Consider the following 113137-nt stretch of genomic DNA (forward strand, 5'->3'; position numbering starts at 1 on the left):
TTACTACTGTTGGGGTATGGCGGATGCTTCCGAGATCGATCCTTCGGACCTGTGGGGTTGGGAGGGTGTTCCGGATGCTGCGGAGTGGATGCCGGTGCCGGATGCGGTGGATCTGGTGACGGAGACGGCGACGATGATGTCGGTGTTCGCCGCGGAACGCTTGGTGCGGATCGATGCGATGCGGCGGGAAATGCTCGCTGAGGCGGTGGGGCGTGGTGTCGGGGTGTTGGAGATCGTGGAGCGGTCGATCCGGTTGGAGTTGGCGGCGGCGATGCGGGTCACCGAGTACACCGCCGGCAGGCTCCTGGTGCTCGCGGAGGCGTTGACGGGCCGGTATCCGGGGGTGTTGGCGTCGTTGTCGGCGGGGCGGATCACGGAGAAGCATGCCGAGGTGTTCGTCGATCTCATCGACGAGGTCCCGACGGAGCTACGCGGCCAGGTCGTTGAGAAGGCGGTGGGGTTGGCGGAGGCGGAGCCGGTGGGATCGTTCCGGCGGGCGCTGCGCACTTTGATCGACACGGTGCAAGCCCGCACTTTGGAGGAGCGGCATCGGGACGCGGTGCGGGAGCGGCGGGTCTGGGTCGAGCCCGGGCGGGACGGGATGGGCACCCTGTGCGTGTATGCGCCGCTGGTGGAGGTGCAGGCCATCCACGGTCGGGTGACCGCGATCGCCAAGACCATCACCGGCCGCCGGAACGACCGCGACCAGCACGACCGCGACGCTGAGGACACTCGCGCGTTGGATCAGGTGCGCGCCGATGTGGTCTGTGACCTGCTCATCGACGGCACCACCGACACCATCCCCGCCGCGGCGCACGGGATCCGTGCCACCGTGGTCGTCACCGTCCCCGCGCTGGCCCTGCTGGAGGATGAGGTGGCGGAGAGTTGTGATCCGCCGGTGGTGGAAGGCATCGGCCCCATCCCGTTGCCCCGGGCGCGGGAGTTGTGCGGTGGGGACGGGAGATGGATGCGGGTGCTCACCCACCCCGAGACCGGGATGGTCCTCTCCGTCGGCCGCGACCGGTACGAACCCCCCGCCGCACTCCGCAAACTGGTGAAATGGCGCGCCGACCGGTGCATGGGACCCGGCTGCACCCTCCCCGCCAGCAGGTGCGAGATCGACCACACCATCCGGTGGAATGACGGCGGCGACACCGACCTGGAGAACCTGACACCCCTGTGCAAGGGCCATCACATCGTCAAAGACAACTCGGACTGGACAGTGACCCAGATCGAAGGCAGTGGTGGCGCCATCCAATGGCTCTCACCCGCCGGGCGGCGGTACATCGTGCAACCCGAACGCAAGATCCCGGTCTTCACCGCACCCCGCGACTTCTCTACCCACGGCGCACCCTTCTAGCGTGAATCGCGACGTGGTCTCGTGACCCGCGGGCGTCGATAGCGTCCGCGACATGCGCTTGCGAGTGCCGGGCACAAGGCCCGCGGAGCGGCCCCTTTCGGTCCCAACGCAATTCCCGACTCGCGGCTACTCGTCCTCGCCGGACTCCCGGGGTTGCGCGATCTCGATCACCGGAGCGACGGGAAAGACGATCGACTCCACCGTGCCGGATCCACCCAATCCCAGGAGGTCGAGTGACGCGGCATCGACGGGCGCGGCATCCACCGGTCTCTCTGCCGCCGTCTCAACGCGCAGCGGCTCTCCCGGCAGTCCGGGGAGCTCATCATTGAATTCCGGTCGCTGGACGAACAATCCCATACCGCCATTCTCACCCCCGGGAGGCATCCGAGCTCATAATTCGGGGATTCACAAGACGAACCGCCATAGGTATTCCTCGCCATCTTCCGGCCGGAACCACGAGAGCGTCACGACGGTCTCGTCGGGGTCGGCGTCGCATAGGCACAGCTCCGCGGTGTCGCCGGGCGGCATCTGCCCCCAGTGCTCGGTGACGCCATCGCGTCCGAGGTCGAGGAACACACGGACAAAATCCACCGCGACGGGACCGGCGTTGGTGACGAGCGGATGCCGGTCGTAGATGCGGTCGACGCGCCACGGCACGCGGTAAGCAAGCGGCGGGCGGGGTTCGTCGGACTCGAGAGCGTGCAGCATGCCGGCCACCGTAGGAGCCGGATCCGACGCCAGGGACAGGATTCCACGGGAATCGGAGCCCGCTGTGCAAAGTCCCCGGCGGGGCCTCGCGACGGCACCGCAGGGGAGGAGTCGCGAGGCTCAGTGATCGTCGCCGGACGCCTCCGGACCGGGCTGGTGCGCGTCAGGGTGGGGCTCAGGCACGTGCGGCTCGCTCGCGGCCTCGATCTCTCGCTTCGGGCGTCGCACGACTCTGCTTCCGAGTCGGCCGACGGCGCCGGCGCTGCGGGTCACCCCTCCGATGACGGCCCCGCCGGCCCTGCGGATGCCCAGCCCCGCCGCCCGTTCCAGGCGCTGCGCTCCCGGGCGCGGTTCCAGATCGGGAGGGAGGATCGCCGGAGGCGGCCCGAATGCGCGGCGCGCGTTCACCAGAACCCGCCTCCCCAGGATGTTGTTGCCGGCCCCGCCGATCGCCGCCCCGATGCCGAACGGCAGCGCCTTGCCGATCCAGGATGCGCCACCCCGCGCGGCGAACTGGTGGATGAAGCTCGTCTTGAGCCTGTCGACGAGAGGCCCGACGGCGGCGCGCGGGAGCGTTTTCGTGACGAGTTCGCCCCAGTACTTGTCGCGGGAGGGTCCTCGACCGGCCGCTTGGCCGGCGAGCTGCGCAACGAGGTCGATGCCTTCCTTGCCGAGCATGAGGGTGAGGACGAGCGCGCGGGCGCGGTCCGGGTCGGCCACGGGGATGCCGTGTACTTCGGTGACGGACTGTGCGAAGAGCGTGGTCGCCTCGAGGAACGCCACCGTCTCCACACCGCTGAGAGCGAGGGTGACGCCAGTGCCGATGCCCGGTACGACCGCTGTCGCGCCCACGGCGGCGCCACCGGTCGTCACTGCGGCCAGGTACCGCCGCTCCAGGATCCGCACGATCTCGGCGGAAGAGGCATCCGGATGCCGCAGCCGGATGCTTCGCAGATGCGTGAGCACCACGGGGCGCTGGATGGCCAGTACGCGGTCCAGCGCACGGATCGTGCGCGGATGCTCGTCTGATCCGGCAGGCGGCAGCCCGCCCTGCCACGGAGCATCGTCGGGCATGGTGTGGATGCGGTGCACCTTGTCGGCCATCGGGCCGATCCTAACCGGCAGCGCTGACCGCGCGCCCGGGGTTGACACGCGCCGGTTCGCCTGCGGGTCTAGCCGCGTCCCGAGGTCAGACGAAGAGGTTCGCGCGCTCGAGATCCTCGGCGAAGTCGACCTCGACGGCGTACAGGTCAGAGATGTCCAGCGGCTCCAGCAGGAGACCGTCCTCCACGATCGCCAGCTCGAGGCCTCGCTCGAAGTAGTCCTGATCGTCGACGCGGCCCAGCTGGCGCATGAACGCCTTCTTGTCGCGGCTCGAGATGTAGTTGATGCCGACAGCCTCGCCGATACCGCCCTTGACGGTCTTGGAGAGCTCCTTGATGTGGCCCTCGGCCGTGACCGTGTACTTGACCTCTTCGTCGCTGACCTTGGACGTGTTCACGGTCACGAACGACTGGTCGCGCTCGATGAGCTCGATCGCGCGTCCGAGAACCAGGGGATCGAAGACGACGTCGCCGTTCATCCAGAGCACGCCGCCCTTGCCCGTCTTCGCAAGAGCGCGCAGAAGGCTCTTGGACGTGTTGGTCTGGTCGTACCGGTCGTTGTACACGTAGTGGACGTCGGGGAATGCTTCGACGATCGCCTCCGCGCGGTACCCCACGACGGTGGTGATCTCGGCGTCGTGGCCGAAAGCGGCGCGAATATTGTCGTGCTGCTGCTGCATGATGCTGCGGCCGTCGCTGAGTTCGGTCAGCGGCTTGGGCAGGCTTCGCCCGAGTCGCGAGCCCATGCCGGCTGCAAGGATAACGGTTTGAAGGGTCAATGTAACTCCTGAAGTCCACGATTCACTGTCGGTTCACCGACGAGACACCCCTTCGTGCCTCGCCCATGGTAGCGATGGCGCCTGGGAACGTGCAGAATGATCGGCCGACGTTGCCGATTCGTGACATAACGCGGATGTCGAGATTGGGCCTCACCCGCTTCCCCGTCTGCCAGGGGCGCTTGATACGTTGGTTCGGTGACAGCCTCCTTCCCGATGCCGAATGACATCGATCCGGAAGAGCCGGACGGTCACGCCAGTGCGCCGGTCGTCCGGCTTCCCGCGACGGTGAAGCCTCCCTCCGACGCGCACGAAGCCCCGCGCAAGCCGCGGTCCAAGGGCGGACGCAAGCCCGCGACCACCCCCCGGCGCCCCGCGAAGGCCCCGGCGGATCCTGGCCCGCCTCCACCGCTGCCGACCGATCTGGACGTCGCAGCGATCGTCGCCGCCGGCATTGTGGTGCCGCCGAAGCCGCCGCTTCCGGTTTCCGCGTCCGCGCCGCGCGTCGCTGAGTCTGAAGAGACCGCCGAACCCGAACGCGAGACCACCGAGCCTGCAGCGACCGCCGAACCCGAACCCGAGACCGCCGAACCTGAAACCCCGGAGCCCGAGCCCGAGCCCGAGCCGGAGCCCGAGACAGAGGTCGCCGAGTCCGAGCCCGAAATCCCCGAGCCCCAGACGGGTGTCCAGCACGGGTCCGCGGTCGTCCCCGGCGCCGGTGCGGAGGACGACCCCGAGGCGCCGGTCGACCCCGAGCCGACGGAGGCCATCGAGTCGCACACGCCGATCGAGGCTGAAGCCACGATCCATGGGCAGACGTGGGCAGAACCTGTTCCCGAAGCCGCTGAGGACCCGGTCGTGCCGCCACCTGTTGCGGCGGCATCCGGCGATGTCCTCGTGCTGCGGGGCGTGACCAAGAGATTCGGGGGCACCCACGCTGTCGAAGGCATCGACCTGACTGTGCCCGCCGGCACGTTCTACGGTCTCGTCGGCCCGAACGGCGCCGGCAAGACCACCACCCTGTCGATGATCGCGGGGCTGCTCGATCCCGATCGGGGCACGATCCGCGTCGGCGGGGTGGATGCCGCGGCCAAGCCGCTCGCGGCGAAGAAGCTGATGGGTGTGCTGCCCGACCGCCTGCGCACGTTCGATCGCCTCACCGGCCGGCAGCTGCTGTACTACTACGGGGTGCTGCGAGGCCTGTCTCCGGCCGTGGTCGAGAGTCGAACGGCCGACCTGGCGAGGGCGTTCGATCTCGAGGGCGCGCTGGGGCGCAGCGTCTCGGACTATTCCGCCGGCATGCTCAAGAAGGTGATGCTCGCGGGGGCCCTCATCCACTCACCGCGACTGCTCGTGCTGGACGAGCCGTTCGAGGCGGTCGACCCGGTCTCGAGCGCCATCATCCTCGACATTCTCTCCACATATGTCGCTCACGGGGGCACGGTGATCTTGTCAAGCCACGGCATGGACCTGGTGGAGCGCGTCTGCACACGCGTCGCCGTCCTCGTCGCCGGCCAGGTGCTCGCGGAGGGCACCGTCGACGAAGTTCGCGGCGAACTGACGCTCGAGCAGCGGTTCGTCGAGCTTGCCGGCGGCCTGAGCGACGTGGAGGGTCTGGAATGGCTGCACACGTTCTCCGACTGAGGCTGGCGCTGCTGCTCGGCACCGTACGTGGGCGTCCCGCCCACGTCGTCCGAGTGGTCGCGGGCCTGGTGATCCTCGCTGCCGCGACGGCAGCCGCCTGCTGGGCGATGCTGACGATGCGGGATGCCGAGACCGAGGTCGTGCTTGCCGTGACCGTCCTCGGCGGTTCGGGCGTGACGCTCGGATTCGCACTGGCCCCGCTCATCGGCGCGGCTGAGGATCCTCTCGACCCGCGACGGTTCGCTCTCCTCCCGCCCTCCCGAGGACGACTGGCCGCCGTGCTCGCCGTCGTGGGGTTGGTCAGCGTCCCCGTGCTCGTCCTGGTGTCCATCGCCGTGTGTGCCGCGATCGTCTGGTCCGACCATGGTGTTCCGCCGGTGTTCACTACTCTCGGTCTCGTCCTCGGAGTCGTCACGTGCTCCCTCGTGGCCCGCGTGTGCATGGCGCTCGCGTCGCTGTTCCTGCGGGAGCGGCGCTCTCGTGAGTTGTCAGGCGTCTTCGTGCTGGTCGTGCTGGTCGTGGTGGTTCCCGTTGGGGTCTTCCTCGCTTCGCTCGAATGGGAGGGCACGGTTCCGCCGCAGCTTGTCGAGGCAGTCTCGACGCTCGCCCTCACGCCACTGGGCGCGGCCTGGGCGTTGCCTGGAGTGGGGGCGACAGGCGGTCAGGTCTGGCTCACGTTCGCGATCGCCGCAGCGACCGTCGCCGTCCTCGGTCTGCTGTGGGCCTGGGCTGTGCACCGCCTGCTCACCACCACTGAGCGCCCCCTGTCGACTCGCGACAGGGGCGGTTTGGGCTGGTTCGCCGTGGCGCCCGGCACGCCCGGCGGCGCGATCGCGGCGCGCAGCCTCCACTACTGGTTCGGAGATCGGCGCTACGTTGTCAACGCGCTGATCATTCCGGTCGCCGCCGCCATCACCGTCGTGCCGCTGCTCATCGCGGGGGTTCCGCCCGAGATCGTCGTGCTCGTGCCGGTTCCGTTCGCGGCCCTGTTCCTGGGGTGGCTGCCGCACAACGACGTGGCATACGACTCGACCGCGGTGTGGATGCATGTCGCCAGCGGCGTGCGGGGCGTGTCGGACCGCGTGGGTCGACTCGTGCCCGTTCTGCTCGTCGGTGCACCGCTGCTGGCCGTCGCAGTCCCGATCGCGGTCTCGATGCATGGTCGATGGGCGCTGCTGCCCGCCATGGTCGGGGTGTGCGCGTCTCTCTTCCTGGCCGGGCTCGGACTCTCGAGCGTGTCGTCTGTACTTGCTCCTTATCCTGTCTCCCGACCCGGTGAGAGCCCATTCCAGCAGCCGCAGCGTACGAGCGCGACGAGCGCGGTCGCACAGGCCCTGGTCATGGTCGGGGCACTCGCACTGGCAGCGCCGGCACTGTGGTGGTCTTGGCGGGCCCTGAACGACCAGACCGGTGCCGCGACCACGGCGATGTGGACGGGGATCGGCGTGGGCGTCACCGTGCTGGTGATCGGTGTCGTCGTCGGTGCGCTCGCCTTCGAGCGCCGCGGGGGGCGCATCATGGAGTTCGCGGAGGCGACCTGAGCCGGGTCCCTCGGACTGCCGAAGGGCTAAACTGACTCACCATGAGCACACCTGTCGAAGGCCCCGATCAGGGTGGACTCGCGACCCTCGACCGCGAGCTCGAAGAGCTCATCCGCGAGGAGAGCGTCGAGCCGGGCGATCACGAACGCTTCTCGCACTACGTCAAGAAGGACAAGATCCTCGAGTCGGCCATCACCGGCAAGCCGGTGCGCGCATTGTGCGGCAAGAAGTGGACTCCGGGTCGTGACCCCGAGAAGTTCCCGATCTGCCCGACGTGCAAAGAGATCTACGAGACCCTCGGCGGCTGACCGGGGGGCCGAGCGGCCTCACTCCGCGTCGATGTAGACCGTGGGGATCGCCGGATCGGAGCGGCTGAGGGCCAGCGCCCGCACCGGCAGCTCCTCGCGCACCCGGGCATGGTGGGTGCGGGCTGCCTGAACGCCGGCGACGCCTTCGAACGAGGCATCCGGTTCTCCGTCGGCCATGAGCGGCACTTGCAGTGCGCGGGCACCCGGTTGGGGCGGCGCCGTCATGAGCTGTTCGAACCCGTCCGAGACGGCGATGAGCTCTCTCGTCGCCGTCCCATCGTCGAGCGTGCGGAACGCGGCCTTGCGCCCGCCTTTCGAGCCCTTGTCGGTGGATGCCTTCGCGACCGCCACCCAGCCTCCTGCAGCATCCTCCCGCGCCACCAGCTTGTAGACCATGCCCGCCGTCGGGCTTCCCGAGCCGGTGACCACAGAGGTGCCCACGCCGTACGCGTCGACGGGGGATGCCGCGAGCGCTGCGATCGCGAACTCGTCCAGGTCGCTGGTGACCGTGATGCGGGTGCCGGTGGCGCCCAGCTCGTCCAGCTGCGCGCGCACGTCGGCGGCGACCGTCGGAAGGTCGCCGGAGTCGATGCGGACGCCGCCGAGTCCGGTGCCCGCGAGCCTGATCGCGGTCGCGACCCCCTCCCGGATGTCGTACGTGTCGATGAGGAGCGTGGTGTCCACTCCCAGCGCCTCGATCTGTGCGCGGAAGGCGTCCTCCTCGGTGTCGTGCAGCAGAGTCCACGAATGCGCGGCGGTTCCCATCGTGGGGATGCCCCAGCGTCGTCCGGCTTCGAGGTTCGAGGTGGCGCCGAACCCGGCGATGTAGGCGGCGCGTGCGGCGGCGACGGCGGAGGACTCCGCCGCACGGCGCGAGCCCATCTCGGCCAGCGGCCGGTCGCCCGCGGCGATGCTCATGCGCGCCGCGGCGGTGGCGATCGCGGAGTCGTGGTTGAGGATGCTCAAGGCGAGGGTCTCGAGCATGACGGCCTCGGCGAACGTCCCCTCGACGGTGAGGATCGGCGAACCGGGGAAGTACAGCTCGCCTTCGCGGTACCCCGCGATCGAGCCGGAGAAACGGTAGCTCTCGAGGAAGTCGAGAGTCGCGGCATCCACCACCTTCCCGTCTCTGAGAAAGCGCAGCTCGTCTTCGCCGAAGGTGAAGTCCCGGATCAACTCGAGCAGGCGCCCGGTTCCCGCGACGACGCCGAAACGCCGCGCGCCGGGAAGGCGGCGGGCGAACAGCTCGAACACGCAGCGCCGCTCGGCGGTGCCATCGCGCAGGGCCGCATCGACCATCGTGAGCTCGTATCGGTCGGTCAGCAATGCCGTCGAAGGGCCGCCGTTCTGAGTCTGTCGAAGGGTCATGCGGGTCAGCCTAGTGACCGCCTGGCGTAGGCTGGGGCATCGTGACCTTTCGGCAGTCTCAGGACGGCGCTGACGCGCCGATCGGAATCTTCGACTCCGGTGTCGGCGGACTGACCGTCGCCCGCGCGGTCTCCGCACAGCTGCCGCGAGAGTCCGTCCTCTATATCGGCGACACCGCGCGCTCGCCGTACGGACCGAAGCCGATCGCGGACGTGCGCCGCTACTCGCTCGAGATCCTCGACGCGCTCGTCGATCAGGGCGTGAAGATGCTCGTGATCGCGTGCAACACCGCCTCGGCGGCGATGTTGCGCGACGCGCGGGAACGGTATGACGTGCCGGTGGTCGAGGTGATCGGCCCGGCGGTGCGCACCGCGATGTCGACGACGCGCAACGGGCGCATCGGAGTGATCGGAACGGCCGGGACGATCGGCTCGGGCGCCTATCAAGACATGCTCGAGGTCAACGAGCGCCTCACCGTGTTCGCGCAGGCCTGTCCCCGTTTCGTGGAGTTCGTCGAGGCGGGCGTCACCGGCTCTGCCGAGGTGCTCGCCGTCGCCGAGGAATACCTCGCACCGCTGCGCCACGCCGGCGTCGACACACTCGTGCTCGGCTGCACCCACTACCCGTTCCTCGAGGGCGCCATCAGTTATGTGATGGGCCCCGAGGTCAGCCTCGTCTCGAGCGACACCGAGACCGCGAAGGACGTCTACCGCCAACTGGTCTCACGCAATCTGCTGGCGGGTCCGGATGCCACGCCCCGGCACCTCTACGAGGCCACCGGTGACTCGGCGGACGACTTCCTCGAACTCGCGCACCGCCTGATGGGCCGCGAGGTGACCTCCGTCCGGCTCGTGCAGACCGGCGCCATCGATCTTCCGACCGCCTGACCCGAGGAGCCCCTATGACCGATCTCGTCCGCGCGGACGGCCGTGCCGCCGACCAGCTGCGCCCCATCACGATCGAGCGCGGCTGGTCCAGCCATGCCGAGGGATCTGCGCTCATCTCCTTCGGCGGCACGAAAGTGCTGTGCACCGCCTCCTTCACCAACGGGGTTCCGCGCTGGCTCGTCGGCAAGGGCAAAGGATGGGTCACCGCCGAGTATGCGATGCTTCCGCGCGCGACCAACAGCCGCAACGATCGCGAGAGCGTCAAGGGCAAGGTCGGCGGGCGCACGCACGAGATCTCGCGACTGATCGGGCGGGCGCTGCGCGCGGTGGTCGACACCAAGGCGCTGGGCGAGAACACCATCGTCATCGACTGCGACGTGCTGCAGGCGGACGGCGGCACGCGCACCGCCGCGATCACCGGTGCCTATGTCGCACTCTCCGATGCGATCGAGTGGGGACGCGCCAAGAAGTTCATCGGCCAGAAGGCCACGCCCCTCATCGACTCGGTCGCGGCCGTTTCGGTGGGCATCATCGATGGGGAGCCGATGCTCGATCTCGCCTACGTCGAGGACGTCCGCGCCGAGACCGACATGAATGTGGTCGTGACGGGCCGGGGACTGTTCGTCGAGGTGCAGGGCACCGCCGAAGGGGCGCCCTTCGACAAGCGCGAGCTCGACGCGCTCCTGCAGCTCGGTGTCGACGGTTGCGCGGCGCTGCGCGGGCATCAGCTGGCCGCGCTCGAGCCGGTCTCGGCGGAGTGACGGATGGGAGCCGGTCGTTGAGCGGGAGAAGCGCGCCGAAACGCAGAATCGTGCTTGCGACGCACAACCCGCACAAGGTCGAAGAGTTCCAGGCGATCGTCGCGGCGACCCGCCCTGACTTCGAGGTGATCGGCTACGACGGACCCGAACCGGTCGAGGACGGCGTCACCTTCGCCGAGAACGCCCTGATCAAGGCGCGCGCCGCCGCCGCACACACGGGGCTGCCCGCCCTCGCGGACGACTCGGGAATCTGCGTGGACGTACTGGGCGGTGCTCCGGGCGTTTTCTCGGCGTACTGGGCCGGGCATGCGAAGGAAGCCGCCGCCAACCTGAATCTGCTGCTCGACCAGCTCTCCGACATCCGCGATCCACATCGCACCGCACAGTTCGTGTCGACGATCGCCCTGGTGATACCGGCCGAGTCGGACGGGTCGGATGCCGCGCGCGAGCATGTCGTCCAAGGTGTGTGGCCCGGGCGCCTGGCGACGGCGGCGTCGGGCACCGGCGGATTCGGGTACGACCCCGTATTCGTGCCGGACGGCCAGCCCGCGGACGCCGAGCGGACGGTCGGCGAATGGACCGCCGATGAGAAGAACGCGCAATCCCACCGCTCGCGCGCGTTCGCGGCGCTGGCGCCGCTTCTGGCTGGACTGTGACCCGAGCCGGCTCAGCCGCGTGAGGTGATCGGCAGCTCGAGCGCTGAGGGATGCCCTGGTCCCGCGTGCATTGTGCACGTGACGCGCGGGCTCGAGCGATAGAGCGCAGGGAAGGATCCCCACAGCGGATTGCGCGGCGACAACTGACGCCCGCCGACGTGAAGGCGCAGCTCGTCGCCCGCACGGAAGAGCGTGGCGGACGGTGCGAGCCCGATCTCGACTGGCTGCGGCTCTCGGGTCGCAAGGATCCTGCGAGAGCCCGTTGCGACGTAATCCCGCCCGAACCCGTAGGAGCCCTCGAAGGAGACGAAGCGGCCGGCGGTCCATTTCGACAGCCCGGCGAACAGCGACAGAGGTGTGTCGTCGGCTGCGCTGATCCACAGCCGGACGCGAGCCTCGCCGGTGACCTCGGTGTCTTCGTCGAAGATCCACGAGAAGACCGCCGCCTCGCGGCGTGCCCGAAACGTGACCCGGGAAGCGTCCCCAGGCACGGCAGCGTCGAGTGTGCCGTTGCCGCTCAGATGGAGCGCGCGGGTCTCGCCATGCGGGGGCCATCGGTCTTCGTGGCGGACCGCGACCACCTCGTCGCGCCGCTCCCGGACCTCCAGCCGCACGCGCGGCAGAGCGTGGGCAGCATCCTGGAGATGTGTCTGGAGAAAGGCGAGCTGCGCCGCCTTCGCCTCGTCGCTGTAGAAGGTCGCCCACTTTCCGCCGCGGTGCGTGTACAGGTGGCGGACGGAGGACGAGACCTCGCGGAAGGCTCGAAACGAGCCCCTCGTGTGCAGGTTCGCGTCCGAGAAGCTGCCGCACACGAGCATCGGCACCTCGATCCGCTCCAGATCGGGCACGAGCGCATCCCACCACGCGTCCTCGTCGGGACGCGCGGCAGCCTCGGCACCGAGGTCGGGCACCATACGCGCTGATCGGCGCACCAGTGTCGTCCACAGCCGCGAGAAGCCGACCTCGCGGACGCCGCCGGGATAGAAGAGATCACGGTACGCGTTCGTGAACCCCTCCCAGGGCACGATCGCCCGCAGATGCGGCGGGCGGGTGGCGGCCACCTTGTACTGCGAGATGGCGAGATACGACACGCCCAGCATCGCCACGCCGCCGTCGCACCACTCCTGCCGTGCGATCCACTCGATCGCGTCATGGAGGTCCTGCGCCTCGGCGTCACTCATGAGCGATCCGACGCCGTCCGAGCGACCCGACCCGCGCACGTCGAGGTTGACGAGGGCGAACCCGTGCGGCACCCACCACGACGGGTCGGGCGCCTCCCAGCTCGTCTCGTCCGAGATGTAAAGCTGCCCGGTCTGGCGAAGAGCACGGAACTGCGGTTTGATGCGATAGCCGCGCCGGGTGCGACGGGGAAGGACGTCCTTCCCATAGGGGTGTGCGCAGAGGATGGCCGGCACGGGGCCGGCGCCGGCCTGCAGATAGACGTTGGCCCGCAGGATGGTGCCGTCCCGCATCGGGATCTCGACGTCCTGCTGCTTGCGCACGCGACGATCCATTGGCGTCACGACGACCGGGGGTCGCAGCATCCGGGAGATTCGTTCGATGGCGTATCGCCCGGCACCGGAACGTCGCCAGGGCCGATCGGTCGTGGGCGTCGTGCGCTGCGTCACAGCGGCACGCTAGCACCCAGCCGCCCTCAGTGCGCGAGAAGGACACTCATTCCCGAGTAGGCGAAGCGCGCCGCCCGGGCCGAGTCCGCCGCCTAGCCTGGAGGCATGCACGAACATGCGCCGAGTGGGGTCCGCGGGGTGGGCAACCGTCGCCTGCTTGCGATCTCGCTCGCGATCACCACGGTGGTGATGGTCGTCCAGATCATCGGCGCTGCGCTCTCGGGTTCCCTCGCGCTGCTCGCGGACGCCGCGCACATGTTCACCGACGCCGCCGCCCTGGTGATCGCCCTCGTGGCGAGCATGGTCGCCGCACGGCCGGCCAACGATCGCCGCACCTTCGGATACCAGCGCGCGGAGGTGTTCGGAGCCCTGGTCAACGGCATCATCCTCATCGCGCTGTCGGCGTGGGTCGCCGTCGAAGGCGTGTCGCGCCTCGTGTCGCCCTCCGATGTCGAGGTCGCAGGCGGTCTCATGCTGGGCGTCGCGATCGTCGGTCTCATCGCCAACGCGGTGGCGATGTGGCTGCTGAGCTCGGCGCAGCGCCGCAGCATAAATGTGCGTGGCGCCTACCTCGAGGTGCTCGGCGACCTCATCGGCTCGGCCGCGGTCATCGTCGCGGCGATCGTGATCCTCATGACCGGATGGGCACAGGCCGACGCGATCGCGTCACTGTTCATCGCGGCCATGATCATCCCGCGCGCGATCGGGCTGCTGCGCGAAGTCGTCTCGGTCCTTGCGGAGTCCGCGCCGGTGGGCACGCACGTGCGCGAGATCCGTGACCACATCCTCGCCACCCCGGGCGTGGTCGACGTGCACGACGTGCACGTGTGGCAGCTGACGCGCGGCGCCCCGGTGTTCTCGGCCCACGTTGTCGTCGACGGGGCTGCGTTGCAAGACGGCAAGGCCTCCGGAATCCTGAGCCAGCTGCAGACGTGCCTGTCGCAGCACTTCGACGTCGCGCATTCGACGTTCCAGCTCGAGCCCGCCGGACACATCGAGCACGGCGCGCACGCGTAGGGCGTCGGGCTCACAGATCTGCGAGCTGATCCTCGCGTCGCACTTCGTCAGGGCTCTTGTCGGGTCGCAGTCCGCGCCAGCGGGAGTGGCGCAGGATTCCGCCCGGTGTGAACTCGCCGTACTCGACCTCGCCGACCAGCTCGGGGCGGACCCACAGCGCATCGCGGGAGTCGAGCGGCGGCACCCCGATCAGGGGGTTGTCGTCCACGCGCAGCGGCAGCAGCTTCTTCATCAGCGACGCGAGGGTCGATTCGCTGAAGCCGGTGCCGACCCGCCCGGCGTACTGCAACCCGTCCGCGCCGGGGATGCCCAGCAGCAGTGAGCCGAACGTACCGCTGCGACTGCCCTTGCCGGGCCGGATACCGGCGATGACCACCTCCTGGGTGTGAGTGATCTTCACCTTGAGCCACGCCTCCGACCGCCCGCCGCGGCGGTAGCGCGACGCCGGGTCTTTCACGACGATGCCTTCCAATCGCAACTGCCTGCTCACGTCGAGGGCGGCGTCGACGTCGTCGAAGACAGGTGGCACCGCGATGGCCTCGACGGTGTTGTCGGCCACTGCCTCGAGGACCTCGCGGCGTTCCCGCAGCGGCAGATCGGCGAGGTCGTCGCCGTCGTGAGAGAGCACGTCGAAGAGGTAGTAGCGCACCGGGGTGCGGCGGGCCTCACGGGTGATGTCGCCCGCGCGCTCCAGGTTCATGCGCATCTGCAGCAGCGGGAAGCTCGGCCGCCCGTCCGGTTCGAGTGCGACGAGCTCGCCGTCCACCACCGCGGGCTCGTCGCCGAGACCCGCGTCCACTGCGGTCAGCTCGGGGTAGCGGTGGGTGATGTCGTTGCCGCTGCGCGCGTACAGCCGCAACCGCGAGCCGTCCCACGAACCCACCGCGCGGATGCCGTCCCACTTCATCTCGACCCAGGCCGGCTCGCCCCACCGTTGCGCCGCCTGACCGGCCGCCGCCGGCGTCGCCGACGTGGACAGCATCGGACGCAGATCGCCGGCCGAGTCCCGCTGTTCAGCGTCTGCGTCGGCGGCTGCCTCGGCGTCCGCTCCGCGTGATGACGTCACCGGGGGAGCGGGGCGGCGGGCGGATGCCGGGGGCCGAGGCTCGTCGGCCTGCGGCGTCGGCTCGACCGGCGTGCCGTCCGCCTGCGGCCGACCGTCGGCATCCGTCTTCATCCGATGCAGCAGCCAGCTGGACTTCTCGCCCTCGCCCTCGGTGCGGATGAGGGCCAGGCGGACGCGACCGAGCGGACCGCCGGGGCGGCCCTCCAACGTCGCGATGATCTCGTCGTCACGCCACTTCTCGAGGTCGTAGCGGCCGTCGTCCCAGATCGTCACCGTGCCTCCGCCGTACTCGCCCGCGGGGATCGTCCCTTCGAACGTGGCGTACTCCATCGGGTGGTCCTCGGTCTGGACGGCGAGATTGTTGCGCTTATACGAGTGAGGCACGCCGCGAGGCACCGCCCAGCTGACCAGCACGCCGTCGCGCTCCAAGCGGAAGTCCCAGTGCAGACGGGAGGCGTGGTGCTCCTGGATGACGAACCGGGGCTTCTCGTCGCTCGGCGCGGCGCCGAGCGGGTTGCGCGGCACCGGCTCGGGGGTGCGATCCGCGCTGCGCTTGGCGATGTAGGCGCCCAAAGGACCGGTCTCGGCCTCACGTCCGCCGGCGTGGAACCCGAGAGGCGCCATCGGGTCGCCGATGGCCTCGATGCGCTCGAGTACCTCGGTGAACTCCAGATGCCGCAGCTCGGGCTCCTCGAGTTCGTCCCACGAGCGCGGGGCGGCGACCGTGGGATGCATGCGCCCGCGCAGGGAGTATGGGGCGATCGTCGTCTTCGAGCCGTTGTTCTGGCTCCAGTCGATCAGCACCTTGCCGCCCCGCTCGGACTTCTTCATGCTGCTCACGACGAGGTCGGGATGATCGGCCTCGATCGCCCGGGCGAGCTCGTTCGCCAGTGCCGACGCCTGCTCGCTCGACTGCCCGGGCGGCAGCGCCGCGTACAGGTGGATCCCCTTGCTGCCGCTGGTCACCGGGTAGGGCTCAAGACCCATGCCCTCGAGGATCGTCCGCGCCCAGCCGGCGACCGTGGCGCATTCGGCGAGCCCGACCCCGGGGCCCGGGTCGAGGTCGAGCACGAGGCGGTCGGCGTCGCCCCGGTCGCCGTCCGGAGCGAAGCGCCACTGCGGCACGTGCAGCTCGAGGCTCGCGACCTGCGCCAGATAGACCAGGGTCGGCACGTCGCCGACGAGCGGGTAGTCCTTCGCTCCGGTCGAGTGCGGGATCGGCATCCGTCTCACCCATGAGGGCGCGCCCCGCTCGAGGTCCTTCGCGAAGAACACCATGCCGGGGTCGTCCTCGGTGCCCACGCCGTCGGGCCACCGCTTGCGCGTGACGGGCCGCCCGACCACGTGCGGGATCATGACTTCGGCGATGCGCGTGTAGTAGTCGATCACCTCGCCCTTGGTGGTGCCCGTCTCGGGGTAGAGCACCTTGTCGAGGTTGGTGATGCGCAGGCGCCTTCCGCCGATCCGCACCAGTTGCTCTCCGCCCGGCATGGGTTCAGGGTAGCCGTGACCGGTGTTGCCGGTGTGTACTTGTGGGATGAGGGCGATCTGGAAGGGTGCACTGACGTTCGGGCTCGTGAACGTGCCAGTCAAGGTGTACTCCGCGACCGAAGACCACGACGTCTCGCTGCACCAGGTGCACAACAAGGACGGCGGACGCATCCGCTATCAGCGCATCTGCGAGATCGACGGGGAGGTCGTGCCGTACTCCGACATCGACAAGGCGTACGACGACGGTGACAAGACAGTCGTGCTCACGAAAGACGACCTCGCGTCGCTTCCTGCCGAGAAGAGCCGCGAGATCGACGTCGTCGAGTTCGTGCCGAGCGAGCAGATCGATCTGCTGACACTGGACCGCGCGTACTACCTCGAGCCGGACTCGGCCTCTCCAAAGGCCTACGTGCTGCTGCGCAAGACGCTGGAGCAGACCGAGCGCACGGCGATCGTGCGGTTCTCGCTGCGGCAGAAGACGCGCCTCGCGGCGCTGCGGGTCCGCGGTGACGTGCTGGTGCTGCAGACGTTGCTGTGGGCCGACGAGGTGCGCGAGGCCGCCTTCCCAGCACTGGACGAGTCGGTGCGGATCTCTGCGAAGGAGCTCGAGCTGTCGGCATCCCTCGTCGAGAGCTTCGCGAGCGACTTCGATCCCGAGGAGTTCACCGACGAGTACCAGGCCGAGTTGCGCACGCTGATCGAGGCGAAGCTCGAGAAGGGCGACGCGGTCGACACCGCCGAGACGTTCGGCGACCACGAGGAAGAGGAGGCCGGCGGCGAGGTCATCGACCTCATGGCCGCCTTGCGCGCGAGCGTCGAGAAGTCCCGCGCTGCGCGCAGCGGCTCGGACTCGAAGGGAACGGCGAAGAAGGATGCCGGGACTTCCGCGACGTCGGAGGGCAAGGCATCCGGCTCGTCGGCCAAGAAGCCGGCGGCCAAGAAGACGGCCGAGAAGAAGCCGGCGGCGAAGAAGAAGGCGTCCTGACGCGCGAGGTCAGCTCTTCGGCGCGTCGCCGTGCTCGGGGCCGCGCTCGAAGACCTCGGGATCCAGGACGAGCGCTTCGGCCTCGGACTCGTCGGTGACGACGTCCTGGCCGGCAGCGGCCGCCTTCTTCGCCTTGCTGCGCTCGCGGAGGTAGTGCCAGAGAGTGACCACGGCCGTGCCGCCCACGGCGATCAGCAGGATGACGTCGATGTACTCGGTGACCAGGTCGCGCACGAACGGGATGAAGCCGATGGCGTAGCCGAACATCGTCAGACCGAAGCCCCAGATGACCGCGCCGATGAGGTTGTAGAGCGTGTACTTGCCTTTGTGCATATGGCCGACACCGGCTGCGACGGGTGCGAAGGTGCGCACGATCGGCACGAAGCGGGCGAGGATGATCGTGAGGCCCCCGAAGCGCTCGAAGAACGCATTGGTGCGCTCGACATTCTTGACGCTGAACACACCGCTCTCTTTGCGCTCGAACACCGCAGGCCCAGCCTTATGGCCGATGAGATAGCCGACCTCACCACCGACGAACGCTGCGAGCCCGATGAGGAGTGCCACCCACCACACGCTGATCCCGAAGACGCCGTTCGGCGCGGCCGCGGTGGAGTGCGACAGCAGTCCGGCGATGACGAGGAGGGTGTCACCCGGCAGCAGGAAGCCGACGAGCAGCCCTGTCTCGGCGAAGACGATGAAGCACACGACCACGAGCGCCCACGGGCCTGCCCATGCGATGATCGCGGCCGGATCGAGCCAAGGAATCAGGGCGGTGGGTACTGCGTGCACGGTGAGGTTTCCCGTCGGTCGAGGTGTCGGCGGTACAGAGTCGGCGGTTCCCAGTGGTCGCCAAGAGTCCGCGTGCGGAAGGTGGGACTTGAACCCACACGCCCGGAGGCACAGGAACCTAAATCCTGCGTGTCTGCCAATTCCACCACTCCCGCGAGTGGGTTCAGTCTACTGACGCGCCTGTGTCGCGGCTGGGGGGAAGACCCCCGGATGTCACGCGCGGCTAGCGGCGGATGCCGAAGAGGAAGTAGCTGGCCGGACCGATCCAGTTGACCAGGATCGCCGGGATCCACGCCGCCTTGGGTCCACGCACTTCCCGTGCGTCTCGATTGGCGAGGTCCCAGAACGCCAAGAAGGCGAACACGACCTGCACGATCCCGGCGATGCCGAGCCCCGCCTTGGTTGCGCGAGAGAGTTCCGTCTTGGTCCTGTCCATGATCGTCCTTCCGTCGTTCAGACCATCCTGCCCCGCCGCCGTGCGATGCGCATCTGTGGATAACTTCGGAAGGCCTCGGCCGTGACTTGCGAGGATGCTTCGGTGACCCTCGCCGCGACGCCCGTTTCCGCGCTCGTCGCCGAGCGCGTGCGCGAGAGGCTTCGCGCCGAGCGCACCGATCCGTCGCGGGATCCCGACCTCGCCGCACAGATCGCCCGTGCCGAGGTACGCAGGCACAACGACTTCGCGCTCGCGCGCGGGCTCGCCCCCGTCGACGACGAGGCCGCGTGCGTCCGCGACGTGCTCGCCACGGTCGCCGGCTACGGACCGCTGCAGGCGTACCTTGACGATCCCACCGTCGAGGAACTGTGGATCAACGCCCCCGACCGCATCTTCGTGGCGCGCGGGGGAGTCCCGGAGCAGACGCCGCTCGTCCTCACCGAGACCGCCGTGCGCGATCTTGTCGAGAGGATGCTGCAGTCCAGCGGCCGTCGCGTCGACCTGAGCCAGCCGTTCGTGGACGCCTCCCTGCCCGACGGCTCGCGCCTTCACGTGGTGATCCCCGACATCACCAGGCGCCACTGGGCGGTGAACGTCCGCAAGTTCCTGCCGGCGTATCGCGATCTCGGCAGGCTGGTCGCGGCGGGCTCGCTCGATCCGTCGGCTGCGCATCTGCTGCAAGAGGCGATGGTGCAGGGTCGGTCCGTGCTTGTGTCGGGAGCCACCCACGCGGGCAAGACCACGCTCCTGGGCGCACTCATCGCTGCCTGCCCTCCCACCCACAGGATCGTGACCGTGGAGGAGACGTTCGAGCTCGCCGTGCGCGCCGCAGACATCGTCTCCTTGCAGGGTCGGCAGCCGAGTCTCGAGGGAACCGGCGAGGTGACACTGCGGCGCTTGGTGAAAGAAGCGCTCCGCATGCGCCCCGATCGCCTCGTGGTCGGTGAGGTGCGCGACGCGGAGGCCTTGGATCTGTTGCTGGCGCTCAACACCGGAGTGCCGGGCGCCGCGACGATCCACGCGAATTCGGCCCGCGAGGCGCTGGGCAAGCTGGCCGCGCTTCCCCTGCTGGCCGGGCGCAATATCGACTCGTCGTTCGTGCTCCCGGCGGTCGCAGCATCCGTTCATCTCGTCGTCCATTGCGAGCGGGATGCGTCCGGCGCTCGTCGTGTCGTCGAGATCGTCGCTCCGACCGGGGTCGACGGCGGCGTGATCTCGGCGCGGACGCTGTACCGGGCGGGCGGGGCATGACCTTCGTCTGGGGCGCGGTGCTCGCGGCGGGGATCTTGCTGGTCCTCTCGCCCTGGTTGTGGCCGTCGGGGTTGCGACGCGCTGAGGCTGCCAGGCCGAGCCGCCTCTCGCGGCTGCTCGAGGACTCGGGCATGGCGCGGATGTCGGCAACCTCGGTCGTCGTCGTGGCCGCGTGCAGCGCTGTCGTCGCCGCGGCCACCGCGTGGCTCCTGACTCAGGTTCCTGTCCTGTCGCTCGTGGCGGCCGCCGCTGGCGCGCTCGCCCCGTTCGCCTGGCTGCGCGCGCGCCGTTCGCGTCTGCTGCGCACCCGCCGCACGCTGTGGCCCGACGTGTGCGACCTGCTCATCGCGTCCGTGCGGGCGGGTATGTCGCTTCCGGACGCGGTCGCGAGTCTGGCTGATTCCGCGCCGGCGGACCTGCGGCCCGCCTTCGCGGCCTTCGCCCGCGACGTATCGGCGTCGGGTCATTTCGACTCCAGCGCGCAGCGGCTCAAAGCGAATCTGGCCGACCCGGTGGCTGATCGCATCGTCGAGACGCTGCGCATGGCGCGCCAGGTCGGCGGCACGGAGCTGACCGCCGTGCTGCGGGCATTGGCGACATCCGTCCGCGCCGACGCGGCGCTGCGGGCCGAGGTCGAGTCCCGACAATCGTGGATCCGCGGTGCGGCGGTGCTCGGCGTCGCGGCGCCGTGGGTCATCCTGGCGCTTCTGGCGATGCGTCCCGAGGGTGCGAAGGCGTACGGGAGTGCGGAGGGTATCGCGCTCATCCTCGCCGGGGCCGCGGTCTCGTTCGTGGCCTATCGCGTGATGATCCGGCTCGGCCGGCTCCCGCAACCACGGCGGTGGTTCGGGTGATCGGCGGTGGCGCGGGGGATCTGGCCTACGCGGTCGTGCTGGGCACCGCGCTCGGTGTCGGCGCCTGCCTCCTGCTTTCCCTGGCGCCGCGTTGGGGCGCGCCCAGCCTGGCCCGGCGCATCGCGCCCTACATCCGCGACGTCACCGATCCGCGGGGCCTCGATGTGTCCGCACGGCCCGGATACGATCCCTCCCTGGCGTGGGTTGCGCTGCAGCGCCGGTTCGCCGACGCGGTCGGTGGAGACGAAGCTGTCGCGCGGCGCCTCAAGCGCGCCGGGTGGACGATGGATCCCGCGCACTTCCGAGGCCGGCAGCTCGCATGGGCCGTCGTCGGGCTGGCCGTGGGTGGGGCGGTGGTCGTGGCGCTGGTGCTGCTCGGGCGCGGGTCGGCGGCTCTCGGACTGCTGCCACCGCTGGCTGCGGTCGGCGGCGCGTTCGCATGCGACGCGTGGCTCACGCGCGCCTCGCGAGCCCGGGTGGCCCGCATCGAGGAGGAGTTGCCGACCGTACTCGAGTTTCTCGCGCTGTGCCTTTCGGCGGGTGAAGGGCTGCTGGACTCCCTGCGCCGTGTCGGCGATGTCGGCGCCGGTGAGCTCACGGCCGAGCTTCGCGGGGTGGTCGTGGCCGCCGGAACCGGATCGTCCCTGTCCGAGTCGCTCGGGAGGATGGCAGCCGACCTGGAGGTTCCCGCGCTCTCGCGTTCGGTCGACCAGCTCGTCGCCGCGATCGATCGTGGCGCGCCGCTCGCGCACGTCCTCCACGCGCAGGCGCTCGATGCGCGAGAGGACGCCAAGCGCGGCCTCATCGAGAGGGCCGGGCGCAAGGAGATCTACATGCTGGTTCCGCTGGTCTTCCTGATTTTGCCGTTGAGCGTCCTGTTCGCGGTGTTCCCCGGGATCTTCATGCTTCGACTGGGTATCGGCTGACCTCGCGGTCGGAAGGAGAAAGAGATGAACACGATGTGGATGCGTCGCGCGATCGAGCGGGTACGTGCCGCGGGGCGCGGCCTCGTGGACGACGACAGAGGCGACGTGCCGGGCTGGGTCTTGATCACGCTCATGACGGCCGGGCTGGTGGTCCTGATCTGGGCACTCGCGGGGCCGGCGCTCGCGGGGCTGTTCGAGCAGGCCATCGAACGGGTATCGGGCTTCTGAGGCCGTGCCCGGCAACCGTACCCGTCTTGTGAGGGGCGTCCGTGCCCGGCTCGCGGCGGCGGGTGCGGGCGAAGAGGGTTCGAGCCCTGTCGAGTTCGTGCTGGTCGGCACGCTCCTGACCGTGCTGACGCTCGGGGTGCTGCAGTTCGGTCTCGCCGTGTACGTGCGCAACGTCGTCCACGACGCGGCGGTCGAAGGCGCCTACCATGCAGCGCTTGCAGACACGTCGCTCGACGAGGGGGCTGACCGGACGCGCGAGATCGTCACGCGGACGGTCGGCGCTGACTACGCCGCCGACGTGAGCGTACGTGAGACCACCGAACTCGGGCATCCGTCCGTGGAGGTACGCGTCGCGACGACGCTGCCGCTGGTCGGACTGCTCGGCTCGCCGCGATCGATGGAGGTGACGGCCCATGCGCCCATCGAATCGTTCGACTGAACGGGATGCCAGTGCCGCGGACCTCGCCGACGATCGAGGGTCGGCGGCGCTGGAGTTCATCCTCGTGGGCCTGCTGATGCTCGTTCCGCTGGTCTACCTCGTGGTCGCGCTCGGGTCGATTCAGCAGCAGTCCCTCGGAGTGGAGGCGGGTGCACGGCATCTCGCGAGGGCGATCTCGACAGCAGCTGATGCGTCGGATGCCGACGCACGCGCCGAGCGCGTGCTCGCCTCCGTGCGCGAGGAGTACGGGCTTGACCACGTCGACGTCGACATCGCCTGCCGGCCGGCGGGCGTGTCGTGCCCCGCGGCAGGGGCGACCCTGGTCGTCACCGTCCGCAGCACCGTGGCACTGCCACTGGTCCCACCGGTTCTCGGCCTGGACCAGATTGCATCGATCCCGGTGGAAGGGACAGCCGCCCACAAGGTGTCGCGGTTCTGGGGCTCGTCGTGACGGCGCCGCGCGACGCCCGCCGAGATCGGGTGAACGAAGACGACGAGGGCAGCATCCTGATCCTGACGCTCGGCTACGCGATGCTCGCGATGGTCGCGATCCTGATCTGCGTTGCGGCGACCAGCCTGTACCTCTCGCAGAAGCGGCTGGATGCGCTGGCGGATGCCGCGGCGCTCGCCGCGGCGGACGGTTTCGAGGTGACCGTCGTCGACGACACACCGGTCGCGCTCCTGACCGATGCCGCGGTGCACGAGCAGGCGGAACTCATGGTCGCGGAGGTCGGCGGCGGCGCAGTGCTTGTGTCGGCGGAGACCCCCGACGGCGTCTCGGCCCGAGTGACCGTCGCGGGTACGTGGCATCCGCCCGTCATCACGCTGTTCGTGCCCGACGGCGTCGCACTCGAGGCGACCGCCACGAGCCGCACGGCCTTGCGCTGACACGGGGCTCGCTGCATCGCCGGATCGGGTCGCTACCAGCCGTGCAGGTTGAACCACTCCCGGCGGCTGCCGGCCTCGGCATCCGTCTCGGCGTCGTCGCTGGCCTCGTGTTCGGCGAGCCGTCCGGCCGTGTCGAGAGGCACGAACTGCTGACAGCCCGCGCACAGCGCCCGGCCATGCGGGTAGCCGTCGGGAAGCTGCGCGGCGGGCTCGCCCGGCTCGCCGGAACCAGGGCATCGTGGCGGGTCGGCCGAGGCATCCGTCCACATGATCGTCCGGTGGCGATGCAGACCGGGGTGCCCGAGCGGCCGCGTGCAGCGACGTCCCGCGCTGCGGCTGCGACAGAACCGGACGACACCACCGCCGCTGGGGTCCGATCCGCTCATGTGCACGAAGGTAGCGCCATCCCTGGTGCCCCGGAGCGGGCTGCCGCTAGAGTGAACGCCGCACCGGTGCGCCGCACCCTGACCGGAAGGAGGAACACGATGGCTGTCTTTGCCATGTCTCCCGTCAGTTCCCCTTCCCGCGAGGCCGCCCGCACCCACTGAGATCGGCGGCCTCCAGTCACTGGAGTCTTCCCCGATGTCATCTCTGCGCTTCGACGCATTCCCTTCCGACGCCCTGCTCCTCGAGCCGGGGCCCGATCAACGCTGGTCCACGTGGCCCGCGTGCTCTCCCACCCGACGCGGACCGCTCCCGCATCCCGACTGGGTCGTCACCGCTGCCGGTGCCTTCGACACCGAACTCGGCATCGTCAAGACCGGCAAGGAGGCCGACCTCTACCTGATCGAGCGCGCCGTTCCCGGCACGTCCGGCACGCTGCTCGCGGCCAAGCGCTTTCGAAGCACGCACCACAGCGACTTCCACCGCTCCGGCAGCTACGAGGAGGGCCGCGTGATGCGCAACACGCGCGACGCGCGAGCGGTAGGCCGCAAATCCATCCACGGTCGCTTCGTGGCCGCCGGGCACTGGGCGGCGAGCGAGTTCGCGGCGCTGTCGCTGGCGTGGCGGTCGGGCGTGCCGGTGCCCTATCCCGTGCAGGTCAGCGACACCGAGGTGCTCATGGAGTTCATCGGCGACGGACGCCAGGCCGCACCGCGGCTCGCGCAATCGCGGCGGCACGGCGGCGAACTCGCCGATGCGTACCGCCAAGTCGTCGAGATCCTCACGTTGTTCGCGCGCGCAGGATTCGCGCACGGCGACCTGTCGCCGTACAACCTGCTCGACCACGATGGCCGCATCGTCGTGATCGACCTGCCGCAGATCGTGGACGTCGCGGCGAACCCACAGGGCATGGACTTCATGCACCGCGATGTCGTGAACGTCTCGACGTGGTTCGGCCGCCGGGGCCTCGACAACGACCCCGAGGAGCTGTTCGCCACCCTCGTCGCCGCGATGTGGTGACCCTGCCCCCGCAGTTGGCGCCGAAACGTCGCAATCGGCCGCTCCGGTTGCAGCGACACGGCCGTTTGCGACGGTTCGACATCTCGCGTCGGCGGGGGAGGGCGAACAGCGAAGGGGCTCCACCCGCCGAAGCGGATGGAGCCCCTGCCGGACTCTGGATCGGGTCAGCCCCGGCCGTTGCCGCCGCCCTTGACGGGCGTCGCCTGGAACGCCTTCTCGATCTCTTGCGAGAACGTGTTGCCCTCGGCATCCGTCGCGGTCACGCGCAGGTCCACCCAGCCGCCCTTGTCGGACACCGGGATCTCAGCGGCGTAGCCGCTGACCCACGCGCGAGAAGTCACGAAGATGTCGCCGTCACCCTCGACCGGGCCGGTCGGGGCGTCCGTGGTGGCCGGCGTGAGGGGCACCGGCACCCACTCGCCGCCTGCCGTCCGGGCCTCGAGCGTGGCGGCCGTGATCGCGCCTGCGGGTGCCGTACCGGCGACGTGCCCGAGTTCGAGATCCAGCGGGATGCCGGAGCCCTTGCGTCGACCCTCACCCACGAGATTCTCGGCGTTGACGTCGACGTCGTAGTACGCCTGGATCATCGGCAGGAGCCGGTAGTCCCAGTCGCCGAGCTGGCCGGCCGACCGGAAGGTCCACTCGCTGACGGTCTTCGTCGAGCCCGCCAGGTGCGCGCCGTCGTGCGTCGCGGTGCTGACGACTCGCCACTCCTGCTCGCCGTCGGGAAGGTCGAACACGTTCGCGCCCTGGTTCTCGGTCTGCCGGATCAGCTCGCCATCGATGTAGATGTCGGTCAGCTGCTCAACCGTGGACGGCTCCATCCACGTGTCGAATGAGCCGGTGTGCATCGCGTCGCCACCGTCCGCCCAGCTCGGGACGTTGATCTGCGCGTAGTCCGACACGCGGTGCGGCACCCAGAACCCAGGGCCGACGTAGGGACGCACGATCCCGCCGAAATACTCCACCTCGAGCTCCTGCCCGGGCTCGTACGTGCGGAGGATGTCGCGCATCTCCCACCGGACGGAGTCCACGCCCACACCCTGGTTCCATCGCAGGTCGTCGGTGTTCACCCACTCCTCGCGCACGACGCCGCGCTCAGCGCGCATCGCGAAGCCGGCGCCGTATTCGGCACCCGGCACGAAGTCGTATCGGAACTCACCGACGAGCTCGTTCTGACCGTGGTACCTGGTGTCGATGCGCGTCAGGTTCTCGGGCGCGTAGGCCAGGTCCTGCGGGATCTCGCCGTCGCTGTAGCGCGCGATGTCGTAGACCACGTCGGCGTACTCGTCGCCCACCGCGGTCACGGTGACCTTCTTGCGCGCGATGTCCGCGAGCAGTTCGCGGCCCTCGACGCCGCTCACGCCGGCGACCGCGATGGGTGCGTCCGACTCGAAGTCGTCCGAGCCCACCCACGTGCTGAGTTCGCCGTCGCCGTCGTTGACGAGGATGAGCAGCTTCGCGCCGGCCGCTGCCGCGTTGGCCGCTGCCTGACCGGGCGTCACAGTGTCGGAGCGGGTCACGACGGCGACCTTGCCCTGGACGCCGGCGGCGGCGAAATCTTCGACGCTTCCCTGCTCGGCGTTCACGGCCGCAGTCTTGATCTTGCCGTTGAGGAAGGTCGAGCCGACCTGCAGCACGATGTCCAGAGGCGTCTTCCCGGCCTTCACGGTGAGCATTGGCTCCCACAGGCGCCAGCGCGTCGTGAAGTCGAACTCGGCGTCGTCGACCTTCATGGGCTGGGCCCACAGCTCGTCGACGAGCACGGGCACCATCGCGCTCGCGGTGAACCCGTCGGCCCGGAAGTCCATGCGGCCGAAGACCTGCTCGAGGTCGTCGCGCCCCACATCCACCGTGATCTGCTTCGCGGCACGAGCGTCCAGCGCGACCGACGAATCCTGCGTCAGCGAGAGCTTGGGGTCACCCGTCAGCACCATCGCGACCGTGTCGGGCGTGCGGTCGACGTCCATGTAGGACATGACGGAGTAGTCACCCTTCCGAAGGCGCAGCGTCGTCTCGCCTTCGACGAGGACCGGCTCGGCCCACTGGGCCGCGGCATCCCACAGCATCGCGTATGCGCTCACTGGGTTGCCCTCGAAATCCGTCGCCGTGATCGTGAGGTCGTAGCGTTCCGCCTCGGCGATCGTGCCGAGTGCCGTGCGCGTGACGGCCTCGCCGTCCACCGATCCGACGAGCGCGCCCGACAGCTGCGTGCCCGCGGGGACCTTGGCCGGATCCACGGTCATGGTGACCGACGCGGCTCCGCCGGCCGGCACGGTGAGGGTGTCTGTGCCGAGCGTCAGTGCGTCGAACGCGATACCCGTCGAAAGCGGCCCGGGAGCCGTTTCGCCTCCCGGCGTGGTGTCGGTGAGCGTCGCGGTGAGGGCGACGGTGATGTCGGCGTCCGTGCGGTTGGTGTATTCGACGGTGCGCTCGACCGGGGTCGGCTCATCGCCCCACATCAGCATGCCGAAGTCGCCGGAACCGGATGCCACGACCGGCGCCTCGAGAGCGGCATCCACGTCGATGACCCCGGTGCCGCCCTGGTACGGGGCGTAGCCCAGGTCGTTGGCGGTACTGGCCAGGGCGGCCTTCAACTGCCCGGTCGTGTAGTCCGGATTGGCGCCGAGCAGGATCGCGGCGGCGCCGGCGACGTGCGGCGTCGCCATCGACGTGCCGCTCATCGCGATGTAGGCGCCGTCGCCGCCGCTGTCGGCGGAACGCGCCGCCGTGACATCGTTGCCGGGGCCGGTCACATCCGGCTTCAGCGCACCGGAGCGCGAGAGCGGGCCCTGGCTCGTGAAGTACGACAGCGCACCTGACGGGTCGTCCACCGAGCCGACCGTGAAGGCCTGTGCGGCCGAACCCGGGGCGCCGATGGACTCGGGCGAACCGGCGTTTCCGGCCGCCACCACGAACAGCGCGCCGGTGGACTCGGCGATCTGGTTGAGCGACTCGGCCATGAGATCCTTGCCGTCGGACGGCGACATCGACCCGAGGCTCATCGACACGATCGGGGCATTCTGACCGGCCCACTCCATCGCCTCGATGATCCACGAGTCCTGCCCGTAGCCGTCTGCACCCAGGACCTTGCCGATGAGCAGATCGGCGCCGTCTGCCACGCCACGGTGGGTGCCGTCCGAGGCGGCGCCGGTGCCCGCCACGGTGGAGGCGACATGCGTGCCGTGACCGTTGGGGTCGTCGGCGACCTCCTCGCCGGGAACGAAGCTCTGGGAGCCGTCGAGGATGCGGCCCTGCAGATCAGGGTGGGTGTCGTCGTACCCGGTGTCGAGCACCGCCACCGTCACACCGTCACCGGTGTGGCCGTCCGCCCATGCCTCGGGGGCGTCGATGTACTCGACGCTCCCGTCCAGCGCGGCCTTCACCTTGCCGTCGAGGTGGATCGCCTCGATGCCGTCGGCGAGGGACGGGGTGGCCGAGAATGAGCGAGCGCTCGGAGCGGTCAGCGCGTTCCAGGCCGATGCGGCTTCGGCGTGGCCGACAGTCGCCGCGGTGCCGCTGATGCTCGGCAGTTCGGCCTGCACCTCGAGACCCGGCGCGGGTGCCGAGAAGGTGCGGGCGGTGGCGGCATCCTGTTCCAGAATGATCGGGGTCGCGTCCACCGACGCGTCGTCGTAGCCGTACTCGATCAGCAGTGAGACGTTGAAGAGATCCTGGTCGAGCGCGCCCGAGGCCAGGTAGGGCAGTGCAGCGTCGGGCACGACGTGCAGCTCGTCGCCCACCTGGTAGGTCCGGACCCCGGCGCCGGGCACCGCCGTCTCGACGTCGACGGCGTGCGTGCCGTCCGACAGGTCGGTCACCGTCACGCGATCGCCGGTGATCAGAGTGACGGAGCGGGAACCGCCGGCGACCGCCGCGGGGGCGGGGGGACCGTCGACGTCTGTGTTGGCGGTCGCCGGAAGCGTGGCGATGCCGAGGCCTGCGATGCCGATCGCCAAACCGCTCGTGGCGGCGACGATCGGGCGCAGGCGGCGGCCGATGGAGGGGGATCGTGACATGCGTGAGCCTCTCTGGGGGTAAGGGTCGATACGAGCATCGCGGCCTACGGGCCTAAAGTGGTGGCGGAGAAATGCCATGGCCACCATCCGCCAGGCGCGGCAGGTGACGATGGGACGCATGGGGAAGGCCACCGTGCTCGAAGCACTCGGACTCGATGAAGCTCACACCGCCGTCTACCGGCGCGTGCTGCAGCAGCCGGCAGCCTCGACCGCCGAGATCGCCGGCAGCCTCAGCATGTCGTTGCCACGCGTGCGCCCGATCGTCGACGAGCTCGAGCGTCTGGGACTGCTCGCACGTCAGGCGGCGAACAGCGACCGCTTCACCGCATCGCCTCCGAACATCGCGCTGCGTCCCTTGCTCCTCGAGCGCGAGCGCGGCATCACCCGTGCGCACGAAGCTCTCCTCGAGCTGAACGACCTGTACCGCCGCTCGACGGAGCAGCGCAGCGTCGCCGACGTGGTCGACGTGGTGATCGGCGATGACGCTGTCAGGCAGCGCGTCGCCCAGCTTCAGGCGGCGTCGACGGCGCAGGTGCGGGTGCTGGTGCTGAACGAGATCGCGCTGCTCAGCGGCGAGGAGAACATCGAGGAGGATCGGGCTCTCGCCCGTGGTGTGCGCTATCGCGTGATCGTCGAGAGCGCGGTGCTCGAGCGTCCCGGCTTCCTGGCCGCGGCGCGCGACATGTCGCAGATCGGGGAGGAGATCCGCGTCCTTCCGAAGCTCCCGACCCGTATGTTCATCGCCGACGATCAGATGGCGCTCGTACCGATGCACTCGCAGGACGAGGACGACGGATTCGGCGCGCTGCTGATCCATCCCAGTGGCCTGCTCGATCTCGTCGTCTCGATCTTCGAGGAGTACTGGCGTGCCGCGATGGAGTTCCTTCCCGTGGCCGCCGGTCCTGTCGCCGAAGACATCGACCGCGACCTGCTGCACCTTCTGCTCATGGGGGTGACGGATGCCGCGGCGGCAGGGCAGCTCGGGATCTCATTGCGCACCGTCCAGCGCCGGGTCGCCGACCTCATGGACGTCGCAGGTGTGACCACGCGCATGCAACTCGGCGCCGAGGCCGTCCGCAGGGCGTGGGTATGACCCGCACTCGCGAGCGGGTCAGGCCCGCGTGCGTGGCACGAACCGCGGCACCCACCGCACGAAGGCGAGGGCGCCGACCAGTCCGATCGCGCCGACGACGCCGGTTGCCACGGCCAGCGACGCGGCCGCCGTGATGGCCGACACCAGCAGCGGAGAGACGGCCCCTCCCGCGTCGGTCAAGGTGCGCCACGACCCGAGGAAGGGTGCGGGGTCGGTCCTCGGAGCGACGTCGGCTCCGAGGGTGAGCAGGATGCCGCTCGACAGGCCGTTGCCGACCCCGAGCACGGCGGCGAACATCGCGAACCACATCGCCGCTTCGCCGCTGTCGTGCGTGAACGAAAGCGCGATGAACCCGGCGCCCATCAGCAGCATCGCGGGCAGCGCCGCCCACAGCCGGCCGAAGCGATCCATGACCTGGCCGCTCGCGTAGAACAGTGCGAAGTCGATCGCTCCCGAGATGCCGACGACCAGGGCGATCGTCTGCGCGTCCAGGCCGATCGAGACGCCCCACAGCGGGAGCACGACCTGCCGTGCGGAGCGGACGGCCGAGAGGGATGCCGCGGCCAGGCCGAGCCGCGACAGCACGTCGCGATGGCGCCACATGGTGCGGAACACACCCGTTCGTGGCGCCCGCTGCGACGGCACCGGGATCGTGCCCGTGACCGGCTCACCGGTGTCTTCGGTGAGCGCCGCTTGGTCGGCAGCCCGTGTCACGCTCGTCGGGCGGAAGCGCGTCTCGGGGTCGGGTCCGAGCAGTACGAGCAGCACGGTCGCGACGAGACACGCTCCGAAGAACCAGATCGTCACGTGCTCGTCGCCGAAGACCGCGATCAGCGCCGCCGCGACGAAGGGTCCGACGAACATGCCGAGACGGAAGGTGCCCCCCAGCAGCGAGAGGGCTCGTGCCCGGAACGCCAGCGGCACCCGCGTGGTCATGAACGAGTGGCGCGCGAGCCCGAACGCCGCGGCGCAGAACCCGATGAGGAAGACGGCGATGGCGAACACACCGAGCGACGGAGCCAGCGCCATCCCCACGATGCCGGCCAGCGAGACCACCCCCGCGATCACCATGGTGAGGCGTTCGCCGATGCGCGCGACCGCCCAGCCGGCGGGGATGTTGCCGCACAGCTGGCCCACCACCAGCGCGGATGCCACGAGTGCCGCGACGGCGACGTCGGCACCCAGGTCGGCCGCGATCACCGGGATGATGGGCAACACGGCGCCCTCGCCGAGGGCGAAGAGCACGGTGGGCCCGTAGACCATCGGCCCGAATCGCCACAGCACATCGCGCGCCGTGGGGGAGTCCGGACGATCGGCCATGGTCAACCACGTTAGTCTGGAGTGTCATGCTCGACTTCGATCCTTCCGCCGACATCCAGGCGCTGCGTTCCACCTTCTCCGACATCAAGTCTGTGGTCGACGTCGACGCACTCACCTCCGAGATCGCGCGTCTGAGCGAAGAAGCCGGCGCTCCCAATCTGTGGGACGACATCGACAAGGCGCAGAAGGTCACCAGCGCCCTCAGTCATCGCCAGACCGAGCTCAAGCGCGTCACCGATGTCGAGCGGCGCCTCGACGACCTCGATGTACTCGTCGAGCTCGCGAACGAGATGGATGACGAAGACGCGGCCGAAGAAGCCCGCCATGAGATCGCCGAGCTCGAGGACATCATCGGTCAGCTCGAGGTTCAGACCCTGCTGGACGGCGAGTACGACGACCGGTCAGCCGTCGTTACGATCCGCTCGGGCGCAGGAGGGGATGACGCCACCGACTTCGCCGAGATGTTGATGCGCATGTACCTGCGCTGGGCCGAGCGCCACAAGTACCCGGTGAAGGTCCTCGACACGTCCTTCGCCGAGGGCGCAGGCATCAAGTCGGCGACGTTCGAGGTCGACGCCCCCTACGCATACGGCACCCTGTCGGTCGAAGCCGGCACGCACCGCCTCGCGCGCATCAGCCCGTTCGGCTCGGCGGACAAGCGCCAGACGAGCTTCGCCGCCGTCGAGGTCATCCCCGTGATGGAGGAGGCCGTCGAGGTCGACATCCCCGAGGGTGACCTCCGCGTCGACGTCTTCCGCTCCTCGGGCCCCGGCGGCCAGTCCGTCAACACGACCGACTCGGCTGTGCGTCTCACGCATCTTCCGACGGGCATCGTCGTGTCGATGCAGAACGAGAAGTCGCAGATCCAGAACCGCGCCGCCGCGATGCGGGTGCTTCAGACCCGTCTCCTCCTGCTCAAGAGAGAAGAAGAGGCGGCCAAGAAGAAGGAGCTCGCCGGCGTGATCACCGCGAGCTGGGGCGACCAGATGCGCTCGTACTTCCTCTACGGACAGCAGCTCGTGAAAGACCTGCGCACCGGATACGAGGTCGGCAACCCCGCCGTCGTGTTCGACGGCGACCTCGATGGCCTGATCGCCGCCGGCATCCGTTGGCGCAAGCGCAAGATCGACGACTGACGCTCCCCGTCGACGCGCCCGTCCGACGAACGACACGGATGCCGCGCCCCAGGGTGTCGCGCAACGGCGCGACGAGGCATCCGCTTAGGCTCGTTAGGCCATGATCCGGTTCGAGAACGTCACGAAGCGCTTTCGCGGCACCGCGAAGCCCGCCCTGAACAACGTGGACTTCGAGGTGCAGCGCGGGGAGTTCGTGTTCCTCGTCGGTGCGTCCGGCTCGGGCAAGTCATCCTGCCTGCGACTGATCCTGCGGGAGGAGACCCCGTCCGAAGGCCGCGTCGTGGTGCTCGGGCGTGACCTGCGCACGTTGTCGAACCGCAAGGTGCCCTACTTCCGCCGGCACGTCGGCGCCGTCTTCCAGGACTTCCGCTTGCTGCCGACCAAGACGGTGTTCCAGAACGTCGCCTTCACGCTGCAGGTGATCGGGTCGTCGCGGGCGTTCATCCAGCAGGCGGTTCCCGAAGTGCTCGCCCTCGTGGGCCTCGCGGGCAAAGAGAAGCGGTTCCCGCACGAGCTGTCTGGCGGTGAGCAGCAGCGGGTCGCGATCGCACGGGCGCTGGCGAACCGCCCGCAGGTGCTGCTCGCCGATGAGCCCACGGGAAACCTCGACCCCGGCACCTCGGTCGACATCATGCAGCTTCTCGCCCGCATCAACGCCGGTGGCACAACGGTCGTGATGGCCACCCACGAGGCCGGCTTCGTCGACCAGATGCAGCGTCGCGTGATCGAGCTGAGCTTCGGAGAGATGGTGCGCGACGAGCGCCACGGCGGCTACGGCGACACCTCCGGCCTGCCGAGCCTCGCGCCCGTACCCGAACGCGGTGCCGCCGCAGTGGCGGCCCTGACGGCCGTGCTCGAGGTGCAGCGCGAAGCTGCGATCGCGGCGGCGGCGGGCCTGGACCCCACGCTCGTGGATGCCGACGACGATGAGATGGCGGATGCCGCGGCCCTGGCCGCAGCCCCGCGTACAACCACGCCCGAAGCCAGCGTCGCGGGGGAGCCGCCGCGGTCCGACGCTGCGCCCGAGCCCGCCCCCTCCGACATCTCAGCCTCCGCGCCCTCTGCGCCGTCTGCGCCGACCGCGTCGGCTCCGACCGCGTCGGCTCCGCACCCCGAGCCCGGCGGTGAGCTCCCTGCGGAGTCGGCCGGTGCCGCGGCATCCGTCCCTCCCTCACCCGCGTCAGGTCACACCCAGCCGATCCCGGTCACCGACCTCGCCGAGATGGATGTCGCCGAACTGGGACTCGCCGACCGCCTGGGTCTGGGCGAGACCGATCCCGACGACGAAGTGGGGCCGACATCATGAGGTTCGGCCTGATCATGTCGGAGGCCTTCACCGGCCTGCGGCGAAACCTGTCGATGGTCGTGTCGGTCGTGCTGGTCACCTTCGTGTCGCTGACTTTCGTGGGCGCGGCGATCCTCATGCAGATGCAGATCGGCAAGATGCAGGATTACTGGGCCGACCGCGCCCAGGTGCAGATCTTCATGTGCACGTCGATCTCGCAGACCGACACGTGCGCGGCGGGCGTGGCGACCGAGGAGCAGGTCACGGCGGTGCGCGAGCAGCTCGAGGGAGAAGCGCTGTCGCCGCTCATCCGCGACCTGCGCTTCGAGAGCAGCCAGGAGGCCTACGACAACGTCGTCGAACTGCTCGGCGAGGACTACGCCAGCGTCATCACGCCAGACCAGATGAACCAGACGTTCTGGATCAACCTCGTCGACCATCGCCAATCCGATGTCATCAGCGAGGCGTTCACGGGGATGCAGGGCGTCGAAGAGGTCAACGACGAGCTGCAGTACCTCGAGCCGCTCTTCTCGGCGCTCACGATCGCGACCTACATAGCGGTCGGCATCGCAGCGCTCATGCTCATCGCGGCGGTTCTGCTGATCGCGACCACCATCCGGCTGTCCGCCTACGCGCGTCGGCGAGAGCTCGGCATCATGCGCCTGGTGGGAGCATCCAACCGGTTCATTCAGACGCCGTTCATCCTCGAGGGCGTGTTCGCAGCCTTGATCGGCTCGCTGCTGGCCAGCGCAGCCGTCATCGCCGGAGTGCACTTCGGCGTCGACCAGTACCTGCGAAACCGCGTCGAGTTCGTGACCACCTGGGTAGGCATGGGGGAGGCCTGGCTGGTCGTCCCCGCACTGATCCTCGTAGGGGTCGCGCTGGCGGCGCTGTCGGCGGGCTTCGCGATCCGGCGCTGGCTGCGCGCGTGACGCGTCGCGCACGTCGCGATGTAGACTGACAGGCTGCCGCGCGACGGGTGCGGTCTGGATCGAGGAGCAGTCATGCCCAAGGAACGCGGTGAGAAGGTCGTCGCGACCAATCGTCGCGCGCGCCACGAGTACGCGATCGAGAAGACCTACGAGGCGGGCTTGGTGCTCACGGGCACCGAGGTGAAGTCGCTTCGCGAAGGGCGCGCCAACCTCAGCGACGGGTACGCGTACATCGACGGCGGCGAGGCGTTCCTGGACGCCGTACACATCCCGGAGTACTCGCAGGGCCATTGGACCAACCACTCGGCCAAGCGCACCCGCAAGCTGCTGCTGCACAAGGACGAGATCGTGAAGCTCTCGCACGCAGTGGCAGCCGGGGGCTACACCCTGGTTCCATTGAAGCTGTACTTCTCGGACGGTCGGGCGAAGGTCGAGATCGCGGTCGCGAAGGGCAAGCGAGAGTTCGAGAAGCGCCAGACGATCCGCGAGCGCGAAGACAAGCGCGAGGCCGAGCGCGCAATGCGCTCGCGCAATCGCCTCGGCGAGTAGCAGGCCGCTTCAGCGGGCGCTGAACCGGGCCTCGACCGCCGCCGAGATGACGATGTCTTCCGGCTGCAGCTGCACGGCCGGCGCGGTGCCGGCTTCCGCGGCGAACGACGCCCTGGCCATGAGCGCACGCGGCGCCGGCTCGGGCCGGTCTTGGCGAGAGAGCAGGCCCACGTCGGCGATCTCCAGCGGTGTCACATTCGACAGACCCAGCGCTCCCGCGTAGGCCGTCGCGCGCGTCACCGCGACGCCTACCGCCTCTGTGGCGACGTTGCGCTCGGTTGCCGCGCGTGTTTCGGGGGTGAGCTGCCACTCGATCCACCCGAACTGTACGCCGTCGCGTTCGGCGACCTCGCCGGCCCACCACGACAGCACCGCGAAATCGGTGAATGTCACGGAGAAGTCCACGCTCGCGTAGTGCACGGGTGCGAGGCGCTTGCCCTCGTTGTTCCACGGCCGCTCCGACCAGACCGCGACCCGCTGACTCGTCCATTCCGCGACCGTTCCGTCGGATTTGCGGGATGCCAGATCGTCTCGTACCGGCTCGGAGAAGGCGGCCATGCGCTCGACGACGACGCCGCGTTCTGGCCCTTCCACTCTGATCGTGAGGTGCGCGATCGCGCGCTCGGGGGCGATGCGGGTCTCGTGCTCGCCGCGGACGGTGATGACGACGTCGTTCATGACGCCGACTCTACGCGGCGGGAATGGCGGGGGTGCGGCATCCGTTATAGACTGATGTGCTCGGATGCCACGGCATCCGGTCTTGGAAACTCCACAGTGTGACAGCGGCCCTTCGCAGAAGGAACAGTCCTCAATCGAGGATCACGGGGATGATCGGTTTCGACATCGCCTGCGAATCTGCGTGAAGCGGGCCGAGGATGCAGGGTTATCTCGTGAACGCTCCCTGCAAAACAATAACTGCCGAAAAGAAGCAGTCTGACTTCGCCCTCGCTGCGTAAGTAGCGAGCCCGAGTCCGTCAGTCCGTGTGTGATTCCGTCACGGTCCCTGGCGTCATCTAGGAATCTTGCTGTGTGACGTCGCCTGAGCGTCACGCGGGACTTTCTTCAGGCTGGGCTTGTCGACTTAGGTGTCTGTGACAAAGGTCGGAGCCAAGTAGAACGCATGCACAGACTGCGCCCGGAGAAACCGCAGTTACTCAGCGATGGACGGGGGTTCGATTCCCCCCATCTCCACAGCCGTTGTCACAGGGAAGGGCCCGAGAGCCGCGTCATTGCGTGGATCTCGGGCCCTTCCGTTTGCGTCGGGTGCGCCTTCGAGGGGCGCGGCGTCGTCGGTGGACAACGAGAAGCCAGCGTTCCCGCAGCCCGACAGAAGGGGCGTGCCCAGTAGCGCACTGGCGATGGGCGCAGTGCGTAGCGATCGGGGGCTACGGCGACTGACTGGATGCCCGTTGCTGTCTTGCTCGATGCCGTCGGATTCTCGCGCGATGAGCAGCAGGGTCACCCCCGCGCCCTCCGGGGACCGCGCTTCGCGCACGGGTCAGTAGGGTGAGCAGGCTGACTTCACACTCGAACCTCGGAGCGCGCAACGATGCGACTTCCTTTCTGGGCGCGACCCCGCACGCGCATTGACTTGTGCTTCAACGCCGCACTCCAACCTGTGCATAGGGGCTATTGCTTTGCTGACCCGATCGAAGCGGTTCTCAAACGCGTGGCACCGGGATCCCGTCTGACGGACGAAGGATCCGTCCTCGATGAGCGTGCCGAAGTCATTCGCAGCGACGTCAGCGTAGAGGTGACCGGTGACGCCGCCACAGTGCTTTCCGAGCTGACACGCTTTCTTGAGTCCAGCTACCACGTACCGCGCGGTAGCTACGCCATGCTCGCTGGCGAGCGACACGACTTTGGGACCGCGGAAGGTGTCGCACTTCGACTGAGCCCCGCGCTGCCAATCGACGCGATGTATGACGACGTGCCATCGCACGTGACTTTCGTCGACTCGCTCGGAAGGATCCATGATCTGCTGCGAGGAAACGGGGCCGTGTTGTCATGGATGCTGCGCGAGACCCGCACCAGCGCCTACCTCTACGGTCGCTCTGCACCGACGATGACCGAAATTGGTCTCGCGGTCCTACGACGCGACTTTCCCAACACCACGATCACCGCCGACATCATCGCTTGACAGCGCCGCCAGTCCAACTCGCAGATCTGATCGCTCGCTGGACAACCGGCGCTCGGACTGGACGCTCAGCTGTCGCACCACAGTTAGACAGCGCCTCCAAGTCTTGCGACGATGGCCGCGTCGACGTCGCGGGCTAGTCCTGGCGCCCGGGTTGGAACGGTTTGCCGAGCGCGACGGACGGCTGCGGTTGGCGAGATGCGCAATGAAGTTACGCAGTGCGAAATGCTCGTTAGGCCGACGCGACAGTGATGGCGATCGCAATGTGGTCGACGCTCGTCGGCTTGGTCATTCTCGGCGTCGCACTCTTCCTCCGCCCGAAAGAGCAATCGCGCTGACGGATCCATCAGGGGGCAAGGCCGTCGCCTCTATTCCTGCTGACTTGAGTGCTGCTCGACCCGACGAAGCAGTCGCTCGGCGTTGGCCGGACGAAGTTCACGGAGAGAGGAGTGATAGATCGCGTCCGCAGCCACCTTCTCCTCGATGTCGAGCAGTTTCGCGATCGCAGCGATGGCGTCTTCGTCGGACGCCGCAGTCACGATGGCTTGCGCCACGCGGTCGAGGGCTTCGCCCACGGCGAGTTGCGCACGCACGCGGTCGAGTTGCTCGTCACGTGCCCGACGGCGGGCCCCCGCCGTCGGGCTGGGACGCCGGAGCTGTGCAGGGCGGCTACGGAGGGCGGCGGCAAGGGCAAGGGACGAGCTGGGTATCGCGACTGACGGCCGGCGCCTCGCGACCGGCACTGTGATGGAAGAACCGACGATGACGCTCGAGGAGGCTGCCGCCTATGCCTTGCGCACGCGCGGTCGCCGTGGTCGCCCGGCGAGCGGCTGGAAAAGCCTCACTCCCACAGAACGCGAGGTCGTTCGATTGGCCGCGCTCGGCCTCAGCAACCCCGACATCTCGTCGCGCCTGTTCATGAGTCGCGCAACGGTCAAGACGCATCTCAGCCATGTCTACAGCAAACTCGGTGTTGCCAACCGGACGCAGCTCGCATCGTTCGCTTCTTCCGAACCCGAGGTCGTGGACCGGGACCGTGGCCCACACGACCCCCGCCGCGGTCGCTGACGCGACCGGGGCGCAGCGCGCATGTGGTCACCGAACCCGCGCGAAACGGAGGTGCATCCTCGCCGCGAACATGCGGGTGGCTACGTCAACGCTCGGCCCAGAGCTCTTCTATGGGGATCTCGCGCTGAAGGATGCGGGATGCGGCGCGATGGCCCGAGAGCATCGCCGCCGGGACGGTTGCCGGGTCGTCGGTCCAGGTCGCCTCGCCGGCGATATGCAGGACGCCGCCGACCGGGATCGCGAGGTCGTCGTGGTCGCTGGTCTGCGAGCCGACGGTCATGTACGCGTACGAGCCGCGGGCGAAAGGATCGTCCTGCCACGCCGTGACGTGCACATGCATCGGCTGCTCCACCCGGGCGCCGTACAGCCGGCGTAGCTGCGCCAGGACAGACTCGGCCATGCGATCCTCCGACCACCCGCGCGTCCGAACGGCTGCATCTCCCGCGACAAAGGTCAGCAGCATCGGTATGCCGTGCAGGCGCGTGAGGTCGTACCACGAGTGCCACCAGCGTCCCTCGGGGCCCTGCTGACGGATCGCGTAGACGCCGTCGTCCCAGAATCTGGTGCGGAAACGCAGCACGACCTTCTCGAACGCGTTCATCCTAAGGCGACGCAACGCGCTCGACTGAGGCTCGGGCAACGCAGGCTCGATCGCGAACTCCTCCGATTGCAGGACGCCGATCGGAACAGTCACGACCACGTCGTCGGAGGTGCCGACCATGCTGCCACTTGAGACGGTGACGCCACGCGCCGACCAGGCAACGCGTGAGACGACGTGCCCGACCCGGATGTCGAGACCGTCTGCCAACCGCGCGGCCAGAACGTCGTAGCCTTCCGGGAAGACGACCTCGTCACCGTCGATGGAGTCGTCATCGAGGCCGTGTGCGGCCAACTCGCCGCGCTGGACGCCGTACTGCTCCTCGGCCCGGTGTTCGAGGTACTCGCGGACCCGCTGCGTCCGCTCGTGGTCCCATCCCTGGGAAGCCAGCGCCGTCTCGGTCACGTCGCGGTACGAGGCATCCGCCTTCGAGTCGGCGATCACCCGTGCCAGCGTGATGTCGACGGCGTCGATGTCGTCGACGAAGCGTCGGACGGCGGCATCCGTGAGCCGCGCTCCGACCGGTCCGTAATACGCGGTGGGGCGGCTCGCAGGCTGGTAGCCGCCTACGGTGAACTCCACCATCGGCATCCCGAACACCGCGGCAGCCGCAGCGACAGGGCTGTCGGTCACACCGTGGATCCAGGAGGCACCCAGGTCGGTGACGAGCCCGTCCGTGCGATCCGTGAGCACCCGCCCGCCGATGCGATCACGCGCCTCGAGCACCACGACGTGCCGGCCGGCGCGGTTCAGGAGTCGTGCGGCGGTGAGGCCGGCCACACCCGCGCCGACCACGATCGCGTCGAAGTGTTCCACACCGACCCCCTCTTCAGCGCGGAGCGCCTGTGGCGTCGACGCTATCGGCCCCTCGGCGATTCCGTGCGCTGGGGGAGTCGATGACGGACGCGCCTGCTGCGGTTCGCCGCGCGCGAGCGGCGAGGTCTGCGAACGCCTTGCTGAGCTCCGGCGGCTCGACGACGTCGATCTCGGTATCGAAGCGTGCCAGGAGGGCAGCCAGCGCGGGCCACGACCACGCTCCCGTCTCGAGCAAGCAGGTGTCGGCGTCGATCGGGGTGACGACACCGTCGCTCGCGAACGGCAGAACCCGTGCCGCCGACGCGTGCACGACCACGGTCGCCCGGCAAGGCCAGGCATCGGCATCCGTCGTCCCTCGGAATCGGGCGCGCAGAAACCCGTGCGGGTCGCCACCGGGCACGGTGCGTGACGCGAAGCGGGCGCCGCGGTGCGACCGCAGACGCATGCGGTCGACGCGGTAGACGCGCCAGTCCTCGCGCTCCGCGTCCCAGCCGACGACGTACCACCGGCCACTCATCGCCACGAGATGGTGCGGCTGCGTGCGCCGGGGCGCGGTGACCTCCTCGCTCGCGGAGTCGATCCCGCCACCGACCCGGACGTAGTCGAAGCGGAGCTCTTCGCGCGCACGGATTCCCGCCGAGATCGCTTCGAGCACGGCGGCGTCGACCGGTTCGCGATCTTCGGCCGCGGCGGTGAAGTCGATCGCGTCGTATCGGTGGCGCAGTCGCGCCGGCATCACCTGCCTCACTGTCGCCAGCGCACGCAACGCCGCCTCTTCGATTCCGGCCGACGACAACGCCGCCGCACGAAGCGCCACGGTCACGGCAACCGCCTGCTCGTCGTCGAAAAGCAGGGGTGGCAGCTCGCTTCCCGCCTCGAGCCGGTAGCCGCCGTCGGGACCCTTCGTCGCCTCCACCCGGTATCCGAGCTCGCGCAGCCGGTCGACATCACGGCGCACGGTGCGAACTCACGCCGAGTCGATTCGCGAGGTGTGCACCCGGCCAGTCTCGCCGCGTCTGCAACAGCGAAAGGAGAGTCAGCATGCGAGAGGACGCCGTGGACATGAGTTCATGATGCCGCGAGTAGAGGACACAAACTGGCCGCTACCCCGCGAAAGATCGATGTCGTGGCCCCATCCGGAGGCCCGCTGACACAGACAGGACGAGTTCCATGACCATCGCAGTGACTCCCCACCTCAACTTCCGCGGCTCAGCACGCGAGGCCCTCGAGTTCTACCGCACCGTCTTCGGCGGTGAGCTAGCGATCATCAGGTACGCCGACATGGGCTCCTCCGACCCCGACACGGCCGACCTGGTGGTGTGGGGCCAGGTGTCGGCCCCGAACGGGTTCCGCATCATGGCGTACGACGTGTATCCGCACCTTGCGTGGGATCAGGGGCACGACCCCTTCTTCGTCTCGGTTCGGGGGACGGATGCTGCCGAGCTGGCGCGCTACTGGGACAAGCTGAGCGACGGGGCCACGGTGCGTCAGCCGCTCGAAGCATCGGCGTGGGCACCGCTGTACGGGCAGCTGACCGATCGCTTCGGCGTCACATGGGTGCTCGACATCGCGGCCGCATACTCGGCGAGCTGAGTTGATCTCTGACGGGCCCGGCGGGTGGCCGGGCCCGTCAGAGCATCGTCACGCCACCCGTCGCGGCCGTCCGGCGAATGCGACCACCACGCCGAGGACGGCGAGCCCGACCGGCACCCACAGCGCAGCGCGGTACGCGTCGATTGGCTCGCTGCCGGCGTTCACGGCGATCGTGAGTACGGCACTCGTGACGGCGAGGCCGATCGCTGCGCCGAACTGGAAGAAGGTGTACAGAATGCCGCTGGTCAGTCCCTGATCGCGATCCGCGATGCCGTCGGTGGCCGCGATCGTGAGTGGTCCATAGGCGAACGTGAACGCGAAGCCCAGCGCGAGGAAGCTCGGGAACATCATCGCGTAGGTCCAGTCGGGCCCCACGGGCAGGAACAACAGGAACGACAGGGCAGCGAACATCAGTCCGCCGATCGCCACGGGCCATGTGCCGAACCTTGCCACCAGCCGCGGCGTGACGGTCGGCGCGAGAATGGCGTCGATCGCCATCACGACCATTGCCAAGGCGGTCTGCAGAGCCGTCCATCCCCGCAGTTCCTGCAGGTACAGCACGACGATGAACTGGAAGCCCATGAAGCCTGCGGCCAGAGACCCCGCGCCGAGGTAGGCCCGCAGCAGGGCGCGCGAGCGCAGGAATGCGGCCGGGATGATCGGCGCCGCCGCTGTGCGCTGACGCACTCCGAAGACGATGAGCGCCACGATCGCGCCCGCGGTGGCGGCGATCACGGTGGGCCACGCGCCGTGCGATGCCTGCTCGACCGCCAGCACCGTCATGACGATTCCCGCGGTGAGGGCGACTGCCCCGGCGGCGTCGAACGGACTGCGGTCGCGCTCGGCCGTGTCACGCGGGATCAGCGTGAGTGCGCCCACGAGGATCAGAGCGCCCAGCACGACAGGGGCGAAGAAGACCCACCGCCACCCGATCGCCGTGAGCAGCCCGCCCGCGACAAGACCGAGGGAGAAACCGGCGGCGCCGATCCCCGCGTAGATCAGCACGGCACGATTGCGGGCCGACCCTTCGGCGAAGCCGGTCGTGATGATCGACAGACCTGCGGGCATCATGAACGCGGCGGCGATACCGGTCGCGAACCGCGCGACGACGAGCATCCAGCCGTCTTCTGCGAATCCGCCGGCCATCGAGAACACGATGAAGACGCTGAGAGCGATGAGGAACACCCGCCGCCGGCCGAACCGATCGCCGACGCGGCCCCCGAGGATCATGAATCCGCCGTAGGCGACGACGTAGCCGCTGAGGATCCACTGCAGCTGCGTGGTCTCGAGCCCGAGATCGGCGCGGATGACCGGCAGCGCGACGTTGAACATCGCGATGTCGATGCCTTCGAGGAACGCCGCGCCGCACAGTGTGATGAGCAGCAGGATGCCGCTGCCCCGCAGTTGAATGCCGGTCGTTCCTGTTTCGGTGGTCGTGCTCACGGTGCTCCTCAGCCCATCGGTTACTTCTTGTGCGTGACAGCATCATCGGTCATCATTGGACCATGACGGAAGTACGCACTTCGGAGTACGTCGGTTCCTGCGAAGTCACCGACATGCCGAACGATCCGTTCCAGTGGGACGCACGGGAAGACTGCGAGGTCCGCCAGATCCTCGACCGGATCGCCGACAAGTGGTCCCTGCTGGTCATGGCACTCCTCGAGAACGGCACCCTCCGATTCACCGAGCTCCTCCGGCTCATCGACGGTGTAAGCCAGCGCATGCTGACGGTGACGTTGCGCCAACTGGAGCGCGACGGCCTGGTGTCACGCACCGTGCATCCGGTCGTCCCGCCGCGGGTCGACTACTCCCTCACCGACCTGGGCCGCAGCCTCAACGCGACGGTGCTCGCCTTCGTCACCTGGACCGAGTCGCATCAGTCCGATATCGCCGCGGCGCGCGCTCGCTACGACGAGTCCGTCATGAGCTGACTCCGGCGGGGGCGGATGGCCGTATCCGGGCGGTGATTGGCGGCTCCGTGACTGTCCGAGGGCGGCAGAACTCGACAGGCTGACTGCATGACTGACAACCGCGCCACTGCGCTCTTGATCGTCGATGCTCAAGAATCCTTCCGCCAGCGGGCGGACGACTGGGCACGAACCGCGAATCCGCAAGTGCTCTCGAACATCTCCCGGCTGGTCGAAGATGCGCGATCGAGTGGTGAGCTCGTCGTCTGGGTGACGCACGCCGAACCGGGCACTGGTGGGGTCTTCGACCCCGAGCTGGGGTTCGTCGAAGTGATGTCCGAGCTCCAGCCGGCCGTTGACGACCTTCGCCTCACCAAGACGACCATCAATGCGTTCTCGTCGACCGACCTGGAGGAGCAGCTCAAGACACGGGGCGTCGGCACGGTGGTGGTCTGCGGCATCCGCACCGAGCAGTGCTGCGAGACGACGGCACGAATCGCGGGCGATCTGGGCTTCGACGTGGTGTTCGTCACCGACGCCACCACGACGTCGTCGATCCCTGCGACGGAGACCTACGGCGCGGTGTCGGGGGCGGAGTTGATGCAGCGCACCCAGAGCATCCTCGGTGCCCGGGGCTTCGCGGCCATCGAGACGACTTCGGGTCGTGTCGCCGCACGGGTTGCGGCGTGACGTCGAAGGCGGCGCCCGTCAGGCGACCGGCTGCTCGTGGATCGGTGACTCCAGGGTGATTCCGTTGAGTTCGAGGTACATCCGGCGCTCCGTGATCGAGAGCGTCATCGAATTGCGGCGTTCCAATGCTCCGACCGCGCGGTCTATGAAGCCCATGTCGAAGCTGTAGAGCAAGACGTCATCCGCCCGGTGGATGCGCTTGCCGGCCCACGGCGCGGCCACCTTAGCGGGGTCGCGGTGCGTGTAGACCACGGTCCGCGCCGCCTGCATGCTGCCGAAATGCAGCCGGGCGGCATCGGGTGCGCCCACTTCGATCCACGCGGTCAGCTTGCCGGTCTGGTCGCGAACGATGACAGCGGGCTCGTCCGTCGCCGAGATGCCCTCGCCGAAGACGATGCCCTCGTCGAACTCGAGACAGTAGGCGAGTACGCGCGTGAGCATGAATGCGTCGGTCTCGGACGGATGCCGCGCCACGCGCAGCGTGACATCCTCGTACACCCCGCGGTCGATGTCGGCCAGTTGCACTGCGAAGGTGTAAATCGTTGCGCCGGCTGCCATGAGGTCCGAGCCTACTCGGCGTCAGGACGTCGTCCGCGCGCGGTGGCGGCGCACCGCGTCGCGGTTCGCGCACCGCACGGAGCAGTAGCGCTGCCGCCCGTTTCGCGTGACATCGACGACGACGTTGCGGCAGTCGTCTTCCGGTGCGCGGCCGGCGGCGCACCGCGAGAGCCGGTGCATGCCGCGAGTGGTCAGGTGCAGCGCGGTGCCGACGCTGATGACGGCGTGGAGCACCCGCGAGAGCGTGTCGTCGTCATCGCGGTAGTGCAGATGCCATCCCTCTCCGTTGTGATCGGTGAGCCGAGGGTAGGCGGCGACCGCCGCCATGTGCGCGTTGAGCAGCGTCGCGCGCTCGCGGGCATCGTCGGCGTCCACGACGCGGAGCCAGTCATCGATCACGTCGCGGGATCGCTCATGGTCGTCGGGCGACTGCGCGAACTGCATCGTCATGCCGAAATCGCGTGTGCGCGCGACGATGCCGCCGCGATCGGCGGGCCACTCGTTGGCGAGGGAGGCGCCGAGGAGTACGGCGTACTCGCCGTAAGGGTTGAGATGCATAAGACCATTACATCATCGTTGCATTCATGACGAAGCAAGCGACGTCCGGAAACGCCCGCCACGACGATCTGCACACCGGCCACGAGCACGGCTGGAGCATCCAGTCGGCGCATGCGACGTCGGAAGGCCGAGTGCTCTACGTGCGATGCGCGGACTGCGGCATGTGGCGGGTCGACCTTGAGAACCGACCAGAGGCGCCGCCGAGCGCGATCAGCACGGGGCTGGCGGGGCAGAGCTCCTAATCACAGGCGCCTGTGGCGCGCAAGAGCCTCGGCCACGGACATCCCGCTGTCCTATCGTCGTGCTGAGTCCACCGAGCGAGGGGGAGAGATGTCACGCAACACCAGAGAGCTGCGCTGCAGCCCGGAAGCCGTGTTCGAGGTGCTCGGCGACGGCTGGCTCTATCCCTCTTGGGTGGTCGGGGCATCACGCATGCGAGAAGTCGACGAGAGCTGGCCGATGGCGGGATCGGAACTTCATCACTCGGTCGGGGTGTGGCCGGCGCTGATCGACGACACGACCGCGGTGCAGGAGTTCATTCCGGCACGACGGATGGTGATGCGGGCTCGGGGCTGGCCCCTCGGCGAGGCGCGCGTGACCATCGACGTGAAGCCGCGTGGCGAGGGGTGCGTCGTGCGCATCCAGGAAGAGGCTGTCGCCGGGCCGGCGCGGCTGATCCCGACGCCCCTCATGGACGTGCTCCTGTCATGGCGAAACGCCGAGACGCTGCATCGATTGGCGTACCTTGCCGAAGGACGAGCATCGTGGACGGTGGGCGAGAGCACCGCTGAGGAAGAGATCGAAGCGACGGAGGAGGGTGGATCGGCGAACACATGAGCAACGCCGCGCGCAGCACTGCCGAAGACCTCGACGCTGTCGTCGTCGGGGCCGGACCCAACGGACTGGCGGCGGCCGTCACGCTCGCGCGCGCCGGGCTGCGCGTGCGTGTCTATGAGCGTGCGGATCAGCCTGGCGGTGGCGCTGCGACCAGAGAGCTGACACTCCCGGGTTATCACCATGACGTGTGCTCGGCCGTGCATCCGATGGCATTCGAGTCACGGTTCTTCCGAGAGTTCGGCCTGCGCGACCGCGTGCGCTTCGTCACCCCGGAGGTCTCGTTCGCACATCCGCTGGACGGCGGTCGCGCGGCGATCGCCCATCACGACCTCGGTCGCACCCGAGATGAGCTCGGCCGCGACGGCCCCGCGTACGAACGCCTGATGCGGCCACTCGTCGAGCGCTCCACCGCGGTGGCGGAGTTCACCGGAGGGTCGCTGCTGCGCGTGCCCCGCGATCCGGCCACCGCGGTCGCGTTCGGCCTGCGGGCCCTGGAGCAGGGGAGCCCGCTGTGGAACGCGCGCTTCCGTGACGAGGCTGCACCCGCGATGCTCACCGGGGTGTCGGCCCACACGATCCTGTCGCAGCCGAGCGTCACGGCGGCGGGCGCGGGACTCGCGCTGCACGCCTACGCCCACGCGCGCGGATGGCCCATTCCGGTGGGCGGCAGTCAAGCGATCATCGACGCGATGGTCGACGACCTCCGGGCGCACGGCGGTGAGCTCGTTCTCGACCACGAGGTGACGTCGCTGCGCGAACTGCCGCGCGCACGGGTCACCCTGCTCGATGTCACCCCCCGCGCGCTCGTGCGCATGGCCGGCGAAGCGATGCCGCCCGGATACCGCCGCGCGCTCGAGCAATTCCGCTACGGTGGCGGGGTCGCGAAGGTCGACTTCGCGTTGAGCGAGCCGGTGCCCTGGACTGAGCCAGACGTGCGCGGGGCCGGCACGGTGCACGTCGGCGGCACCCGGCCCGAGATCGCGGCCGCCGAGAACGACGTCAACCGCGGGCGTCTGCCCGATCGGCCGTACGTGCTGGTCTCGCAGCCGTCGCTGTTCGACCGCGGTCGCGCCCCTGCCGGCAACCATGTGCTCTGGACCTACACGCACGTGCCGGCGGGCAGCGCCGTAGACCGCAGCGAGGCGGTGATCCGCCAGATCGAACGGTTCGCTCCCGGTTTTCGAGACACGATCCTCGCGACGAGCTCACGCAGCGCGGTCGAAGTGGAGCGGCACAACCCCAACTACCCCGGGGGTGACATCGCCGCCGGCGCCCCCACCCTGTGGCAGATGCTGCGCCGGCCGGTCCTCAGCAGCGACCCTTGGCGCACCCCCATGCCCGGCGTATATCTGGCCTCGGCGTCCACCTCGCCCGGCCCGGGGGTCCACGGTCTGGCGGGCTGGTTCGCAGCGCGCAGCGCGCTGCGCCACAGCTTCGGCACCCGAGCCCTGCCCGACCTCTCGCCACGCGACTGAGATCGTCCCTACGACCGGTACCCGGGGCGGCTTGCGTTCCGCCCCGATCGCACTCGGGACGTGCGACAATTCCGGGCAGTGGACAATCTCACGCTCATCCAACGGTCGCCCGATCCGGAACAGATCGCGGAGCGTTCCCGCACGCCCCACTCGATCGCGGAGAAGATCCGCTCCCTCGGACAGAACCGCATCGGTGCTCTCCTGCTGCTGCTCGCCACCGCCGTCGCGATCGTGTGGGCCAACGTCGCGACCGGGGCCTACGAATCGTTCTGGGAGACGCACCTGACCGTCGGGGTCGGCGATATCCAGCTCGACTTCACCCTGCACGCCCTGGTCAACGACGCCCTCATGGCCATCTTCTTCTTCACCGTCGGTCTGGAGGTGCGCCGCGAATTCGCGATCGGCGAGCTGACGAGCTGGTCACGCGCCGTGGTGCCGGTGGTCGCCGCCGTCGCCGGGCTGGCCATTCCCGCGCTGTTGTTCGTGCTCGTCGCGCGGGGATCCGGCTATGAGCACGCGTGGGGCATCGTCATCTCGACCGACACCGCCTTCCTCGTGGGCGCGCTGGCACTCGTCGGCCCGCGGATCCCCGGCCGGCTCCGGGTCTTTCTGCTCGCGCTGGCGGTCGTGGACGACATCGGAGCCCTCTCGATCATCGCCCTGGTCTACACCGAGAACTTTCAGCCGCTGCCGCTCCTGGTCGCGGCTGTCGGGCTGGCCGGAGTGTACTTCGCGCGGTATCTGCCCACGGGTCGCGGGCCGGTATACGCGACGCTGGCCATCATCGTATGGCTGGCCTTCCTCGCCTCGGGAGTGCACCCGACGCTCGCGGGCGTGGCGATCGCCCTGCTGGTGCCGGTCTACCGCCCCGATCGTCGCGACGTCGAGCACGCCCTCGAACTGGCACGCACCTTCCGTCAGTCGCCGAACAGCGAGTACGCGCGTGCGGCGGCCAACAGCCTGCGCGAGTCGATCTCGATCAATGAGCGCCTGCAGAGCGCCTACGCCCCGTATATCGCGTACGTCATCCTGCCGCTGTTCGCGCTCGCGAACGCGGGAGTCGTGCTCAGTCCAGAAATCCTCTCGGGCGCCCTTCGCTCGCCGCTCACGTGGGGCATCGTGGCGGGTCTGGTCGTCGGCAAGCTGCTCGGCGTACTGGGGTCGACTGCCCTTCTGAAGCTCTCGCGCCTCGGAGAATTCGGTGCCGGGCTGACCCTTGACCGCATCGCGGGAGGTGCCGCGCTGTGCGGTATCGGCTTCACGATCTCGTTGTTCATCGTCGATCTGTCGATCGGCGACGAGGAGGCACAGAACGAAGCCCGCGTGGGCGTGCTCGCGGCATCCGTCATCGCGTTCCTGCTCGCCACCGTCATCTTCCGGATCTCGGATGCCGTCCGCCCGCGAGGCGACGCACGACAGGCGCTGGCCCGGCCCGTGGACCCGCTCCGTGACCACATCTTCGGACCGGCCGATGCTCCTTACACGATCGTCGAGTACGGCGACTTCCAATGCGGTTTCTGCCTCAAGGCATCGGGGTCGATCCAGGAGGTCCACGACGTGCTGGGCGATCGACTGCGCTATGTGTGGCGTCACGCGCCGCTCACGCAATACCATCCGAACGCCCTCGCCGGGGCCGAGGCCTCGGAGGCCGCGGCCATGCAGGGCCGCTTCTTCGAGTTCGAACGTGGTCTGTTCGCCGACCAGGAGAATCAGCGCCCCTCCGACATCATCCGCCTGGCGCGCGATCTGGGGCTGGACGTCGAACGGTTCGAGCGGGATCTCACATCACCCGAGGTCACCGGCAGGGTGCAGGACGATGTGCTGGATGCCGAGGCGATGGGGATCACCGCGGTGCCGACGCTGTTCGTCAACGGCCGCCGACACACCGGTCCCTACGATGCGCAGTCGCTGATCCGAGCGCTCGAGCGCACGGCGGCGGAATCCGGGCAGATCGACCCGGCGGCGCCAGCCGCTCACTAATCTGGACGCGATGCAATCCCACGATCTCGACCCACTCCAGAACCCTGAGATGTCGGACGCCCAGTGGGCGCGGCTGCGCGGCTTCGGCGTCGCCGACACAGTGGCTGCCGGGGACTACCTCTTCCGATCCGGCGACCGCGACTACGACCTCATCCTCGTGGAGGAGGGCCAGGTCGAAGTGGTGCGTGATTCGCTCTTCTGGATCGAGGAAGCCGTCCTCGACCGGGTGGGGCCACGCTCGTTCGTCGGCGAGCTCGGCCTGCTCAATGGGCAGGGTGCATTCCTGTCCGCTCGCGCGACGGAGCCCACGCGGGTGCTGCGAGTGTCTCGCACCGAACTGCGCCGGCTGATGGGCGAGGACGATGACCTGTGTGATCTCGTCTTGCATGCGCTGTGGGCACGGCGCGAGGAGCTGCGCCGCGGACCTGCCGCCCTCACGCTGAAGTTCGTCGGTGAGCGCTCGTCCCGCGACTTCCTCGCGCTGCAGCGATTCGCCGAGCGGCTGGATCTCGTCCACAAGTCCGTCGCCGTCTCGCCGGACGAGATCGGCGCCCACGCGAAGCTCGGAGTGACCGCCGAAGACCTGCCCATCGCGTATCTCCAGGGCGAGCCGATCCTGCGCGCGACGCCCGGCCTGGTGGCCGATCGGCTGGGCCTCAGCTACGAGTCCAACGGGGACGAGATCGTCGACCTCGTTGTCATCGGGGGTGGTCCGGCCGGGCTGGCCGCCGCGATCTACGGAGCCTCCGAAGGACTCAGCACCGTCTTGCTCGATGCGGTCGCCCCCGGTGGTCAGGCGGCTTCGACTGCGAGGATCGAGAACTTCCTGGGCTTTCCGTTCGGTGTCAGCGGCGGTGACCTCATCGGACAGGCGAGTTTGCAGGCGTTGAAGTTCGGGGTGCGCGTGTACGCGCCGTGTGAGGCGGTCGCGCTTGCTCCGGTGGACGACCTGCTCGATGTCACGCTGTCGGACGGCCGGGTCATCCGGGCGCGGAGCACCATCGTCACCTCGGGAGCCGCCTACCGGCGGCTGGATCTCGACCGCTGGCCGGACTTCGAGCGGTCGGGCATCTACTACGCGGCGACCCAGCTCGAGCTGCGTCAGGTGATGGCCTCGCCCGTGGTCGTGGTGGGGGGAGCCAATTCGGCCGGACAGGCATCGCTGTACCTCGCCGCCAACGGGTGCCCCGTGCACCTGGTCGTGCGGGGCGAGGATCTGGGCCGCCGAATGTCGTCATACCTCGTCGATCGCCTGATGGAGGATCCCCGGGTCCACGTGCATACCGGCGCCAACGTGGTCGGCCTGGACGGCGGCGCGCTCCTGGAGCGCGTGCACATCGACCGGGTGGGCGACGTCGACGCACGGGGCCTGTTCTGCTTCATCGGCGCCGACCCCGCTACCGGCTGGCTCTCGTCGCTCGATCGAGACGCGGACGGCTTCCTGCGCACCGGCACGGACATCGCGTGGCAGCCGCTGGCGCACTGGCAGCAGCTGGGTCGAGAACCGCTCCCGTTCGAGACCTCGACACCGCGCGTCTTCGCGGCGGGCGATGTGCGGCGCGGATCGATGAAGCGTGTCGCGGCCGCGGTCGGGGAGGGCTCCAGCGCCGTCGCCTCCGTGCACCGGGCCCTCGCCGGCTGAGGTCGCGCGTGATCTGCGGCGGCTAACGTGGAGCGGATGAGCACCCAGCGGGCGATCGATGCGAACCAGATCGACGTCGCCCTGGTCCAGGCGCTGGTAGGGGAGCAGTTTCCGCAATGGTCCGCCCTTCCGGTGCGCCCCGTCGAGCGCGGTGGCAACGATCACCGGATGTTCCGGCTCGGAGACGAGCTGCTCGTGCGGCTGCCTGCGGCGCCGGGGTACGTGCCCCAGGTCGAGAAAGAGCAGCGGTGGCTTCCGCGGCTGGCGTCCTCCGTACCGCTCCGGATCCCCGAGGTGTGCGGGGCCGGTAAAACCTCCGAGCTGTTCGGTGCGCCGTGGTCGGTGTACGGGTGGCTCGACGGGCAGCCGGCATCCGTCTCGCCCATCGATGATCCGGTGCGACTCGCGGGCGATGTCGCGGAGTTCCTGGTCGCCCTGCGACAGGCGCCGGTGACGACGGACGCTCCGGCTCCGGGCCTGCACAGCGCGTTCCGCGGCGGCCCACTGAAACACTGGGACGACGAGATGGGCGACATCATCCACCGTGTGCACGGCCGCGAGCGTGATGTCGCGGCGGGCATCTGGCGAGATGCGCTCGACGCCGAGTTCACCGGGCCCCCGGTGTGGTTCCATGGCGACGTCTCGGTGAACAACCTGCTGCTGACCGAGGGTCGTCTTTCCGCCGTGATCGACTTCGGCTGCTCCGCGACGGGCGATCCCGCCTGCGATACGGTCATGCTGTGGACCCTCTTCACGGGTCGGGCACGCGAGCAGTTCCGACGCACCCTCGATGTCGACAAGGCGACCTGGGCGCGCGGGCGAGGCTGGGCGCTGTGGAAGAGCCTCATCATGATCACCAACAAGCCACCGGGGCAGGCGGAGTTCGCCCGTCGGGTCCTGAATGAGCTGATCGCGGGCGTGTAGCGGGCAGAGTGTCGACGGGCAGAGTGTCAAGGGGTCGGTCTGATCTGCCCCGAACCCGTACCGTCGCGTGATGAGCACATTCCGCAAGGCGCTCGCTGCCTCACTCGAGGACGTCCCGGTCGTGGTGATCACCGGGGCATCCAGCGGGATCGGACGCGCGACGGCCCACGAGTACGCCCGCCGAAGCGAGCGTCTCGTGCTCGCCTCTCGGAGCGCCACAGCGCTGGAACCCGTGGCCGCGGAATGCCGCGTGCTTGGCGCGGAGGTCCGCACCGTGGCCACCGACGTCTCAAGCGAGGAGGCCGTCGAGGCGCTCGCGACCTACGCGATCGCCCATTTCGGCCGTATCGACGTGTGGGTCGGGAACGCGGGCGTCATGAGCTACGGCACCTTCGAGCGGACGCCGCCCCGCATCTTCCGCCAGGTCGTCGACACGAACCTCATGGGGCAGGTGCACGGGGCGCGCGCAGTGCTACCCCATTTCCGCCGGCAGGGCCACGGCACGCTCGTGCTCGTCGGCTCGCTCTACTCCCGTGTCGGGTCGCCGCAGATCTCGCCGTACGTCACGAGCAAGTTCGGACTGCTCGGGTTCGCAGAATCGCTTCGTCAAGAGCTGCGGGGGAGCGGCATCCGTCTTCGCCTCATCCTTCCCGCGACCATCGATACGCCGATCTACCACCACGCCGCGAATGTCACCGGGCACCGCGTGCACCCGCTCCCGCCCGCCAGCTCGCCGCGGCGGGTCGCCCGAGCCATCGTGCGCGCGCCGCATCGCCGCCGATTCGCCACGTTCGTCGGCAGGGCCCAGCGGGCGGGTCTGCTCCTGCACGGGGTCGCGCCCCGTGCCTACGACGCGGTCGTGTCATTCCTCAAGCACCGCGTCGAGCTGCGTGGGGACGGCGCGAAGCCGGTCTCGGGGAATGTCCTGACGCCGAGCGGTGTCGCCGGTGCGGTGACGGGCGGGTGGCGGCGATGGCCGGAGAGGATCGGCTCGGGGATGCTGGTGGCCGGTGCGGCCCTGCTGATCGCCGGTGTCGCTCGGCGCCGATGAGGGACGTCCCGCACGCTGAGCGCGAGCGGGATCAGCGGAACCCGTCGGCCTGCGTCCGTTCGTCGGCGACGCGAACGCCGTAGTGGTAGGCCAGCTTTCCGCCGAGCCAGCCCGAGACGCCGAGGGCGCCCAGAGCCACGATGCTGAGGATCAGCCCGACGATGCTCACCTCGTCGTCATCCGCCGACCAGCGCAACAGAAGGTTGACCAGGAAGAGCGCCGTGACCCCGAGGTTCAGCACCATGTGCACCGTCGCGGTCTTGCGTGCGGCGGTGCCCTTCGCGAGTTGACTGAAGTCCAGAAAGCCGACCGCTGCAGCCAGCACCGCACCGACGAGGCCGATGAGGATCAGAATCCGCGCGCCGATGACGTAGGGGCTCGGATCGCCCGAGATCAGGCCGATGATGTCGAAAACGAGACTGGCCACCCACGCGCCGATCGGGATCGTCACCAGGATGGGGTGGAACGGGTGTCCGTAGGGTCCGGCGATCGGGGATCGCGGGTGTTTGGCCCGGTCCTGCGGAGCGGTGTGCGACATGGCGGCACTCCCTTCGGGGCGGTCGGTTCGATGGACCCAGTGAACTGCCCGTCACCGAGATCGGCACGGGGCTTGCGCAGCCCGGCGTCGTCATGGCAGTCAGCGACCCGCGCGGTCGGGCGGCGCAGGCTACTCGCCCGCGAGCCCGGATGCCAGCCCCTCGGAGCCCTCGATCCCTCTGCCTACTCTCGCCGGACGACGGCCGGCCGGTCGGCGGCGGGGGAGAAGGATCACAAGGAGCGATGGATGTTCTTTCACAAGCAGGAGTTGCAGTTCGCGGCGTCTCCGGCCAAGCCCGACGCTGTCTTCGCGCGGCGGCTGCAGGAGGTGCTCGGAGGCCAGTACGGCGAGATCACGGTCGCGATGCAATACGGGTTCCAGTCCTGGAACTGTCACATCCCCGGCAAGTACCGCGACCTGCTCTACGGCATCGGCGCGGAAGAATTCGGCCACGTCCCGAGATGCTTGCCATCATGATCGCGCAGCTGCTCGAGAAGGCCCCGGTCGAGCAGTCTGAGACGGCCGCCGCATCCGATCCGGTGCTGGGTGCGGTGATGGGCGGCATGGACGTGCAAGCGGCGATCGTGGCGGGCGCGGGGGTGCGCCCCGTCGACAGCAACGGCAACCCCTGGCAAGGCTCGTACATCACGGCCAGCGGCAACCTCCTCGCCGACTTCACGGCGAATGCGAACGCCGAGATGCAGGGGCGCCTGCAGGTCGCGCGTCTCTACAACATGACCGACGACGCGGGCGTGCGGGACTTGCTCTCGTTCCTTCTGGCCCGCGACACGATGCATCAGAACCAGTGGATCCGCGCCGCTCAGGAGCTGCGCGACGAAGGGGTGGAGGACCTCCCGGTGCCGAGCAACTTCCCGCTGGGGCAGGAGCAGCGCGACGTGGCCTACGAGTACATCAACTTCTCCGACGGTGCGGCAGCCGCCGAGGGCTCATGGGCATCGGGCCCCACACCCGATGGCAAGGGCGAGTTCACTTACCTCGAGGGCCCGGACACGTCCGTGCCGATGCCGCCGCCGACGCAGCCCGATCCTCGGTTCTACGGCACGGATGCCAAGCCGAACATCGTCGACAAGGCTGCCGGGGTCATCAAAGACAAGCTGAGCGAGAAGTGAGACCGGCCGGTGGCCGGAGGCCGTGTCAGCCCTTCGGCCACTCGATCAGCAGGAGGTTCTGCTTGGTGTCGGCGAGCGTCACCCAGCCGTCGGCGAAGAGGTACGTCATGCCGTAGCCCTCCGCGTCGGCCGAGATCGTCGTGTCGGGGCTCTCCGTGATGTAGGTCCCTTCCGGGGCCTCCTCACGGATCCAGCCCTGCCCGACGAGCTCTGCCTGTGCGTCGGCAGCCTCACCGGCGGAGATCCGAGCCCAGCCGAACATCTGCCCGTGATCACCGGCCGGGCCCTCGAAGTCGGCCCACACGCACCGCAGTCCGTCGGCGACTTCGATGCTGCCGATGTAGAAGGGCTCTGCCCGTGAGGTCCAGCCCAAGCTCTCGAAGTCCTTCGAGACGGAGAGGCTGATCAGGGTGTCGCACGTCGGGTCGGCGGCCGCGGGTTCCGGTTCGGGCGTCCCCGAGGTCTCGGGGGCGGGTGCACTGGGCGTCGGGGCCACGTTGGTCTGTTCTGGCGCGGTGGCTTCGGGCGATCCCGAGCAGGCTGTGAGCGCCAGTGTCGCCGAGAGCGCGACCAGGGCAGCGATGCCGAGGCGGGAACGTGCGGGGAACGTCACGGGGTCTCCGGGGAAGTCAGGGGAGGGTGGGGGTGGGGGTGGGGATGGTGCAGAGTCAATCGGTGTGGAGGAGGTCGAGGTACGCGTCGTGCAGCACTCGGTTCGTCGCGAGCGATGAGCGCTCCGAGATCGAATCGTGGCCGTCGAACGAGGTGAAGCGGCCGCCGGCCTCGGTGATGATCGGCACGAGAGCGGCGATGTCGTACTCCTGCACGCCGAACTCGGCGACGAACTCGAGGCGTCCCTCGGCCAGCAGCATGTACGGCCACGCGTCGCCGTACCCGCGGTCTCGCCACACCGCTGAGGTCAGGCGTTCGAGGGCGTCCAGTTTGCCGGCATCCCGCCACTGCGCGATGCTCTGGAAGCTCACACTCGACTCGCCGATGGCGTCGACGGTCGACACGGCGAGCCGCCGCGGGCCCGAGGCGGTGCGGGTCCATGCGCCGAGGCCGGTCGCTCCCCACCAGCGACGCGCGATCGCGGGCTGGCTGGCCACGCCCACTCGCGGCACGCCGTCGACGGCGAGCGCGATGAGCGTCGTCCACATCGGGATGCCCTTGAGGTAGTTCGCCGTGCCGTCGATGGGGTCGATGATCCATTGGCGGCTCGAATCGCCGGTGACCCCGTACTCCTCGCCGAAGACGCTGTCGTCGGGTCGTTCCGCCTCGAGGATCGAGCGGATCGCCCGCTCGGTGGCGAGGTCGGCTTCGGTCACGTGCGTCGCGTCTGCTTTGGTGCGGATGTCAAGATCCGCAGCGTCGAAGCGGGACATGGATGCCGCGTCCGCCGCATCGGCCAGACGCAGCGCGAGTGCGAGATCGGCCTCCAGATCCCCCGGGAACGGCGCGTCGAACGTCGAGTCGGGGAGGGCGGAAGTCACACCCGCAAGGATATCCGGCGCATGGCGACCACGATTTTCGTTGATGCAATCGTGATGGTAATGTTGACCCTCGGTTCGCCACGGTGCGAATCACGCACCTCTAGCTCAATCGGCAGAGCAACTGACTCTTAATCAGTGGGTTCTGGGTTCAAGTCCCAGGGGGTGCACCACATCACGAAGGGCGGCCCGGCGGGCCGCCCTTCGTCATTCCCGCTCATCGCGATTCGGTAACGACCCCGGTTGCGGCGGCATCTCTACTTGACCACGGACGGCAGAGTTCGTACATTGCAAGAACCTGAATCAGATCTCAGGTTTGCCTTTCGAGGCACCACATCCTTCCAATGGGGAAAGGCACGCACATGCGGGTTACGAAGAAGTCGCTCCGAGGTTCCGTGATAGCTTCCGTGGTCGCCACGGCTGCGCTGGCATTGGCGGCGTGTGCTCCGACGGCGACTCCCGGCGGAGGATCCGACGAGGGTTCGGCCCCGTCGGAGGTGACCGTCGGGATCGTCACGAGCGAGTCCGGTCCGCTGGCCGGCTACGGCAAGCAGTACCTGGACGCGTTTGAGGCGGGGCTCGACTACGCGACGGACGGCACCGGCGAGATCGACGGCACGACGATCACCGTCGAGTACCGCGACGACGCGGGCGACCCCGACAAGGCTGTCACCGCGGTCAAGGAACTCATCGGCGAGGGCGTGAACATCATCGCCGGCACCGCCTCTTCGGGCGTCGCGCTCGCCGTGGCCGAGCAGGCCGCGCAGAACCAGGTGCTCTACGTCTCGGGCCCCGCCGCGGCCGACGCCATCACCGGCATCAACGAGTACACCTTCCGCTCGGGGCGGCAGAGCGCACAGGACGTCGCGACGGCCGGGACGTTCCTCGACGACATCGAGGGGAAGACGATCGCCGTCTTCGCGCAGGACAACGCCTTCGGCCAGGGCAACGTGGCGGCCGTCGAGGCCATCCTCGGCAGCCAGGGCGCCACGGTCGCACCGGTGCTGGTCGCCGAGGACGTGACCGAGTTCACGCCGTTCGCGCAGCAGGTGCTCGCGGCTTCTCCCGACCTCGTGTTCGTCGCATGGGCCGGGGCGACCTCGGGCGCGATGTGGCAGGCGATGAGCCAGCAGGGCGTCCTCGATGAGATCCCCGTCGTCACGGGGCTCGGCGATGCGGCGACGTTCGGCGCCTATGGCGAGGCATCCGAGAAGATCAACTTCTTGAACCACTACTTCCCGGGGGCTCCCGACAACGAGGTGAACGCCGCGATGGTCGAAGCGATCGAAGAGGCCGGCGGCACCCCCGATCTCTTCAGCCCCGACGGATTCAACGCGGCGATCATGATCGTGCACGCGATCCAAGAGGGCCAGGGCGACGTCGACGCGATGGTGGCCGCGCTCGAGGGCTTCGAGTTCGAGGGCCCGAAGGGCACGATGACCGTCCGCGCGAGCGACCATGCACTCCTTCAGGAGATGTACCAGGCACGGCTCGTCGCCGATGGCGACACCTTCGTTCCGGAACTCGTCGACACGGTGCCGGCCGAGGACGTCGCGCCGGCCGAAGCCGAGTGACGCGGAGCACCCCCGCAGCATGAGCACTCCTGTTCCGTCTGCGTCGCGACGCGGCTCCCGTCTGCAGGTCGAGTCCCTCGGCCTGCAGATCGGGGGCGCGACGATCCTCAAGGACGTCGCCCTCGACATCCCCGCAGGCAGCCTGGTCGGCGTGATCGGCCCCAACGGCGCCGGCAAGACGACGCTCTTCAACGTGATCTCGGGCCTCACGAAGCCCACCTCCGGCCGCGTGCTGCTGGACGACCGCGACATCACGACGGCGTCGGTCCCCGCGCGGGCGCGGGCGGGACTCGGGCGCACCTTCCAGACCTCGAGCATCTTCCCGCGGCTGAGCGTGCTCGAGAACGTGCGCCTGGCGGCACAGGTGTCGCTCGGCGGTTCCGGCTCGCTGCTGCGCTTCCCTCGCCGGACGGATGCCGCCACCGAGCTCGCCTTCGACAAGCTCCGGATCGTCGGGCTCGATCACAAGCACGAAGCTGAGGCGGGCGACATCTCGCACGGCGACAAGCGCAAGCTCGAGATCGCCGTGCTGCTGGCGACCGAGGCGAGCATCGTGCTGCTGGACGAGCCGATGGCCGGTGTCGCCTCCGGCGATGTGGCCGGACTCGTCGAGAACATCCGCGACCTGCACCGTGAGAAGGGATGCACGGTGCTCATGGTCGAGCATCACATCGACGTCCTGATGGGACTGGTCGACCGCGTCGCCGTCATGTATTTCGGAGGCATCATCGCCTACGACGTCCCGCAGAAGATCATGGACGACCCGCTCGTACAGCGCGCGTACCTCGGAACGGCGGCGGCATGAGCGCGGGCGAAGCGATCCTGCAGGTGAAGGGGCTGCGCTGCTCGATCGCGGGCCAGCAGGTCGTCGAGGACGTGTCGTTCGAGGTGCCCGCCACCGGCATCACCGCGGTTCTCGGCCGCAACGGCGTCGGAAAGACCTCGACGCTTCGTGGCATCCTGGGTCTCATCCAGCGCCGCGGCACCGTGACGCTCGCCGGCGAACGCATCGACGGGCTGCCCACCCACCGCATCGTGCGTCGCGGCGTCGGCTACGTCCCGGAGGATCGCGAGGTCTTCGCGAAGCTCACGGTGGCCGAGAACCTCGCCCTCGCCGAGCGGCAGAAGAACCCGCGTCGCGAACTCGTCGCCGAGCTGTTCCCCGATCTCGTCGCGCGACGCGACCAGGCGGCCGGAACGCTCTCGGGCGGGCAGCAGCAGATGGTCTCGGTCGCGCGCGCCCTGATCAACGACAACCGGCTGCTGCTGGTCGACGAGCCGACGAAAGGGCTGGCCCCGAAGATCGTCACCGAGGTTGCCAGCGCTCTCGAGCTGGCGTCGCGGACGGTGCCGATCCTCCTCGTGGAGCAGAACCTCGACGTGGTGCGCCGCCTGGCCGACGATGCGATCGTCATCGCGGGCGGTCGCGTGGTGCACGCGGGCAAGGCCCGCGACATCCTCGACGACGACGACCTGACCCGCCGCCTCCTGGGCGTGCACGCGGAGGCCGCGGCATGAGTTCCATCGTCCTCACCCTGATCACGGGGGTCGGCCTCGGTGCCCTGTACTTCCTCGTCGCGAGCGGGCTCAGTCTGATCTACGGACTGATGCACGTGCTCAACTTCGCGCACGGCGCGTTCCTCACCCTGAGCGCCTTCGCGGGATGGATGGTCGCGCAGGCCCTCGGCACCGAATCGTGGGGATCCTTCCTGCTGTCGGTGCTCGTGGGAGCCGGCGTCGGCGCGGTCTTCGCGACGGTCACCGAGCTGGTGCTCATCCGCCCGCTGTACGAGCGTCACATCGAGCAGGTGCTCGTGACCGTGGGGCTCTCTTTCGCCGCGGTCGCGCTGTTCGAGGGGATCTGGGGCACCGACCCGATCCACATCGCCGGGCCGGCCTGGCTGCGTCAGACCACCGAGGTCCTGGGCGCGCGGATCCCGAACACCTACTGGGTGCTCATGATCGCGGCGGTGCTCGTGCTGCTGGCGCTGGTGCTGTTCCTGCAGAAGACGCGCTACGGCATGATCATCCGGGCCGGTGTCGAGAACCGGTCGATGGTCACCGCGCTCGGCATCGACGTGCGCCGGTCCTTCACCCTCGTGTTCGCGATCGGCGGCGCCGCGGCGGGGATCGGCGGAGTGCTGGCCATGCACTACTCCACCTTCGTGTCGGCGCACCTCGGCCAGACCCTGCTGATCTTCGCCTTCATCGTCACGGTGGTGGGCGGTCTCGGCTCGCTGACCGGTGCGGCCGTGGCATCCGTCCTCGTCGCCGTCCTGCAGCAGTTCGCCAACTCGTACCTCGGCGGCACGGGCGATTTCATCGTCGTGATCCTGCTGGCCCTGGTGCTGCTCGTGCGCCCGACCGGACTCTTGGGGAGGAAGGCATAGTGGCTCGACGCACTCCACACGTGGGAAAGTACGTCCCGACGATCGTCGGTGCGGCCCTGGTCGTCTTCATGGCGATCCTGCCGCTGCTGAACCTGTCGCTCCCCGGCATCCTCCCCACGCCCACCTACATGCCCGGCACGCTCGCACTGCTGTCGCTGTGCATGGTGTTCGCCGCACTCGCGCTGTCGTACAACCTGCTGCTCGGATCGGGAGGGATGCTGTCGTTCGGGCACGCCCTGTACTTCGGGGCCGGCGCGTACGGGCTGGGCATCGCGCTGGAGCACTTCGGAGTGCCGCTATGGCCCGGCATCTTCGTCGCCCTCATCGGCGGAATGGTGATCGCCCTGATCACCGGCGCGGTATCGATGAGGGTCTCGGGGATCCCGTTCGCGATGGTCACGCTCGCCTTCGCTCAGGCCGGGTCGGTGCTGGTGCGCCGCAACTCGCAGGTGACCGGAGGCGAGGAAGGGCTGAGCTTGAACACCGAGGTCGTGCCAGACTTCCTCATCGGCGTGGTCAACACACGCAACCTGTACTGGTTCGCCCTCGTGGTGCTGGTCGTGGTCTACCTCGTCACCCTGTGGGTCGACACGTCGCGGCTCGGGCACCTCGCTCGCGCCACGCGAGAGAACGAACAGCGCGTGCGGGTGCTCGGACTCTCGCCGTACCGGGTGAGGCTGATCGTCTTCGTGATCGCCGGGGCGCTGGCGAGCCTGGCGGGCGTCGCCTACATGCTGCTGCAGTCGGGCACCGTCCCGCGTGCGGTGTCGGCGGATCTGACGATCACGATCCTGGTCATGGTCGTGCTGGGTGGCGTCGGATTCCGCTGGGGTGCCATCGTTGGCGGTGTGCTCTACACACTGCTGGACCAGCGCCTGACGGTGCTGGCGGGATCCGACGCGATCGCCGGACTGCCCGACGTGCTGCGCATCCCGCTGTCGGAGCCGCTGTTCCTGTTCGGCGTGCTGTTCATCCTCGTCGTGATGTTCCTGCCCGGGGGCATCGCCGGAACCATCGACGCCGCCGTCCGCCGCCGCCGCGGCGAGAAGATGCGGGACTCGCTACGGCAGATGGACGACGCGGATGACATGGCGGACGCACCGATCGAGGCCCGCACATGAGAGGGGTGTGCCGGTGATGTGGGATGCGGAAGCCGCGCTCGACCCCGACGTCGAAGACGGGCCTCACACGATCGGGCGATGGCTGATCGATCGCTCGGCGACCTCGCCGGAGCGCATCGCGATCGATGACCGCGGCGTCACGACGGACTACGGCGCGCTCGCAGCGCGGGCCGTGGCGCTCGCCGAGCGGCTGCGCCGCGCCGGCTACGCGGCCGGCGACCGCGTCGCGACGGTGTCGGGCAATTCGACCGACCACGTTGTGGCGTTCTTCGCGTGCGCGTTGACCGGCGTCGCGTTCGTGCCGCTGTCGTGGCGGCTCACCACCCGAGAACTGGCCGATGTGCTCGTCCGCTCGGCGCCCGCGCTCGTGCTGATCGAAGACGAGCATGCGGCGCTGGCCGGTGAAGCGATGCGCGCCGCGACGGCAAGCGCGGCGAACGCAGGAGACCAGATGCCGCAGGTCGCGGCACTGGGAACGACCGGAGTCGAGGCGGGGAACCTTCCGTCATCGCGCCGCCCGCGCTCATGGCGCCCGGTGCGCGACGACGACCCGCTGCTGGTGATCTTCACTTCGGGGAGCGAGGCGGCCCCGAAGGGCGTCGTGCTCACGCACGCCAACTGCTTCTGGAACAACCTGGCACTGGCCCAGGCGCTGCCCCTGCGGCAGGACGACGTGGTGCTGGCGATGCTGCCGCAATTCCATGTGGCGGCGTGGAACTGCCAGCCGTTGCTGGCGTGGTGGACGGGTGCCACGGTCGTCCTCGAGCGGTCGTTCCAGCCCGCCCGCGCCTTGCGCCTGATCGCGGAGCGCCGGGTCACGGCCATGATGGGCGTTCCGACGCAATACGCCATGCTCGCCGCCGACCGCGAGTGGGAGTGCACGGATGTGACCTCCCTGCGACTGGCGCTGGTGGGCGGCGCCACGATGCCGACCGCGTTGCAGCAGGCGTGGACCGAGCGTGGCGTCGCACTGACGCAGGGCTATGGGCTGACCGAGGCCGGTCCGAACGTGCTGCACCTGCCCGCCGCCGAGGCCGCCGACGCACCCGGTGCCGTCGGGCGCCCGTACCCCCACGTGACCGTGAGGGTGGTCGACGCAGATTCGGGACTGCCGCTCGAGGGCGAGGCCACCGGCGAACTGTGGGTGCGCGGGCCCAGCGTGTTCGCCGGCTACCTCGGCGACGAGAACGCCACGGCACGCGCACTGAGCGGAGGCTGGCTGCGATCGGGCGATCTCGTCGCCCGGGACGCCGAAGGCGTCTACCGCATCGTGGACCGATTGAAGGACATCTTCATCTCGGGCGGTGAGAACGTCGCACCCGCCGAAGTAGAGCACGCGCTGTGCCTGCACCCGCTCGTGGTGGCGGCCGCCGTCGTCGGCGTCCCCGACCCGGTGTGGGGAGAGCGCGGTGTCGCGTTCGTCGTGCCCGCGGCCGGAGCCGCGCTGTCGGGCGACGAACTGCTTGCTCACGCGCGGCGCAACCTCGCGGCCTTCAAGGTGCCGGTGCGCATCGAGCTGGTCGACGCGCTGCCGCGCTCGACGATCGACAAGCTCGCCCGGTCGCGGCTTCGCGAGCAGGCACGCGCGCTCATGGCGCAGGATCGCGCGGGGGAGCGCGACCGAACGACGAAGGAGGTGTCGCGATGAGCCTTTCCGGCGATGTCGTCGACGACGCGCAGGGTCCCGTCTCATCCGCGACCGGACGCCCGCTCACCAAGCGTGGCGAGGCGACGCGGCGGCGCCTGCTCGAGGCCGCGGAGCTCGTTTTCGCCGAACAGGGCTACCACGAGGCATCCATCGTCAAGATCACCGAGCGCGCCGGCATCGGCCTGGGGACGTTCTACCTGTACTTCGACAGTAAGCAGGCCATCTTCGAGGCGCTGGTGCTGGATCTGAACCGCCGCGTGCGCCACTCGATGTCGGAATCCATGGCGGGGGCGTCGTCCCGCCTCGAAGCAGAGCGCGCCGGGTTCGCGGGGTTCTTCCGGTTCACCGCCGAGCACCCTGCGCTTTATCGCGTCGTGCGCGAGGCGGAGTTCGTCTCTCCCGAAGTGCTGCGGCTGCACTACACGCGCATCGTCGAGGGCTACGAGGCGGGACTGCGGTCCGCTCAGGCCGCCGGAGACGTGGACCGCGCCCTCGATCCCGAGACGACGGCGTGGGCACTCATGGGGATGGGAGAGCTCATCGGCATGCGTTTCCTGCTGTGGGAGCGGGATGCCGACGGACGGCCGCCGTCGCAGCTGGATCCCGTCGTATTCGCCGGCATGACGCGGTTCATCGACAACGCGCTCGCGCCGCGGCCCGGAGCCGCGCAGGGGGAGGAGCAGGAATGAGCGACAACGACCTCGCCGGCCGGCGAGCACTCGTCACGGGCGGCGCGAGCGGGATCGGGTTGGCGTGCGCGCACGAGTTCGCAGCACGCGGGGCCCACGTGATCATCGCCGACCTCAACGCGAATGCCGCGACGGATGCCGCCGCCGAGGTGGGCGGTGAGTCCTGGGTCGTCGACCTCGCCGACACCGCGGCGCTCGACGAGGTCGCACTCGACATCGACATCCTTGTGAACAACGCCGGCATCCAGCGTGTGAGCCCGATCACCGACTTCGACCCCGACGCGTTCCGGCTACTGCTGCGTCTCATGCTCGAGTCGCCGTTCCTGCTGGTGCGCGCGGCGCTGCCGGCCATGTACGAGCGTGGCTGGGGGCGCATCATCAACGTCTCGAGCGCCCACGGTCTGCGCGCGAGCCCGTTCAAGTCGGCCTATGTCGCTGCAAAGCATGGGCTCGAAGGACTGTCGAAGGTCACCGCCCTCGAGGGCGCGCCGCACGGTGTCACGAGCAACTGCATCAATCCCGCGTATGTGCGCACGCCGCTGGTCGAGAAGCAGATCGCCGACCAGGCGAAGGTGCACGGCATCCCCGAGAGCGAGGTCGTCGAGAAGATCATGCTCACCGAGACGGCGATCAAGCGGCTGGTCGAGGCCGACGAGGTGGCCTCGCTCGCGGGGTGGCTGGCGTCCGACAAGGCCGGAATGGTCACCGGCGCCTCGTACACGATGGACGGCGGATGGACGGCGCGATGAGTGGTGGCAGTATGCCCGAGGCCGGAGTGCCCGCTGTCGACCTGGCCAGGGCGGGTCACACATACCGCACGGTCGACGTGCCGGTGATCGGCGGGGCCCTTCGCGTCGGCGTGTGGGACCCCGACCCCGCGATGGCAGATGCCCCGGACGTGCTTCTCATCCACGGGGTCACCTCGTCGCACCTGGCCTGGCCGTTCGTCGTGGACCGGCTGCCCGGAGTGCGTGCGATCGCACCCGACCTGCGTGGGCGGGGTGCCAGCAACACCCTCGAGGGACCCGCCGGCATGGCGGCGCACGCCGCCGACCTCGTGGCTGCGCTCGACGCCCTCGGCATCGAGCGCACCGTGGTGGTCGGGCATTCGATGGGCGCGTTCGTGGCTGTCGTCCTGGCCCACCGATATCCGGAGCGGGTATCACGACTGGTGCTGGTGGACGGAGGCTTGCCACTAGACGTGCCGGCAGGGCTCAGCACCGACGAGCTGGTCGCCGGGATCCTCGGCCCGACCGCCGCGCGGCTGTCGATGAGGTTCGCCGATCCGGGGGAGTACCTCGACTTCTGGCGGCGGCATCCCGCCTTCCGTTCGGACTGGACGAGCGAACTCGAGCAGTACCTCGCGTACGACCTCGTCGACGACGGGCAGGGCGCGCTGCGCCCGGCGACGAGCTACGACACCACCGCCGACGACACCCGCGACATGAACACGGGCGAGGCGCTGCCGGCGGCGCTGACGGGGCTGCGGCATCCCGCCCGCATGGTGACCGCGCCGCGCGGACTGCAAGACGAGCCGCCGGGGCTGTACGCGCCCGAGCATCTGGCTCGAATGCTCGACGCCAATCCCGGGATCTTGCACGAGCGCCTCGACGGCTTCAACCACTACACGATCGTGATGTCGCCGGCGGGGGCTGATGCCGTCGCCGCCGTCGTGCGGGACCAAATCGCGCATCGCGGTCGGTGAGCGAGCGAAGCGAGTCGAAACGCCCGTGCCTGCGAGTGGGCTCGGCGCGTTTCGTCTCGCTCGTTCCTCGCTCGCTCAACGACCGGAGCTCGCGGCGATGCGGGTGGTGAGCTGGTGGGCGTGGGCGAGGAGGGTGCGGCCCAGCTCGGGCAGGCGGTCGGGGCCGAACCGGAACTGCACGCCCGTCAGGCTCAGCGCCCACTGCGGGTGGCCTTCCTTGGTGAACACCGCGGCGCCGAGCCCGTACGACCCCTCGACGATGAGGCCGGGGTTGACGGCGTAGCCGCGCTCCTGCGTGTCGCGCAGCCGGGTTCGCAGCCGCTGCTCGCCGTGCGGTGCGCCCCATTCCGCGGCGAGCTCAGGATGACGCCCGAAGTAGGCGTCCACATCGTGGGGAGGGAGGAAGGCGAGGATGGCCAGCCCTGCCGAGGCGACGCCGAGCGGAAAGCGCACGCCCTCCGACAGTACGAAAGACCGGATCGGAAAGCTCCCCTCCTCGCGCAGCAGGCACACCGTTTCGTCGCCCCGGCGCACCGAGAGGAACGCGCTCTCTTCGGTCCGCACGGCGAGAGATCTCACGATGTCGCGGGCGATGGCGGTGATGTCATAGCGGGATGCCGCGACCGTCCCCATCAGGAAGAGCTCGGGACCCGGCATCCATCGCCCACTCCTATCGTCCTGGTCGACAAGGCCTTCGTGGCGCAGCGCGGTCAGGAGGCGATGCGCGGTCGGGCGCGTGAGGTCGGCGCGCCGGGCGAGGTCGGCGACCGACATGCCCTCGTCGCCGGCGGAAGTGACCAGTCGCAGCAACAGTGCTGCCCGGGCCACCGACTGGGCTCCTGGAATGCTCCGCTTGGCGACGTTGTCCACGATATGGACGCTACGCCTCACGCTCTCCACATGGCAAGCCGCGCCGTGACACTGGACCCGGATGCTCAGAGGATTGTCGAAGACATCATGAGCGAAGGAGCAGGATGATCGACAAGACGTGGGGCTCGGCGGTCGAAGCCGTCGCCGACATCCCTGACGGCGCCTCTCTCGCGGTCGGAGGATTCGGGCTCTCCGGAAATCCCATCGCGCTCATCGAGGCGCTGCTGGCGCAGGGGACGACCGACCTCAGCATCGTCAGCAACAACTGCGGGGTCGACGACTGGGGCCTCGGGATCCTCTTGAACGCCAAGCGCATCCGCAAGATGACGTCCTCATATGTCGGCGAGAACAAGGAGTTCGAGCGGCAGTTCCTCTCGGGCGAGCTCGAGCTCGAACTCACCCCACAGGGCACGCTCGCCGAGAAGCTCCGCGCCGGCGGCTCCGGCATCGCAGCCTTTTACACGCAGACCGGCGTCGGCACCCAGGTCGCCGAGGGCGGGCTGCCGCGTCGCTACGACGGGACCGGCGGGGTCGCCGTGGCCTCGCCGGTGAAGGATGTCCGAACCTTCGAGTTCGCCGGGTCCGCCCGCGAGTACGTGCTCGAAGAGGCCATTGTGACGGACTTCTCGCTGGTTCACGCCCTCCGCGGTGACCGTCACGGGAACCTCGTTTTCAACAAGTCCGCCCGCAACTTCAACCCGCTCGCCGCCATGGCCGGACACGTGTGCATCGCCCAGGTCGAGGAGCTCGTCGAACCTGGCGAGCTGGATCCGGACAGCATCCATCTTCCCGGCATCTACGTGCACCGCATCGTGGAGGTCGGATCCGACATCGAGAAGCGCATCGAACGCCGCACGGTCTCCGCCGCTCAAGCGGCCGCGCGCGAGATGCCGGAAGGAGCCTGACATGCCGCTGTCACGGAACGAGATGGCTGCCCGCGCGGCACAGGAGCTCGCCGACGGCGCGTATGTGAACCTCGGGATCGGTCTCCCCACGCTCGTGCCGAACCACGTGCCCGAGGGAGTGACGGTGGTGCTCCAGTCCGAGAACGGCATCCTCGGCGTCGGGCCGTACCCGTCCGATGAGAACGTCGACCCCGACCTCATCAACGCCGGCAAAGAGACGGTCACCACACTTCCCGGAGCGGCGTTCTTCGATTCGGCGACGAGCTTCGGCATGATCCGGGGCGGCAAGATCGACGCCGCCATCCTCGGCGCGATGCAGGTGTCGGCGACCGGGGACCTGGCCAACTGGATGATCCCGGGAAAGATGGTCAAGGGACCGGGAGGAGCGATGGACCTCGTCCACGGCGCAGCCCGCGTGATCGTGCTGATGGAGCACGTGGCGAAAGACGGCAGCCCCAAGATCGTCGACGAGTGCTCGCTGCCCCTCACCGGCCGCGGCGTGGTGGATCGCATCATCACGGATCTCGCCGTCATCGACGTGACCGAGGACGGACTCGTGCTCGTGGAGCTGGCACCCGATGTCAGCGTGGAAGACGTCATCGCCGCGACCGAGCCCGAGCTTGCGATCGCCATCGGTGACCGAGGGGCCGCGGGCGAGCGAAACGAGAGCAAGGTGGAAGCATGAACCAAGACATCGTCATCGTCGCCGCCGCGCGCACCCCGCAGGGGCGGCTGAAGGGTCAACTGTCGCCGCTCACCGCGGTGCAGTTGGGCAGTGCGGCGATCCGCGGCGCACTGGACAAAGCCGGCATCCCGGCGGACGCCGTCGATGCCGTGCTCGTCGGGCAGGTGCTCGCCGCCGGTGCCGGCCAGAACCCGGCACGTCAGGCGGCCGTGGGCGCCGGCATCCCGTGGCACGTGCACTCCGGGTCGGTGAACAAGGTGTGCCTGTCGGGCCTCACCGCGATCATCGACGGCGCCCGCATGATCGCCGTGGGTGACGCGACCGTCGTGGTCGCGGCGGGGATGGAGTCCATGACGCGTGCTCCCCACCTGCTCATGGGCTCGCGCGACGGGTGGGCGTACGGCTCGATCGAGGTGCTCGACCACATGGCCTTCGACGGGCTGACCGACGCGTACGACCGCGAGAGCATGGGCGCCTCGACGGAGCGGCACAATGGGCGCCTGGAGGTGACGCGCGAGATGCAGGATGCTGTCGCGGCGCGTTCGCATCAGCGGGCCGCCGCCGCGCAGGCTGAGGGCGTGTTCGACGCCGAGATCGTGCCGGTGCCGATACCTCAGCGCAAGGGCGACCCGGTGGTCGTGACCAAGGACGAGGGGATCCGGCCCGAGACGACGGTCGAGACGCTCGCTGGGCTGCGCCCGGCCTTCGCCGAGGGCGGCTCGATCACGGCCGGCAACTCGTCGCAGATCTCGGATGGCGCCTCGGCGGTCGTTCTTACGACGCGCGCGCACGCGGACGCGAACGGCTGGCCGGTGCTGGCAGCCGTCGGCGCGTCAGGACAGGTCGCCGGCCCCGACAACTCCTTGCATTCGCAGCCGGCCCGGGCGATCGAGAACGCCTGCGCGAAGCAGGGGATCGCCGCCTCCGAGCTCGACATCGTCGAGATCAACGAGGCGTTCGGCGCCGTCGTCGCGCGGTCTCAGACCGAGCTCGGGCTCGCCGACGACGTGGTCAATCCCCACGGCGGCGGCATCGCGATCGGGCACCCGATCGGGGCATCCGGCAACCGGCTCGTCGTCCATGCGGTGCACGAGCTGGTTCGTCGCGGCGGCGGCACCGCGGCCGTCGCGCTGTGCGGCGGCGGCGGTCAGGGCGACGCGCTCATCCTCACGCGCTGACGCGTGCGAGCATGCCGGCGGCGTGGCCGCGTCGCCCCGCCGCGGAGGACTGCGGGGGGCTTACCTCATCGCTCGAGGCGGCGCTTGAGCAGCTTCTTCTCCCGTCCATGGACGGGCGAGTCGTTGTCGATGAGCTTTCCGTGGGACGCCCGGCGCACATCGACGATCGCGCCGATCGCGAGGGCTAGCGAGATCCCCCAGCTGAGCCACGCCAGTGCGGTCCGCCACGTGAAAGGTTCATTCTCACGGAGACCGCGCAGCAGTGTCATGCCGCCGGTGAAGGCCGCGAGGATCCCCGTGCCGAAGAGGTACTTGCGCATGGCTTCACGCTAGCGCGCCCGGCGCAGGGCCGTCGCCCCTTGACATCGGGCGTCTGCCACGTCAAGGGGAGATGGCAGATTCGCAGGGCACGCTAGCCTGGGGGTGCCTTGTCCCCCGCACCGTCAGGAGCCCGTGTGACAGCCCGCGCGATTCCCCGTGAGACCACGCCCCACCGACAGGCGGAGCTGGTCGTGGTCGCCAACCGACTCCCTGTGGACCGCCTCGTGGACGGTGACGGCGAGCCGTCATGGCGACGTTCGCCGGGAGGCCTGGTCACGGCTCTCGAGCCCGTGATGCGCCGGGCGGACGGTGCGTGGGTCGGCTGGCCGGGTCAGCCGGATGTCGAGGTGGAGCCGTTCGAGTTCGAGGGGACTCACCTGGTGCCCGTGGCGCTGAGCGCGGAAGAGATCGAGCTGTACTACGAAGGCATGTCGAACGACACGTTCTGGCCGCTCTATCACGACGTGATCTCCGAGCCCCGCTACCGCCGCGTGTGGTGGGACGCGTACGTGCGGGTCAACCGGCGATTCGCCGAGGCGACCGCTGCGGTTTCGGGGCCCGGTGCGACGGTGTGGGTCCAGGACTATCAGCTTCAGCTGGTGCCCCGCATGCTCCGCGAGGCGCGGCCGGACCTCACCATCGGGTACTTCCACCACATTCCGTTCCCGGCATACGGCCTCTACTCGCAGCTGCCGTGGCGCCGTCAGGTTCTCGAGGGACTCCTCGGAGCCGATGTCATCGGCTTTCAGCGCGTGGCCGACGCGGGCAACTTCGCCCGGGCCGTGCGCCGCCAGCTGCGCTACGAGACCAAGGCCTCCGGCATCACGGTGCCCAACCCCGATGGATCGAGCCGGCGCGCGCTGGCCAAGGCTTACCCCATCTCGATCGACGCGAGCTCGTACATCGACCTCGCCCGCCGTGCCGATGTGAAAGCCCGCGCGATCGAGATCCGCGAGAGCCTCGGCAACCCCAAGAAGATCCTTCTCGGCGTCGATCGGCTGGACTACACCAAGGGCATCCGGCATCGCATGAAGGCGTTCGGCGAGCTGCTGGAGGACGGGAAGCTCTCGGTCGAGGACGTGACGCTGGTGCAGGTGGCGAGCCCGAGCCGGGAACGCGTCGGCGCGTACATGCAGCTGCGCGACGAGATCGAATTGACCGTCGGGCGCATCAACGGCGACCACGACACGATGGACCACACGGCCATCCGGTATCTGCACCAGGCGTACCCGCGGGAAGAGATGGTGGCGCTGTTCCTGGCTGCCGACGTCATGCTGGTCACCGCACTGCGGGACGGTATGAACCTCGTGGCGAAGGAGTATGTCGCGTCCCGCATCGACAACCGCGGCGTGCTGGTGCTCAGCGAGTTCGCCGGCGCGGCCGACGAGCTGCCCAGCGCCGTGCGCATCAATCCGCACGACATCGACGGCATGAAGGACGCCATCATGCGCGCCATCCACATGCCGGCGGCAGAGCAGGGCCGCCGTATGCGCGCGCTGCGCAAGAAGGTGATCGACAGCGATGTCGCGCGCTGGTCGCAGTCCTTCCTGGACGCCCTCGCCGACGCACGCGAGCATCACCGGCCGACCGCACCCGGTCGCCTCGAGGGCCCCGGAAGATCAGAGGCAACCGTCGTCGAGGGGGCGAGCGCGTGACCGAGGCATCCGTCGACGAGCGTTCGGCGATCGCCGGCATCACCGCATCCGCTCTGCTGCTGGTCGCCCTCGACTTCGACGGCACGCTGTCGCCGCTCGCGGACGACCCGATGGCTGCCCGGATGCTGCCGGCCGCGCGAGCGGCCGTCGAAGCGCTCGTGGCGGCGCCGCGCACCATCGTGGCGTTCGTGTCGGGCCGGAGCCTGGTGGACCTGCGCGTCATCGCCGAGCACGACGACTACTCCCAGGTGCTGCTGGCCGGGTCTCACGGGGCCGAGTTCTGGATCCCCGGGCAAGGTGCGCTCAGACATGCCGAGGATGACGGCGACGTGCGCCTGCGCGACATGCTCCGCACTCATGCCGGAGAGGCGACCGCGCACCTGGATGGGATCTGGATCGAGCCGAAGACCTTCGGCTTCGGCGTCCACACGCGCCGCGCCGACCAGGCCGCAGCCGACGAGGCGAACCGCCTCGTCGATGCCATCGTGGCCGCCGAAGCGCCCCATTGGCGCCGCCGCACCGGCCACAACATCGTCGAGTACGCCTTCCGGCACGAGGGCAAGGACTCGGCGATCGCCGAGCTGCGGGAGAGGACGGATGCCTCGGCGGTGCTCTTCGCGGGCGACGACGTCACCGACGAGGACGCCCTGCGAAGCCTCGGCGAGGGCGACCTCGGGGTCCACGTCGGGACGGGGCCCACGGCGGCGACGCTGTGCGTGCCCGACATCGAGGCGATGGCGGGTCTGCTGAGTGTCATCGCCGCCGAGCGGAGCGCCCGGCGGCAATAGACTCGCAGTCATGCCCCAGCCTGACGACTCCATCGACATCAAGCCGCGCAGCCGCGTGGTGACGGACGGCATCGAAGCCACCACCTCGCGCGGGATGCTTCGCGCGGTCGGGATGGGCGACGAAGACTGGGACAAGCCCCAGATCGGCATCGCGTCGAGCTGGAACGAGATCACCCCCTGCAACCTGAGCCTGGACCGGCTCGCTCAGGGCGCCAAGGAGGGCGTGCACGCCGGCGGCGGCTACCCGCTGCAGTTCGGCACCATCTCGGTCTCGGACGGAATCTCGATGGGCCACGAGGGGATGCACTTCTCGCTGGTCTCGCGGGAGGTGATCGCCGACTCCGTCGAGACGGTGATGATGGCCGAGCGCCTCGATGGCTCGGTGCTGCTCGCCGGGTGCGACAAGTCGATCCCCGGCATGCTGATGGCATCGGCACGCCTGGACCTGTCGAGTGTCTTCCTCTATGCCGGCTCGATCGCCCCCGGCTGGGTGAAGCTGAGCGACGGCACCGAGAAGGACGTCACGATCATCGACTCGTTCGAGGCGGTGGGGGCATGTCTCGCCGGCAAGATGAGCGAAGCCGACCTCAAGCGCATCGAATGCGCGATCGCCCCGGGCGAAGGCGCCTGCGGCGGCATGTACACGGCGAACACCATGGCCTCGGTCGCCGAGGCGCTCGGGCTGTCGCTTCCCGGCTCGGCCGCTCCGCCGTCGGCCGATCGCCGCCGCGACTATTTCGCCCACCGCTCCGGCGAGGCGGTGGTCAATCTGCTCCGCCTGGGTATCACGACGCGCGACATCCTCACCAAGGAAGCCTTCGAGAACGCCATCGCACTCGCGATGGCGCTGGGCGGCTCGACGAACGTCGTGCTTCACCTTCTCGCGATCGCGCGCGAGGCCGAGGTCGAGCTGAGCCTGCACGACTTCAACCGCATCGGCGACAAGGTGCCCCACGTGGCCGACATGAAGCCGTTCGGCAAGTACGTCATGAACGATGTGGATCGGCACGGCGGCATCCCGGTGATCATGAAGGCGATGCTCGACGAAGGGCTGCTGCACGGCAACGCGCTGACCGTCACGGGCAAGACGCTCGCCGAGAACCTCGCCGACCTCGACCCCGACCCGATCGACGGCACCGTCATCCACACGTTCGACAACCCGATCCACGCCACCGGAGGCATCACGATCCTGCACGGCTCGATGGCTCCCGAAGGAGCCGTCGTCAAGACCGCCGGCTTCGACGCCGCCGTCTTCGAGGGCCCGGCACGCGTGTTCGAGCGCGAGCGCGCCGCGATGGACGCGCTCGAAGCGGGACAGATCGCGAAGGGTGACGTCGTCGTCATCCGCTATGAGGGCCCCAAGGGCGGCCCCGGCATGCGCGAGATGCTCGCGATCACCGCCGCCATCAAGGGCGCGGGGCTCGGAAAAGATGTACTACTCTTGACGGACGGACGATTCTCAGGCGGCACAACCGGCCTGTGCATCGGCCACATAGCACCCGAAGCGGTGGACGCAGGTCCCATCGCCTTCGTGCGCGATGGTGATCTGATACGGGTCGATATCGCGGCTCGCTCTCTCGACCTACTCGTCGACGAAGCTGAGCTCGACTCCCGCCGCTCTGGCTGGGAGCCGCTTCCCCCGCGCTATACCCGTGGCGTCCTTGCCAAGTACTCCCGACTCGTGCGCTCCGCTGCGGAGGGCGCGACCACGGGCTGAACCCGGCTACCGACACATCCCTCCGACCGATTCTGAGGATTCACCATGCCCGCCGAAACCGCTGCGGCCGTTCCACGGCCACCCGCTCGCACCGCCACCGCGCCCGTGCTCACGGGCGCTCAGGCGGTCGTCCGCTCGCTCGAGCTGCTCGGCGTCACCGACGTCTTCGGGCTGCCGGGCGGCGCCATCCTTCCCGTCTACGACCCGCTCATGGACTCGAGCGACCTGCGCCACATCCTCGTCCGTCACGAACAGGGCGCCGGCCACGCGGCCGAAGGATACGCCGCGGCATCGAACCGGATCGGCGTCGCGATCGCCACGTCCGGCCCCGGCGCGACGAATCTGGTCACCGCGATCGCCGACGCCTACATGGACTCGGTGCCGATCGTGTGCATCACCGGGCAGGTCTTCTCGAACCTGATGGGGACGGATGCCTTCCAGGAGGCCGACATCGTGGGCATCACGATGCCGATCACGAAGCACTCATTCCTTGTCAAGGACGCTGCCGAGATCCCCGGTGCGATCGCCGCCGCGTTCGAGATCGCCGGGACCGGTCGGCCGGGACCCGTGCTCGTGGACATCACGAAGGACGCACAGCAGGCCGAGGCGCCGTTCGTGTGGCCGCCGAAGATCGACCTGCCCGGCTACCGCCCGGTGACCAAGGCGCACGGCAAGCAGATCCAGGCCGCCGCGCAGATGATCGCCGACGCCAAGAAGCCGGTGCTCTACGTCGGAGGCGGCGTTGTGCGGGCCCAGGCGTCGGCCGAGCTGCGCACACTGGCCGAGTCGACGGGGGCGCCCGTGGTGACGACTCTGATGGCGCGAGGCGCCTTCCCCGACTCGCACCCGCAGCACCTGGGCATGCCCGGCATGCACGGCACGGTTCCCGCGGTGCTCGCGCTGCAGGAGGCCGACCTGCTGATCTCGCTCGGTGCCCGCTTCGACGACCGGGTCACCGGCAAGGCGGCGCTGTTCGCACCGAACGCCAAGGTCATCCACGTCGACATCGATCCCGCCGAGATCTCGAAGATCCGCACCGCCGATGTGCCCATCGTGGGCGACCTCAAGGACGTGCTGGTCGACCTCGATGTGGCCTTCCGTGGCGTGAGCGGCTCCAGCGAGCCCGACACCGCCGAGTGGTGGTCGTTCCTGGATGGCCTGCGCGATGAGTTCCCGCTCGGGTACACGCAGCCATCGGACGGTCTCATGTCGCCGCAGTACGTGATCCAGCGGATCGGCGATCTCACCGGTCCCGAGGGCATCTACGCCGCCGGCGTCGGACAGCACCAGATGTGGGCCGCGCAGTTCATCAAGTACGAGCGGCCGAACGCCTGGCTCAACTCCGGCGGGGCGGGCACGATGGGCTACTCGGTGCCGGCAGCGATGGGCGCCAAAGTGGCAGAGCCGGATCGCCACGTGTGGGCGATCGACGGCGACGGCTGCTTCCAGATGACCAATCAGGAGCTGGCGACCTGCGCCATCAACAACATCCCGATCAAGGTCGCGATCATCAACAACTCGTCGCTCGGCATGGTGCGCCAGTGGCAGACGCTGTTCTACAACGGCCGCTACTCCCACACCGACCTCAACACCGGCCACGACACCGTCCGCATCCCCGACTTCGTGAAGCTGGCCGAGGCGTACGGCTGCCTCGCGATCCGCGTCGAGAAGGAGGAGGACGTGGATGCCGCCATCAAGACCGCGCTCGAGACGAACGACCGCCCCGTGGTCATCGACTTCGTCGTGAGTGCCGACGCCATGGTGTGGCCGATGGTGCCGCAGGGCGTCAGCAACAGCTACGTCCAGTACGCGCGTGACCACGCGCCCGCGTTCGAGCAGGAGGACTGACACATGCCCAGTCACGTGCTGAGCCTCCTGGTGGAGGACAAGCCTGGTCTGCTGACCCGCGTCGCCGGACTCTTCGCTCGTCGCGGCTTCAACATCGAATCGCTCGCGGTGGGCGTCACCGAGGTGCCGGGACTGTCGCGCATCACCGTGGTCGTCGACGTCGAGGAACTGCCCCTCGAGCAGGTGACCAAGCAGCTGAACAAGCTCGTGAACGTCATCAAGATCGTCGAGCTCGATCCGGCGTCATCCGTGCAGCGCGAGCACATGCTCGTCAAGGTGCGCGCCGACAACCAGACCCGCTCGAACGTGCTCGAGGTCGTGAACCTCTTCCGCGCGCAGATCGTCGATTACGCGCCCGATGCGCTCGTGGTCGAAGTGACCGGCGACCAGGGCAAGGTCGACGCGTTCCTGCGTGCCCTCGAGCCCTTCGGCGTCAAGGAGCTGGCCCAGTCCGGCCTGGTCGCCATCGGCCGCGGCGGCAAGAGCATCACCGAGCGCGTGCTGCGCGGCTGAGTCGCGGCATCCGATCGATCTTTCTGAACCACAACCCAAGGAGAAACACGAAGATGGCTGAGATCTTCTACGACGCCGACGCCGACTTGAGCATCATCCAGAGCAAGAAGGTCGCGATCGTGGGCTACGGCTCGCAGGGCCACGCGCACGCCCAGAATCTGCGTGACTCGGGCGTCGAGGTCGTCATCGCCCTCAAGGACGGCTCGAAGTCCACCGAAAAGGCCCAGGAGGAAGGCTTCGAGGTCAAGTCGGTCGCCGATGCGGCTGAGTGGGCGGATCTCATCATGATCCTCGCCCCCGACCAGCACCAGCGGTCGATCTTCACCGACAGCATCAAGGACAAGCTGACCGCGGGCAAGACGCTGGCCTTCGCGCACGGCTTCAACATCCGCTTCGGGTACATCCAGGCGCCCGAGGGCGTCGACGTGATCCTCGTCGCTCCGAAGGCGCCGGGTCACACCGTCCGCCGCGAGTACGTCGCCGGTCGGGGCATCCCCGACATCATCGCGGTGGAGCAGGATGCCTCGGGCGCGGCCTGGGCGACTGCACTGTCGTACGCCAAGGCCATCGGCGGCACGCGCGCCGGCGTCATCAAGACGACGTTCACGGAAGAGACCGAGACCGACCTGTTCGGCGAGCAGGCCGTGCTGTGCGGCGGTGTCTCGCAGCTCGTACAGTACGGCTTCGAGACGCTCACCGAGGCGGGCTACCAGCCGCAGATCGCCTACTTCGAGGTGCTGCACGAGCTGAAGCTCATCGTCGACCTGATGTGGGAGGGCGGCATCGCCAAGCAGCGCTGGTCGGTGTCGGACACCGCTGAGTACGGCGACTACGTCTCGGGCCCGCGCGTGATCGACGCGAAGGTCAAGGAGAACATGCAGGCCGTGCTCGCCGACATCCAGTCCGGCGCGTTCGCGAAGCGGTTCATCGACGACCAGGACAACGGCGCCGTCGAGTTCAACGAGCTGCGCGAGAAGGCCGCTCAGCACCCGATCGAGACCGTCGGCAAGGACCTGCGCGCGCTCTTCGCCTGGAAGCAGCAGGACGAGGGCTACGTCGAGGGTTCCGCGGCGCGCTGATCCATCAAGACCGCCGTCCGATCCGGCACGGCTCCGACCGGCCGTCCTCGCCCCCACCACGGGCGAGGGCGGCCGGTCCTCGTTCGGCGGCGCGGGCGCACGGCGTGACCGACGAAACCGACGTGGCGGCGCAACGTCGCATGGTCCGGACGTCGCGCGCCGTTCATCGGGACGCTCTCGTGTCGCTTCCGGTCGTTCACGCGCGACGCCCACCCTGGGCTCGTGCGCCTCGCATTGCGCCCTCGGGCGATGGTCACGGCATTCGTTCTCGTCACCGCCGTCCTCCCGGCGGCCGCCACCGGCGGCCAGGAGTCGCCGCCTGACAAGTCCGTGGTGATCGATGAGATCAGCCCGGGCGGCGGTCAGGGCGGGCCGGGAGGATCAGGTGGTTTCTTCGAACTGCGCAACTCCTCGCGCGAGACGGTCGAGCTCACCGGTTGGTCGATCTACCGGTGCGACGAGGAGGGCCTGCGGGCGAAGGCGTCTCGACCCGAGATCGATCTGACGGGCGTGACGCTCGCTCCGGGGGAGCGCTACACCGCGACCCACACCGGCTGGCGCAGCGATCCCGCCGACGCCGTGTTCGCCGACGTGCTGCCGTACGAAGGGTACGGGCTGGTCCTGCTGGAACCGGGTGGCGACATCTCCGACAGCGTGGCCGTCTACCCGAGCTCTCCCGTGCCGACCGAGAGCGAGTGCGGGATGCCGGATGCTCCGGCCGCGACCGCCTTCGCACTGGGCGAGAGCTGGCAGCGTACGACCGACGGCTGGCTGCGGGCGCGGGCGACGCCGGGCGCGGCGAATGCCGTACGCGCGCCCGCGGTGGCGGCCGCCGTCCGCATCGACGAGGTCGCCCCCGCCGGACCGGCCGGGCACGGCGACGACTTCGTCGAGCTCCGCAACACGGGTCCGGAGGTCGCGCCGCTCACCGGCTGGGCGCTGTACCGCTGCACGGCGACCGGCCGACTGGACGATGACACGCTGCAGCATCGATTCGGCACGGACGACGCGCTCGCGCCCGGAGAGCGGCTCGTGATCGGCGGACCGCGGTTCGACGGCGATGCCGCCGTCCGCACGCGCACGTCGCTCGCCGACCTCGTGTCGGGCGTCCTGCTGGTGGACGCCGACGGCCGGCGTGTGGACGGCGTGACGGTGTCATCACGCGGCGACACCGCGTGTCAGGACGGGGACGAGCGTCTCGCGGCTGAGCTCGACCATCGGGCGGGGGAGAGCTGGCAGCGCACCTCTGAGACCGAGTTCGTGATCGCCGCGCGCACGCCGGGCGAGGCGAACGTGCGGCATCAGGCCGTCGTCATCCCGAGGACGTTCGAGTATCCGGACAGGCCGCGCGTCGCGGTCAGCGAGTTCGCCGCCGACCCCGGGATCCCCGGGGCGACGCGGTCTCACTTTGTCGAGCTCGGCAACTTCGGTCCCCGCACCGTCGACATCTCGGGGTGGCGGATCGTCGCGTGCGGCAGTGACGGTTTTCGCGCCTTCGACGATCTCGCGGTGGTCGGCGAGGGCACACGCCTCGCACCGGGCAGGACGTGGCTCGCGGCCCTGGCCGGCACGGCTGCAGCCGTGACTGCCGACGCGCGGTTCGACCGCGGGTGGGAGCTCGGCGGTCACGGTGTGTGGATCGAGGACGCCTCCGGCAGGCGTGTCGACAGCGTCGGCGTCTTCCACCGCAACGAGATGGACGACAGCGTCGAGCGTGCCAGCCCCTGCACCAAGGGCCTGTCCCTTCCGACCTTCGGCGTCGACCGGCTGAAGGGCGAGACCTGGCAGCGCGCGGGCTTCTCGGGTGACGACGCATCGGACTTCGTCGCGGCGCCGGCGACCCCGGGCGTGCTCGCCGACCGTCAGGCACAGACGCCCGCAGCTCTCGCCGGCGACGCGCTGGAACGTGCGGTCGAGGCCGCGCCCCACCTACCCGAGGCGTCGTCGCGCAGAGCGGACACGGCCCGCGCGACTCTCCGAGCCGGGACACGCGTCATCGCTGCGTTCGCGGGCGCGACCGAGGAGCCCCTCAGCAAGCGACGTCTCGCCGACGAAGTGCGGATCGACGTCGCACACGCGGCGATCGAGGCCAGGGACGACCGATATCGGCTGCCGTACCTGCGGCTCATCGTCGAGGCGACCGGTGACGGCACGGTCGGCTGGTCTGGCCGCACCGTGGGGCGCGCCACGGTCCGGCTCTCCGTGTGGAGCCCCGGTTCCGGCGCCTGGCGCACGCTCGATGAGCAGGCAGGCGAACGGACGGCGCGCGGCTCAGACGCCGACGAACGCATCGCCCTGTCCGGCCGGGTCGCCGGTCGCGAGGTCGACGACGGTCTCGTCGAGCTGCTCGTGCAGGTGGTGCCGCAAGACGACCCAGCGGTGACAGCGCGACCAGGGATCGCCGATGCCGCGGAGTACGACGTGGCACTCAGCCACATGACCGACACCCAGTACTACTCGGAGGTCTACGCGGACCAGGTCGGGTGGATCGCCGCCAACGCCGATGCGCGCAAGATCGCCTTCTCAACCCATACCGGTGACCTGGTGCAGAGCTGGGTCGACCCCGACCAGCTCGAAGAGCGAGCACGGCGGGAATTCGAGGTCGCTTCCGAGATGCAGGCCGTGCTCGATGACGCCGCGGTGCCCAACAGCGTGCTGCCCGGCAACCACGACAACAAGCGCGGCGTGACGAATGAGCTGTTCAACGAGTACTTCGGTCCCGGCCGGTACGCGGACGAAGACTGGTACGGGGCATCCATCGCACCTGGTGACAACAGCGCGAACTGGTCGTCGTTCGAGGCCGGCGGTGCGCGGTTCGTGATGATCTCGCTGCCGTACGCGTACGCCGAGCGCGAGATCGCCTGGGCCGAGACGGTCGTGGCTGCCCACGCCGACGCCAACATCGTGATCTCGACCCACGAGCACCTGACCCCCAAGACCGACGAACAGTCTGCGGAGCGGTCGACCTCGTCGCGGTGGGTCTCGCACGGCGACCTGTTATGGGAGCGCGTCGTCGCGCCCCATCGCAACGTCGTGCTGGTGCTCTCGGGGCATTTCCACGGCATCGGATCGATCGTCACCGAGAACGCGGGCGGCATTCCGGGGCACACGGTGCTCGAGGCGCTGGCCGACTACCAGGAGTTCCGCACCCCCACAGGTGAGCGGGCAACAGGATTCCAGCGCCTCCTTCAGATCGATCTCGGCTCGCGGACTCTGGCCGTTGACACCTTCTCGGTGGCGCTGGGCGCGACCGCGAGCCACCCCTACGACTACGAGCAGTTCGTCGCCGACGACGGCCACAGCATGACGGCGTCGAACGAGCGGCCGTGGCGCGTGATCGAGCGCGGCCTGCAGCACCGATACACCGAGGCCGATGACGAGTTCGCCGTCTCGCTGAACCTGCAGCACGCGAAGGCGGTCGAGACGGATGCCGTCACCTTCGCCGTCGGAGATGCCGGCGCCGCGAACGGCGACGACCATCATCGCGCGCACGCGGCTAGTCTGGAGCCGTGAGCGGCCGAGACGACGATGCCCTGAGCTGGTCGGGCGACGACGATCCGACATTGGATGCCGGTTCGCCGACCGCAGCCGGAGAGCCACAGGCAACCCCTGCGCTCCCGGACGGCTACGTCGCGGTGGGTCGGGGGAGCGAGTCCCTCGCAGAGGAGCCCGTGGGCGCCGGTGACGGCGATGAAGACGATCATCGGCCCGAAGTGCCGGTCGAAGACGCCGCCCCGCGGGCGGCGATGCGAAGCGCCGAGCTCATCACGCTGGGCGTGCTGGGCGGGGTCTACGCTCTGTTCGCCATCGGATGGCTGATCGGCGGACTGCGGCTGCAGGGTCACGCGCAGTACCTCGTCTTCGACGTGATGTACCAGGGCAGCCTGTGGCTGGCCGTGCTCGCACCGGTGCTCTGGTTCGCCACGACCTTTCTGCTCACGCGCGGTGCGCGCAGCTGGGTGAGATTCGCGTGGCTCGCGGCCGGTGTCGTGCTGCTGCTGCCGTGGCCGTTCGTCATGATCGGAGCGGTGGGTCAATGAACGACACGACGACGCATCCGGCGGCATCCGGTCCGGCGCGGGGGAAGACCCCGACATGGCTGGTGGCCACCATCGCGGGCCTGGTGGGGCTCTTCTACGCGTATGCCGTGTGGAATGCGATCGGCAACCTCGTCGTGACGCTGGGCGCGTTCGGCGATGCGGGCCTCACCCTCAACGCCCTGGGCTGGTTCATCTGGATCTTCGCCGCGGTGTTCCCGCTCTTGGTGTGGGGCGCGGCGTTCGCGCTCGGGTACCGGCGCGAACCGCATCACCTCCTGCTGCTCATGGTCACAGGGCTGGCCGTGGTCGCCGTCTTCTGGCTCAACGTCGTCGCGTACACCACGCTCAACTCTGCTTCGTTCCTCGGTTGAACGGCGTCACACGGTCAGGCGGTCGCCGCCGCGCGCGATAGGCTGAGCAACGGCCTCGCCCCCGCTGGCGTGCGGCGCGGCATCCGGTCCGCACTGCTCCGCGCCCTCGCGCATCGCCTCGAAGGAATCATCTGTGACGAAGCCTGTCGTCCTCATCGCCGAAGAGCTCTCTCCCGCCACGATCGACGCTCTGGGTCCCGACTTCGACGTGCGCTTCGTCGACGGAACCGACCGGCCCGCCCTGTTGTCGGCCCTCGCCGACGCGAACGCGGTGCTGATCCGTTCAGCCACGAAGGTCGACGCCGAGGCCATCGCCGCGGCTCCCGTGCTGAAGGTCGTCGCGCGCGCCGGCGTCGGACTCGACAACGTCGACATCAAGTCGGCGACCACCGCTGGGGTGATGGTGGTCAACGCGCCCACCTCGAACATCATCTCGGCCGCCGAGCTGACCGTGGGCCACATCCTGAGCCTCGCGCGCCGCATCCCCGCCGCGCACGCGTCGTTGGCCGCGGGCCAATGGAAGCGCAGCGCGTACACCGGCACCGAGCTGTTCGAGAAGACGGTCGGCATCATCGGACTCGGCCGTATCGGCGCCCTCATCACGGCCCGTCTGCAGGCGTTCGGGGTGAACGTCGTCGCGTACGACCCGTACGTCACCCCGACCCGCGCGCAGCAGCTCGGCGTACAGCTACTTGAGCTGGACGACCTCCTCGCGCAGAGCGACTTCGTCACGATCCACATGCCGAAGACGCCCGAGACCACCGGCATGATCGGCGCCGAGCAGTTCCGTCTCATGAAGCCCACCGCCTTCGTCGTCAACGTCGCCCGCGGCGGCCTGATCGATGAGGAGGCACTGCACGCCGCGCTGGCTGCAGGCGAGATCGCGGGCGCGGGCCTGGACGTGTTCTCGAGCGAGCCTCCCGCCCAGGACGGCCCCGCCTTCCCGCTGCTCGGCCTGCCCAACGTCGTGGTGACGCCGCACCTCGGCGCCTCCACCGACGAGGCGCAGGAGAAGGCCGGCGTCTCGGTTGCCAAGTCGGTGAAGCTCGCGCTCGAGGGCGACCTCGTGCCCGACGCGGTCAACGTCGCGGGCGGCGTGATCGACCCGTTCGTGCGCCCCGGCATCGCGCTCGTCGAACAGCTGGGGCAGTTCTTCACGGGCCTCGCGCACAGCGCGCTCACCAGCCTCGACATCGAGGTGCGCGGTGAGCTGGCCGCCTACGACGTCAGCGTGTACCGCCTGGCCGCGCTCAAGGGAATCCTGGCCAACGTCGTGAGCGAGAACGTCTCGTACGTCAACGCGCCGCTGTTCGCCGAGCAGCGCGGCATCGAGACCCGTCTGATCGTCGAGGCGGAGAGCCCGCTGTACCGCAACATCACGATCCTGCGCGGCACCCTTTCGGACGGCTCGGTCCTGACGATCGCCGGGACGCTCGCGGGAACGCGGATGGTCCCCAAGGTCGTAGACATCAACGGCTACGACATCGAGGTGCCGATCGAGCGTCATCACCTCGTCATGCGATACGCCGACCGGCCGGGCATCGTCGCCATCTACGGTCAGAAGCTGGGAGATGCCGGCATCAACATCGCCGGACTGCAGGTCGCCCAGGCCGACGCCAGCGGGCGCGCGCTCTCGGTCCTCACCGTGGACTCGCCGGTGCCCGAGGAACTCCTCGAGGACATGCGCCAGGCGGTCGGCGCCGACCTGTTCCGCCGCATCGAGGTCACCGAGGACTGACCTCGGTCGTCAACCCTTCGCCGCGCGCTCCACGAGGGCGACCAGCGCGTCCATCGCGGCGCCGCGCGGCACGGGTCCGGGGATCGACCCGCCCGAGAGTGCGTTGTTGAAGTAGAGGCCGTCGCTCACGAGCATGACGAGGTCCAGCGCAGTAGCGTCGACCGTGTGAGGGCTGAGCGTTCGCGCCCACTGCTCTCGGATGTCGCGCAACGACTCGCTCGCCGTCGCGTTGCCCCCCTGGGCCAGCCTCGAGGTGGCGAGGATCGCGCGGTCGAGAGGGTCGTTCTGCATGGCCGAGGAGCGCAGGAAGTAGCCGATCGGGCCTTCTTCGGCGGCGGCCATCGCGGCGACGTCGGCATCGGCGAGGGACCGGAGTCGCGCGATCAGGCCGGCCTCGAGCGCGTCTTTCGACGAGAAGTGGTACAGCAGTCCGCCCTTGGACACCCCGGCGGCGCGCGCGGTGGCATCGATCGTCGCGGCTCGTTCGCCGTCGTCGACCAGGATGCGCTCGAACGCGTCGAGCACCTTCTCGCGGGCCAGGGGAGGGCGGCTCATGCGGTCGATCGTATCGACAGCGGGTGCGGCATCCTGATACTATACCGGCTGGACGGTGTAGAAATGATGACTCTCACTCAAGAACTCTCGCTCGCCGATGCGCAGGGTCGCCGGGTCGGCTGGCGCGGCTGGGCCGCCCTGGTCGTGCTCATGCTGCCGGTGCTGCTCGTGTCGGTCGACAACACGGTGCTCAGCTTCGCGCTTCCGGCGATCGCGCTCGAGCTCGAGCCCACCAGCACGCAGCAGCTGTGGATCATCGACGCGTATCCGCTCGTACTGGCGGGACTCCTCGTCACGATGGGCACGCTCGGCGACCGGTTCGGCCGGCGACGGATGCTGCTGATCGGCGCTGTCGGCTTTGCCGCCGTGTCGGCTCTCGCGGCTTTCGCGCCGACCGCCGAGTGGCTCATCGCCGCGCGCGCCGCGATGGGCGTGTTCGGCGCGATGCTCATGCCGTCGACGCTTTCGCTGCTGCGCAGCATCTTCACCGACCGCGACCAGCGGCGCCTTGCCATCGCGGTGTGGGCCTCGATGTTCTCGGCGGGCGCGGCCCTCGGGCCCGTGGTCGGGGGACTGCTTCTGGAGCACTTCTCGTGGGGATCGGTGTTCCTCATGGCGGTGCCGGTTCTCGTGCCGCTGCTCGTGTTCGCGCCGCTCCTGGTTCCCGAGAGCCGCGACCCGCATCCCGGACGCATCGATCCCATGAGCATCGTCCTCTCCATGGCGACGATGATCCCCATGGTCTACGGGATCAAAGAGCTGGCTGTCCACGGTTTCGGCGCCACGGCGTGGCTGCCGATGATCGCGGGCCTGGTCTTCGGCGTGCTCTTCGTGCGGCGCCAGCTGCGCGTGAAGACACCGATGCTCGACATGCGACTTTTCCGCCAGGGCACCTTCAGCGGTGCGCTGCTGGTGAACCTGCTCAGCGTGATCGCGCTGGTGGGCTTCCTCTTCTTCGTCGCGCAGCACCTGCAGCTCGTCGTCGGGCTCTCGCCGATGCACGCCGGCCTCGCCCTCGTACCGGGGCTTGCCATGATGATCGTCGCGGGACTGGCGGTCGTGCCGATCGCCAAGAAGTGGCCTGCCCGGATCGTCGTGCCGGCGGCGCTCGTCTTCTCACTCGCGGGCTACCTCGCCGTGGCATTCGCGACCGGGCCCGACAGCCTCGGTGCCCTCGTCGGTGCCTTCGTGGCCCTGGGCATCGGCATCGGTGCCGCCGAGACCGTGTCGAACGAACTGGTGCTCGCCAGCGCTCCGCCGGCGAAGGCGGGAGCCGCCAGCGCGGTCTCCGAGACCGCCTACGAGCTGGGCGCAGTGCTGGGCACCACTGTGCTGGGGGGCATACTGGCGGCTCTGTACCGTGCCCAGCTCGTGATCCCCGCGGGGGTACCGGATGCCGCCGCCGACGCGGCGCGTGAGACGCTGGCCGGCGCGGTCCAGGCAGCGGCCGAGATCGGCGGCGTGACCGGTGCGGCGCTGCAGGAGGCCGCGGCGCACGCCTTCGACGCCGGCGTCACGGTCACCGCGCTCATCGGCGCGGGTCTGGTGGTCCTCGCCGGCGTCATCGCGGCCACTACCCTGGGAGGGTCCCGCTCGAAGTCGTAGGAGCCCGCCATGCCGCCCACCGTACCCTCGCGTCCGCACGAAAACTCGCGCCTGAAGCTGGCAGTGATCCCCGGGGACGGCATCGGCCCCGAGGTCGTCGCTGAAGCCGAGAAGGTGCTCGACGCGGTCACCGCGGGCAGTGGCATCCATTTCGACAAGACGCGCTTCTCTCTCGGAGCCGCGCGCTTCCTCGAGACGGGCGATACGCTCACCGATGCGGATCTCGCCGCCATCAAGGGACACGATGCGATCCTGCTGGGCGCCGTGGGCGGCGTGCCGGGCGACCCCCGCCTGAAGGACGCCAACATCGAGCGCGGGATGCTGCTGAAGCTGCGCTTCGAGCTCGACCACTACGTGAACCTCCGCCCGTCGAAGCTGTATCCCGGTGTGAAGGCGCCGCTCGCCGATCCCGGCGACATCGACTTCGTGGTCGTCCGCGAGGGCACCGAGGGCCCGTACGTGGGCAACGGCGGCTCCATCCGTACCGGAACGCCGCACGAGGTCGCCAACGAGACCTCGGTGAACACGGCGTTCGGCGTCGAGCGGGTGGTGCGCTACGCCTTCGACCTCGCCGAGCGCCGCTCGAAGCGGGTGACGCTGGTGCACAAGATCAACGTGCTGGTGCACGCGGGCGGCATCTGGAAGCGACTCGTCGACGAGATCGCACGAGAGCATCCCGACGTGACCGTAGACTATGTCCACGTCGATGCGGCCACCATCTATCTGGTCACGAACCCCGGCCGATTCGACGTGATCGTCACCGACAACCTCTTCGGCGACATCCTCACGGACCTGGCCGGCGCCGTCACCGGTGGCATCGGCCTCGCCGCCTCGGGCAACATCAACCCCGACGGCGCCTTCCCCTCGATGTTCGAGCCCGTTCACGGTTCGGCGCCCGACATCGCGGGCCAGCAGAAGGCCGATCCCACGGCCGCCATCCTCTCCGTCGCACTCCTGCTCGACCACCTCGGGCTGCACGACGAAGCACAGCGAGTCACCACCGCTGTCGAGGAGGATCTCGCCGGCCGGGACCCGGCCGCCCGCACCACGGCGCAGATCGGCGACACCATCGTCGCCCGCCTCCAGGCGTAACCTGGATCGAGCAGCGCCGCCACCGACCCGCGGATGCGATCCGCACGAAAGTACAGGCTCGTCATGACCCTCATCGACTCCGACCCCGACACCGGACTCGCCCCGCTCGAGTTCACCGTCAACCGCAACCTGCAGGCCAAGAGCGCGCAGCAGCGCGAAGAGATCCTGACCAACCCTGGCTTCGGCACGAGCTTCACCGACCACATGGTCGATGTCTGCTGGTCGGTGGGGGGCGGCTGGCACCGTCCGCGCGTGCAGCCCTACGGCCCCCTCTCGCTGGATCCGGCCGCGGCGGTCCTGCACTACGGGCAGGAGATCTTCGAAGGGATCAAGGCCTATCGGCACGCCGATGGGTCGATCCACACGTTCCGGCCCGACCAGAACGGCCGACGGCTGCAGCGGTCGGCGCGGCGGCTCGCGCTGCCGGAGTTGCCGGTGACCTACTTCATCCAGTCGTTGCGCGAGCTCATCGCCGTGGACGGCGACTGGGTGCCGTCCGGGGCCGACCAGAGCCTGTACCTGCGCCCGTTCATGTTCGCCAAAGAAGCGTTCCTGGGTGTGCGGCCCGCGCACAAGGTCGGGTACTACGTCATCGCCTCGCCCGCCGGCGCCTACTTCAAGGGCGGCGTGCAGCCGGTGTCGATCTGGCTCAGCGAGGACTACGCGCGGGCCGGCAAGGGTGGCACGGGAGCGGCAAAGACCGGAGGCAACTACGCCGCGAGCCTGCTGCCGCAGTCCGAGGCGTACGAGAACGAATGCGATCAGGTGGTCTTCCTCGACCAGGACCGCAACGTCGAGGAGCTCGGCGGTATGAACGTCGTGTTCGTGTACAAGGACGGCACGCTGGTCACCCCGCAGTCGGACTCCATCCTCGAGGGCATCACGCGCGACTCGATTCTGCAGCTCGCCGCCGATCGCGGGCACAAGATCGAAGGGCGCGCAGTGTCGTTCGACGAGTGGCGACAGGGCGTGGCTTCCGGCGACATCGTCGAGGTCTTCGCATGCGGCACCGCGGCGGTGGTGACGCCGATCGGCCTTCTGAAGGGCAAGGACTTCGTCGACGAACAGCCCATCGGAGAGCTCGCGCTGTCGCTGCGCGAAGAACTGACCGACATCCAGTACGGCCGCCGCCCCGACAAGCACGGCTGGCTCGTCCGACTCGACGGATAGGGTCTTCGGGTGAGGATCGCGCGCTTCAGCCACAACGACGCCATCAGATTCGGGATCGTCGACGAGGGCGAGCTGGTCGTCCTCGCCGGTGACCCCATGTTCGCCGGCTACGACACGACGGGGGAGCGGGTGCCGCTCGCCGACGTCGCGCTGCTCGCGCCCGTGATCCCGCGGTCAAAGGTGGTGTGCGTCGGGCGCAACTACCGCGAGCACGCCGCAGAGCTCGGCAACGACGTCCCCGACGCGCCGATGCTGTTCTTCAAGCCCAACACGTCCGTCGTCGGACCAGGGGACGCCGTCGTGCTGCCGCGGGGCTCGGAGTTCATCAGCTTCGAGGGCGAACTGGCAGCCGTCATCGGTCGGATCGCGAAGAACGTCCCCGCCGAGAGCGCGCTGGACTATGTGTTCGGCTACACGATCGCCAACGACCTGACCGCGCGTGACTGGCAGAAGTCCGACGGTCAGTGGGCGCGGGCCAAGGGATTCGACTCGTCGTGCCCGCTCGGCCCCGCCATCGAGACGGACTTCGACCCGAACGGCAGCGCGGCTCTGACGACTCGACTGAACGGCGAGGTGCGCCAGCAGGCGCCCATCAGCGACATGATCTTCTCGCTGGCGGACGTCATCGCGTACGCGTCGGCGGCTTTCACGCTGCTTCCTGGCGACGTCATCCTCACCGGCACGCCGGCGGGGGTCGGCCAGATCGTGTCCGGTGACGTCGTGGAGGTCGAGATCAGCGGTCTGGGCATCCTGCGCAACACCGCGCGGAACGCCTGAGGCCTGTCATGAGCGGCATCGGTCCGGATGCAGCCACGGCTGCTGCCGGCGGGCCGGAGGCGGCCGACCGGTCCGTCGCTCCCGCCGAGGTCGCGCGCGTCCAGCGGCGAACGGTCTGGGCTCTCTCGCTCGGTCAGGTGCTCGGTGGGCTGGCCTTCGGCGCCACGTTGTCGCTGGGCGCGGTGCTGGCCGCGGAGCTGTCGGGCGATGAGGCGTTCTCGGGCCTCGCAGCGGCGGCGGTCACGCTGGGGACGGCGCTCACGGCTGTTCCACTGGCGCGCCTGGCGCGCCTGCGCGGCCGCCGCCTGTCATTGACCGTCGGCATGGCGATCGCCCTCGTCGGCGTCGTGGTCGTCGTGGCAGCGGTCGGAGCCGGCTCCTTCCCGCTGCTGCTCGGCTCGTTCCTGCTGATCGGCGCGGGGCAGGCGGCCAACCTGCAGTCGCGTTTCGCCGCAGCCGATCTCGCGACCGACGCGACGCGCGGCCGCGACCTGTCGATCGTGGTGTGGGCGACCACCGTGGGCGCGGTTCTGGGACCGAATCTCACCGGTCCCGGAGAGCTGGTCGGCGACGCGGTGGGCATGCCTCCGTTGACCGGCCCCTACCTGTTCACCGTCGTCGCCCAGCTGATCGCGATCGCGGTGTATCTCACGACACTTCGGCCCGACCCGCTGCTCCTCGCGCAACGCGTGGTCGCGGCTGCGCCCAAGATGGCCATCGCGTTCGTGAAGCCCGACAGTCCGGTGGCGGCACGGTATGCGATCTTCGCGATCGCCGCCGCGCACGGCACGATGGTGTCGGTCATGGCGATGACCCCGGTGCACCTGCTGCACCACGGCGCGTCGCTGGCGATCATCGGTCTGACCCTCAGCCTGCACATCGCGGGCATGTACGCGCTGTCGCCGGTCTTCGGCATCATGTCGGACCGGTTCGGCCGCGTGCCGACACTCCTCATCGGTCAGGTGCTCCTTGCCGCAGCCCTGCTCACCGCGTCGTTCGGCGCCGAGTCCACGGCGGCGGTGACGGTCGGACTCGTCCTGCTGGGCCTGGGCTGGAGTGCGTCCACGGTCGCCGGCTCGACGCTGCTGACCGAGGCCTCGTCCGAAGAGCGTCGCACGCGCCGGCAGGGGTTCAGCGACTTCGCCATGAGCCTCGTGGGAGCGGGCGGTGCAGTCCTTGCCGGACTCGTGCTGGGCTGGCTCGGCTACGGCGGCCTCGCGCTGGTGGTTGGCGTCCTCGTCGTGTCGAGCCTTCTGTTGTCACCCCTCGGGTTGCGCGTGGCGCCCCGCGCGACACCGGACCCCTGATCGGGGTCGATCGGCGAGCCGGGCGGTCAGGGGCGGAGCGCCGCGATCGCCCGGTCGACGTCGGCCTCGTCGTTGAAGACGTGGAACGCGACGCGCGCGCGGCCGGCTCGACCGGATGCCACGATGCCGGAGTCGGTCAGCCGGGCGAGGTCGTCGCCTGCCGGATCGCTCCACGTCGCGATCGCCGACGGGTGCTGCGGCCGCGGCAACCCCATGCCTGCGCGGAAGGCGGCAGCGAGCCCGGTGACGTGCGCGTGCAGCGATCCCGGGTCGAGGGCGGCGAAGAGCTCGAGAGCAGGCGCCGCTCCCACGAACGCCTGCCACGCCGGTGACACATCGAAGCGCCGGGCACCGGAGGCGAGCGTGCCACCGGCGCCGTAGCACGACGCCCACGGGTCGTCGCCGGCGTACCAGCCCGCCATGCGCGGGGGCATCACGTCGGCCAGCCGATCCGACACCGTGAGGAACGAGACACCCCGCGGGGAGCACAGCCACTTGTAGGCGTGGCAGATCACCGCGTCGAAGCGGGATGCCTCGACCGGCAGCCATCCGACGGCCTGGGTGGCGTCGCACAGGGTCATGGCGCCGCAACGCGCGGCGGCTCCGATGATCGCATCGACGTCGGCCACCTCCCCGGTGGCGGATTGCACCACCGAGAAGGCCACGAGACGCGTCTGCGCCCCGATGGCCTCCGCGAGGCCCTGAAGCGGTGCCGTCCGAACGTGGATGCCACGCCCGGCGTGCACGAAAGGGAGCACGATCGACGAGAACTCGCCGTCCGGCACCAGCACCTCGGCGCCGTCGGGCAGCGCGGCGGCGACGAGTGCGGCCGCCGCAGAGGCCTGCGAGCCGATGGCCACCCTTTCCGGGGCCACCACGACCAGAGACGCGAAGAGCGCCCGGGAGTGCTCGACAGCGGCGGAGTATGCGGCGATGTCGGGTCGCCCGGCCGCGGAGGAATCGAGGTCGGCGCGGACTGCCGCGACGGTTGCGCGGGTCGGCAGCCCCACCGTGCAAGCTGCGAGGTAGCCGTCGCCGCCGACGAAGGCGGCGCGTGCCTGCGAGAGCGAGATCCGGGGGGTGGGAGCGACCGGCATGGGTCCAGCCTGCGCCGCGGCGATACCTCCCGTCTACGGCAGGTATCGCATCACTTGCATGACAGATGATTATGATTTGCGGGTGAGCGACATCGGGGTGTTCGAAGCGGGGGAACCGGGGTTCGATGCCCGCGACCTGCGCGTGGTGAAGGCCATCGCCGATACGGGCTCCATCACGCGGGCTGCCGCGCAGCTCGGCTACAGCCAGCCCGCCGTGAGCCAGCTGGTGCGGCGGATGGAGCGGCGCCTGGGCGTGGCGCTCGTCGAGCGCGTCGGACGCGGCGTGCGGCTCACCGAGGCGGGACGCGTGCTGGCCCGGCACGCGGGCGTGGTGACGACCGCGCTGGATGCCGCGGCGGGGGAGCTCGCGGATCTGCGCGGTCTGCGCGCCGCACGTGTGCGGCTGATGGCGTTCCCCTCGGCCTCGCCCACCGTGGTGCCGCGGCTTCTCGCGGACCTTGCGCTGCAGCATCCGGGTATCGCCCTCACCTACGTCGAGGCCGAGCCGCCCGAGGCCGTCCAAGCGGTGCGGGACGACCGCACCGACATCGCGCTCACTTTCAGCTATCCGGGCGATCGCGAGGACCCGCATGGCTCCAGCGCCCGCGGGCTGGCGGTGCGCGCTCTCGGCACGGACGATCTGCTCGCGGTGCTGCCTGCCGCGCATCCCGCGGTCGGCCGCGGTGTCGTCGACGTGGCGACGCTCGCCGACGACGACTGGATAGCCGGCTGCCCGCGCTGCCGCGGCCACCTGCTCGAGCTGTGCGGCAGGGCCGGCTTCGCCCCGCGGATCGCGTTCGAGACCGACAACTTCGTGGCGGTCGAGGGCCTCGTCGCGCAGGGCATCGGCGTTGCGACGCTTCCTCGCATGGCGGTCGAGTCCTTCCCGCAGCTGCCCGGGGTGGCGATCGTGCCTCTGCCGGAGGGCGAGCAGCGCACCCTCCACGCAGTGACCGCACGCGGTTCCGAGCGGGTGCCCGCGGTTCGGGCGACGCTCGCCGCGCTGTCGCGGCTGGTCGGTCCGGGTGGTCTTCGAGCCCTCGGGGGCGGGGCATCCCACACCTAGACTGGGATGCGATGCCTTCTTCGCCTGATCCTCGTACCACGACCGCGACCGGCGCCGACGTGCGCGTGCGGTTCTGCCCGTCGCCCACCGGCCTGCCGCACGTCGGCCTCATCCGCACCGTGCTGTTCAACTGGGCGTACGCGCGCCACCAGGGCGGCAAGCTGATCTTCCGCATCGAAGACACCGACGCGGCGCGCGACAGCGAGGAGAGCTACCTCCAGCTGCTCGAGGCGCTGCGCTGGCTGAGGATCGACTGGGACGAGGGCGTCGAGGTCGGCGGTCCGCACGCGCCATACCGGCAGTCCGAGCGTCACGAGATCTACCGCGATGTCCTTGCGAAGCTCGTCGAGGCCGGAGCGGTGTACGAGAGCTACTCGAGCGCCGAAGAGATCGATGCCCGCAACGAGGCCAATGGCCGGGCGAAGCAGCTCGGGTACGACAACTTCGACCGTGACCTGACCGACGAGCAGAAGGCGGCGTTCCGTGCCGAGGGGCGCGAGCCGGCGTGGCGCCTGCGCGTCCCCGACGAGGACCTCACGTACGTCGACCTGATCCGCGGCGAGGTCACCTTCCCGGCGGGGTCCTTCCCGGACTTCGTGCTCGTGCGCGCGGGGGGAGTGCCGCTGTATCCGTTCGTGAACCCCGTCGACGACGCGCTCATGGGGATCACGCACGTCATCCGCGGCGAGGACCTCATGCCTTCCACCGCCCGCCAGCTCGCGCTGTACCGGGCACTGGTGGATGCCGGCGTCACGAGCTTCGTCCCGCGCTTCGCGCACATGCCGCTCGTGCTGGGGGAGGAAGGCAACAAGAAGCTCTCCAAGCGCGATCCGAAGGCGGACCTCTTCCTGCAGCGCGAGAAAGGCTTCATCCACGAGGGACTGCTCAACTACCTCGCGCTGCTCGGTTGGTCGATCGGTCCCGACCGCGACGTGTTCTCGCTCGACGAGCTCGTGGCGGCATTCGACATCGCCGACGTGAACCCCAACCCGGCCCGGTTCGATCAGAAGAAGGCCGAGTCGATCAACGGTGACCACATCCGCATGCTGGAGCCCGCCGACTTCGCCGCTCGGCTGGTGCCTTACCTTGCGGGCGCCGGAGTCGTGTCGGACCCGCCGACGCCCACCCAGCAGGCGACCTTGACCGCGGCGGCCCCGCTGGTGCAGGAGCGGATGCAGCTGCTGGGCGACGCTCCCGGGCTGCTGGGCTTCCTGTTCACCGACGCCGTGACGTACCAGGACGACGCGCTGGCATCGCTGCCCGCGAACGCGGGCGAGGTGCTCGTTGCGTCCGTCTCGGCGCTCGAGCTCGTGCCCGAGTCGGAGTTCACCACGGCTGCCGTGCAGGAGGCGCTCGCCTCGGCATTGGTGTCGTCCGAGTCCGAGGGTGGACTCGGACTCAAGCCGCGCATCGCCTACGGACCGCTACGTGTGGCCCTCAGCGGCAGGCGTGTGTCGCCGCCGCTGTTCGAGTCGATGGAGCTGCTCGGCAAGTCCGAGACCATCCGCCGCCTCGCCGCACTCGTCGACGCGCGCGGCTGACTGCTCGGTTTGGAGCACGTGCCGCGGTCGCGTAGACTTGCTCCTCGGCACGGCTTCGGCTGACAGCCTTGGGGTATGGTGTAATTGGCAACACGGCGGTTTCTGGTACCGTTGTTCTTGGTTCGAGTCCAGGTACCCCAGCAGAGCGAAAACCCCCGGTCACACCGGGGGTTTTGCTTTTGTCCGATCACACACGGGCTGTTTCAAGGGCCGGCGGATGCCTCACCTCGGCGCGTGCGCGAGGACTTCGGCCGCGGCATCCTGACCCAAGCGGAAGTAGTCCGGGTTGTCGTCGCTGTGGGCCAGGAGAGTGAGTGACACGGCGGCTGCCCACGCGTGCGCACGCCGCCACGTCGAGGCGTCGTAGGCCGCACTCGTCGCGGCGACGAAGCGCGCCCGGCCCGCTTGATCGAAGGCCAACCATGCAATGGCGAGATCGTACGCGGGGTCGCCCGCGGTGACATCGCCGAAATCGATGATGCCCGCCAGCGCACCCTCGTGCGCCACGATGTTGCCGGGGTGCAGGTCGCCGTGGATCCACACCGGCGGGCGTCCCCATTCCGGCGTCGACACGCCCGCGCGCCAGATCGACCTCAACGCGGACGCGGATGCGGGGTCAAGCGTGCCGATGTCGGCGAGCGCGTCGATGCGCTGCGTGACGGCGGCGTCGCGGGTGGCCAGCGGACGGCCGCGGACCGGATTGACCGGAAAGGCGTCCGACGCCTCGATGTGGAGGGCGCGCATGGCGGAGGCCAGCGGCTCTGCCCATACCGTCCGCTGCGGCCGGGGCACATCGAGCCCGCGCTCGCCCTCGATCCACGGGACGATCGACCACGCCCACGGGAACCCCGAACCCGGCGCACCCGCCACGATCGGCTCCGGTACGCGCACGCCGATCGCGGTGAGCCGGCGGGCGATGCCCGGAAGCGCGAGCTGCTCGTTGCGAACCAGGGGAGCGGCCACTTCGCGTCTCGGGAGCCGAACGGCCAGGGTGTCGCCGAGCCGCCAGACCTCGCTGTCCCAGCCCTCGGCGACCTTGGCAAGCGTCAGCGCGCCGGGGTTCGGGATCTGGTCCCGCGCCTGCGCGTCGAGCAATGCGCGGATGAGAAGAGCGTCGATCGGCACCTCTGCGGCGGGTTTGTCAGGCACCAGACGACGATAGCCTGTTGTGTTTGTGTGGGAATGTGTTGTAATGTGTGGGAATCCAACGAAGGGTCACATCGGATGTACGCGACGGAGCGCCACGAGCAGATCGAGCGCCTGCTGACCGCACAGGGCCGGGTCGGCGTGGTCGAACTCGCCGAGCGTTTCGATGTCACGACCGAGACCATCCGGCGCGACCTCGACCATCTCGAGTCCCTCGGCGCACTGCGCCGCGTGCACGGGGGAGCGGTCGGTCGCGAGCGCGCCAGCACGCGAGAGCCGTCGCTGGCCGAACGCGAGCAGCATCACGGCAGGGCGAAAGCGGCGATCGGGCTTCGCGCACTCGATGCGCTCGGCGCGGACTTCAGCGGATCGGTCTTCCTCGACGCCGGAACGACGACCGCCGCGGTCGCTTCCGCGCTGATCCCGCGACTGGCTGACGCGCGCATCGAGATCGTCACGCACGCGCTCACCCTCGGCCACACGCTGGCGGCGGTGCCCGGGGCATCCCTCTCGCTCATCGGGGGCAGGGTGCGCGGACTCACGGCGGCGGCCGTCGGCGCAGACACCGTGCGCGCGGTCCAGGCCCTGCGCCCAGACGTGGCCTTCATCGGCACGAACGGCGTCTCGGCAGGCTTCGGCCTGAGCACCCCCGACCCTGACGAGGCTGCCGTCAAGCACGCGATCGTACGATCGGCCCGACGCGTCGTGGTCGTCGCCGACGCCGACAAGCTCGGCGCCGAGCTGCTGGTGGGCTTCGCTTCGCTCAGCGACATCGACGTTCTCGTCACCGATGCCCCGCCCGAAGCCGAACTGGCAGATGCCCTCGCGGACGCTCAGGTGGAGGTGTGGCTCGCATGATCGTGACATTGACGGCCAATCCGTCGTTGGATCGCACCGTGACCCTGCCCGCTCCGCTTCGCCCCGGCGAGGTGCAGGCCGCGACCTCGGCGAGAGAGGATGCCGGCGGAAAGGGCATCAACGTGGCTCGTGCCATCGCCGCGGCAGGCGAGGAGTGCGTCGCGATTCTGCCGCTCGCACACGACGACCCGTTCGACGCGGCGCTACGCGAGGGCCCCCTCACGTCCCAGCGTGTGCCGGTGCGAGGCCACGCGCGCGCCAACCTCGCGATCACCGACCCTGCCGGGGTGACGACCAAGCTCAACCTGCCCGGCGCGACGCTGTCGGCGGATGAGGTCGCCGAGGTCATCGATGCGGTGGTGACGCGCACCCTGGGTGCGCGATGGCTGGTGCTCGCTGGCTCGCTTCCGCCCGGGGTCCCCGACGACTTCTACGCGCGTGTGATCCACGCGGTGCGCCGCGCGCACGGCGATGCTCCGCTGATCGCCGTCGACGGCGCCGGCGCGGCCCTCGCCGCGGCAGTCGCCGACGGGGCGCCCGACCTGATCAAGCCCAACGACGAAGAACTGGCCGGCCTGGTCGGAGCCGAACTCCATGGCGCGGCCGTCGTCGAGATCTTCGACCTCGCGCGCGCGATCGTGCCGACGCAGGTCGGAGCCGCGCTGATCACTCTCGGCTCGCGTGGCGCGCTGCTGGTCGAACCCGACGGCGCGTGGGCGGCGACGCCCCCGCCCATCCTCGTCGTCAGCACCGTCGGCGCCGGCGACAGCTCGCTCGCCGGCTACGTCCTGGCGCACGCGCGCGGCGCCGACCCCGCCGAGCGGCTGCGCCTCGCCGTCCGCTACGGCGCGGCCGCGGCATCCCTTCCCGGCACGCAGGCTCCGGCACCGGCCGACCTGCCGCTCGGCGACGTGCCCGTCACGCGTCTGGCCTGAACCCCTCACCTACCGACCGCAGGAGGTCATCGTGTCCGACACCATCACCCCGGGGCTCGTCAGCCTCGACGCCGCCCTCGGCGACGACAAAGCCGCCGTCATCCGCGCACTGGCGGCCCGTGTGGTCGCCGAGGGGCGCGCCACCGACGTCGAGGCGCTCTTCGACGACGCCTGGGCCCGCGAAGAGAAGGACGAGACCGGCCTGCCCGGCGGCATCGCGATCCCGCATGCCAAGAGCGCGGCGGTCATGACCGCGTCGCTCGCGTTCGCCCGGCTCACCCCGGGCGTGGACTTCGGCGCCCCGGACGGCCCCGCCGACCTCGTCTTCCTCATCGCCGCGCCGGCCGACGCCGCCGAAGCGCACCTCGCCGTGCTGTCGAAGCTTGCGCGCAGCTTGATGCAGGCCGAATTCACCGCGGCTCTGCGCGCCGCGAACGACGCCGACGCCGTCGTGGCGGTCGTGCGCGAGGCGATCGGCGAGTCGACGCCGGTGAGCCCCGCGGCGAGCACCACGGCCGAGCAGACTCCGGATGCCTCCGCGCCGACTGCCGAGGTATCGGGCCTGTCCATCGACGGCCGCCCGGCGCGGATCGTCGCCGTGACGGCCTGCGCAACAGGCATCGCCCACACATTCATGGCGGCGGATGCCCTCACGGCGGCGGGACGGAACGCCGGCGTCGACGTGTCCGTCGAGCCGCAGGGCTCCAGCGGCTACCAGGCGCTGCCGGCCGACGTGATCCGCAACGCGGACGCGGTGATCTTCGCCACCGACGTCGACGTGCGCGAGCCGCAGCGCTTCGCCGGCAAGCCAGTCGTGCGCGCAGGGGTGAAGCGTGGCATCGAGCAGCCCGACCGGCTGATCGCCGAGGCGATCGCCGCCGCCGGCGACCCGGCCGCGGCCCGCGTGGGCGGCGACGCCGGCGCGGTATCGGCGGCGCCGGCCGAGACGCTGTCGTGGGGCGCGCGCATCCAGCGCATCCTGCTCACCGGCGTCAGCTACATGATCCCGTTCGTCGCCGGCGGTGGCCTGCTCATCGCTCTCGGCTTCCTCCTCGGCGGCTACCTCGTCACCGAGAACGCCGCGACCGTCATCGTTCAGAACTCGCTGTGGGACCTTCCCACCGAGAACATCACGTCGGACTTCGGTCCGCTGGGCCAGTACCTCGGCTCGGTTCTCTTCATGATCGGCGCGACATCGATGGGCTTCCTGGTGTCGGCTCTCGCGGGCTACATCGCGTTCGCCATCGCCGACCGGCCCGGTATCGCCCCCGGCTTCGTCGCCGGTGCGGTCGCCGTCCTCATGAACGCCGGCTTCATCGGCGGCATCGTCGGCGGTCTGCTCGCAGGCCTGACGGCGTGGTGGATCGGAACCTGGCGCGTCCCGCGCTGGCTGCGGGGCCTCATGCCCGTCGCGATCATCCCGCTCCTGGCGTCCATCGTGGCATCTGGTCTCATGGTGCTGTTCCTCGGCCGGCCGATCGCGACCCTCATGGAATGGCTCGATGTGTGGCTGACCGATCTGGCAGGCACCGCGGGCATCGTCGCCGTCGGCGTGGTGCTGGGGCTCATGATGTGCTTCGATCTCGGCGGACCCATCAACAAGGTCGCGTACGCGTTCGCGGTCGCGGGCCTGGCAGCCGCCACGGCAGACAACCCCACGCCGTACCTCATCATGGGCGCGGTCATGGCAGCGGGCATGGTCCCGCCACTGGCGATGGCGCTGGCGTCCACGGTGATCGCGCGCGGACTGTTCCCGCCGGTGGAGCGGGAGAACGGCAAGGCGGCGTGGCTGCTCGGCGCAGCGTTCATCAGCGAGGGAGCGATCCCGTTCGCGGCGGCCGACCCGCTCCGCGTCATCCCGGCCTCCATGGTGGGCGGCGCCGTCACCGGCGCGCTCAGCATGGCGTTCGGCGTCCAGTCGCTCGCTCCGCACGGCGGTGCGTTCGTCTGGTTCGCGATCAACCCGTTCTGGGGCTTCCTCGTCGCCATCGCCGCCGGTACCGTCGTGACAGCGCTGCTGGTCATCGCACTCAAGAAGTGGGTCGGCCGCAAGGAGCTCGAGCAGGCCGAAGCGCCGTTCGAAGCCGTCCCCGCGTAACCGACCGACATCCGAGAAGACGAGGAGACACACCATGGCAGAACGTCAGGCCACCATCGCCAGCAGCTCGGGGCTGCATGCCCGCCCTGCGAAGCTGTTCGTGCAGGCCGTGCAGTCCCAGCCGGTCTCGGTCACCATCGCCGTGGACGGTGGTCCGGACCTCAACGCCGGCAGCATCCTTTCCCTCATGGGGCTGGGTGCGTCACATGGTACGGTCGTCACACTCAAAGCCGAAGGCGACGGCGCCGATGCGGCCCTCGACGAGCTGGTGGCTCTGCTCGAGACCGACCTCGACGCGCAGTAGCGGCCGGCGCAGAGACGAGACGACGGATGCCGCGGGTCGAAGCCGCTGCGGCATCCGTCGTCCGTTTACGTCTCACAGATCGGCGGCGTCCCCCGGATCGAGGGTGAGGAACTCGCCGCCGCCCTGTTCGGTCGCCCATCGCAGCCGCGCGCGCCCCATGTCCTTGCCCACGACCGACAGGGTCATGTCGTGGGTGCCGAACGCGCGGCGCGGTTGGACGGCCAGGACGAAGTCCATCGCCTCGCCGATCTTGAGCCACGGTGCTCCGATCGGTGCTGCCAGAAGATCGATCGAGTGCTCTTCGGGCAGCGCGTACGAGTCGCCCGGGTAGTAGAAGGCATCGTCCACGAGTACCCCGACGTTGTCGATGACCGGGATCGACTCGTGGATGACCGCGTGGCGCCCCCCGAAGAACTCCATGCGGAAGGGATCGATGCTCACGGTGTCGCCGGGGCCCACGACTGTCACCTCGTAGCCGGCGGCCGCCCTCGCCACCCCCTCCGGGCCGAAGATCTGCGCGCCGGGGTACGTGCCGAGCAACCGGTCGAGGTGATCGGGCGTCCAGTGGTCGGGATGCTCGTGGGTGAGGACGATGCCCACGACGTCGTCCAGCTCGCCCAGCGGAGCGGTGAACGATCCCGGATCGATCACGAGGGTCTTGCCGGCGTTCCCGAGTGTGAGGGTCGCGTGTTCGAACTTGGTGACTCGCATGAGTGAAGTCAACCCCCCGCCCGCGCGGTGGGCAACACCCGGCCGCACCGATTTGGAGGGGTCAGACGCGACGTGGCATAATCGAACGGTTGCCTGAACGGCCCCATCGTATAGCGGCCTAGTACGCCGCCCTCTCACGGCGGTAACGCGGGTTCGAATCCCGCTGGGGTCACCAGTCAGACAACACTGCAGATCCGTCGGCTCGTCCGGCGGAGATGTGCGGCCCCATCGTATAGCGGCCTAGTACGCCGCCCTCTCACGGCGGTAACGCGGGTTCGAATCCCGCTGGGGTCACCAACGTCAGAACGCCCCGCTCGGTCACGAGCGGGGCGTTCTTGCGTTGGTCATGCCAGCAGGGTGAGAGTCGCTCGCGCGCGGGGCGTCTCGTCGTTTCAGACGGCGTGGGGGAGCAGCACGATGACGGCGGAGAGGATGCCGCAGCCGCCGACGAACAGGGTCAAGACCAGCAGCAGCCCAGCGCCCGGCATCCGTTCGGGTCGATCCTCGAGCAGCGCCTCGTTGACGCGCGCGTGGCGTACACGCGAGCGCAACCACAGCATCACCGCGAAGGCGACGCCGACGATGCCCGGCACGAGCCACGCTTGCTGCAGCTGAGACGACGGCGCGATGGCGGGTACGACCCGCAGCGCGATGAGGGAGCCCACGCCGATCGCGAGCGCGGTGCGACGCCAAGCGAGCTCGGTGCGCTCGGGCTGCAGCCCCGGATCGAACAGCAGGCGCTGCGTCATCGCAGCACCACGCCGAGCAGGACCAGGGCGGCCACCAGCACGATCGTCACCGCCAGAGCGATGCTCGTGGCCGAGCCGGGAAGCGGCGAGGCCACGCGCAGGGCGCGTTCGATGCGGCCCCACTCGAACCACGCCAGCACGGGCACGACGAGTCCCGCGGCGATGAGGATCAGGGATGCCGCGAGGCGCAGGCCGGGCTGCAGGTCCAGACCGAGCGCCTCCAGCGCCACGCCTCCGGCGATGAGGGCGAGCGCGGTGCGGTTCCAAGCCAGGAAGGTCCGTTCGTTGGCGAGGCTGAACCGCGCGTCCGGCTCGTCGCCGGTTCCGTAGACCGACTGCGGGAATCTGCTGCGGGGCACCGTCCCACACTACCGACGGCACCCTCCGGTCATTCGGAGGCCTCGCCCGGAGTCTCGGGACGGGTGTCTGCGGACGGGCGCCGGGCTGCGGCATCCCTCCGTCGTTCGCGGCGCCGGCGAACCAGCCGGACGATCCCCCACACGATGAGCGCGGCGATCGCCGCCACACCCAGCCAGGGAAGCAGGAAGCCGAACGCCACGACGATGCCGTTGAGCGTGGCGACCAGGCCGTTCCAGCCGGCCACGACCCCGTCGCCGAAGCCTGCCGGATCGGCGACCACGGGCTCGGTCTCGGGCGTGAGCGTCACGGTCAGGGTCGACATCGCCACCTGGGACTCGAGCATCTCGAGCTGCTGCTGGTACGACTCCAGCATCGATTGCCGCTCAGAGAGCGCGGATTCAGCGGCGATCAGGTCCGCCACGCTCTCGGCCTGCGCCATGAGTGCCATCAGGCGCTCCACAGAGGCCTGCGCCGCCTCGATCCTCGCGGCGAGATCGACCGTCTGCTCGGTCACGTCCTGCCGGTTCACCGAAGACGCGGTGACGTCCCCGATCTCGGCGAGCTCGTCGACGACGGTGGTGAGCTGGTCGGCCGGCACCCGCACCGTGATCCAGGTGTCACCGGGCGGGTACGGGTACGGGTAGGGCATCGTGTCGTAGGCGACACCGCTCGACGGGTCGACGACAGCCGTCGAGGCATCGGCGCTGATGTTCATCGACTCGACGTATCCGCCCTGCGCGACGGCGATCTGACCGATCGTCCGTGCGGCGGACTCGACGTCCTCGACGGTCACCGTCGCGGATGCGGTCGTGATGATGTCCCGGTCGGCGGCACCGTCCGCGAGGGAATCGTCCCGGGCCGTCGATTCCGTCACAGCGTCCTGATCCGATTGCTGCGCATCCAGTTCTACGGGTCCTTCCAGACCGCCGCCCGGCTCCGCGCCGCCAGGCTGGTCGAACGGAGCTGTCGCCGTGTCGCTGCTGGCGCCGTTGGATCCGGACACCAGCGGCCCGATGGTCGGCGCGATGATCGCGGCCACCGCGATGACGCCCGCGGCGGCGCCGCCCACGATCCACAGCCGGCCGCGGCGGGCTCGGCGAGCCGTTGCGACGTCGCGCTCCCGCGCGATGTCGGCGAACAGCGCCTTCTCGAGGTCGTCGACCCGCTCCGCGCTCAGCTCGGGCAGGGGCGCCGAGGCGTCGGGCTGCTGCGTGTTCATGTGCTCTCCTTCACGACGGTCCGCAATCGCGTGCGGATGCGGGAGAGACGATTGCGGACGACCCCGTGCGCGACGCCGAGCTCGTCGGCGGCGGCCTGGTAGGCGTACCCTTCCGCAGCGCACAGCCGGAAGATGTCGCGGTCGAGCGGACTGAGCCCCGAGACCTCGCGCAGGATGGCGTCGGCGAGCTCGCCGACCACGATCTGCTGCTCGATGTCGACCGTCGCAGGCAGACTCTCATCGGCGACACCAGCCTGGTGCTCGCGGTCGCGGCGCTGCCGCCGCACCCGGTTCGCGGCCTGATAGCGGCAGACCGTCGCGAGCCATGGCAGCAGGGAGTCACCGACGAGCTCGAGGCCGGGCAACTTGCGCCAGGCCACCAGGAACGTCTCCTGCGTCACCTCCTCGGCATCCGCGGGGTTGCCGACCAGCCCGTGGGCGAGCCAGTACACCGGGCGGACATACGCGCGGTACAGCGTGCGGAAGGCGATCTCGCTTCCGCCGGCCGCCGCCGCCACCAGGGCGCCGTCTCCCGGCGAGTCCTCGTCTGCCATGCCAGTCCTCCGGCCCCGCGCTCGGCGCCAGGTGGGCGACGTCGCGGAGTTCATTGTCTCTCACCGTGTCAGTGTCCGCAGCGCGCCGAACGTCTCAACAGCGCCGGATGCCGCATCCCGACCCTGTATCCTGATGCGAGCGAGAGGGAGTATCCCGACTGCGCGCATCCGTCATCACGGGCCTCGATTGAGCGGCCCCGGGTGCGCGACGCGGGCCGGCCACGGCCTGCGGGGAGAGACTTTCGGCACCGACCGACCCCTCGTACATCTCCCCGCGAAAGGCCCTCAATGGACCTCGAACTCCCGCTGTGGTTCGAAATCGGATCGCTCGTGATCCTCACCCTCATCCTGCTGGCAGACCTGCTCCTCATCCTCAAGCGCCCGCACATCCCCTCCACCAGGGAGTCGACGCTGTGGGTCGTCTTCTACGTCACCCTGGCCCTGATCTTCGCCGGCCTGATGTGGATGTTCGCCGGCGGCGAGTACGCCGGCCAGTTCGTGGCCGGCTGGCTGACCGAGTACAGCCTCTCCATCGACAACCTCTTCGTGTTCGTGCTGATCATGACGCAGTTCGCGGTGCCCCGGCGGTATCAGCAGGAAGTGCTGATGGTGGGCATCATCATCGCTCTCGTGCTGCGGGGTCTGTTCATCCTCGCTGGCGCCGCGATCATCGAGCAGTTCAGCTGGGTGTTCTACCTCTTCGGCGCGTTCCTGGTCTGGACGGCGATCCGTCAGGCGTTCCCCGGAGGGGCCCATGACGACGAGGTGAAGCAGGAGAACTTCGTCGTCCGCATGCTGCGGCGCACGATCGACATCAGCGAGACCTACGACGGCGCGAAGATCCGCACCGTCGTGGACGGCAAGAAGGTGTGGACGCCGATGATCATCGTCTTCGCGGCGATCGGCGTGACCGACCTGCTCTTCGCGATCGACTCGATCCCCGCGATCTTCGGCATCACGACGAGCCCGTTCATCGTCTTCACCGCCAACATCTTCGCCCTGATGGGGCTACGGCAGCTCTATTTCCTTCTCGGCGATCTGCTCGACCGCCTGCGGTACCTGCACTATGGCATCGCGTTCATCCTCGCCTTCATCGGCGTGAAGCTCGTCTTCCACGCCATGCACGTCAACGAGCTGCCCTTCATCAACGGCGGCGAGCACATCGAATGGGCGCCCGAGATCTCGACCTGGACGTCGCTCGGCGTGATCATCGTCTCGATGGTGGTCGCCACTGTCGCGAGCCTCATCGCGTCGTCGCGTGACAGGCGGCTGGGGCGGACGGCTGCCGCTGCCGCGGCCGCCGCGACGGCCGCGACCACCGGCACGGCCGCTGCAGCCGAGGCGGCGACGATCGTCGCCGAGGAGAAGGGCACACCGCCGACCGTCGAGACGCCGCACGCCGACGAGCACCGCTGACGCCGGTCCAGCCGGCTCCGGCCCGCGCCGCCGCACTGGACGTTGTGCGGCGGCGCGAGCGACGCCGCCGCACAGTCGGGTGGTAGCCTGGGCATGTGCGGATCGCTCGCCTTCTCCTTAGCGGCCGCGACGAGTCCTAGTTTCCAGGCCTCTCTCGTCGCGGAGTTTCGTCGCGGGCCCCATCCCCATGCGGGCACAGCCCCATTCGAGGAGAACGACAGAGCAATGAGCAATCCCGGCATCCCCGATCACCCCCGCACCCTCGCTGAGAAGCTGTGGGACGACCATGTCGTCGTCAAGGGCGAGGACGGTCAGCCCGACCTCATCTACATCGACCTGCACCTGGTGCACGAAGTCACCAGTCCGCAGGCCTTCGACGGTCTGCGCGCCGAAGGGCGTCCGGTGCGGCGCCTCGATCTGACGATTGCGACCGAAGACCACAACACCCCGACGCTCGACATCGACAAGCCGATCGCCGACCTCACCAGCCGCACCCAGATCGAGACGCTGCGGCGCAACGCCCAGGAGTTCGGGATGCGCCTGCACTCGCTCGGCGACAAGGAGCAGGGAATCGTCCACGTCGTCGGTCCGCAGCTCGGCCTGACGATGCCCGGCATCACGGTGGTGTGCGGTGACTCGCACACGTCCACGCACGGAGCGTTCGGCGCGATGGCTTTCGGCATCGGCACCAGCGAGGTCGAGCACGTGCTCGCGACACAGACGCTCCCGCTGAAGCCCTTCAAGACCATGGCCATCACCGTGGAGGGCACGCTCAATCCCGGGGTCACCGCGAAGGACATCGTCCTGGCAGTCATCGCCAAGATCGGGACGAACGGCGGGCAGGGCTACGTCCTGGAGTTCCGTGGCAGTGCGATCCGGTCCCTCTCCATGGAGGGGCGCATGACGATCTGCAACATGTCCATCGAAGCTGGGGCGCGCGCCGGTATGGTCGCACCCGACGAGATCACGTTCGAATACGTCAAGGGCCGTGATCATGCGCCGAAGGGGCAGGACTGGGACGACGCCGTCGCGTACTGGCGCACGCTGCCCAGCGACGAGGGCGCGGTGTATGACGCCGAAGTGTTCCTCGACGCGAACGAGCTGGAGCCTTTCGTGACGTGGGGCACCAATCCCGGTCAGGGTGTGTCGCTCAGTGATGTCGTTCCGTCGCCGGACGACTTCGCCGATCCGAACGATCGCACCGCGGCTCAGCGGGCGCTGGAGTACATGGCCCTCGAGCCGGGCACGCCTCTGAAGCAGGTGCCGGTCGATGCCGTGTTCATGGGATCGTGCACAAACAGCCGCATCGAGGATCTTCGAGCGTTCGCATCGATCGTGAAGGGGCGCAAGAAGGCCGACGGCGTTCGCGTCATGGTCGTGCCGGGATCCGCGCGGGTGCGCCTCGAGGCCGAGGCCGAGGGGCTCGACAAGGTGTTCACCGAGTTCGGCGCCGAATGGCGCTTCGCCGGCTGTTCGATGTGCCTGGGCATGAACCCGGACCAGCTGGCTCCCGGCGAACGGTGCGCCTCGACGAGCAACCGCAACTTCGAGGGTCGGCAGGGCAAGGGCGGCCGCACACACCTCGTGTCGCCGCTCGTCGCGGCAGCTACCGCCGTGCGGGGCACACTCTCGAGCCCGAGCGACCTGGAGCCGATCGCCACCCACGTGGGGGCTTCGAGCGGGGCGGGGGCCTGACATGGACAAGTTCTCCACGCACACCGGGATCGCTGCACCGCTGAAGCGTTCCGCGGTCGACACCGACCAGATCATCCCGGCCGTCTACCTCAAGCGCGTCACCAAGACGGGCTTCGAGGACGCCCTGTTCGCCAACTGGCGTCAGGATCCGGACTTCGTGCTGAATCGACCGGAGTACGCCGGTGCGAGCGTCCTGGTCGCGGGACCGGACTTCGGGACGGGCTCGAGCCGCGAGCACGCCGTCTGGGCACTGCGCGACTTCGGCTTCCGCGTCGTGCTCAGCCCGAAGTTCGCCGACATCTTCCGGGGCAACGCCGGTAAGCAAGGCCTGGTCACGGGCGTGATCTCGGATTCGGACGCGGAAGCGGTGTGGGCCGTGCTCGAGGACCAGCCTGGAACGTCTATGACGGTTGATCTCGAGGCACGACGCGCGAGCGTCGGCGGCATCGACTTCGCTTTCGACATCGACGATTACACTAGGTGGCGGCTTCTCGAAGGGCTCGACGACATCGGGCTGACGCTGCGTGAACAAGACAAGATCACGCAGTTCGAGGCTCGCCGCGAGGCGTGGCGGCCACGGACGATTCCCGTTCCGTGAGTCAAGGCCGAGTGCCCCACCCGGGCGCACGGTCGCCGCAAGCCGCCCCTCGAGCACACCAAGTGAGGTCCACCGGATGAAGTCGCTTCTCAATGTCGACGCTGATGCCAAGTCGGGAGTCAAAGAAGTGGCCGGTGAAATTCTCGCCATCCGTGGCGGTCGCCCGCTGACGGGCCGGGTCGAGGTCAAGGGTGCCAAGAACCTCGTGACGAAGGCGATGGTGGCGGCTCTCCTCGGCGAGACGGCCAGCACGCTGCGGGATGTCCCCGACATCAGCGACGTGCAGGTCGTGCGCTCTCTCCTCGAGGTGCACGGCGTGCATGTCGAGGACGGTGAAGAGGAGGGGACGCTCCACCTCGATCCCAGCGGTGCCGTCACGGCGCATTTCGAGGAGATCGACGCGCACGCCGGGGCCTCCCGCATCCCGATCCTGTTCTGCGGACCGCTCCTGCACCTCCTCGGCGAAGCACTCATCCCGGATCTCGGCGGCTGCCGCATCGGCGACCGCCCGATCAACTTCCACATGGATGCGCTGCGCGCGTTCGGCGCGGTCGTCGACAAGAGTTACGAAGGCATCCGGATCACCGCGCCGAACGGGCTGCACGGCGCGAACATCGAGCTGCCGTACCCGAGCGTGGGCGCGACCGAGCAGGTGCTGCTCACGGCGGTGCGCGCGAAGGGCACCACCGAACTGCGCGGCGCCGCCATCGAGCCCGAGATCATGGACTTGATCGCGGTGCTGCAGAAGATGGGCGCGATCATCTCGTACGAGCCCAACCGCGTGATCCTGATCGAGGGCGTGGACTCGCTGCGCGGCTACGACCACCGCGCGATCTTCGACCGCAACGAGGCGGCATCGTGGGCGTGCGCGGCGCTGGCGACCGACGGCGACATCTTCGTCGGCGGCGCCAAGCAGCAGGAGATGCTGACGTTCCTCAACGTCTTCCGCAAGGCCGGCGGCTGGTTCGACGTCCGCGAGGACGGCATCCAGTTCCGCCGCGACGGCGCCCTCAAGCCTGTCACCGTCGAGACGGACGTGCACCCGGGCTTCATGACCGACTGGCAGCAGCCCCTCATCGTGGCGCTCACCCAGGCCGAAGGCCGATCGGTCGTGCACGAGACGGTGTACGAGAACCGGCTGGGGTTCACGCAGGCGCTCAACCAGATGGGTGCCGACATCGTCGTGCACCCGCATGGCATCGACGCACCCGACCGGCGGGTTGCACGGCGTGCCCTCGAGCAGGCCGCCGTCATCAATGGGCCGACTCCTCTCCATGGCGCCGACGTCGTCGTTCCCGACCTGCGCGGCGGCTACAGCTACGTCATCGCGGCTCTGGCCGCGGAGGGCGAGTCCGTGGTGCGCAACATCGGGATCATCCGCCGCGGATACGAGAAGTTCCTGACCAAGCTCGAGACTCTCGGCGCCGACTTCGACGTCGTCGGATAGCGCCCGGTGGTGGCCTCGCAACTCCGCGCCTCGCGCGAGAAGACCCGCCCGAGCATCTTCTGGCCGCTCGCAGCGATCGTCGTCCCGCTGTTCGGGCTGCTCGCCAAGGTCGAGATCATCGACGGTGAGAAGATGCCGCGCGAGGGGGCATATGTCCTCGCCCCCAACCACATGAGCGAGATCGACCCGCTCGTCGTTGCTGTCGCGGTGTGGCGGCTCGGCCGCGCGCCGCGCTTCATGGCGAAGGAGAGCCTGTTCCGCGTGCCCGTGCTCGGGTGGGCGCTGCGACGGACGGGAATGGTCCCGGTCTCACGCGCGTCCTCCGGTGCCGGCGCAAGGCAGACCCTCGACAGCGCCCGCGAGCTCGTACGCCTCGGGCGCGGCGTGATCGTGTACCCCGAAGGCTCGCTCACGCGCGATCCCGACCTGTGGCCGATGCGCGGCAAGACGGGTGCTGTGCGACTGGCGCTGGCCGGCGGCGGCATCCCGGTGATCCCGATCGCCCACTGGGGCGCGCAGCAGATCCTGCCGCGGTACGGAAAGCTGCGCCTGTGGCCGCTGCGGCGGCGCGTGCGCGTCATCATCGGGGACGCCATCGATGTGCAGTCCATCGACGGGGCGGCGGGACAGCCGATCGCCCTCGCCGCTGCCACCGATGAGGTCATGGCCGAGATCGCGACGCTGCTGGCGCAGCTGCGTGACGAGCCGGCTCCGGCAGAGCGCTGGAAGCCCGCCGCACACGGGCAGGAGGAGACGGGTCGCCTTGAGTCGTAGACAGGATGCCGCACGCCCTCGCGTCGCCGTCATCGGCGCGGGCAGCTGGGGAACAACCTTCGGCAAGATCCTCGCCGACGGCGGCGCCGACGTGACGATGTGGGCACGCCGTCCTGAGCTGGCCACCGAGATCCAGGAGGCCAAGCGAAACAGCGAGTACCTCTCGGGGATCAACCTCCCGCGGAGCATGCACGCCACCCATCATCTGTCCGAGGCCGTTGACGGTGCCGAGCAGATCTACATCTCCATCCCGAGTCAGGCGGTCCGGCAGAATCTCAAGGCGGTGCGCCCGCTCGTCGCCCGCACCGACGTTCCGATCGTGTCGCTCATGAAGGGTCTCGAGCGGCGCACCGGCCTGCGCATGAGCCAGGTGATCGAGCAGGAACTGCACTGCGATCCGCTTCGCATCGCCGTCGCATCCGGCCCGAACCTCGCCCTCGAGATCGCGCGGGAGCAGCCCACCGCAGCCGTGATCTCGTCGACGAGTCAGGAGACGGCCGAAGCCGTGGCGCGCCGTGCGCGCAACCGCTACTTCCGCACCTTCGTCAACACCGACGTCATCGGCACCGAGTTCGGCGGCGTGCTCAAGAACGCCATCGCGCTGGCCATCGGCATCGTCGATGGCGTCGGTTACGGCGAGAACACCAAAGCGTCGATCATCACGCGAGGACTCGTGGAGATGACCGACTTCGCTGTCGCGTTCGGGGCCCAGCCCGAGACGCTGCAGGGGCTCGCGGGACTCGGCGACCTCATCGCGACGTGCCAGTCGCCGCTCAGTCGCAACAACACCGCCGGGCGCCTGCTCGGTCAGGGCTACCGCTACGACGACGTCGTCAAGCAGATGAATCAGACGGCCGAGGGCTTGGCCTCGATCGCTCCGATCCTGCAGCTGGCCCGCGAGGTGGGCGTCGAGATGCCGATCGTCGAGCAGGTCAAGATGGTGCTGGACGGCACGATGAATCCGCGCGACATCGCGCCCCACCTCACGACAGACGACGACACCCCCCAGGGCGAGAGGACGCAGAATGGACAGGCCGGCGGTGGCGGTGCTCTTTGGCGGTCGCTCCAGCGAGCACTCGATCAGTTCCGCAACGGCGGGCGGGGTGCTTCGGGCGATCGACCGTGACCGCTATCGCGTGATCCCCATCGGAATCACGCGCGACGGGGTCTTCGTGCTCGAGGACGACGATCCGGCGAAGTTCGCGCTCGACGCCGAGCGGTTGCCCGAGGTCGTCGACAACGCGACACGCGTGCTGTGGCCCGAAGGCGGGGCCGACCGCATGCTGCGCGTGCGCCGCCCGGACGGCACTGTCGACGAGCTGGGCCGTCTGGACGTCGTCCTGCCGATCCTGCACGGCGTGCACGGCGAGGACGGCACGGTCCAGGGGTTCTTCGACACGCTCGGCATTCCCTACGCGGGCGGCGGCGTCTTGGACTCAGCCCTGTGCATGGACAAGCACTTCATGAAGATCGTGCTCGCCGCCGCGGGCGTGCCGGTGTCTCCGTCGGTGACGATCACGCGTGCCCGCTGGGACGATGATCCGGCCGGGGTGAGGGCGGATGCCGCGGCCCTGGGCGTGCCGTCATTCGTGAAGCCGTCGCGTGCCGGGTCGAGCGTCGGCGTCTCGAAGGTGCATGACGCCACCGAGCTGGACGCCGCTCTGGAGGTGGCGTTCGCCGAGGACGACAAGGTTCTCATCGAGACGGCGATGGTCGGCCGCGAGATCGAGGTGGCGATCCTCGAGGGTCGTTCCGGTGCAGCGCCGCGCGCGTCGCTGCCGGGAGAGATCGTGCTCACCACACGCGAGTTCTACGACTTCGAAGGCAAGTACCTCGGCGGAGACGGGGCGGATGTCGTGTGTCCCGCCGATCTGACCGACGGCGAGGTCGCGGCGATCCAGGAGCTCGGCGTCCGGGCGTTCCAGGCGGTCGGCGGACGAGGGCTCGCGCGCGTGGACTTCTTCCTGACTGACCACGGGCTGTACGTCAACGAGCTGAACACGATGCCCGGCTTCACGCCGATCTCGATGTTCCCCAAGTGCTGGATCGCCTCGGGGATGACCTACCCCGAATTGATCACCGAGCTCGTCGATCTCGCGCGCGAGCGCGTGCCGGCCTGAGCCGGCCCCACGGCTCAGCCCTCGGGGACGAGCGTCTCAGTCAGGGTGCACTCACTCTCAGCGAGCGTTCCCGCCGCGACGGCGCCGCCGAGATCGCCGAGGACGTCGTTCGGCGAGACGGTCTCGTTGTCGATGAAGACCTCCACCGCGGGGACACGGCCGTACGTCGTGACGAGGTACCGCGGCGCCTGGCTCTCGTCGACGATCCAGTCGACACCGGCGATGGTGATGCACTTGGCCTCGGTGGGGCCGGGCGGGGTGACGCCGCATCTCAGCAGCACGGCTGACGGCTCGCCCCACGCGCCGGTCGCCTGCGCGTCGGTCCACCGACGCGGTTGCTCGGCCACCGAGCCGGGCAGACGCACGCTCACCTGGGCGCATGCGGGGTCGTTCGCGCCGTCGGCGGGCTCGAGGTTCACGGTCGTCGAGCAGCCGGCTAGCACTCCGCAGACCAGCACCAGGCCGGCCGCGGCAGCGAGGGGGGACAGACGCACCCGTCCAGGCTAACCCGGGCCGCGAGGGTAGCGTGGAGAGGTGATGGACGAGCACATGGACCCCGTGGTGGGCGACCTCAGCGAGGGAGAGATCCTGCGCCGCATCCTGGAACGGGTGGGCGAGTCGTCCGCGGTCGTGGGCCCGGGCGACGACGCGGCGGTCATCGCCGCCGCGGACGGTCGAGTGGTGGCGACCGTCGACACCCTCGTCCACGGGCCCGACTTCCGCCTCGCATGGTCAGGGGCATTCGATCTCGGTTACAAGGCAGCGGCTGTCAACCTCGCCGATATCGCCGCCATGGGTGCGACACCGACCGCGCTGCTCGTGGCCATCGCGATGCCGGACTCGACGCGCCTGTCGTTCGTGACGGGGCTCGCCGACGGACTGCGCGCGGCGTGCCTCGAGCTGGCTCCAGGCTGCGCGGTCGAAGGGGGTGACCTGACCGTCTCCGAGACACTCACCATCGCCGTGACGGCCCTGGGAGCACTCGCCGGGCGCGCGCCGGTGCTGCGCTCGGGAGCGCGGCCGGGTGACGCCGTCGCTGTTGCGGGCGCACTGGGCCGCGCCGCCCGCGGTCTTCGCGTGCTCTTCGACCGCTTCACCGATGCCGCCGGCACACCGGTGCCCATCGATGAGCGTCTGCTGACGACCCGTGAGCGCGACGATCTTGCCGCTCAGCTGCGCCCCACCCCGCCGGTGGCGCTCGGACCCGCCGCGGCCGCCGCGGGCGCGACGGCCATGATGGATGTGTCGGACGGGCTCGTGCTCGACGCGACACGTCTCGCCGAAGCATCCGGGATCACGATCTCGATCGAATCGGCCATGCTCGGTTCCGATCCGGGAAGCGCACTCACCGGTGGCGAGGATCATGCGCTCCTGGCGACGTTCCCTGGCGACACGGCACTGCCCCACGGCTTCCAGCGCATCGGCAGCGTCACCCCGCGCGGCGAGGCGGCCGTGCTGGTCGACGGCCGGCCGCCGACGGGTCCCGGGGGCTGGGACCCGTATCGCGACTGGGACAGCCGCAGCGGGTGACGCCGTCGTCCGAGGGCCGGGCGCGTTAGCCTGACCTGATGACGACGCTGTTGCCGCGTTCGCGCCCCGAGAATCAGGGCGTGCCCTCCGCCGCACTCGCCCGGCTGGTCCACGCGCTGGATGAGATCGACCACGTCCACACGCTGACGGTCGTGCGTCATGGCCACGTGGTGGCCGAGACCACGTGGGCGCCGTACGACCGCGACGTTCCGCACGCGCTGTACTCGGTCAGCAAGAGCTTCACGGCGATGGCAGTGGGGCTCGCGGTGGACGAGGGCCGATTCAGCCTCGACGACCGTGTGATCGACCTCCTGCCCGGGGCCGCGCCCGCGGTGATCAGCGACCGGCTCGCATCACTGCGCGTGCGCCACCTCCTGATGATGTCGACCGGACACGCCGAAGAGCCGCGTGACTGGGGCGAGGACTGGTCGGCGACGCTTCTCGCGACCGAGCTGGCGCACGATCCCGGCACTCACTGGCTGTACAACACGCCCGCGACGTACGCGCTGTCAGAGATCGTGCAGCGCCGGACCGGACTCCGGCTGAGCGAGTACCTCGGCACGCGCCTGTTCGAGCCGCTGGGCTTCGAAGAGCCGTGGTGGGAGCAGAGCCCGGCCGGCGTGGACGCCGGCGGCTTCGGGCTGATGCTGCGGTCGGAGGAACTCGCAGCATTCGGTCAGTTGCTGCTGCAGCGCGGCCGATGGCAGGGGCGCGCTCTCGTGCCGGCGGAGTGGATCGACCTTGCCACCAGCGCCCACATCTCGAACGGCACCGGCGCGGGGGATTGGAACCGCGGGTATGGGTTCCAGTTCTGGCGATGCCGGTACGACGCGTATCGCGCGGACGGCGCGTTCGGCCAGTACGTCGTCGTCATGCCCGGGCACGACGCCGTCATCGCGATGACCGGCGGTCTGCCCGACATGCAGGTCCCACTCGACGTGATCTGGCGTGAGCTGATGCCGGCGTGGGACACCGAGGAGCCGCCCGAGTCGGTGCCGACGCGCATGGCGATCGCCGCGCCCGGGGGAGCGATGCGCGAGGACGTGGTCGAATTCCACTACGACGGGCCGATTGCGCACGTGCGGATCTCGCGTGGCACGCTCACCCTCGACGGCGCAGAACTGACGATCCAGCCAGACAGGTGGACGCCGGCGCACCTGGGGGACGGTCACGGCAGGCGCGGCCTCTGGTACGGCGATCGCTTCGTCGTCGCGGGCGGGTGGATCTCCGACACCTACGTCGCGCACCTACGCACGCTCCAGGATGCCGTCACGTTCCGTCTCGAGGTGTCATCGACGGGTCGGCTGACGATCACGAGGGACCACGGATTCACCGGCCCCGCGGTCTGGGCGGGGGACCCGGCGGGCGTTCAGCCGGAGGAGGCAGACCACCACAGGGTGGTATCGCCGTAGCGCTTGTCGCGCATGGCGACGAGGCCGGGAGGCAGCTGCGGCTTCGGGGACCGCGAGGCGCGTTCCACGACGACGTGGGCGTCTTCGGCCAGGACGGGAACGAGCAGACCGAGCGTCGCCGCGAGCTCCGCCTCGCCCACATCGTATGGAGGGTCGAGGAACACGATGTCGTAGCGGCCGCTCGTCGTGCGGAGGAATCCGTCGGCAGATCCGCGATGGACCCGGATGGCGGCATCCCGTCCGACGGCCTTGCCGACGCGGGCCGCGTTGCGCTCGGCCACGGTCGCCGCGCGAGCGGAGCGCTCCACGAGGTCGGCGGCGACGGC

110 protein-coding genes, 5 tRNA genes, 1 other RNA gene and 1 pseudogene (1 of these 117 cut by a window edge) are annotated in these 113137 nt (G+C 69.3%); 82 read left to right on the plus strand and 35 right to left on the minus strand.

What is annotated here, in order from left to right; genetic code table 11:
- Positions 1 to 1360, plus strand: a 1360-nt coding sequence (locus tag K0817_RS08190; RefSeq protein ID WP_308211894.1) for a DUF222 domain-containing protein, incomplete at its 5' end; no start/stop codon positions are given.
- 126 nt (positions 1361 to 1486) lie between these two features.
- Here K0817_RS08190 and K0817_RS08195 read toward each other — a convergent pair.
- The 4 genes from K0817_RS08195 to K0817_RS08210 all read right to left on the minus strand — a co-directional run bounded on the left by K0817_RS08195 (position 1487) and on the right by K0817_RS08210 (position 3950).
- Positions 1487 to 1717 carry a hypothetical protein gene (locus K0817_RS08195; protein ID WP_219980996.1) on the minus strand — a complete coding sequence of 77 codons (231 nt, stop codon included), beginning with the start codon at positions 1715 to 1717 and terminating at the stop codon, positions 1487 to 1489.
- Positions 1718 to 1765: 48 nt separating this feature from the next.
- Positions 1766 to 2068, minus strand: a complete 303-nt coding sequence (locus tag K0817_RS08200) for a hypothetical protein (protein WP_219981585.1) — start codon at positions 2066 to 2068, stop codon at positions 1766 to 1768.
- A gap of 120 nt (positions 2069 to 2188) precedes the next feature.
- Positions 2189 to 3172: a hypothetical protein gene (locus K0817_RS08205; protein WP_253735260.1), complete on the minus strand. Its 984-nt coding sequence runs from the start codon at positions 3170 to 3172 to the stop codon at positions 2189 to 2191.
- Between the two features lie 85 nt (positions 3173 to 3257).
- Positions 3258 to 3950 carry an NTP transferase domain-containing protein gene (locus tag K0817_RS08210; RefSeq protein ID WP_219980997.1) on the minus strand — a complete coding sequence of 231 codons (693 nt, stop codon included), beginning with the start codon at positions 3948 to 3950 and terminating at the stop codon, positions 3258 to 3260.
- Between the two features lie 195 nt (positions 3951 to 4145).
- Between K0817_RS08210 and K0817_RS08215 the strand changes: the two genes are divergently transcribed.
- Genes K0817_RS08215 through K0817_RS08225 form a run of 3 tightly spaced genes read left to right on the plus strand, consistent with a single transcriptional unit; the run spans position 4146 to position 7440 of the window.
- Entirely contained in the window at positions 4146 to 5591 is a 1446-nt protein-coding gene (locus tag K0817_RS08215; protein WP_253735261.1) for an ABC transporter ATP-binding protein, read from the plus strand.
- Entirely contained in the window at positions 5567 to 7132 is a 1566-nt protein-coding gene (locus K0817_RS08220; RefSeq protein ID WP_219980999.1) for a hypothetical protein, read from the plus strand. The genes K0817_RS08215 and K0817_RS08220 overlap by 25 nt, the downstream gene beginning before the upstream one ends.
- 41 nt (positions 7133 to 7173) lie before the next feature.
- Positions 7174 to 7440 carry a DUF3039 domain-containing protein gene (locus tag K0817_RS08225; protein WP_219981000.1) on the plus strand — a complete coding sequence of 89 codons (267 nt, stop codon included), beginning with the start codon at positions 7174 to 7176 and terminating at the stop codon, positions 7438 to 7440.
- An 18-nt stretch (positions 7441 to 7458) separates the two neighbouring features.
- On the opposite strand, the gene K0817_RS08230 is transcribed toward K0817_RS08225, so the two are convergent.
- Complete coding sequence (locus K0817_RS08230) at positions 7459 to 8808, minus strand: nicotinate phosphoribosyltransferase (RefSeq protein ID WP_219981001.1); 1350 nt, start codon at positions 8806 to 8808, stop codon at positions 7459 to 7461.
- A gap of 41 nt (positions 8809 to 8849) precedes the next feature.
- Here K0817_RS08230 and murI point away from each other — a divergent pair, with 41 nt between their 5' ends.
- The 3 genes from murI to rdgB are packed head-to-tail and all read left to right on the plus strand — an operon-like array spanning position 8850 to position 11112.
- Complete coding sequence (gene murI, locus K0817_RS08235) at positions 8850 to 9695, plus strand: glutamate racemase (RefSeq protein ID WP_219981002.1); 846 nt, start codon at positions 8850 to 8852, stop codon at positions 9693 to 9695.
- 14 nt (positions 9696 to 9709) lie between these two features.
- The gene (gene rph / locus K0817_RS08240; protein ID WP_219981003.1) at positions 9710 to 10456 is read left to right on the plus strand and encodes a ribonuclease PH; all 747 of its coding nucleotides are present in this window, start codon (positions 9710 to 9712) and stop codon (positions 10454 to 10456) included.
- Positions 10457 to 10506: 50 nt separating this feature from the next.
- On the plus strand, positions 10507 to 11112 hold the full coding sequence (rdgB, locus tag K0817_RS08245; RefSeq protein ID WP_253735262.1) for an RdgB/HAM1 family non-canonical purine NTP pyrophosphatase: 606 nt from the start codon (positions 10507 to 10509) through the stop codon (positions 11110 to 11112).
- Positions 11113 to 11123: 11 nt separating this feature from the next.
- Here the strand turns inward: rdgB and K0817_RS08250 are convergent, their stop codons facing one another.
- A complete protein-coding gene (locus K0817_RS08250) occupies positions 11124 to 12740 on the minus strand; it encodes a CocE/NonD family hydrolase (protein WP_219981005.1) in 1617 nt (538 codons plus the stop codon).
- 105 nt (positions 12741 to 12845) lie between these two features.
- On the opposite strand from K0817_RS08250, the gene K0817_RS08255 reads away from it, so the two are divergent.
- The gene (locus K0817_RS08255; protein ID WP_219981006.1) at positions 12846 to 13757 is read left to right on the plus strand and encodes a cation diffusion facilitator family transporter; all 912 of its coding nucleotides are present in this window, start codon (positions 12846 to 12848) and stop codon (positions 13755 to 13757) included.
- 10 nt (positions 13758 to 13767) lie between these two features.
- Here K0817_RS08255 and K0817_RS08260 read toward each other — a convergent pair whose 3' ends face one another.
- Positions 13768 to 16314, minus strand: coding sequence for an ATP-dependent DNA ligase (locus K0817_RS08260; protein WP_219981007.1), 2547 nt, complete (start codon positions 16312 to 16314; stop codon positions 13768 to 13770).
- Between the two features lie 46 nt (positions 16315 to 16360).
- Between K0817_RS08260 and K0817_RS08265 the strand changes: the two genes are divergently transcribed.
- The gene (locus tag K0817_RS08265) at positions 16361 to 17299 is read left to right on the plus strand and encodes a Ku protein (RefSeq protein WP_219981008.1); all 939 of its coding nucleotides are present in this window, start codon (positions 16361 to 16363) and stop codon (positions 17297 to 17299) included.
- 9 nt (positions 17300 to 17308) lie between these two features.
- On the opposite strand, the gene K0817_RS08270 is transcribed toward K0817_RS08265, so the two are convergent.
- The 3 genes from K0817_RS08270 to K0817_RS08280 all read right to left on the minus strand — a co-directional run bounded on the left by K0817_RS08270 (position 17309) and on the right by K0817_RS08280 (position 18524).
- Positions 17309 to 18088, minus strand: coding sequence for a VTT domain-containing protein (locus tag K0817_RS08270; RefSeq protein WP_219981009.1), 780 nt, complete (start codon positions 18086 to 18088; stop codon positions 17309 to 17311).
- A 73-nt stretch (positions 18089 to 18161) separates the two neighbouring features.
- Positions 18162 to 18243: transfer RNA gene (locus tag K0817_RS08275), tRNA-Leu, on the minus strand.
- Positions 18244 to 18311: 68 nt separating this feature from the next.
- Positions 18312 to 18524, minus strand: a complete 213-nt coding sequence (locus K0817_RS08280) for a PLDc N-terminal domain-containing protein (protein WP_219981010.1) — start codon at positions 18522 to 18524, stop codon at positions 18312 to 18314.
- 102 nt (positions 18525 to 18626) lie between these two features.
- On the opposite strand from K0817_RS08280, the gene K0817_RS08285 reads away from it, so the two are divergent.
- From K0817_RS08285 to K0817_RS08315, 7 genes are read left to right on the plus strand one after another with little or no spacing between them, the layout of a single operon-like run.
- Positions 18627 to 19775, plus strand: a complete 1149-nt coding sequence (locus tag K0817_RS08285; protein WP_219981011.1) for an ATPase, T2SS/T4P/T4SS family — start codon at positions 18627 to 18629, stop codon at positions 19773 to 19775.
- Entirely contained in the window at positions 19772 to 20629 is an 858-nt protein-coding gene (locus tag K0817_RS08290; protein WP_219981012.1) for a type II secretion system F family protein, read from the plus strand. The genes K0817_RS08285 and K0817_RS08290 overlap by 4 nt, the downstream gene beginning before the upstream one ends.
- A complete protein-coding gene (locus K0817_RS08295; protein ID WP_253735263.1) occupies positions 20626 to 21555 on the plus strand; it encodes a type II secretion system F family protein in 930 nt (309 codons plus the stop codon). The genes K0817_RS08290 and K0817_RS08295 overlap by 4 nt, the downstream gene beginning before the upstream one ends.
- A 39-nt stretch (positions 21556 to 21594) precedes the next feature.
- Positions 21595 to 21783, plus strand: coding sequence for a hypothetical protein (locus K0817_RS08300; protein WP_219981587.1), 189 nt, complete (start codon positions 21595 to 21597; stop codon positions 21781 to 21783).
- A gap of 28 nt (positions 21784 to 21811) precedes the next feature.
- Complete coding sequence (locus tag K0817_RS08305) at positions 21812 to 22222, plus strand: TadE/TadG family type IV pilus assembly protein (RefSeq protein WP_253735332.1); 411 nt, start codon at positions 21812 to 21814, stop codon at positions 22220 to 22222.
- Positions 22197 to 22673: a TadE family protein gene (locus tag K0817_RS08310; protein ID WP_219981014.1), complete on the plus strand. Its 477-nt coding sequence runs from the start codon at positions 22197 to 22199 to the stop codon at positions 22671 to 22673. The genes K0817_RS08305 and K0817_RS08310 overlap by 26 nt, the downstream gene beginning before the upstream one ends.
- 29 nt (positions 22674 to 22702) lie before the next feature.
- Positions 22703 to 23110: a pilus assembly protein TadG-related protein gene (locus tag K0817_RS08315; RefSeq protein ID WP_308211895.1), complete on the plus strand. Its 408-nt coding sequence runs from the start codon at positions 22703 to 22705 to the stop codon at positions 23108 to 23110.
- Between the two features lie 32 nt (positions 23111 to 23142).
- On the opposite strand, the gene K0817_RS08320 is transcribed toward K0817_RS08315, so the two are convergent.
- Positions 23143 to 23496: a hypothetical protein gene (locus tag K0817_RS08320; protein WP_219981015.1), complete on the minus strand. Its 354-nt coding sequence runs from the start codon at positions 23494 to 23496 to the stop codon at positions 23143 to 23145.
- Positions 23497 to 23692: 196 nt separating this feature from the next.
- On the opposite strand from K0817_RS08320, the gene K0817_RS08325 reads away from it, so the two are divergent.
- Positions 23693 to 24514 (plus strand): serine protein kinase RIO, encoded by an 822-nt coding sequence (locus K0817_RS08325; RefSeq protein ID WP_219981016.1) that lies wholly within the window; start codon positions 23693 to 23695, stop codon positions 24512 to 24514.
- Positions 24515 to 24678: 164 nt separating this feature from the next.
- Here K0817_RS08325 and K0817_RS08330 read toward each other — a convergent pair whose 3' ends face one another.
- Positions 24679 to 28533 (minus strand): S8 family serine peptidase, encoded by a 3855-nt coding sequence (locus tag K0817_RS08330; RefSeq protein WP_219981017.1) that lies wholly within the window; start codon positions 28531 to 28533, stop codon positions 24679 to 24681.
- A gap of 76 nt (positions 28534 to 28609) precedes the next feature.
- On the opposite strand from K0817_RS08330, the gene K0817_RS08335 reads away from it, so the two are divergent.
- Positions 28610 to 29626, plus strand: coding sequence for a transcriptional regulator TrmB (locus K0817_RS08335; protein ID WP_253735264.1), 1017 nt, complete (start codon positions 28610 to 28612; stop codon positions 29624 to 29626).
- 18 nt (positions 29627 to 29644) lie between these two features.
- On the opposite strand, the gene K0817_RS08340 is transcribed toward K0817_RS08335, so the two are convergent.
- Positions 29645 to 30946, minus strand: a complete 1302-nt coding sequence (locus K0817_RS08340) for an MFS transporter (RefSeq protein ID WP_219981018.1) — start codon at positions 30944 to 30946, stop codon at positions 29645 to 29647.
- A gap of 26 nt (positions 30947 to 30972) precedes the next feature.
- Between K0817_RS08340 and prfB the strand changes: the two genes are divergently transcribed.
- From prfB to smpB, 4 genes are all read left to right on the plus strand, one after another.
- Positions 30973 to 32082 carry a peptide chain release factor 2 gene (gene prfB, locus K0817_RS08345; RefSeq protein WP_219981019.1) on the plus strand — a complete coding sequence of 370 codons (1110 nt, stop codon included), beginning with the start codon at positions 30973 to 30975 and terminating at the stop codon, positions 32080 to 32082.
- A gap of 100 nt (positions 32083 to 32182) precedes the next feature.
- On the plus strand, positions 32183 to 33388 hold the full coding sequence (gene ftsE, locus K0817_RS08350; protein ID WP_219981020.1) for a cell division ATP-binding protein FtsE: 1206 nt from the start codon (positions 32183 to 32185) through the stop codon (positions 33386 to 33388).
- Positions 33385 to 34299, plus strand: a complete 915-nt coding sequence (gene ftsX / locus K0817_RS08355; RefSeq protein WP_219981021.1) for a permease-like cell division protein FtsX — start codon at positions 33385 to 33387, stop codon at positions 34297 to 34299. Before ftsE ends, ftsX begins: the two co-directional genes overlap by 4 nt.
- Before the next feature lie 72 nt (positions 34300 to 34371).
- Complete coding sequence (gene smpB / locus K0817_RS08360) at positions 34372 to 34848, plus strand: SsrA-binding protein SmpB (protein ID WP_219981022.1); 477 nt, start codon at positions 34372 to 34374, stop codon at positions 34846 to 34848.
- 9 nt (positions 34849 to 34857) lie between these two features.
- Here smpB and K0817_RS08365 read toward each other — a convergent pair whose 3' ends face one another.
- Entirely contained in the window at positions 34858 to 35526 is a 669-nt protein-coding gene (locus tag K0817_RS08365) for an SIMPL domain-containing protein (protein ID WP_219981023.1), read from the minus strand.
- Positions 35527 to 35671: 145 nt separating this feature from the next.
- On the opposite strand from K0817_RS08365, the gene ssrA reads away from it, so the two are divergent.
- Positions 35672 to 36042, plus strand: a transfer-messenger RNA (tmRNA) gene (ssrA, locus tag K0817_RS08370).
- Between the two features lie 355 nt (positions 36043 to 36397).
- Positions 36398 to 36988 carry a hypothetical protein gene (locus K0817_RS08375; RefSeq protein WP_219981024.1) on the plus strand — a complete coding sequence of 197 codons (591 nt, stop codon included), beginning with the start codon at positions 36398 to 36400 and terminating at the stop codon, positions 36986 to 36988.
- Positions 36989 to 37353: 365 nt separating this feature from the next.
- Here the strand turns inward: K0817_RS08375 and K0817_RS08380 are convergent, their stop codons facing one another.
- A complete protein-coding gene (locus K0817_RS08380; protein WP_219981654.1) occupies positions 37354 to 37560 on the minus strand; it encodes a hypothetical protein in 207 nt (68 codons plus the stop codon).
- A gap of 187 nt (positions 37561 to 37747) precedes the next feature.
- Between K0817_RS08380 and K0817_RS08385 the strand changes: the two genes are divergently transcribed.
- On the plus strand, positions 37748 to 38053 hold the full coding sequence (locus K0817_RS08385) for a response regulator transcription factor (RefSeq protein WP_301339801.1): 306 nt from the start codon (positions 37748 to 37750) through the stop codon (positions 38051 to 38053).
- Positions 38054 to 38138: 85 nt separating this feature from the next.
- Here the strand turns inward: K0817_RS08385 and K0817_RS08390 are convergent, their stop codons facing one another.
- Complete coding sequence (locus K0817_RS08390) at positions 38139 to 39467, minus strand: NAD(P)/FAD-dependent oxidoreductase (protein WP_219981026.1); 1329 nt, start codon at positions 39465 to 39467, stop codon at positions 38139 to 38141.
- A 13-nt stretch (positions 39468 to 39480) separates the two neighbouring features.
- On the minus strand, positions 39481 to 40425 hold the full coding sequence (locus tag K0817_RS08395) for a WYL domain-containing protein (protein WP_308211896.1): 945 nt from the start codon (positions 40423 to 40425) through the stop codon (positions 39481 to 39483).
- A 212-nt stretch (positions 40426 to 40637) separates the two neighbouring features.
- On the opposite strand from K0817_RS08395, the gene K0817_RS08400 reads away from it, so the two are divergent.
- On the plus strand, positions 40638 to 41060 hold the full coding sequence (locus K0817_RS08400; protein WP_219981027.1) for a VOC family protein: 423 nt from the start codon (positions 40638 to 40640) through the stop codon (positions 41058 to 41060).
- Between the two features lie 48 nt (positions 41061 to 41108).
- On the opposite strand, the gene K0817_RS08405 is transcribed toward K0817_RS08400, so the two are convergent.
- Entirely contained in the window at positions 41109 to 42503 is a 1395-nt protein-coding gene (locus K0817_RS08405; protein WP_253735265.1) for an MFS transporter, read from the minus strand.
- A gap of 62 nt (positions 42504 to 42565) precedes the next feature.
- Between K0817_RS08405 and K0817_RS08410 the strand changes: the two genes are divergently transcribed.
- A complete protein-coding gene (locus tag K0817_RS08410; protein WP_219981028.1) occupies positions 42566 to 42991 on the plus strand; it encodes a helix-turn-helix domain-containing protein in 426 nt (141 codons plus the stop codon).
- A gap of 87 nt (positions 42992 to 43078) precedes the next feature.
- Positions 43079 to 43657: an isochorismatase family protein gene (locus K0817_RS08415; RefSeq protein WP_219981029.1), complete on the plus strand. Its 579-nt coding sequence runs from the start codon at positions 43079 to 43081 to the stop codon at positions 43655 to 43657.
- An 18-nt stretch (positions 43658 to 43675) separates the two neighbouring features.
- Here the strand turns inward: K0817_RS08415 and K0817_RS08420 are convergent, their stop codons facing one another.
- Positions 43676 to 44215 (minus strand): YaeQ family protein, encoded by a 540-nt coding sequence (locus tag K0817_RS08420; RefSeq protein WP_219981030.1) that lies wholly within the window; start codon positions 44213 to 44215, stop codon positions 43676 to 43678.
- Between the two features lie 21 nt (positions 44216 to 44236).
- Positions 44237 to 44773, minus strand: coding sequence for a CGNR zinc finger domain-containing protein (locus tag K0817_RS08425; protein ID WP_219981031.1), 537 nt, complete (start codon positions 44771 to 44773; stop codon positions 44237 to 44239).
- A 26-nt stretch (positions 44774 to 44799) separates the two neighbouring features.
- On the opposite strand from K0817_RS08425, the gene K0817_RS08430 reads away from it, so the two are divergent.
- The 7 genes from K0817_RS08430 (at position 44800) to K0817_RS08460 (ending at position 52682) form a co-directional block, all read left to right on the plus strand.
- Positions 44800 to 45015 (plus strand): hypothetical protein, encoded by a 216-nt coding sequence (locus K0817_RS08430; RefSeq protein WP_219981032.1) that lies wholly within the window; start codon positions 44800 to 44802, stop codon positions 45013 to 45015.
- An 88-nt stretch (positions 45016 to 45103) separates the two neighbouring features.
- Positions 45104 to 45610 carry an SRPBCC family protein gene (locus K0817_RS08435; protein ID WP_219981033.1) on the plus strand — a complete coding sequence of 169 codons (507 nt, stop codon included), beginning with the start codon at positions 45104 to 45106 and terminating at the stop codon, positions 45608 to 45610.
- Positions 45607 to 47085: an NAD(P)/FAD-dependent oxidoreductase gene (locus tag K0817_RS08440; RefSeq protein WP_219981034.1), complete on the plus strand. Its 1479-nt coding sequence runs from the start codon at positions 45607 to 45609 to the stop codon at positions 47083 to 47085. Before K0817_RS08435 ends, K0817_RS08440 begins: the two co-directional genes overlap by 4 nt.
- A gap of 78 nt (positions 47086 to 47163) precedes the next feature.
- Positions 47164 to 49065 carry a Na+/H+ antiporter NhaA gene (nhaA, locus tag K0817_RS18700; protein ID WP_219981035.1) on the plus strand — a complete coding sequence of 634 codons (1902 nt, stop codon included), beginning with the start codon at positions 47164 to 47166 and terminating at the stop codon, positions 49063 to 49065.
- Positions 49066 to 49075: 10 nt separating this feature from the next.
- Positions 49076 to 50707, plus strand: coding sequence for a cyclic nucleotide-binding domain-containing thioredoxin-disulfide reductase (locus K0817_RS08450; protein ID WP_219981036.1), 1632 nt, complete (start codon positions 49076 to 49078; stop codon positions 50705 to 50707).
- 36 nt (positions 50708 to 50743) lie between these two features.
- The gene (locus K0817_RS08455; protein ID WP_219981037.1) at positions 50744 to 51631 is read left to right on the plus strand and encodes an aminoglycoside phosphotransferase family protein; all 888 of its coding nucleotides are present in this window, start codon (positions 50744 to 50746) and stop codon (positions 51629 to 51631) included.
- Between the two features lie 70 nt (positions 51632 to 51701).
- Positions 51702 to 52682 (plus strand): SDR family NAD(P)-dependent oxidoreductase, encoded by a 981-nt coding sequence (locus K0817_RS08460; RefSeq protein WP_219981038.1) that lies wholly within the window; start codon positions 51702 to 51704, stop codon positions 52680 to 52682.
- A 31-nt stretch (positions 52683 to 52713) separates the two neighbouring features.
- Here the strand turns inward: K0817_RS08460 and K0817_RS08465 are convergent, their stop codons facing one another.
- Positions 52714 to 53220 carry a DUF2231 domain-containing protein gene (locus K0817_RS08465; protein ID WP_219981039.1) on the minus strand — a complete coding sequence of 169 codons (507 nt, stop codon included), beginning with the start codon at positions 53218 to 53220 and terminating at the stop codon, positions 52714 to 52716.
- Between the two features lie 246 nt (positions 53221 to 53466).
- Here K0817_RS08465 and K0817_RS08470 point away from each other — a divergent pair.
- Positions 53467 to 54350 (plus strand): annotated as a pseudogene (locus K0817_RS08470) (manganese catalase family protein).
- Between the two features lie 25 nt (positions 54351 to 54375).
- Here K0817_RS08470 and K0817_RS08475 read toward each other — a convergent pair.
- Positions 54376 to 54963 (minus strand): hypothetical protein, encoded by a 588-nt coding sequence (locus K0817_RS08475; protein ID WP_219981040.1) that lies wholly within the window; start codon positions 54961 to 54963, stop codon positions 54376 to 54378.
- Positions 54964 to 55018: 55 nt separating this feature from the next.
- Positions 55019 to 55843 (minus strand): inositol monophosphatase family protein, encoded by an 825-nt coding sequence (locus K0817_RS08480; protein WP_253735266.1) that lies wholly within the window; start codon positions 55841 to 55843, stop codon positions 55019 to 55021.
- 94 nt (positions 55844 to 55937) lie between these two features.
- On the opposite strand from K0817_RS08480, the gene K0817_RS08485 reads away from it, so the two are divergent.
- The 10 genes from K0817_RS08485 to K0817_RS08530 all read left to right on the plus strand — a co-directional run bounded on the left by K0817_RS08485 (position 55938) and on the right by K0817_RS08530 (position 64967).
- Positions 55938 to 56013, plus strand: a tRNA-Lys gene (locus tag K0817_RS08485).
- Between the two features lie 189 nt (positions 56014 to 56202).
- The gene (locus K0817_RS08490) at positions 56203 to 57414 is read left to right on the plus strand and encodes a substrate-binding domain-containing protein (RefSeq protein WP_219981041.1); all 1212 of its coding nucleotides are present in this window, start codon (positions 56203 to 56205) and stop codon (positions 57412 to 57414) included.
- Positions 57415 to 57433: 19 nt separating this feature from the next.
- Positions 57434 to 58219 carry an ABC transporter ATP-binding protein gene (locus K0817_RS08495; protein WP_219981042.1) on the plus strand — a complete coding sequence of 262 codons (786 nt, stop codon included), beginning with the start codon at positions 57434 to 57436 and terminating at the stop codon, positions 58217 to 58219.
- Complete coding sequence (locus tag K0817_RS08500; protein WP_219981043.1) at positions 58216 to 58932, plus strand: ABC transporter ATP-binding protein; 717 nt, start codon at positions 58216 to 58218, stop codon at positions 58930 to 58932. The genes K0817_RS08495 and K0817_RS08500 overlap by 4 nt, the downstream gene beginning before the upstream one ends.
- The gene (locus K0817_RS08505) at positions 58929 to 59804 is read left to right on the plus strand and encodes a branched-chain amino acid ABC transporter permease (protein ID WP_219981044.1); all 876 of its coding nucleotides are present in this window, start codon (positions 58929 to 58931) and stop codon (positions 59802 to 59804) included. The genes K0817_RS08500 and K0817_RS08505 overlap by 4 nt, the downstream gene beginning before the upstream one ends.
- A 68-nt stretch (positions 59805 to 59872) precedes the next feature.
- Positions 59873 to 60925 carry a branched-chain amino acid ABC transporter permease gene (locus K0817_RS08510; RefSeq protein ID WP_219981592.1) on the plus strand — a complete coding sequence of 351 codons (1053 nt, stop codon included), beginning with the start codon at positions 59873 to 59875 and terminating at the stop codon, positions 60923 to 60925.
- 16 nt (positions 60926 to 60941) lie between these two features.
- Positions 60942 to 62573, plus strand: coding sequence for a class I adenylate-forming enzyme family protein (locus tag K0817_RS08515; RefSeq protein WP_219981593.1), 1632 nt, complete (start codon positions 60942 to 60944; stop codon positions 62571 to 62573).
- Positions 62570 to 63262 carry a TetR/AcrR family transcriptional regulator gene (locus tag K0817_RS08520; protein ID WP_219981045.1) on the plus strand — a complete coding sequence of 231 codons (693 nt, stop codon included), beginning with the start codon at positions 62570 to 62572 and terminating at the stop codon, positions 63260 to 63262. The genes K0817_RS08515 and K0817_RS08520 overlap by 4 nt, the downstream gene beginning before the upstream one ends.
- The gene (locus tag K0817_RS08525; protein ID WP_219981046.1) at positions 63259 to 64011 is read left to right on the plus strand and encodes a 3-hydroxybutyrate dehydrogenase; all 753 of its coding nucleotides are present in this window, start codon (positions 63259 to 63261) and stop codon (positions 64009 to 64011) included. The genes K0817_RS08520 and K0817_RS08525 overlap by 4 nt, the downstream gene beginning before the upstream one ends.
- Positions 64008 to 64967 (plus strand): alpha/beta hydrolase, encoded by a 960-nt coding sequence (locus K0817_RS08530; RefSeq protein WP_253735267.1) that lies wholly within the window; start codon positions 64008 to 64010, stop codon positions 64965 to 64967. The genes K0817_RS08525 and K0817_RS08530 overlap by 4 nt, the downstream gene beginning before the upstream one ends.
- 75 nt (positions 64968 to 65042) lie before the next feature.
- Here K0817_RS08530 and K0817_RS08535 read toward each other — a convergent pair whose 3' ends face one another.
- Positions 65043 to 65837, minus strand: coding sequence for an IclR family transcriptional regulator (locus K0817_RS08535; RefSeq protein ID WP_219981047.1), 795 nt, complete (start codon positions 65835 to 65837; stop codon positions 65043 to 65045).
- A 104-nt stretch (positions 65838 to 65941) separates the two neighbouring features.
- Here K0817_RS08535 and K0817_RS08540 point away from each other — a divergent pair, with 104 nt between their 5' ends.
- Genes K0817_RS08540 through K0817_RS08550 form a run of 3 tightly spaced genes read left to right on the plus strand, consistent with a single transcriptional unit; the run spans position 65942 to position 68605 of the window.
- Positions 65942 to 66742 (plus strand): CoA transferase subunit A, encoded by an 801-nt coding sequence (locus K0817_RS08540; protein WP_219981048.1) that lies wholly within the window; start codon positions 65942 to 65944, stop codon positions 66740 to 66742.
- 1 nt (position 66743) lies between these two features.
- Positions 66744 to 67427, plus strand: coding sequence for a CoA transferase subunit B (locus K0817_RS08545; RefSeq protein ID WP_219981049.1), 684 nt, complete (start codon positions 66744 to 66746; stop codon positions 67425 to 67427).
- Complete coding sequence (locus K0817_RS08550; protein WP_219981050.1) at positions 67424 to 68605, plus strand: acetyl-CoA C-acetyltransferase; 1182 nt, start codon at positions 67424 to 67426, stop codon at positions 68603 to 68605. Before K0817_RS08545 ends, K0817_RS08550 begins: the two co-directional genes overlap by 4 nt.
- Positions 68606 to 68670: 65 nt before the next feature.
- On the opposite strand, the gene K0817_RS08555 is transcribed toward K0817_RS08550, so the two are convergent.
- Entirely contained in the window at positions 68671 to 68925 is a 255-nt protein-coding gene (locus tag K0817_RS08555) for a hypothetical protein (protein ID WP_219981051.1), read from the minus strand.
- A gap of 135 nt (positions 68926 to 69060) precedes the next feature.
- Between K0817_RS08555 and K0817_RS08560 the strand changes: the two genes are divergently transcribed.
- The 10 genes from K0817_RS08560 to serA all read left to right on the plus strand — a co-directional run bounded on the left by K0817_RS08560 (position 69061) and on the right by serA (position 82675).
- Positions 69061 to 70581 (plus strand): trehalose-6-phosphate synthase, encoded by a 1521-nt coding sequence (locus tag K0817_RS08560; protein WP_219981052.1) that lies wholly within the window; start codon positions 69061 to 69063, stop codon positions 70579 to 70581.
- Positions 70578 to 71369, plus strand: coding sequence for a trehalose-phosphatase (gene otsB, locus K0817_RS08565; RefSeq protein ID WP_219981053.1), 792 nt, complete (start codon positions 70578 to 70580; stop codon positions 71367 to 71369). The genes K0817_RS08560 and otsB overlap by 4 nt, the downstream gene beginning before the upstream one ends.
- Positions 71370 to 71379: 10 nt before the next feature.
- A complete protein-coding gene (gene ilvD / locus K0817_RS08570; RefSeq protein ID WP_219981595.1) occupies positions 71380 to 73086 on the plus strand; it encodes a dihydroxy-acid dehydratase in 1707 nt (568 codons plus the stop codon).
- A gap of 45 nt (positions 73087 to 73131) precedes the next feature.
- The gene (locus tag K0817_RS08575) at positions 73132 to 74934 is read left to right on the plus strand and encodes an acetolactate synthase large subunit (protein ID WP_219981054.1); all 1803 of its coding nucleotides are present in this window, start codon (positions 73132 to 73134) and stop codon (positions 74932 to 74934) included.
- Between the two features lie 3 nt (positions 74935 to 74937).
- The gene (ilvN, locus tag K0817_RS08580) at positions 74938 to 75447 is read left to right on the plus strand and encodes an acetolactate synthase small subunit (protein WP_219981055.1); all 510 of its coding nucleotides are present in this window, start codon (positions 74938 to 74940) and stop codon (positions 75445 to 75447) included.
- A gap of 53 nt (positions 75448 to 75500) precedes the next feature.
- Entirely contained in the window at positions 75501 to 76526 is a 1026-nt protein-coding gene (ilvC, locus tag K0817_RS08585; protein WP_219981056.1) for a ketol-acid reductoisomerase, read from the plus strand.
- Positions 76527 to 76748: 222 nt separating this feature from the next.
- Complete coding sequence (locus K0817_RS08590; RefSeq protein WP_219981057.1) at positions 76749 to 80039, plus strand: lamin tail domain-containing protein; 3291 nt, start codon at positions 76749 to 76751, stop codon at positions 80037 to 80039.
- A complete protein-coding gene (locus K0817_RS08595; RefSeq protein WP_219981058.1) occupies positions 80036 to 80566 on the plus strand; it encodes a DNA polymerase III subunit gamma/tau in 531 nt (176 codons plus the stop codon). The genes K0817_RS08590 and K0817_RS08595 overlap by 4 nt, the downstream gene beginning before the upstream one ends.
- The gene (locus K0817_RS08600; protein WP_253735268.1) at positions 80563 to 80937 is read left to right on the plus strand and encodes a bacitracin resistance protein; all 375 of its coding nucleotides are present in this window, start codon (positions 80563 to 80565) and stop codon (positions 80935 to 80937) included. The genes K0817_RS08595 and K0817_RS08600 overlap by 4 nt, the downstream gene beginning before the upstream one ends.
- A gap of 133 nt (positions 80938 to 81070) precedes the next feature.
- Entirely contained in the window at positions 81071 to 82675 is a 1605-nt protein-coding gene (serA, locus tag K0817_RS08605) for a phosphoglycerate dehydrogenase (RefSeq protein ID WP_219981059.1), read from the plus strand.
- Positions 82676 to 82684: 9 nt separating this feature from the next.
- On the opposite strand, the gene K0817_RS08610 is transcribed toward serA, so the two are convergent.
- Positions 82685 to 83230: a TetR/AcrR family transcriptional regulator gene (locus K0817_RS08610; RefSeq protein WP_219981060.1), complete on the minus strand. Its 546-nt coding sequence runs from the start codon at positions 83228 to 83230 to the stop codon at positions 82685 to 82687.
- Positions 83231 to 83293: 63 nt separating this feature from the next.
- Here K0817_RS08610 and K0817_RS08615 point away from each other — a divergent pair, with 63 nt between their 5' ends.
- From K0817_RS08615 to K0817_RS08635, 5 genes are all read left to right on the plus strand, one after another.
- Positions 83294 to 84835: an MFS transporter gene (locus K0817_RS08615; RefSeq protein ID WP_219981061.1), complete on the plus strand. Its 1542-nt coding sequence runs from the start codon at positions 83294 to 83296 to the stop codon at positions 84833 to 84835.
- Between the two features lie 9 nt (positions 84836 to 84844).
- Complete coding sequence (locus K0817_RS08620) at positions 84845 to 85927, plus strand: 3-isopropylmalate dehydrogenase (protein WP_219981062.1); 1083 nt, start codon at positions 84845 to 84847, stop codon at positions 85925 to 85927.
- 63 nt (positions 85928 to 85990) lie between these two features.
- Positions 85991 to 87097, plus strand: coding sequence for a branched-chain amino acid aminotransferase (locus K0817_RS08625; RefSeq protein ID WP_219981063.1), 1107 nt, complete (start codon positions 85991 to 85993; stop codon positions 87095 to 87097).
- A 9-nt stretch (positions 87098 to 87106) separates the two neighbouring features.
- Positions 87107 to 87874 (plus strand): fumarylacetoacetate hydrolase family protein, encoded by a 768-nt coding sequence (locus K0817_RS08630; RefSeq protein WP_219981064.1) that lies wholly within the window; start codon positions 87107 to 87109, stop codon positions 87872 to 87874.
- Positions 87875 to 87882: 8 nt separating this feature from the next.
- On the plus strand, positions 87883 to 89181 hold the full coding sequence (locus K0817_RS08635) for an MFS transporter (protein WP_219981065.1): 1299 nt from the start codon (positions 87883 to 87885) through the stop codon (positions 89179 to 89181).
- A gap of 26 nt (positions 89182 to 89207) precedes the next feature.
- Here K0817_RS08635 and K0817_RS08640 read toward each other — a convergent pair whose 3' ends face one another.
- On the minus strand, positions 89208 to 90278 hold the full coding sequence (locus tag K0817_RS08640) for an aminotransferase class V-fold PLP-dependent enzyme (protein WP_219981066.1): 1071 nt from the start codon (positions 90276 to 90278) through the stop codon (positions 89208 to 89210).
- 82 nt (positions 90279 to 90360) lie between these two features.
- Here K0817_RS08640 and K0817_RS08645 point away from each other — a divergent pair, with 82 nt between their 5' ends.
- The 3 genes from K0817_RS08645 (at position 90361) to K0817_RS08655 (ending at position 93026) form a co-directional block, all read left to right on the plus strand.
- Complete coding sequence (locus tag K0817_RS08645; protein WP_374209536.1) at positions 90361 to 91344, plus strand: LysR family transcriptional regulator; 984 nt, start codon at positions 90361 to 90363, stop codon at positions 91342 to 91344.
- 11 nt (positions 91345 to 91355) lie between these two features.
- Complete coding sequence (gene gltX, locus K0817_RS08650; RefSeq protein ID WP_219981068.1) at positions 91356 to 92885, plus strand: glutamate--tRNA ligase; 1530 nt, start codon at positions 91356 to 91358, stop codon at positions 92883 to 92885.
- Between the two features lie 69 nt (positions 92886 to 92954).
- A tRNA-Gln gene (locus K0817_RS08655) sits at positions 92955 to 93026 on the plus strand.
- Between the two features lie 81 nt (positions 93027 to 93107).
- Here K0817_RS08655 and K0817_RS08660 read toward each other — a convergent pair.
- A complete protein-coding gene (locus K0817_RS08660) occupies positions 93108 to 94034 on the minus strand; it encodes an aminoglycoside phosphotransferase family protein (protein WP_219981069.1) in 927 nt (308 codons plus the stop codon).
- Between the two features lie 75 nt (positions 94035 to 94109).
- On the opposite strand from K0817_RS08660, the gene K0817_RS08665 reads away from it, so the two are divergent.
- The 4 genes from K0817_RS08665 to K0817_RS08680 are packed head-to-tail and all read left to right on the plus strand — an operon-like array spanning position 94110 to position 98226.
- Positions 94110 to 94889, plus strand: coding sequence for a DeoR/GlpR family DNA-binding transcription regulator (locus K0817_RS08665; protein WP_219981070.1), 780 nt, complete (start codon positions 94110 to 94112; stop codon positions 94887 to 94889).
- Positions 94886 to 95824 (plus strand): 1-phosphofructokinase, encoded by a 939-nt coding sequence (locus tag K0817_RS08670; protein WP_219981071.1) that lies wholly within the window; start codon positions 94886 to 94888, stop codon positions 95822 to 95824. The genes K0817_RS08665 and K0817_RS08670 overlap by 4 nt, the downstream gene beginning before the upstream one ends.
- A 31-nt stretch (positions 95825 to 95855) precedes the next feature.
- Positions 95856 to 97922 (plus strand): fructose-specific PTS transporter subunit EIIC, encoded by a 2067-nt coding sequence (locus K0817_RS08675; RefSeq protein ID WP_219981072.1) that lies wholly within the window; start codon positions 95856 to 95858, stop codon positions 97920 to 97922.
- Between the two features lie 34 nt (positions 97923 to 97956).
- Positions 97957 to 98226 carry an HPr family phosphocarrier protein gene (locus tag K0817_RS08680; RefSeq protein ID WP_219981073.1) on the plus strand — a complete coding sequence of 90 codons (270 nt, stop codon included), beginning with the start codon at positions 97957 to 97959 and terminating at the stop codon, positions 98224 to 98226.
- 72 nt (positions 98227 to 98298) lie between these two features.
- On the opposite strand, the gene K0817_RS08685 is transcribed toward K0817_RS08680, so the two are convergent.
- The gene (locus tag K0817_RS08685; RefSeq protein WP_219981074.1) at positions 98299 to 98937 is read right to left on the minus strand and encodes an MBL fold metallo-hydrolase; all 639 of its coding nucleotides are present in this window, start codon (positions 98935 to 98937) and stop codon (positions 98299 to 98301) included.
- A gap of 99 nt (positions 98938 to 99036) precedes the next feature.
- Between K0817_RS08685 and K0817_RS08690 the strand changes: the two genes are divergently transcribed.
- Positions 99037 to 99112: transfer RNA gene (locus tag K0817_RS08690), tRNA-Glu, on the plus strand.
- Between the two features lie 46 nt (positions 99113 to 99158).
- Positions 99159 to 99234 (plus strand) — tRNA-Glu (locus K0817_RS08695).
- A gap of 95 nt (positions 99235 to 99329) precedes the next feature.
- Here the strand turns inward: K0817_RS08695 and K0817_RS08700 are convergent.
- The 4 genes from K0817_RS08700 to K0817_RS08715 are packed head-to-tail and all read right to left on the minus strand — an operon-like array spanning position 99330 to position 101819.
- Positions 99330 to 99686 (minus strand): DUF202 domain-containing protein, encoded by a 357-nt coding sequence (locus K0817_RS08700; protein WP_219981075.1) that lies wholly within the window; start codon positions 99684 to 99686, stop codon positions 99330 to 99332.
- Entirely contained in the window at positions 99683 to 100045 is a 363-nt protein-coding gene (locus K0817_RS08705) for a DUF202 domain-containing protein (RefSeq protein ID WP_219981076.1), read from the minus strand. The genes K0817_RS08700 and K0817_RS08705 overlap by 4 nt, the downstream gene beginning before the upstream one ends.
- 29 nt (positions 100046 to 100074) lie before the next feature.
- Entirely contained in the window at positions 100075 to 101265 is a 1191-nt protein-coding gene (locus K0817_RS08710; RefSeq protein WP_219981077.1) for a DUF4349 domain-containing protein, read from the minus strand.
- The gene (locus K0817_RS08715) at positions 101262 to 101819 is read right to left on the minus strand and encodes an RNA polymerase sigma factor (protein ID WP_219981078.1); all 558 of its coding nucleotides are present in this window, start codon (positions 101817 to 101819) and stop codon (positions 101262 to 101264) included. Before K0817_RS08715 ends, K0817_RS08710 begins: the two co-directional genes overlap by 4 nt.
- 288 nt (positions 101820 to 102107) lie before the next feature.
- Between K0817_RS08715 and K0817_RS08720 the strand changes: the two genes are divergently transcribed.
- The 7 genes from K0817_RS08720 to K0817_RS08750 all read left to right on the plus strand — a co-directional run bounded on the left by K0817_RS08720 (position 102108) and on the right by K0817_RS08750 (position 109869).
- Positions 102108 to 103235 (plus strand): TerC family protein, encoded by a 1128-nt coding sequence (locus K0817_RS08720; protein WP_219981079.1) that lies wholly within the window; start codon positions 102108 to 102110, stop codon positions 103233 to 103235.
- Between the two features lie 225 nt (positions 103236 to 103460).
- Positions 103461 to 104930: a 3-isopropylmalate dehydratase large subunit gene (leuC, locus tag K0817_RS08725; protein ID WP_219981597.1), complete on the plus strand. Its 1470-nt coding sequence runs from the start codon at positions 103461 to 103463 to the stop codon at positions 104928 to 104930.
- A gap of 1 nt (position 104931) precedes the next feature.
- The gene (leuD, locus tag K0817_RS08730; protein ID WP_219981080.1) at positions 104932 to 105528 is read left to right on the plus strand and encodes a 3-isopropylmalate dehydratase small subunit; all 597 of its coding nucleotides are present in this window, start codon (positions 104932 to 104934) and stop codon (positions 105526 to 105528) included.
- A 76-nt stretch (positions 105529 to 105604) separates the two neighbouring features.
- Positions 105605 to 106975 (plus strand): UDP-N-acetylglucosamine 1-carboxyvinyltransferase, encoded by a 1371-nt coding sequence (murA, locus tag K0817_RS08735; protein WP_219981081.1) that lies wholly within the window; start codon positions 105605 to 105607, stop codon positions 106973 to 106975.
- 9 nt (positions 106976 to 106984) lie between these two features.
- A complete protein-coding gene (locus K0817_RS08740) occupies positions 106985 to 107749 on the plus strand; it encodes a lysophospholipid acyltransferase family protein (RefSeq protein ID WP_219981082.1) in 765 nt (254 codons plus the stop codon).
- A complete protein-coding gene (locus tag K0817_RS08745; protein ID WP_219981083.1) occupies positions 107739 to 108875 on the plus strand; it encodes an NAD(P)H-dependent glycerol-3-phosphate dehydrogenase in 1137 nt (378 codons plus the stop codon). Before K0817_RS08740 ends, K0817_RS08745 begins: the two co-directional genes overlap by 11 nt.
- A complete protein-coding gene (locus K0817_RS08750) occupies positions 108775 to 109869 on the plus strand; it encodes a D-alanine--D-alanine ligase family protein (RefSeq protein ID WP_219981084.1) in 1095 nt (364 codons plus the stop codon). Before K0817_RS08745 ends, K0817_RS08750 begins: the two co-directional genes overlap by 101 nt.
- Positions 109870 to 109883: 14 nt before the next feature.
- On the opposite strand, the gene K0817_RS08755 is transcribed toward K0817_RS08750, so the two are convergent.
- A complete protein-coding gene (locus K0817_RS08755) occupies positions 109884 to 110363 on the minus strand; it encodes a DUF3515 family protein (RefSeq protein WP_219981085.1) in 480 nt (159 codons plus the stop codon).
- Positions 110364 to 110406: 43 nt separating this feature from the next.
- On the opposite strand from K0817_RS08755, the gene thiL reads away from it, so the two are divergent.
- Positions 110407 to 111399, plus strand: a complete 993-nt coding sequence (gene thiL / locus K0817_RS08760) for a thiamine-phosphate kinase (protein WP_219981086.1) — start codon at positions 110407 to 110409, stop codon at positions 111397 to 111399.
- Positions 111400 to 111437: 38 nt separating this feature from the next.
- The gene (locus tag K0817_RS08765) at positions 111438 to 112811 is read left to right on the plus strand and encodes a serine hydrolase (protein WP_219981087.1); all 1374 of its coding nucleotides are present in this window, start codon (positions 111438 to 111440) and stop codon (positions 112809 to 112811) included.
- Here K0817_RS08765 and rsmD read toward each other — a convergent pair.
- Positions 112769 to 113137: the 3' portion of a 16S rRNA (guanine(966)-N(2))-methyltransferase RsmD gene (gene rsmD, locus K0817_RS08770; protein ID WP_219981088.1), read on the minus strand. It continues 195 nt past the right edge of the window; only the last 369 of its 564 coding nucleotides appear in the window; its start codon lies off the right edge, out of view; it ends in the stop codon at positions 112769 to 112771. The two genes, K0817_RS08765 and rsmD, sit on opposite strands and share 43 nt — an antisense overlap.

The sequence above is a fragment of the Microbacterium sp. HD4P20 genome, assembly GCF_019449275.2.
Classification (GTDB): Bacteria; Actinomycetota; Actinomycetes; order Actinomycetales; family Microbacteriaceae; genus Microbacterium.

Excerpts from the sequence above, each read along its gene's own strand:
- K0817_RS08700 (WP_219981075.1), bottom strand. The coding sequence starts at position 99,686 with ATGACGCAGCGCCTGCTGTTCGATCCGGGGCTGCAGCCCGAGCGCACC.
- K0817_RS08415 (WP_219981029.1), top strand. The coding sequence starts at position 43,079 with ATGACTGACAACCGCGCCACTGCGCTCTTGATCGTCGATGCTCAAGAA.
- K0817_RS08320 (WP_219981015.1), bottom strand. The coding sequence starts at position 23,496 with ATGAGCGGATCGGACCCCAGCGGCGGTGGTGTCGTCCGGTTCTGTCGC.
- leuD (WP_219981080.1), top strand. The coding sequence starts at position 104,932 with ATGGACAAGTTCTCCACGCACACCGGGATCGCTGCACCGCTGAAGCGT.
- K0817_RS08575 (WP_219981054.1), top strand. The coding sequence starts at position 73,132 with ATGCCCGCCGAAACCGCTGCGGCCGTTCCACGGCCACCCGCTCGCACC.
- K0817_RS08420 (WP_219981030.1), bottom strand. The coding sequence starts at position 44,215 with ATGGCAGCCGGCGCAACGATTTACACCTTCGCAGTGCAACTGGCCGAC.
- leuC (WP_219981597.1), top strand. The coding sequence starts at position 103,461 with ATGAGCAATCCCGGCATCCCCGATCACCCCCGCACCCTCGCTGAGAAG.
- K0817_RS08440 (WP_219981034.1), top strand. The coding sequence starts at position 45,607 with ATGAGCAACGCCGCGCGCAGCACTGCCGAAGACCTCGACGCTGTCGTC.
- K0817_RS08685 (WP_219981074.1), bottom strand. The coding sequence starts at position 98,937 with ATGCGAGTCACCAAGTTCGAACACGCGACCCTCACACTCGGGAACGCC.
- K0817_RS08715 (WP_219981078.1), bottom strand. The coding sequence starts at position 101,819 with ATGGCAGACGAGGACTCGCCGGGAGACGGCGCCCTGGTGGCGGCGGCG.
- smpB (WP_219981022.1), top strand. The coding sequence starts at position 34,372 with ATGCCCAAGGAACGCGGTGAGAAGGTCGTCGCGACCAATCGTCGCGCG.
- K0817_RS08375 (WP_219981024.1), top strand. The coding sequence starts at position 36,398 with ATGCGACTTCCTTTCTGGGCGCGACCCCGCACGCGCATTGACTTGTGC.
- ilvN (WP_219981055.1), top strand. The coding sequence starts at position 74,938 with ATGCCCAGTCACGTGCTGAGCCTCCTGGTGGAGGACAAGCCTGGTCTG.
- ftsE (WP_219981020.1), top strand. The coding sequence starts at position 32,183 with ATGATCCGGTTCGAGAACGTCACGAAGCGCTTTCGCGGCACCGCGAAG.
- gltX (WP_219981068.1), top strand. The coding sequence starts at position 91,356 with ATGCCTTCTTCGCCTGATCCTCGTACCACGACCGCGACCGGCGCCGAC.
- K0817_RS08510 (WP_219981592.1), top strand. The coding sequence starts at position 59,873 with ATGGCGATCCTGCCGCTGCTGAACCTGTCGCTCCCCGGCATCCTCCCC.
- K0817_RS08540 (WP_219981048.1), top strand. The coding sequence starts at position 65,942 with ATGATCGACAAGACGTGGGGCTCGGCGGTCGAAGCCGTCGCCGACATC.
- K0817_RS08615 (WP_219981061.1), top strand. The coding sequence starts at position 83,294 with ATGATGACTCTCACTCAAGAACTCTCGCTCGCCGATGCGCAGGGTCGC.
- K0817_RS08495 (WP_219981042.1), top strand. The coding sequence starts at position 57,434 with ATGAGCACTCCTGTTCCGTCTGCGTCGCGACGCGGCTCCCGTCTGCAG.
- K0817_RS08665 (WP_219981070.1), top strand. The coding sequence starts at position 94,110 with ATGTACGCGACGGAGCGCCACGAGCAGATCGAGCGCCTGCTGACCGCA.
- K0817_RS08365 (WP_219981023.1), bottom strand. The coding sequence starts at position 35,526 with ATGAACGACGTCGTCATCACCGTCCGCGGCGAGCACGAGACCCGCATC.
- K0817_RS08385 (WP_301339801.1), top strand. The coding sequence starts at position 37,748 with ATGACGCTCGAGGAGGCTGCCGCCTATGCCTTGCGCACGCGCGGTCGC.
- K0817_RS08600 (WP_253735268.1), top strand. The coding sequence starts at position 80,563 with ATGAACGACACGACGACGCATCCGGCGGCATCCGGTCCGGCGCGGGGG.
- K0817_RS08710 (WP_219981077.1), bottom strand. The coding sequence starts at position 101,265 with ATGAACACGCAGCAGCCCGACGCCTCGGCGCCCCTGCCCGAGCTGAGC.
- K0817_RS08765 (WP_219981087.1), top strand. The coding sequence starts at position 111,438 with ATGACGACGCTGTTGCCGCGTTCGCGCCCCGAGAATCAGGGCGTGCCC.
- ftsX (WP_219981021.1), top strand. The coding sequence starts at position 33,385 with ATGAGGTTCGGCCTGATCATGTCGGAGGCCTTCACCGGCCTGCGGCGA.
- K0817_RS08505 (WP_219981044.1), top strand. The coding sequence starts at position 58,929 with ATGAGTTCCATCGTCCTCACCCTGATCACGGGGGTCGGCCTCGGTGCC.
- K0817_RS08460 (WP_219981038.1), top strand. The coding sequence starts at position 51,702 with ATGAGCACATTCCGCAAGGCGCTCGCTGCCTCACTCGAGGACGTCCCG.
- K0817_RS08225 (WP_219981000.1), top strand. The coding sequence starts at position 7,174 with ATGAGCACACCTGTCGAAGGCCCCGATCAGGGTGGACTCGCGACCCTC.
- thiL (WP_219981086.1), top strand. The coding sequence starts at position 110,407 with ATGGACGAGCACATGGACCCCGTGGTGGGCGACCTCAGCGAGGGAGAG.
- K0817_RS08640 (WP_219981066.1), bottom strand. The coding sequence starts at position 90,278 with ATGCCGGTCGCTCCCACCCCCCGGATCTCGCTCTCGCAGGCACGCGCC.
- K0817_RS08400 (WP_219981027.1), top strand. The coding sequence starts at position 40,638 with ATGACCATCGCAGTGACTCCCCACCTCAACTTCCGCGGCTCAGCACGC.
- ilvD (WP_219981595.1), top strand. The coding sequence starts at position 71,380 with ATGCCCCAGCCTGACGACTCCATCGACATCAAGCCGCGCAGCCGCGTG.
- K0817_RS08340 (WP_219981018.1), bottom strand. The coding sequence starts at position 30,946 with ATGGCCGATCGTCCGGACTCCCCCACGGCGCGCGATGTGCTGTGGCGA.
- rph (WP_219981003.1), top strand. The coding sequence starts at position 9,710 with ATGACCGATCTCGTCCGCGCGGACGGCCGTGCCGCCGACCAGCTGCGC.
- prfB (WP_219981019.1), top strand. The coding sequence starts at position 30,973 with ATGCTCGACTTCGATCCTTCCGCCGACATCCAGGCGCTGCGTTCCACC.
- K0817_RS08410 (WP_219981028.1), top strand. The coding sequence starts at position 42,566 with ATGACGGAAGTACGCACTTCGGAGTACGTCGGTTCCTGCGAAGTCACC.
- murA (WP_219981081.1), top strand. The coding sequence starts at position 105,605 with ATGAAGTCGCTTCTCAATGTCGACGCTGATGCCAAGTCGGGAGTCAAA.
- K0817_RS08200 (WP_219981585.1), bottom strand. The coding sequence starts at position 2,068 with ATGCTGCACGCTCTCGAGTCCGACGAACCCCGCCCGCCGCTTGCTTAC.
- K0817_RS08300 (WP_219981587.1), top strand. The coding sequence starts at position 21,595 with ATGCGTCGCGCGATCGAGCGGGTACGTGCCGCGGGGCGCGGCCTCGTG.
- K0817_RS08425 (WP_219981031.1), bottom strand. The coding sequence starts at position 44,773 with ATGCATCTCAACCCTTACGGCGAGTACGCCGTACTCCTCGGCGCCTCC.
- K0817_RS08265 (WP_219981008.1), top strand. The coding sequence starts at position 16,361 with ATGAGGGCGATCTGGAAGGGTGCACTGACGTTCGGGCTCGTGAACGTG.
- K0817_RS08525 (WP_219981046.1), top strand. The coding sequence starts at position 63,259 with ATGAGCGACAACGACCTCGCCGGCCGGCGAGCACTCGTCACGGGCGGC.
- K0817_RS08205 (WP_253735260.1), bottom strand. The coding sequence starts at position 3,172 with ATGGCCGACAAGGTGCACCGCATCCACACCATGCCCGACGATGCTCCG.
- K0817_RS08280 (WP_219981010.1), bottom strand. The coding sequence starts at position 18,524 with ATGGACAGGACCAAGACGGAACTCTCTCGCGCAACCAAGGCGGGGCTC.
- K0817_RS08550 (WP_219981050.1), top strand. The coding sequence starts at position 67,424 with ATGAACCAAGACATCGTCATCGTCGCCGCCGCGCGCACCCCGCAGGGG.
- K0817_RS08220 (WP_219980999.1), top strand. The coding sequence starts at position 5,567 with ATGGCTGCACACGTTCTCCGACTGAGGCTGGCGCTGCTGCTCGGCACC.
- K0817_RS08230 (WP_219981001.1), bottom strand. The coding sequence starts at position 8,808 with ATGACCCTTCGACAGACTCAGAACGGCGGCCCTTCGACGGCATTGCTG.
- K0817_RS08455 (WP_219981037.1), top strand. The coding sequence starts at position 50,744 with ATGAGCACCCAGCGGGCGATCGATGCGAACCAGATCGACGTCGCCCTG.
- K0817_RS08335 (WP_253735264.1), top strand. The coding sequence starts at position 28,610 with ATGGCCACCATCCGCCAGGCGCGGCAGGTGACGATGGGACGCATGGGG.
- K0817_RS08490 (WP_219981041.1), top strand. The coding sequence starts at position 56,203 with ATGCGGGTTACGAAGAAGTCGCTCCGAGGTTCCGTGATAGCTTCCGTG.
- K0817_RS08625 (WP_219981063.1), top strand. The coding sequence starts at position 85,991 with ATGACCCTCATCGACTCCGACCCCGACACCGGACTCGCCCCGCTCGAG.
- K0817_RS08435 (WP_219981033.1), top strand. The coding sequence starts at position 45,104 with ATGTCACGCAACACCAGAGAGCTGCGCTGCAGCCCGGAAGCCGTGTTC.
- K0817_RS08325 (WP_219981016.1), top strand. The coding sequence starts at position 23,693 with ATGTCATCTCTGCGCTTCGACGCATTCCCTTCCGACGCCCTGCTCCTC.
- K0817_RS08520 (WP_219981045.1), top strand. The coding sequence starts at position 62,570 with ATGAGCCTTTCCGGCGATGTCGTCGACGACGCGCAGGGTCCCGTCTCA.
- K0817_RS08195 (WP_219980996.1), bottom strand. The coding sequence starts at position 1,717 with ATGGGATTGTTCGTCCAGCGACCGGAATTCAATGATGAGCTCCCCGGA.
- K0817_RS08465 (WP_219981039.1), bottom strand. The coding sequence starts at position 53,220 with ATGTCGCACACCGCTCCGCAGGACCGGGCCAAACACCCGCGATCCCCG.
- K0817_RS08260 (WP_219981007.1), bottom strand. The coding sequence starts at position 16,314 with ATGCCGGGCGGAGAGCAACTGGTGCGGATCGGCGGAAGGCGCCTGCGC.
- K0817_RS08750 (WP_219981084.1), top strand. The coding sequence starts at position 108,775 with ATGGACAGGCCGGCGGTGGCGGTGCTCTTTGGCGGTCGCTCCAGCGAG.
- K0817_RS08255 (WP_219981006.1), top strand. The coding sequence starts at position 12,846 with ATGCACGAACATGCGCCGAGTGGGGTCCGCGGGGTGGGCAACCGTCGC.
- K0817_RS08555 (WP_219981051.1), bottom strand. The coding sequence starts at position 68,925 with ATGCGCAAGTACCTCTTCGGCACGGGGATCCTCGCGGCCTTCACCGGC.
- K0817_RS08610 (WP_219981060.1), bottom strand. The coding sequence starts at position 83,230 with ATGAGCCGCCCTCCCCTGGCCCGCGAGAAGGTGCTCGACGCGTTCGAG.
- K0817_RS08290 (WP_219981012.1), top strand. The coding sequence starts at position 19,772 with ATGACCTTCGTCTGGGGCGCGGTGCTCGCGGCGGGGATCTTGCTGGTC.
- K0817_RS08450 (WP_219981036.1), top strand. The coding sequence starts at position 49,076 with ATGCAATCCCACGATCTCGACCCACTCCAGAACCCTGAGATGTCGGAC.
- K0817_RS08545 (WP_219981049.1), top strand. The coding sequence starts at position 66,744 with ATGCCGCTGTCACGGAACGAGATGGCTGCCCGCGCGGCACAGGAGCTC.
- K0817_RS08620 (WP_219981062.1), top strand. The coding sequence starts at position 84,845 with ATGCCGCCCACCGTACCCTCGCGTCCGCACGAAAACTCGCGCCTGAAG.
- K0817_RS08310 (WP_219981014.1), top strand. The coding sequence starts at position 22,197 with ATGCGCCCATCGAATCGTTCGACTGAACGGGATGCCAGTGCCGCGGAC.
- K0817_RS08330 (WP_219981017.1), bottom strand. The coding sequence starts at position 28,533 with ATGTCACGATCCCCCTCCATCGGCCGCCGCCTGCGCCCGATCGTCGCC.
- K0817_RS08670 (WP_219981071.1), top strand. The coding sequence starts at position 94,886 with ATGATCGTGACATTGACGGCCAATCCGTCGTTGGATCGCACCGTGACC.
- ilvC (WP_219981056.1), top strand. The coding sequence starts at position 75,501 with ATGGCTGAGATCTTCTACGACGCCGACGCCGACTTGAGCATCATCCAG.
- K0817_RS08635 (WP_219981065.1), top strand. The coding sequence starts at position 87,883 with ATGAGCGGCATCGGTCCGGATGCAGCCACGGCTGCTGCCGGCGGGCCG.
- K0817_RS08515 (WP_219981593.1), top strand. The coding sequence starts at position 60,942 with ATGTGGGATGCGGAAGCCGCGCTCGACCCCGACGTCGAAGACGGGCCT.
- K0817_RS08430 (WP_219981032.1), top strand. The coding sequence starts at position 44,800 with ATGACGAAGCAAGCGACGTCCGGAAACGCCCGCCACGACGATCTGCAC.
- K0817_RS08680 (WP_219981073.1), top strand. The coding sequence starts at position 97,957 with ATGGCAGAACGTCAGGCCACCATCGCCAGCAGCTCGGGGCTGCATGCC.
- K0817_RS08530 (WP_253735267.1), top strand. The coding sequence starts at position 64,008 with ATGAGTGGTGGCAGTATGCCCGAGGCCGGAGTGCCCGCTGTCGACCTG.
- K0817_RS08720 (WP_219981079.1), top strand. The coding sequence starts at position 102,108 with ATGGACCTCGAACTCCCGCTGTGGTTCGAAATCGGATCGCTCGTGATC.
- K0817_RS08500 (WP_219981043.1), top strand. The coding sequence starts at position 58,216 with ATGAGCGCGGGCGAAGCGATCCTGCAGGTGAAGGGGCTGCGCTGCTCG.